The organism is Streptomyces sp. B6B3 (genome assembly GCF_039871525.1).
Classification (GTDB): Bacteria; Actinomycetota; Actinomycetes; order Streptomycetales; family Streptomycetaceae; genus Streptomyces.
In genome coordinates, this window is the sequence record NZ_JBDPLU010000014.1 from 114,448 (window position 1) to 228,377 (window position 113,930).

At 73.4% G+C, this 113,930-nt stretch carries 94 protein-coding genes and 4 pseudogenes (2 of these 98 only partly in view); 56 read left to right on the forward strand and 42 right to left on the reverse strand.

Annotated features, from left to right (window positions below; genetic code table 11):
* Both ABGB06_RS26090 and ABGB06_RS26095 read right to left on the reverse strand, forming a co-directional pair.
* Window positions 1-21, reverse strand: partial view of a hypothetical protein gene (locus ABGB06_RS26090; protein ID WP_347593587.1) — the 5' end (the start) only. 423 nt of this gene lie to the left of the window's left edge; only the first 21 of its 444 coding nucleotides appear in the window; it begins with the start codon at window positions 19-21; the stop codon falls past the left edge of the window.
* Entirely contained in the window at window positions 18-962 is a 945-nt protein-coding gene (locus ABGB06_RS26095; RefSeq protein WP_347593589.1) for a sulfotransferase, read from the reverse strand. The genes ABGB06_RS26090 and ABGB06_RS26095 overlap by 4 nt, the downstream gene beginning before the upstream one ends.
* 272 nt (window positions 963-1,234) lie before the next feature.
* Between ABGB06_RS26095 and ABGB06_RS26100 the strand changes: the two genes are divergently transcribed.
* Window positions 1,235-2,179 (forward strand): sulfotransferase, encoded by a 945-nt coding sequence (locus ABGB06_RS26100; RefSeq protein WP_347593591.1) that lies wholly within the window; start codon window positions 1,235-1,237, stop codon window positions 2,177-2,179.
* A gap of 73 nt (window positions 2,180-2,252) precedes the next feature.
* Here the strand turns inward: ABGB06_RS26100 and ABGB06_RS26105 are convergent.
* From ABGB06_RS26105 to ABGB06_RS26125, 5 genes and pseudogenes are all read right to left on the reverse strand, one after another.
* Window positions 2,253-3,011 (reverse strand): annotated as a pseudogene (locus ABGB06_RS26105) (sporulation protein); the annotation flags it as partial.
* Window positions 3,012-3,217: 206 nt separating this feature from the next.
* A complete protein-coding gene (locus ABGB06_RS26110) occupies window positions 3,218-5,296 on the reverse strand; it encodes an ABC transporter ATP-binding protein (RefSeq protein WP_347593593.1) in 2,079 nt (692 codons plus the stop codon).
* A 5-nt stretch (window positions 5,297-5,301) separates the two neighbouring features.
* Window positions 5,302-6,192, reverse strand: a complete 891-nt coding sequence (locus ABGB06_RS26115; protein ID WP_347593595.1) for an ABC transporter permease — start codon at window positions 6,190-6,192, stop codon at window positions 5,302-5,304.
* 73 nt (window positions 6,193-6,265) lie between these two features.
* Window positions 6,266-7,213: an ABC transporter permease gene (locus ABGB06_RS26120; RefSeq protein ID WP_347593597.1), complete on the reverse strand. Its 948-nt coding sequence runs from the start codon at window positions 7,211-7,213 to the stop codon at window positions 6,266-6,268.
* Window positions 7,214-7,216: 3 nt separating this feature from the next.
* Window positions 7,217-8,821, reverse strand: a complete 1,605-nt coding sequence (locus tag ABGB06_RS26125) for an ABC transporter substrate-binding protein (protein WP_347593599.1) — start codon at window positions 8,819-8,821, stop codon at window positions 7,217-7,219.
* Between the two features lie 303 nt (window positions 8,822-9,124).
* On the opposite strand from ABGB06_RS26125, the gene ABGB06_RS26130 reads away from it, so the two are divergent.
* Both ABGB06_RS26130 and ABGB06_RS26135 read left to right on the forward strand, forming a co-directional pair.
* The gene (locus tag ABGB06_RS26130; protein WP_347593601.1) at window positions 9,125-9,271 is read left to right on the forward strand and encodes a hypothetical protein; all 147 of its coding nucleotides are present in this window, start codon (window positions 9,125-9,127) and stop codon (window positions 9,269-9,271) included.
* A 209-nt stretch (window positions 9,272-9,480) separates the two neighbouring features.
* Complete coding sequence (locus ABGB06_RS26135; protein ID WP_347593603.1) at window positions 9,481-9,804, forward strand: DUF6087 family protein; 324 nt, start codon at window positions 9,481-9,483, stop codon at window positions 9,802-9,804.
* Between the two features lie 31 nt (window positions 9,805-9,835).
* On the opposite strand, the gene ABGB06_RS26140 is transcribed toward ABGB06_RS26135, so the two are convergent.
* The 3 genes from ABGB06_RS26140 to ABGB06_RS26150 all read right to left on the reverse strand — a co-directional run bounded on the left by ABGB06_RS26140 (window position 9,836) and on the right by ABGB06_RS26150 (window position 12,918).
* A complete protein-coding gene (locus ABGB06_RS26140; protein ID WP_347593605.1) occupies window positions 9,836-10,639 on the reverse strand; it encodes an aminotransferase class IV family protein in 804 nt (267 codons plus the stop codon).
* Between the two features lie 185 nt (window positions 10,640-10,824).
* Window positions 10,825-11,721 (reverse strand): alpha/beta hydrolase, encoded by an 897-nt coding sequence (locus ABGB06_RS26145; RefSeq protein ID WP_347593607.1) that lies wholly within the window; start codon window positions 11,719-11,721, stop codon window positions 10,825-10,827.
* A 168-nt stretch (window positions 11,722-11,889) separates the two neighbouring features.
* Window positions 11,890-12,918, reverse strand: a complete 1,029-nt coding sequence (locus ABGB06_RS26150; protein WP_347593609.1) for a LacI family DNA-binding transcriptional regulator — start codon at window positions 12,916-12,918, stop codon at window positions 11,890-11,892.
* Here ABGB06_RS26150 and ABGB06_RS26155 point away from each other — a divergent pair.
* The 14 genes from ABGB06_RS26155 to ABGB06_RS26220 all read left to right on the forward strand — a co-directional run bounded on the left by ABGB06_RS26155 (window position 12,917) and on the right by ABGB06_RS26220 (window position 30,490).
* Complete coding sequence (locus ABGB06_RS26155; protein WP_347593611.1) at window positions 12,917-13,228, forward strand: hypothetical protein; 312 nt, start codon at window positions 12,917-12,919, stop codon at window positions 13,226-13,228. The genes ABGB06_RS26150 and ABGB06_RS26155 overlap by 2 nt on opposite strands.
* A 177-nt stretch (window positions 13,229-13,405) precedes the next feature.
* A complete protein-coding gene (locus ABGB06_RS26160) occupies window positions 13,406-14,329 on the forward strand; it encodes a sugar ABC transporter permease (protein WP_347593613.1) in 924 nt (307 codons plus the stop codon).
* A 6-nt stretch (window positions 14,330-14,335) separates the two neighbouring features.
* Window positions 14,336-15,274 carry a carbohydrate ABC transporter permease gene (locus ABGB06_RS26165; protein WP_347593615.1) on the forward strand — a complete coding sequence of 313 codons (939 nt, stop codon included), beginning with the start codon at window positions 14,336-14,338 and terminating at the stop codon, window positions 15,272-15,274.
* An 88-nt stretch (window positions 15,275-15,362) separates the two neighbouring features.
* Window positions 15,363-16,739: a sugar ABC transporter substrate-binding protein gene (locus tag ABGB06_RS26170; protein WP_347593617.1), complete on the forward strand. Its 1,377-nt coding sequence runs from the start codon at window positions 15,363-15,365 to the stop codon at window positions 16,737-16,739.
* Between the two features lie 22 nt (window positions 16,740-16,761).
* Window positions 16,762-18,831, forward strand: coding sequence for a beta-galactosidase (locus ABGB06_RS26175; protein ID WP_347593619.1), 2,070 nt, complete (start codon window positions 16,762-16,764; stop codon window positions 18,829-18,831).
* Window positions 18,832-19,001: 170 nt separating this feature from the next.
* Window positions 19,002-20,507 (forward strand): serine/threonine-protein kinase, encoded by a 1,506-nt coding sequence (locus ABGB06_RS26180; protein WP_347593621.1) that lies wholly within the window; start codon window positions 19,002-19,004, stop codon window positions 20,505-20,507.
* A gap of 242 nt (window positions 20,508-20,749) precedes the next feature.
* Window positions 20,750-21,403: a hypothetical protein gene (locus tag ABGB06_RS26185; protein WP_347593623.1), complete on the forward strand. Its 654-nt coding sequence runs from the start codon at window positions 20,750-20,752 to the stop codon at window positions 21,401-21,403.
* Between the two features lie 210 nt (window positions 21,404-21,613).
* On the forward strand, window positions 21,614-22,615 hold the full coding sequence (locus ABGB06_RS26190) for a LacI family DNA-binding transcriptional regulator (protein WP_347593625.1): 1,002 nt from the start codon (window positions 21,614-21,616) through the stop codon (window positions 22,613-22,615).
* Window positions 22,616-22,691: 76 nt separating this feature from the next.
* Complete coding sequence (locus tag ABGB06_RS26195) at window positions 22,692-24,371, forward strand: ABC transporter substrate-binding protein (RefSeq protein ID WP_347593627.1); 1,680 nt, start codon at window positions 22,692-22,694, stop codon at window positions 24,369-24,371.
* 173 nt (window positions 24,372-24,544) lie between these two features.
* On the forward strand, window positions 24,545-25,774 hold the full coding sequence (locus ABGB06_RS26200) for an ABC transporter ATP-binding protein (RefSeq protein WP_347593629.1): 1,230 nt from the start codon (window positions 24,545-24,547) through the stop codon (window positions 25,772-25,774).
* Entirely contained in the window at window positions 25,771-26,751 is a 981-nt protein-coding gene (locus ABGB06_RS26205; protein WP_347593631.1) for an ABC transporter permease, read from the forward strand. The genes ABGB06_RS26200 and ABGB06_RS26205 overlap by 4 nt, the downstream gene beginning before the upstream one ends.
* 3 nt (window positions 26,752-26,754) lie before the next feature.
* Window positions 26,755-27,783: an ABC transporter permease gene (locus tag ABGB06_RS26210; protein WP_347593633.1), complete on the forward strand. Its 1,029-nt coding sequence runs from the start codon at window positions 26,755-26,757 to the stop codon at window positions 27,781-27,783.
* Entirely contained in the window at window positions 27,780-29,024 is a 1,245-nt protein-coding gene (locus ABGB06_RS26215; RefSeq protein WP_347593635.1) for an ABC transporter ATP-binding protein, read from the forward strand. Before ABGB06_RS26210 ends, ABGB06_RS26215 begins: the two co-directional genes overlap by 4 nt.
* 50 nt (window positions 29,025-29,074) lie before the next feature.
* Window positions 29,075-30,490, forward strand: coding sequence for a GH1 family beta-glucosidase (locus ABGB06_RS26220; RefSeq protein ID WP_347593637.1), 1,416 nt, complete (start codon window positions 29,075-29,077; stop codon window positions 30,488-30,490).
* A 125-nt stretch (window positions 30,491-30,615) separates the two neighbouring features.
* Here ABGB06_RS26220 and ABGB06_RS26225 read toward each other — a convergent pair whose 3' ends face one another.
* Window positions 30,616-31,842 carry an MFS transporter gene (locus tag ABGB06_RS26225; RefSeq protein ID WP_347593639.1) on the reverse strand — a complete coding sequence of 409 codons (1,227 nt, stop codon included), beginning with the start codon at window positions 31,840-31,842 and terminating at the stop codon, window positions 30,616-30,618.
* Window positions 31,843-31,880: 38 nt separating this feature from the next.
* On the opposite strand from ABGB06_RS26225, the gene ABGB06_RS26230 reads away from it, so the two are divergent.
* From ABGB06_RS26230 to ABGB06_RS26250, 5 genes are all read left to right on the forward strand, one after another.
* The gene (locus tag ABGB06_RS26230; protein WP_347593641.1) at window positions 31,881-32,453 is read left to right on the forward strand and encodes a CGNR zinc finger domain-containing protein; all 573 of its coding nucleotides are present in this window, start codon (window positions 31,881-31,883) and stop codon (window positions 32,451-32,453) included.
* A gap of 81 nt (window positions 32,454-32,534) precedes the next feature.
* Window positions 32,535-33,803 (forward strand): DUF4032 domain-containing protein, encoded by a 1,269-nt coding sequence (locus ABGB06_RS26235; protein WP_347593643.1) that lies wholly within the window; start codon window positions 32,535-32,537, stop codon window positions 33,801-33,803.
* Window positions 33,804-33,858: 55 nt separating this feature from the next.
* Window positions 33,859-34,644 (forward strand): DNA-formamidopyrimidine glycosylase family protein, encoded by a 786-nt coding sequence (locus ABGB06_RS26240; protein WP_347593645.1) that lies wholly within the window; start codon window positions 33,859-33,861, stop codon window positions 34,642-34,644.
* 114 nt (window positions 34,645-34,758) lie between these two features.
* Window positions 34,759-35,751, forward strand: coding sequence for an ATP-binding cassette domain-containing protein (locus ABGB06_RS26245; protein ID WP_347593647.1), 993 nt, complete (start codon window positions 34,759-34,761; stop codon window positions 35,749-35,751).
* Window positions 35,748-36,548, forward strand: coding sequence for an ABC transporter permease (locus ABGB06_RS26250; protein ID WP_347593649.1), 801 nt, complete (start codon window positions 35,748-35,750; stop codon window positions 36,546-36,548). The genes ABGB06_RS26245 and ABGB06_RS26250 overlap by 4 nt, the downstream gene beginning before the upstream one ends.
* Before the next feature lie 16 nt (window positions 36,549-36,564).
* Here ABGB06_RS26250 and ABGB06_RS26255 read toward each other — a convergent pair whose 3' ends face one another.
* A complete protein-coding gene (locus ABGB06_RS26255; RefSeq protein WP_347593651.1) occupies window positions 36,565-37,548 on the reverse strand; it encodes an aldo/keto reductase in 984 nt (327 codons plus the stop codon).
* 56 nt (window positions 37,549-37,604) lie between these two features.
* The gene (locus tag ABGB06_RS26260) at window positions 37,605-40,460 is read right to left on the reverse strand and encodes a SpoIIE family protein phosphatase (RefSeq protein ID WP_347593653.1); all 2,856 of its coding nucleotides are present in this window, start codon (window positions 40,458-40,460) and stop codon (window positions 37,605-37,607) included.
* Window positions 40,461-40,993: 533 nt separating this feature from the next.
* Between ABGB06_RS26260 and ABGB06_RS26265 the strand changes: the two genes are divergently transcribed.
* The 4 genes from ABGB06_RS26265 (at window position 40,994) to ABGB06_RS26280 (ending at window position 46,887) form a co-directional block, all read left to right on the forward strand.
* Window positions 40,994-43,510, forward strand: coding sequence for a SpoIIE family protein phosphatase (locus tag ABGB06_RS26265; protein ID WP_347593810.1), 2,517 nt, complete (start codon window positions 40,994-40,996; stop codon window positions 43,508-43,510).
* Window positions 43,511-43,585: 75 nt separating this feature from the next.
* Window positions 43,586-44,674 (forward strand): substrate-binding domain-containing protein, encoded by a 1,089-nt coding sequence (locus tag ABGB06_RS26270; protein WP_347593655.1) that lies wholly within the window; start codon window positions 43,586-43,588, stop codon window positions 44,672-44,674.
* Between the two features lie 25 nt (window positions 44,675-44,699).
* Window positions 44,700-45,467, forward strand: a complete 768-nt coding sequence (locus ABGB06_RS26275; RefSeq protein WP_347593656.1) for an ATP-binding cassette domain-containing protein — start codon at window positions 44,700-44,702, stop codon at window positions 45,465-45,467.
* A 154-nt stretch (window positions 45,468-45,621) separates the two neighbouring features.
* Window positions 45,622-46,887, forward strand: a complete 1,266-nt coding sequence (locus tag ABGB06_RS26280; protein ID WP_347593657.1) for a sugar ABC transporter permease — start codon at window positions 45,622-45,624, stop codon at window positions 46,885-46,887.
* Window positions 46,888-47,035: 148 nt separating this feature from the next.
* On the opposite strand, the gene ABGB06_RS26285 is transcribed toward ABGB06_RS26280, so the two are convergent.
* From ABGB06_RS26285 to ABGB06_RS26305, 5 genes and pseudogenes are all read right to left on the reverse strand, one after another.
* On the reverse strand, window positions 47,036-47,722 hold the full coding sequence (locus ABGB06_RS26285) for a DUF4360 domain-containing protein (RefSeq protein ID WP_347593658.1): 687 nt from the start codon (window positions 47,720-47,722) through the stop codon (window positions 47,036-47,038).
* Window positions 47,723-48,050: 328 nt separating this feature from the next.
* The gene (locus ABGB06_RS26290; protein ID WP_347593660.1) at window positions 48,051-48,689 is read right to left on the reverse strand and encodes a DUF4360 domain-containing protein; all 639 of its coding nucleotides are present in this window, start codon (window positions 48,687-48,689) and stop codon (window positions 48,051-48,053) included.
* Between the two features lie 691 nt (window positions 48,690-49,380).
* Window positions 49,381-50,814: an arylsulfotransferase family protein gene (locus ABGB06_RS26295; RefSeq protein ID WP_347593662.1), complete on the reverse strand. Its 1,434-nt coding sequence runs from the start codon at window positions 50,812-50,814 to the stop codon at window positions 49,381-49,383.
* Window positions 50,815-51,191: 377 nt separating this feature from the next.
* Window positions 51,192-51,821, reverse strand: a pseudogene (locus ABGB06_RS26300) (lytic polysaccharide monooxygenase); the annotation flags it as partial.
* Window positions 51,822-52,690: 869 nt separating this feature from the next.
* Window positions 52,691-53,908 (reverse strand): MFS transporter, encoded by a 1,218-nt coding sequence (locus ABGB06_RS26305; RefSeq protein ID WP_347593664.1) that lies wholly within the window; start codon window positions 53,906-53,908, stop codon window positions 52,691-52,693.
* A gap of 448 nt (window positions 53,909-54,356) precedes the next feature.
* On the opposite strand from ABGB06_RS26305, the gene ABGB06_RS26310 reads away from it, so the two are divergent.
* Window positions 54,357-55,133, forward strand: coding sequence for a methyltransferase domain-containing protein (locus tag ABGB06_RS26310; RefSeq protein ID WP_347593666.1), 777 nt, complete (start codon window positions 54,357-54,359; stop codon window positions 55,131-55,133).
* A 93-nt stretch (window positions 55,134-55,226) separates the two neighbouring features.
* Window positions 55,227-55,652 carry a DUF3592 domain-containing protein gene (locus tag ABGB06_RS26315; RefSeq protein WP_347593668.1) on the forward strand — a complete coding sequence of 142 codons (426 nt, stop codon included), beginning with the start codon at window positions 55,227-55,229 and terminating at the stop codon, window positions 55,650-55,652.
* 17 nt (window positions 55,653-55,669) lie between these two features.
* On the opposite strand, the gene ABGB06_RS26320 is transcribed toward ABGB06_RS26315, so the two are convergent.
* From ABGB06_RS26320 to ABGB06_RS26335, 4 genes are all read right to left on the reverse strand, one after another.
* Window positions 55,670-55,831, reverse strand: coding sequence for a hypothetical protein (locus ABGB06_RS26320; RefSeq protein ID WP_347593670.1), 162 nt, complete (start codon window positions 55,829-55,831; stop codon window positions 55,670-55,672).
* 46 nt (window positions 55,832-55,877) lie between these two features.
* Window positions 55,878-56,744 carry a GNAT family N-acetyltransferase gene (locus tag ABGB06_RS26325; RefSeq protein WP_347593672.1) on the reverse strand — a complete coding sequence of 289 codons (867 nt, stop codon included), beginning with the start codon at window positions 56,742-56,744 and terminating at the stop codon, window positions 55,878-55,880.
* Window positions 56,745-56,810: 66 nt separating this feature from the next.
* Window positions 56,811-57,194 (reverse strand): DUF393 domain-containing protein, encoded by a 384-nt coding sequence (locus ABGB06_RS26330; protein WP_347593674.1) that lies wholly within the window; start codon window positions 57,192-57,194, stop codon window positions 56,811-56,813.
* Window positions 57,195-57,242: 48 nt separating this feature from the next.
* Window positions 57,243-57,935, reverse strand: coding sequence for a winged helix-turn-helix domain-containing protein (locus ABGB06_RS26335; protein WP_347593676.1), 693 nt, complete (start codon window positions 57,933-57,935; stop codon window positions 57,243-57,245).
* 65 nt (window positions 57,936-58,000) lie between these two features.
* Between ABGB06_RS26335 and ABGB06_RS26340 the strand changes: the two genes are divergently transcribed.
* Window positions 58,001-59,560 (forward strand): isocitrate lyase/phosphoenolpyruvate mutase family protein, encoded by a 1,560-nt coding sequence (locus tag ABGB06_RS26340; protein WP_347593678.1) that lies wholly within the window; start codon window positions 58,001-58,003, stop codon window positions 59,558-59,560.
* Here ABGB06_RS26340 and ABGB06_RS26345 read toward each other — a convergent pair.
* Window positions 59,549-59,980: a DUF6196 family protein gene (locus ABGB06_RS26345; protein WP_347593680.1), complete on the reverse strand. Its 432-nt coding sequence runs from the start codon at window positions 59,978-59,980 to the stop codon at window positions 59,549-59,551. The two genes, ABGB06_RS26340 and ABGB06_RS26345, sit on opposite strands and share 12 nt — an antisense overlap.
* A 163-nt stretch (window positions 59,981-60,143) precedes the next feature.
* Between ABGB06_RS26345 and ABGB06_RS26350 the strand changes: the two are divergent.
* Window positions 60,144-60,488: pseudogene (locus tag ABGB06_RS26350) on the forward strand (dihydrofolate reductase family protein); the annotation flags it as partial.
* 139 nt (window positions 60,489-60,627) lie between these two features.
* Complete coding sequence (locus tag ABGB06_RS26355; RefSeq protein WP_347593682.1) at window positions 60,628-61,623, forward strand: aminoglycoside phosphotransferase family protein; 996 nt, start codon at window positions 60,628-60,630, stop codon at window positions 61,621-61,623.
* Between the two features lie 63 nt (window positions 61,624-61,686).
* Here ABGB06_RS26355 and ABGB06_RS26360 read toward each other — a convergent pair.
* The 4 genes and pseudogenes from ABGB06_RS26360 to ABGB06_RS26375 form a co-directional block, all read right to left on the reverse strand.
* A pseudogene (locus ABGB06_RS26360) lies at window positions 61,687-61,836 on the reverse strand (VOC family protein); the annotation flags it as partial.
* A 319-nt stretch (window positions 61,837-62,155) separates the two neighbouring features.
* On the reverse strand, window positions 62,156-63,013 hold the full coding sequence (locus ABGB06_RS26365; RefSeq protein ID WP_347593684.1) for a TIGR03619 family F420-dependent LLM class oxidoreductase: 858 nt from the start codon (window positions 63,011-63,013) through the stop codon (window positions 62,156-62,158).
* 47 nt (window positions 63,014-63,060) lie between these two features.
* On the reverse strand, window positions 63,061-63,681 hold the full coding sequence (locus tag ABGB06_RS26370; RefSeq protein WP_347593686.1) for a class I SAM-dependent methyltransferase: 621 nt from the start codon (window positions 63,679-63,681) through the stop codon (window positions 63,061-63,063).
* Window positions 63,682-63,746: 65 nt separating this feature from the next.
* The gene (locus ABGB06_RS26375) at window positions 63,747-63,944 is read right to left on the reverse strand and encodes a hypothetical protein (RefSeq protein WP_347593688.1); all 198 of its coding nucleotides are present in this window, start codon (window positions 63,942-63,944) and stop codon (window positions 63,747-63,749) included.
* Between the two features lie 300 nt (window positions 63,945-64,244).
* Between ABGB06_RS26375 and ABGB06_RS26380 the strand changes: the two genes are divergently transcribed.
* From ABGB06_RS26380 to ABGB06_RS26390, 3 genes are all read left to right on the forward strand, one after another.
* Complete coding sequence (locus ABGB06_RS26380) at window positions 64,245-65,585, forward strand: hypothetical protein (RefSeq protein ID WP_347593690.1); 1,341 nt, start codon at window positions 64,245-64,247, stop codon at window positions 65,583-65,585.
* Window positions 65,586-65,753: 168 nt separating this feature from the next.
* Complete coding sequence (locus ABGB06_RS26385; RefSeq protein WP_347593692.1) at window positions 65,754-67,838, forward strand: restriction endonuclease; 2,085 nt, start codon at window positions 65,754-65,756, stop codon at window positions 67,836-67,838.
* Window positions 67,839-67,995: 157 nt separating this feature from the next.
* The gene (locus ABGB06_RS26390; RefSeq protein WP_347593694.1) at window positions 67,996-68,379 is read left to right on the forward strand and encodes a DoxX family protein; all 384 of its coding nucleotides are present in this window, start codon (window positions 67,996-67,998) and stop codon (window positions 68,377-68,379) included.
* A gap of 241 nt (window positions 68,380-68,620) precedes the next feature.
* On the opposite strand, the gene ABGB06_RS26395 is transcribed toward ABGB06_RS26390, so the two are convergent.
* Window positions 68,621-68,836: a hypothetical protein gene (locus ABGB06_RS26395; RefSeq protein WP_347593697.1), complete on the reverse strand. Its 216-nt coding sequence runs from the start codon at window positions 68,834-68,836 to the stop codon at window positions 68,621-68,623.
* A 137-nt stretch (window positions 68,837-68,973) separates the two neighbouring features.
* On the reverse strand, window positions 68,974-71,409 hold the full coding sequence (locus tag ABGB06_RS26400; RefSeq protein ID WP_347593699.1) for a glycoside hydrolase family 95 protein: 2,436 nt from the start codon (window positions 71,407-71,409) through the stop codon (window positions 68,974-68,976).
* A 348-nt stretch (window positions 71,410-71,757) separates the two neighbouring features.
* On the opposite strand from ABGB06_RS26400, the gene ABGB06_RS26405 reads away from it, so the two are divergent.
* Genes ABGB06_RS26405 through ABGB06_RS26430 form a run of 6 tightly spaced genes read left to right on the forward strand, consistent with a single transcriptional unit; the run spans window position 71,758 to window position 76,683 of the window.
* Entirely contained in the window at window positions 71,758-72,495 is a 738-nt protein-coding gene (locus ABGB06_RS26405) for an SDR family oxidoreductase (protein WP_347593701.1), read from the forward strand.
* Window positions 72,492-73,562, forward strand: a complete 1,071-nt coding sequence (locus ABGB06_RS26410) for an aldose 1-epimerase family protein (RefSeq protein ID WP_347593704.1) — start codon at window positions 72,492-72,494, stop codon at window positions 73,560-73,562. The genes ABGB06_RS26405 and ABGB06_RS26410 overlap by 4 nt, the downstream gene beginning before the upstream one ends.
* A complete protein-coding gene (locus ABGB06_RS26415; protein ID WP_347593706.1) occupies window positions 73,559-74,728 on the forward strand; it encodes a carbohydrate ABC transporter substrate-binding protein in 1,170 nt (389 codons plus the stop codon). Before ABGB06_RS26410 ends, ABGB06_RS26415 begins: the two co-directional genes overlap by 4 nt.
* 56 nt (window positions 74,729-74,784) lie before the next feature.
* A complete protein-coding gene (locus tag ABGB06_RS26420; protein ID WP_347593708.1) occupies window positions 74,785-75,588 on the forward strand; it encodes an enoyl-CoA hydratase/isomerase family protein in 804 nt (267 codons plus the stop codon).
* Window positions 75,589-75,613: 25 nt separating this feature from the next.
* Window positions 75,614-76,324: a tetratricopeptide repeat protein gene (locus ABGB06_RS26425; RefSeq protein ID WP_347593710.1), complete on the forward strand. Its 711-nt coding sequence runs from the start codon at window positions 75,614-75,616 to the stop codon at window positions 76,322-76,324.
* Window positions 76,321-76,683 carry a hypothetical protein gene (locus ABGB06_RS26430; RefSeq protein ID WP_347593712.1) on the forward strand — a complete coding sequence of 121 codons (363 nt, stop codon included), beginning with the start codon at window positions 76,321-76,323 and terminating at the stop codon, window positions 76,681-76,683. Before ABGB06_RS26425 ends, ABGB06_RS26430 begins: the two co-directional genes overlap by 4 nt.
* A gap of 766 nt (window positions 76,684-77,449) precedes the next feature.
* Here the strand turns inward: ABGB06_RS26430 and ABGB06_RS26435 are convergent.
* Window positions 77,450-78,514 carry a LacI family DNA-binding transcriptional regulator gene (locus ABGB06_RS26435; protein WP_347593714.1) on the reverse strand — a complete coding sequence of 355 codons (1,065 nt, stop codon included), beginning with the start codon at window positions 78,512-78,514 and terminating at the stop codon, window positions 77,450-77,452.
* Window positions 78,515-78,613: 99 nt separating this feature from the next.
* On the opposite strand from ABGB06_RS26435, the gene ABGB06_RS26440 reads away from it, so the two are divergent.
* The gene (locus tag ABGB06_RS26440) at window positions 78,614-79,840 is read left to right on the forward strand and encodes a CoA transferase (protein WP_347593716.1); all 1,227 of its coding nucleotides are present in this window, start codon (window positions 78,614-78,616) and stop codon (window positions 79,838-79,840) included.
* A 212-nt stretch (window positions 79,841-80,052) separates the two neighbouring features.
* Window positions 80,053-80,835, forward strand: a complete 783-nt coding sequence (locus ABGB06_RS26445; RefSeq protein WP_347593718.1) for a FadR/GntR family transcriptional regulator — start codon at window positions 80,053-80,055, stop codon at window positions 80,833-80,835.
* A 372-nt stretch (window positions 80,836-81,207) separates the two neighbouring features.
* Here the strand turns inward: ABGB06_RS26445 and ABGB06_RS26450 are convergent, their stop codons facing one another.
* On the reverse strand, window positions 81,208-83,628 hold the full coding sequence (locus tag ABGB06_RS26450) for a right-handed parallel beta-helix repeat-containing protein (protein WP_347593720.1): 2,421 nt from the start codon (window positions 83,626-83,628) through the stop codon (window positions 81,208-81,210).
* 167 nt (window positions 83,629-83,795) lie between these two features.
* Between ABGB06_RS26450 and ABGB06_RS26455 the strand changes: the two genes are divergently transcribed.
* The 7 genes from ABGB06_RS26455 to ABGB06_RS26485 are packed head-to-tail and all read left to right on the forward strand — an operon-like array spanning window position 83,796 to window position 91,593.
* Window positions 83,796-84,995 carry an enolase C-terminal domain-like protein gene (locus tag ABGB06_RS26455; RefSeq protein WP_347593722.1) on the forward strand — a complete coding sequence of 400 codons (1,200 nt, stop codon included), beginning with the start codon at window positions 83,796-83,798 and terminating at the stop codon, window positions 84,993-84,995.
* Entirely contained in the window at window positions 84,992-85,990 is a 999-nt protein-coding gene (locus tag ABGB06_RS26460; RefSeq protein WP_347593724.1) for a hydroxyacid dehydrogenase, read from the forward strand. Before ABGB06_RS26455 ends, ABGB06_RS26460 begins: the two co-directional genes overlap by 4 nt.
* A gap of 56 nt (window positions 85,991-86,046) precedes the next feature.
* Window positions 86,047-87,030 (forward strand): aldo/keto reductase, encoded by a 984-nt coding sequence (locus tag ABGB06_RS26465; protein WP_347593812.1) that lies wholly within the window; start codon window positions 86,047-86,049, stop codon window positions 87,028-87,030.
* Window positions 87,027-88,523: a hypothetical protein gene (locus ABGB06_RS26470; RefSeq protein WP_347593726.1), complete on the forward strand. Its 1,497-nt coding sequence runs from the start codon at window positions 87,027-87,029 to the stop codon at window positions 88,521-88,523. Before ABGB06_RS26465 ends, ABGB06_RS26470 begins: the two co-directional genes overlap by 4 nt.
* Before the next feature lie 30 nt (window positions 88,524-88,553).
* Window positions 88,554-89,816: an ABC transporter substrate-binding protein gene (locus ABGB06_RS26475; RefSeq protein WP_347593727.1), complete on the forward strand. Its 1,263-nt coding sequence runs from the start codon at window positions 88,554-88,556 to the stop codon at window positions 89,814-89,816.
* Window positions 89,817-89,818: 2 nt separating this feature from the next.
* Entirely contained in the window at window positions 89,819-90,754 is a 936-nt protein-coding gene (locus ABGB06_RS26480; protein ID WP_347593728.1) for a sugar ABC transporter permease, read from the forward strand.
* Window positions 90,751-91,593: a carbohydrate ABC transporter permease gene (locus ABGB06_RS26485; RefSeq protein ID WP_347593730.1), complete on the forward strand. Its 843-nt coding sequence runs from the start codon at window positions 90,751-90,753 to the stop codon at window positions 91,591-91,593. Before ABGB06_RS26480 ends, ABGB06_RS26485 begins: the two co-directional genes overlap by 4 nt.
* Before the next feature lie 24 nt (window positions 91,594-91,617).
* Here the strand turns inward: ABGB06_RS26485 and ABGB06_RS26490 are convergent, their stop codons facing one another.
* Together ABGB06_RS26490 and ABGB06_RS26495 are read right to left on the reverse strand one after the other, a co-directional pair.
* Window positions 91,618-92,136 carry a GNAT family N-acetyltransferase gene (locus tag ABGB06_RS26490; RefSeq protein ID WP_347593732.1) on the reverse strand — a complete coding sequence of 173 codons (519 nt, stop codon included), beginning with the start codon at window positions 92,134-92,136 and terminating at the stop codon, window positions 91,618-91,620.
* 114 nt (window positions 92,137-92,250) lie between these two features.
* Window positions 92,251-92,814 (reverse strand): XRE family transcriptional regulator, encoded by a 564-nt coding sequence (locus ABGB06_RS26495; protein WP_347593734.1) that lies wholly within the window; start codon window positions 92,812-92,814, stop codon window positions 92,251-92,253.
* Window positions 92,815-92,969: 155 nt separating this feature from the next.
* On the opposite strand from ABGB06_RS26495, the gene ABGB06_RS26500 reads away from it, so the two are divergent.
* On the forward strand, window positions 92,970-93,548 hold the full coding sequence (locus ABGB06_RS26500) for a TerD family protein (RefSeq protein WP_347593736.1): 579 nt from the start codon (window positions 92,970-92,972) through the stop codon (window positions 93,546-93,548).
* A gap of 139 nt (window positions 93,549-93,687) precedes the next feature.
* Window positions 93,688-95,535 (forward strand): TerD family protein, encoded by a 1,848-nt coding sequence (locus tag ABGB06_RS26505; protein WP_347593738.1) that lies wholly within the window; start codon window positions 93,688-93,690, stop codon window positions 95,533-95,535.
* A 78-nt stretch (window positions 95,536-95,613) separates the two neighbouring features.
* On the opposite strand, the gene ABGB06_RS26510 is transcribed toward ABGB06_RS26505, so the two are convergent.
* Together ABGB06_RS26510 and ABGB06_RS26515 are read right to left on the reverse strand one after the other, a co-directional pair.
* Window positions 95,614-96,399: an alpha/beta fold hydrolase gene (locus ABGB06_RS26510; protein ID WP_347593740.1), complete on the reverse strand. Its 786-nt coding sequence runs from the start codon at window positions 96,397-96,399 to the stop codon at window positions 95,614-95,616.
* The gene (locus ABGB06_RS26515) at window positions 96,396-102,089 is read right to left on the reverse strand and encodes a type I polyketide synthase (RefSeq protein ID WP_347593742.1); all 5,694 of its coding nucleotides are present in this window, start codon (window positions 102,087-102,089) and stop codon (window positions 96,396-96,398) included. Before ABGB06_RS26515 ends, ABGB06_RS26510 begins: the two co-directional genes overlap by 4 nt.
* 166 nt (window positions 102,090-102,255) lie before the next feature.
* On the opposite strand from ABGB06_RS26515, the gene ABGB06_RS26520 reads away from it, so the two are divergent.
* Window positions 102,256-103,053, forward strand: coding sequence for a VOC family protein (locus tag ABGB06_RS26520; RefSeq protein ID WP_347593744.1), 798 nt, complete (start codon window positions 102,256-102,258; stop codon window positions 103,051-103,053).
* A 58-nt stretch (window positions 103,054-103,111) separates the two neighbouring features.
* Here the strand turns inward: ABGB06_RS26520 and ABGB06_RS26525 are convergent, their stop codons facing one another.
* From ABGB06_RS26525 to ABGB06_RS26535, 3 genes are all read right to left on the reverse strand, one after another.
* Entirely contained in the window at window positions 103,112-104,608 is a 1,497-nt protein-coding gene (locus ABGB06_RS26525; protein WP_347593746.1) for an arylsulfotransferase family protein, read from the reverse strand.
* Between the two features lie 168 nt (window positions 104,609-104,776).
* Window positions 104,777-104,983: a hypothetical protein gene (locus ABGB06_RS26530; RefSeq protein WP_347593748.1), complete on the reverse strand. Its 207-nt coding sequence runs from the start codon at window positions 104,981-104,983 to the stop codon at window positions 104,777-104,779.
* Window positions 104,984-105,090: 107 nt separating this feature from the next.
* Window positions 105,091-107,679 carry a polysaccharide lyase family 8 super-sandwich domain-containing protein gene (locus tag ABGB06_RS26535; protein WP_347593750.1) on the reverse strand — a complete coding sequence of 863 codons (2,589 nt, stop codon included), beginning with the start codon at window positions 107,677-107,679 and terminating at the stop codon, window positions 105,091-105,093.
* 252 nt (window positions 107,680-107,931) lie between these two features.
* Here ABGB06_RS26535 and ABGB06_RS26540 point away from each other — a divergent pair, with 252 nt between their 5' ends.
* A complete protein-coding gene (locus ABGB06_RS26540) occupies window positions 107,932-108,261 on the forward strand; it encodes a hypothetical protein (protein ID WP_347593752.1) in 330 nt (109 codons plus the stop codon).
* Between the two features lie 192 nt (window positions 108,262-108,453).
* On the opposite strand, the gene ABGB06_RS26545 is transcribed toward ABGB06_RS26540, so the two are convergent.
* The 4 genes from ABGB06_RS26545 to ABGB06_RS26560 form a co-directional block, all read right to left on the reverse strand.
* Window positions 108,454-109,416 carry a hypothetical protein gene (locus tag ABGB06_RS26545; RefSeq protein ID WP_347593754.1) on the reverse strand — a complete coding sequence of 321 codons (963 nt, stop codon included), beginning with the start codon at window positions 109,414-109,416 and terminating at the stop codon, window positions 108,454-108,456.
* A 197-nt stretch (window positions 109,417-109,613) separates the two neighbouring features.
* The gene (locus tag ABGB06_RS26550) at window positions 109,614-109,904 is read right to left on the reverse strand and encodes a hypothetical protein (protein WP_347593756.1); all 291 of its coding nucleotides are present in this window, start codon (window positions 109,902-109,904) and stop codon (window positions 109,614-109,616) included.
* Entirely contained in the window at window positions 109,898-110,218 is a 321-nt protein-coding gene (locus tag ABGB06_RS26555; RefSeq protein WP_347593758.1) for a hypothetical protein, read from the reverse strand. Before ABGB06_RS26555 ends, ABGB06_RS26550 begins: the two co-directional genes overlap by 7 nt.
* A 104-nt stretch (window positions 110,219-110,322) precedes the next feature.
* The gene (locus ABGB06_RS26560; protein WP_347593760.1) at window positions 110,323-110,967 is read right to left on the reverse strand and encodes a hypothetical protein; all 645 of its coding nucleotides are present in this window, start codon (window positions 110,965-110,967) and stop codon (window positions 110,323-110,325) included.
* A 369-nt stretch (window positions 110,968-111,336) separates the two neighbouring features.
* Between ABGB06_RS26560 and ABGB06_RS26565 the strand changes: the two genes are divergently transcribed.
* From ABGB06_RS26565 to ABGB06_RS26575, 3 genes are all read left to right on the forward strand, one after another.
* Window positions 111,337-112,671: a radical SAM protein gene (locus ABGB06_RS26565; protein ID WP_347593762.1), complete on the forward strand. Its 1,335-nt coding sequence runs from the start codon at window positions 111,337-111,339 to the stop codon at window positions 112,669-112,671.
* 37 nt (window positions 112,672-112,708) lie between these two features.
* Complete coding sequence (locus ABGB06_RS26570) at window positions 112,709-112,888, forward strand: hypothetical protein (RefSeq protein ID WP_347593764.1); 180 nt, start codon at window positions 112,709-112,711, stop codon at window positions 112,886-112,888.
* Between the two features lie 90 nt (window positions 112,889-112,978).
* Window positions 112,979-113,930, forward strand: the 5' portion of a protein-coding gene (locus ABGB06_RS26575) for an aminotransferase class III-fold pyridoxal phosphate-dependent enzyme (protein WP_347593766.1). It continues 479 nt past the right edge of the window; only the first 952 of its 1,431 coding nucleotides appear in the window; its start codon is at window positions 112,979-112,981; its stop codon lies off the right edge, out of view.

Consider the following 113,930-nt stretch of genomic DNA (forward strand, 5'->3'; position numbering starts at 1 on the left):
GATCTCGGCGTGTCCCGTCACGACGCCTGCCCGTCCTCGGCCGGCTCGGGGAGGTAGCCCCACGCCGCGGAGATGCCGCGCAGCGGCTCGGGGATCTCGTCGACCGACGTGGGCAGCTGCCGGCCCGGCTGGACGGTGCCGCTCTTGATCTTGTCCTTCCAGTCGCCGAGGCCCTTCTGCAGGTCCCCGCCGTTCCGCGAGCCGTACTCCAGCATCTCCGCCTCGAAGTCGATCTCCAGGAAGGCGCAGATGTCCTTGAGGGTGCCGGCCGGGTCGTCCGTCAGGTCCTCGTAGCGCACGACGTGCCCGGACAGGCCCTTGCGCGCGCGCTCGGCGGCGTTCATGTACCGCAGGGCGTCGAGCGCGGCCTCCTCGGCGTTGCGCTTCTTGGGATCGGCCTCGTGCCACGAGCGGGCCACGGAGACCGGGTGCCGCTGCAGGAAGAGGAACCGGGCGTCGGGCCAGCAGGTGGCGAGCCGCTTGTAGACGAAGGCGTTGCTCGGCGTCTTCTCGACGATGAACTCCTTCCCCGACTTGGACAGTTCGCGGTGCAGGAGCCGGTCCCACAGCAGGTGCTCCAGATCGCTGCGCTCCAGCTCGAGAGCGGTCATCGACCGCTCGGCGAGCGAGGTGGAACACCGCACCTCCAGCCGGCGGAAGTGCAGCTCGTGGGGCGCGTGCAGCTGGGAGTGCGCGTTCAGCAGCATCCGCAGCAGGGTGGAACCCGAGCGGACCGGGGCGATGATGAAGACCGGTCGCCGCAGCAGCCGGTCCTTCTCCGGGTCGGCCGGCGGGCGGTACTCGAGCGGTTGGGACTTGGGCTTGGCCGAGCTCTTGGACTTCGGCTTGCCGGGCACCGGCGCGGCGGGCTTGGCGGGCGCGCTGGCGCCGGCGCGGGCGCGACGAACCTCGAACCCGGTGGTCGAGGCGAGCGCCGTATTGATTCGCTGTAGAAGAGTCATGGCGTACGAGGCTAAACACCATCCGGGAGAAGAACAACGGAAGCCGATTCAGAACCGTTCATACACCAGGAATACACCTGTGCGAGCCTGCGTCGCGACTCGGGCCCGAGGGGCACGATTCCGAAAACGGACGGTACACGAACCCAGTGTAGTTCCCCGTGTGCGCACGGAGATGGCGGGTCGGGCCTGTCCCGAAATCTTGGGTTAATACTGCGAAGCGCGGGGATGCCTGCGTGCCACGACCCGGCCGGTGGCTTGCTAGCCTCACCGCCATGCAGTGGAAGCGCAAAGCCAGTACCGCTCGCGAACGGGCCCTCGGCCCGCGCGCCTCACGCCCCCTGGACGGCACCGGCCCCGGGCAGCAGTCCCAGGCCGCTTCCTCACCGTCCCGGAAGTCCAAGCCCAAGGACTTCTCCCCGCCACCTGCGAAGGTGGCCGCCTCGGCGCGTCCCCCCGCCGAACCGGCCACCGACCGGCTGCTCAAGGCCCCGGTGATCGTGCTCTCCCCGCCACGGTCAGGATCGACGCTGCTGCGCGTGGTGCTCAACAGCCATCCCCAGCTGCACGCCCCGCACGAGACCCACGTGCGGCGGCTGGCCGTCAAGCTCACGACGCAGCCGGTTGTGCACGCCATGGAGGGATTCGGCCACAACCTGGCCGACATCGAGCACATCCTGTGGGACCGGATGCTCCACCGGGAGCTGCTCCGCAGCGGCAAGGAGACGGTGGTGGAGAAGACACCGAGCAACGTCTTCGTCGCGCAGCGACTCGCCACCTGCTGGCCGGACGCCCGGTTCGTCTTCCTGATGCGCCACCCGGTGTCCATCGCCACGTCCTGGCACGAGGGCGACCCGGTCAAGCGGCCGATGGAGCACGCGATCCCGCACACCCTCAAGTACATGGTCGCCCTGGAGAAGGCACGGGACGTCCTCCCCGGCCTCACCCTCAGGTACGAGGAGCTGACCAGCGACCCGGAGACCCAGACCCGGCGCATCTGCGACTTCCTCGACCTCCCGTGGGAGCCCGGCATGGTCACCTACGGGAAGAAGGACCACGGCCCGTACGTGAAGGGCATCGGGGACTGGAAGGAAAAGATCAAGACCGGGTCCATCCAGCCGGGTCGGGCGCTGCCGAAGCCCGAGGACATCCCGGAGGAGCTGCGGGAGATGTGCCGGACCTGGGGCTACCTCTCGGCGGACGCGGCCTCGCACGGCTGACCGCGCGACCGGCGCATCGCCGGTCGGCCCCGGCGGAGAGTCCGCCGGGGCCGCCGGACAGGGCCTAGCGGGCGAGCTGGCTGACCCAGGAACCCACCACGGAGTTCCAGTCGCTCCGGCCCGCGTCCTGATGCGAGGCCGTGAAGCGGTTCACCACGTCCCGGCCGCTGGTGAACAGGCCGCCGCGCTTGTCCGCCTCCAGCACCACCTCGACCCCGGTCGGGGAGGCCAGGAACGTCACCTCCAGCTGCTGGAGCTGACCCGCGAACTGCGGCGCCGGGCTGAGCTCTATCTCCTGGTAGAACGGCAGCGTCTGCCCGGTGCCCCGGATCCGGCCGCGCTCCAGGTCGGCCGACTTGAAGCCGAAGCCCAGCTGTCCGAGCGCCTCCAGGATCGCCTCCTGCACCGGCAGCGGGCGCACCGTCAGCGGGTCCATGTCGCCCTTGTCCACCGCGCCGGCCACGGCCAGCTCCGTGCGCACACCGAGCGGCACGCCAAGCGGCTGCCCGTACACCTCGGTGATGGGCGTCTCCCACGGCAGCATCATGCTGAACGGGAGGCTGTGCTCCTGTTCCTGGGGCAGCCGGAAACCGCCGCTCACCGTCAGCCGGTCGAAGGCCACGGTCGCGTCGTACTCGACGTCCTCGCCCTCCACCTCCACCCGGGCCACGAGGTCGAGCGTCACGTGCTCGATGTCCACGTCCTGATTGCCCCCGCGCATCAGGATCCGTCCGGCCAGGGCGGAGCCCGGCTGCGCCGGGCCCCCGTCCAGGACCGTGTCCACCGAGGGTCCGCCCACCCCGAGCGCTCCGAGCAGCTTCTTGAACACCATCTCGGTGCTCTCCTTCGCGTCGTGTGCCTGTGTCTTCGTCGCTTCGTACGTCGGTCACGTGCTGCGTCAGCCACGTGTGGCGCCCCCGGCCCGACCGGCCAGGACCACCGGGCCGGACGGCGCCGCTCCCAAGCTACCCCGCTCCGCGGCGACTTCCGGCCAGTTCGGCCAGGATCGGCGCGCCCCGGGCCGCGCCGGAGCCCCGGTCAGGGCGCCGGCGCGGGCGTCGTGCCGCCCGCGGGGCGCAGCAACTCCTCGGCGAAATGGCAGGCGCTGTGCCGGCCCGGCTCGATCTCCCGCAGCGCCGGCGCCTCGGTGACGCAGCGCTCCCGCTCCTCCGCCGTCCGGTCGCGGTAGGCCGGGCCGATCGGGCAGCGCGGGTGGAAACGGCAGCCGCTGGGCGGGTCGAGCGGGCTCGGCAACTCGCCGGCCAGCACCGGCGCCGGCTCGGAGCGGCGCTCCGCGGTGGCGGCGCTCGGCTCGGGCACCGAGTCGATCAGGCTCCGGGTGTACGGGTGCAGCGGCGTGTCGAGCACCGGCAGCGTGGGCCCGCTCTCCACCACCGTGCCCAGGTACATCACGCCCACCCGGTCGGTGAAGTACCGCACCAGGGACACGTCGTGGGAGATGAAGACGTACGCCAGCTCGCGCCGCGCCTGCAGTTCGTCGAGCAGGTTCACCACCTGCGCCTGGAGCGAGACGTCGAGCGACGACACCGGCTCGTCGCAGACCAGCACGTCCGGGTCGACGGCGAGCGCCCGCGCGATGGCGATCCGCTGCAGCTGGCCGCCGGAGAACTGCCGCGGTCGGCGGTCCAGCACGTCCTCGGGCAGCCCCACCGCGCGCAGCAGCTCCGCGCAGCGCTTCCGCCGTGCCGCCCGGTCCGGCTCCAGACCGTGGATGATCAGCGGCTCCTCCAGCAGCGCGCCGATGGTCATGCGCGGGTTGAGCGAGGCCAGCGGGTCCTGGAAGATCATCTGCACCGAGCGGCGGAAGTCGGCCAGCCGCCGTCCCGACCAGTCGGTCACGTCCGTGTCGCCGGCGGCCACCCGGCCCGCCGTCGGCTCGTCGGCCCGCACCAGGAGCCGGGCGAGGGACGACTTGCCGCAGCCGGACTCGCCGACGATGCCGAGCGACTCGCCGCGCCTGACCTGCACGTCCACGCCGTCCACCGACCGCACCAGCCCGGCGCCGCCCCGGCCGAGGCCGCCGCGCACCCGGTGGTGCCGGGTCAGCCCGCTGCCGCTCAACGCCGGCGGTCCCGCGTCGTCGCCGAGCACCGGCCGCCTCGCCCGCGGCGGGGCGGGCTCCGCGGGGCGGTCGGCGTCGCCGCGGGCCGCCTCGGCCTGCGCGTCCGCGCCTTCCGCGGGTGCGTCTTCCGCGTCCGCGGCGCCGTCGATCGTGTCCGGGTCGATGACCGGCAGGCGGCGGTCCAGCGGCGTCGTCATGCTGGGCACGCAGGCGATCAGCCCGCGGGTGTAGGGGTGGCGGGCGTCGGTGAACACCTCGGGCACTCCGGCCCGTTCCACGATCCGGCCGCGGTACATCACCACCACCCGGTCGCACAGCCGCGCCACCACGCCGAAGTTGTGCGTCACCAGCACGATCGCCGTGCCCAACTCCCGGTTGAGCCGGGCGAAGACCTCCAGCACCTGCGCCTGCACGGTGACGTCCAGGGCGGTGGTCGGCTCGTCGGCCACCAGCACCTCGGGGTCGCCGCTCATGGCCAGCGCGATCATCATCCGCTGCCGCATGCCGCCGGAGAACGCGAAGGGGTAGTCGTGGAAACGGCGCTCCGGCCCGGGGATGCCGACCAGCCGCATCAGTTCCAGCGCGCGCTCGCGCACCTCGCGCCGGCCCAGCGTCGGCCGGTGCAGCCGGATGGTCTCCTCCAGCTGCCGGCCGACCTTCATCACCGGATCGAGGGAGTTCATCGGGTCCTGGAAGACCATGGAGATCTTCGCGCCGCGCAGCGCCGACCGTTCGGCCTCCGTCATGGCGAAGAGGTCGCGTCCCCGGTAGTGCACGCTCCCGGACTCGACCCGCCCGGGCGAGCGCACCTCGCCCAGCAGCGACAGGGCGGTCACCGTCTTGCCGGATCCCGACTCGCCGACGATGCCCAGCGTCTCGCCCGCCCGCACGTCCAGGTCGACGCCGCGCACCGCGCGGACGTGCCCGGAGCCGGTGCGGAACCCGATGTGCAGGTCGCGCACCCGAAGGATGGAGCTCCCGGTCACGTCGTCTCTCCCCTCGTCCGTGTCGTCGTGGTCCGTGTCGTCGTGCATCGCGGTCACCGCTGGGCCAACTCGCGGTTGAGCGCGTCGGCGAGCAGCGTGAAGCACAGCACCAGCGCGCTGATCACCACGAGCGGGCCGACGGCGTAGAACGGCGACGACGTCAGGAAGGTCAGGCTGGCGTTGAGCAGGCTGCCCAGCGAGGCGTCGGGCGGCGGCACGCCGAGGCCGAGGAAGCTGAGGCCACCCTCCAGGAACACGGCGGTGGAGCAGGCCAGCGCGGTCTGCACCAGCAGCACGTCGAAGCAGTTGGGCAGGATGTGCCGCAGGTACAGCCGCGCCGTGCCGACGCCCAGCACCCGTTCCGAGAGCACGTAGTCCCGCGCGGCCTGGGAGCGGACGGCGCCGCGCAGCACCCGGCCGAACATCGGCGCGGTGGCCACGGCGACGGTGACGATCACCGCCCCGACGCCGACGCCCATCAGCGCGGCGAAGGCCAGGCCCAGGATCAGCGCGGGGAAGGCCAGCACCACGTCGAAGACCCGCTGCACCGGCGTGTCGGTCCACCGGCCGGCGGACGAGAACAGGCCGAGCAGGCCACCGGCGGCCAGCGAGATCGGCACGGCCGCGACGATGACCAGCAGGCTGACCCGCACCCCGGACAGCAGCCGGGCGAGCAGGTCGCGGCCGAGCTCGTCGGTGCCCAGCGGATGGTCGAGCGACGGCGGGGTGAGCGCCTCGTCCGAGACCAGTTCGTTGGGTCCGTACGGCAGCAGCGGCGGCAGCACGAGGGCGGCGAGGGTGATGAGACCGATGACGGCGAGGCTGAGACCGACGGCCGGCCGGCGCAGCAGCGCCAGCGCCGTGACCGACGCGGCGCGCCGCGCGCCGGGCTCGACCGGCAGCGGCGCCGCCGGCTCGACCACCCCGGGTGCGGGTTCGCTCATGAGCTGGGCTCCCTGTTCCTCCGGCTGTCTCCCGGTCTGTCCTGCACGGTCGGGGCGTCGTCCGCGGCGGGCGTCACGTCCGCTCCCGCACCCGCGGGTCGATCGCCGCGTAGACCACGTCGCTGAGCAGCTGCAACACGATGAAGACCGCGACGGCGAGCAGCAGCAGCGCCTGCACCACGGGATAGTCCCTGGCCTCCGCCGCCCGCACCATGGCCTGGCCGAGGCCCGGCCAGGCGAACACGCCCTCCACGATCACCGCGCCGCCCAGCAGGTTGCCGATCTGGATGCCGAGCACGGTGACCACGGGCCCGACCGAGTTCGGCAGCCCGTGCCGCACCAGCAGCTTCCGGCCGCGCAGCCCGCGCATCCGGGCGGCGAAGTAGTACTCCTCGGTGACCGCGCGCTGCAACGAGGCGGTCAGGAACCGGGCGAGCACCGCCGCGGCGGGCAGCGCCAGGCAGATGCTCGGCAGCACCAGGAACTGGATGCTCTCCACCGGATCGTCGAAGAACGACACGTACCCGCCGGACGGCAGCAGCCGCAGGCCCACCGCGAAGATCAGCACCAGCAGCACGCCGGTGACGTAGGTGGGGATGGCGAGCATCAGCACGTTCACGCCGGCCAGCAGGGTGCGCAGCCAGCCGCGGCGCACCACCGCCCCCGCGACGCCCAGCGGGAAGGCCATCAGCAGCGCGAGCAGCAGCGCGCACAGCGCCAACATGCCGGTGTTGCCGATGCCGCGGGAGACGATCTCGGAGACCTCGGCGCCGTTGACGAAGGAGGTGTCCAGGTTCCCCGTGAGCACCCCGCCGATCCAGTCGCCGTACTGCTGCACCAGCGGCCGGTCCAGGCCCAGCTCGTGCCGGGCCGCGTCGATGGCCTCGGGCGTGGCGTCGGGCCCGGCGAGCGTCGCGGCGGGGTCGCCGGGGGAGAGCCGTAGCACCAGGAAGATCGGCACGGTCGCCAGCAGCAGGACGAGCACGCCGGTGGGCAGCTTGCGCAGCAGGTAGCGGAGCATCCCTCACCCCTCGGCCAGGTAGGCGTCGTCCAGGTCCAGGTTGTTGAACATCGTGTAGTTGATGTCCCGCAGCGAGTCGCTGAGCACGAACGACTGCGAGCTGCTCAGCAGGTCGATCACGAACTGCTCCTCCAGCAGCAGTTGGGTGACGTCGGCGTAGACCTGGGCGGCCTCGGCCTCGTCGGTGGCCTTCCAGGCCCGGTCGGCCAGCCGCTGGTAGCGCTCGCTGACGAAGTTCGAGGCGTTGGCGTTCGCGTTGAAGGGGAAGGCGCCGTTGAGCAGGGTGGCGGGATTGAGCTGGCCGAAGCCGTGCCCGGCCACCCACAGGCCCGGCAGGTTGGCGGTGCCGAGCCGGGTCTGGAAGTCGGCCGGCTGGAAGACGACGATCTCCACGTCCAGGCCCACCGCGCGCAGCCCGTCCTGGACCACCTCGGCGGTCGAACGGTCGCCGCCGGGCTCGCTGGAGCGGATCGCCAGGTCCAGCGAGGCGCCCGCCACCCCGGCCTCGCGCAGCAGCGCGCGGGCCCGGTCCGGATCGTGGTGGTACCGGGTGGCGGCGTCCCGGTCGTACGCCGGGTTGGACGGGGTCCAGGGGCTGGAGGCGGCGCGGCCGACCGTGTCGACCACCATCCGCAGCAGCTTGTCCCGGTCCACGGCGTAGGCGATGGCCTGCCGCACCCGGCGGTCGCCGAGCGGCTCGACGTTGATGTTGCAGCCCACGTAGTGGCCGTAGTCGTTGGTGTCCAGCTCGTGCACGGCCAGCCGGTCGTCGGCGCGCACGTTGTGCAGATGGTTGCCGTTGAGCTGGAAGCCCAGGTGGGTCTGGCCGCTCTGCAGCGCCGCCACGATGGCCTGCTGCTCGCCGACGATGCGGATCTCGACCTCGTCGAGGAACGGGCGCCCGGCCTTGAAGTAGTCCGGGTTGCGCCGGAAGCTGAGGGAGACGCCGGGACTGTAGTCCTCGAAGACGAACGGGCCCGTGCCGTTGAGCTGTTGGCCGGTCTGCACCTCGGCGAACGTCTCGTGGTCGGCGATGAACATGATCTCGCACAGGTCGAAGAAGTTGCTCACCCCGTGCGCCAGCCGCAGCGTCACCTCGGCCGGCCCGGTGGCCGAGGCGTCGGTGACGGCCGCCGCGGTGGACCTCAGCTGGCCGGGCGCACCCTCCTCGCTGGCCTGCCAGCGGATGTTCTCGACCACGTCCCGCGGGCCGAAGGGGCGGCCCGAGTGGAACCGGACGTCGTCCCTGAGCCGGAAGACGATGGTGCGGCCGGCGTCCCGCACCTCCCAGTCGGTGGCCAGGGACGGACGCGGCGTCAGCGTGGCGTGGTCGTACTCGGTCAGCGTGTTGAACGCGAGGCGCTGCCAGGAGAAGTTGGGGGTGTTCTGCTGCCGGAAGGTGGCGAAGTTCAGATCGTCCACCTGGGCGACCACCATCGAGCCGCCGCGCTGCCGGCCGCCGCCCGCGTCGCCGACCTGACGGGCCACCAGCGTGCAGCCGCTGGTGCCCAGGCCGCCCGCCACCGCGGCCGCCGCGCCGCCGAGGCCCAGCCGGCGCAGCAGCGTGCGCCGGGGCATTGAGGGACCGGACCCGGTCCTAGCAGGCATCGGGATCTCCTTGAAAGCTGCTGCTGGGCGGCATGTGAACGCCACCTAAGCAGCGCCCCGGCGTCGCTTCAAGGGTCAGGGTGGTAACGCTTCCCGCGTCGTCGCAGAACGGGAGTCCGTTCGAACGCGCTCGCGTAAGGGCCGTGCCGGTCTCGTATCGAGGGCGCGCGGCGGTCGACGGGAGCCGAATTGTTAACACGGCGTGACACGGGGCAACACTTCGGTCCGCGGCCGCATGGGTTACCGGGCGGCCGGTGGGTACCTGAAGGAAAAGAGCCCCGATCTTCCTCCGGGAGGACCACCATGTCCGGCCTGATCGATCGACTCAAGCGGTTCAGCCGCAGCCCGCAGGGCCGCAGGGCCGTGGACTCGGCCCGCCGCGCGGCGTCCGACCCGAGGAAGCGGGCGCAGGCCCGCCAGCTCCTCAGCCGGCTGCGCCACCGCCGCTGAACCGCGGCGCCCGCGGAGGGCGCCGGTCCACGAGCCGCCCCGGCCGGGTTCCCCCGGATGCCGGGGCGGCTGACTCGCGCGCCCGGTGGTCGCGTTGTCACTCACACGGCGCAGCGGGGCTTGGCTCGCCGCGGGCGGTGGGCCACGATGGGCGCTGCCGGACCGCGAGACGTCACCGCGGGAGGTCCGGGGGAAGGGGAGCGCGCGTCATGGACGAGGAGTCGTTGTCGGACTGGGCCGCGCGGCGGGAGCGGCGGCGCGCCGACCGCTACCGGGTGGACACCCTCAGCCCGGGACCGCGGCAGGGCGACCACGTGAACCCCGAGGCGCCCCGCCTGATCAGCCGGTGGAACGGCTACGAATGGGAGGCCGTGGCGTTCGCGGCCAACCTCGCCGAGGCCAAGCGGTTCACCCATCCGGAGACGGCCGGCACCGATCCGGTGCGCCCGCCGGGGACCGGGCACGGCCCCGGGCGGCACCGCAGACCGTCACCCGGCGACGCCGACGACCGGGGCCCGGCCCCGGCGAACTGACCGCCGCCCGGGCGGGACCCGGCCGGCCGCCTCACGGCGTGGTGAGGGGTTCGGCCTGGTAGGCGCGGTGCAGCAGCGCCACGAAATCCGGTGCCGCGGGCAGCTCGACGGAGCCGATCCGGTGCACGGGGACGCCGGGCGTCCAGGAGTTCATCACGACGGCCCCGGCCAGCGCCGGCAGGTCGGCGAGGGTGAGTTCGCGGTCGTGCTGGGGGACGCCGAGCCGCTCCAGCTGCCGGCGGACCACGGCCATGGTGGTGCCGCCCAGCACCGGGGCCGCCGGCCACACCACGGCGGCGCCGTCCCAGAACGCCAGGTTCCAGATCGTCGCCTCCCCGATCCGCCCCGCGCGGTCCACGAACGCGGCGTCGTCGAACCCCTCGCGTTCCGCCCGGCGCAGAAACAGCGTCTTGGCCACCTCGCCGACGTGCTTCACCTCCGGCAGCACCCGTTCGTACTCCACGACCGCCAGCGCCAGCGGCCCCGCGGGCTCGGGCGCGGGCGGCCCGGTGCGGACGAGAAGCCGGAGCGGGGTGCCGTCGCCTCCGGGGGTGAACTCGCCCACCGACTCGTGCACGAAGACCGTCAGTGACAGGTCCGGCGGGCCGGCCGCCAGCGCCGGGCGCAGTGCGGCCCGCACCCGGTCGTCGGGCAGCGCTCGCCCGAACAGTTCGTCGGAGGCGGCCCGCAACCGTTCCAGGTGGAGGTCCAGACCGCGGATCCGGCCGCCCCGGACCTGGGCGGCGGTGAAGTGGGCGTAGCCCGCGAAGGCCAGCGGCGCCAGGTCCTCCGCGGTGGCCGGCCGGCCGTCGAGGTGGACGACGAAGGAGGTCATGGGTGTCTCCCATCAGCGGTGTTGGGCAGGAACGGTCCCCCCACCGCCGGGAACGGGGACGTCGACCACGACGTTAGGGCCTGACACTGGTGGCAGGGTCAAGCGGCGGCGAGGCGCGGCCCGCTCACGCCGCACCGCCGACACGACGGGCGGGTACGACGAGCGGGTACGAGGAGGCGCGGTGGTCAGGCCGCGCGGGTGGCGTCCCGGAGCCAGGACAGTGCCGACGCGGCGGACCGCATGACGGAGATGTGTCCGTCCTCCGGGACCAGCCGCGGCTCCGCCGTGTGGCAGTGGCGCGCCAGCCAGCGGCTGTGCGCGGCGGGCACCACCCGGTCCCGGCCGCCGTGCAGCAGCAGGAGCGGCGCCGCGATCCGGGCGGGGTCGAAGCCCCACGGGGTCACGTAGGCGAGGTCGTCGTCGACGTGCGGCCCGGGGCCCGAGGCGACGGCCGGCCCGACGACGTCGCCGAACCACGACCACTCCCCGGCGAGCGCCGCCCAGTCCTCCGGCGTGAAGTCCGGTTCGTGGTCGGCGTCGGGGGAGGCGAGGTGCCGCTCCTTCGCCGCCCGGCCCGCGGCGGCCGCGCGCAGCGACGCCGCGCCGGCGTCACCCATGCCCGCGAACCAGTCGAGCCCTTCGGCGTCGAACGGCGCGAGCCCGGAGACGCTGACGACGCCGAGCACCCGGTCCGGCAGCAGCGCGCCGCACGCCAGCGCGTGCGGGCCGCCCCCGGAGTGGCCCATCACCGCGAACCGCCCGACGCCCAACGCGTCCACGACGCGCGCCACGTCGTCCGCCGCGGATCCGACGGGCCGGTCCGGGCGCGGCGTCGAACCCCCGTACCCGGGGCGGTCGTAGGACACCCACCGGATACCGAGCCGCCGGGCCGCCGGGAACAGCGGCGCCGGCGGGGCACCGACGTTCGGCGTGCCGTGGTGCCAGACCACGACCAGGGACTCCGCGCCGGCGTCCCCCGGCCCGGTGTCGTACACGCGCAGCGTTCGCCCGTCGCCCAGGTTCAGATCGCGCTCGACCACTGTCGTGGCGCCCGTGCCGCCCGCGATGCCGTTGGAGGTCATGTGGCTCCGTCCCGTTCCGCTTCCGGCCCACCGGCCGCTGGCCGACCGCGCGGGTGCCGCGGGTGGGCATGGGGTAGACCCGGGCGGGACGGAGAAGTCATCGCCGGCCGCCCCGCGTTTCTCTCCGTCCGCGCCCGTTCGTCGCGCGCGTCTTCGTGCCGATCACCCTCATTCCGTGCGCCCTGATTCCCCCTGGCCGGCCGCCGGAGGCGGGGCCGTGCTGGCGCGGACCACCATGTGGGTGGGCACCACGCTGGTGCCGGCGCCCGGCGCGCCCTCCTCCGCGGCCGCGTGGATCTTGCGCAGCACGTCCTCCACCAGCAGCCGGCCGACCTCGGCGAAGTCCTGGTGGATGGTGGTCAGCGGGGGAGTGAAGGAGGCCGCCTCGGGGATGTCGTCGAAGCCCACCACGCTGACGTCGCGCGGCACCTGGCGGCCCCGCTCGTGCAGCGCGCGCAGCAGGCCGAGCGCCATCTGGTCGTTGGCCGCGAACACGGCGGTGCAGTCGGGCTCGTCCGCGAGCCGCAGCCCGGCGTGGTAGCCGGACTCCGCCGACCAGTCGCCGCGTACCGGCGGCGGCACCGCGCGGCCCGCAGTCTCCAGCGTGTCCTGCCAGGCGGCGGCCCGCCGGTTGGCCGCGAACGACTCGGCGGGTCCGGCGAGGTGCCACACCGTCTCGTGTCCGAGGTCGAGCAGATGGCGCACGGCCTCCCGGCTGCCGCCCGCCTGGTCCGTGTCCACCACGCTGTAGCGGTCGCCGGCGTCCGAATCGGCCACCGCGACCTGCACCCCGGGCGGCAGCGACACCGTCGCGGCGTCCATCAGGTGCACCTCCATGATCACGATGACGGCGTCCACCGCGAGTTCGCCGAGCCGGGTGAACGCACCGCGCACACCGTCCTGGGTGGGGACGGCGACGGGCAACAGCGTGACCGCGTAGCCCTGCCGGGCGGCCGAGGTCGCGATGGCCTCCAGGGTGCGCATGTTGCCGGTGGTGGCGAGCGTGAAGAGGATGACGCCGAGGGTGCGGAACTCGCCCCGTTTCAGGGCGCGGGCGGCGCTGTTGGGTCGGTAGCCCAGCTCCGCCATGGCCCGCAGCACCTGCTGCCGGGTCGTCTCCACCACGCCGGGGTGGCCGTTGGAGACCCGGGAGACGGTCTGCGAGGAGACCCCCGCCCGCCGCGCCACGTCCGCCATGGACACCCGCCGCCCGCGCCGCGCGGCCGGCACCCCGCCCCTCGCCCCCGAAGCCACGCCCCCCGCGGACCCCGTCGCCTCCGCCGGCCGCCCCGGCTCCGCCGGCCCCGCCGCCTTCGCGGAACCCGTCGCCGCCGCCGGCCGCGCCGGCTCCGCGGTCCCCTTCGACGCCACTGACTCCGCCGCCTTCGTGGACCTGGCTGGCTCCGCCGGCCCCGCCGCCTTCGCGGAACCCGTCGCCGCCGCCGGCCGCGCCGGCTCTGCCGGCTCCGTTTCCGAGGCTCGCGCGGCAAGCGCCTGCGCGGGCTGAGTGGACTCCCGCACGCCCGCCTCCCCTTCGCCATCGCACGGCCGACGCCTCTTGACGCCCGCCACTGAGCAGTGTAAATATCACGCCCAACAATGTTTACGCAAACATCGTCGAGATCGATCATTTTCCACCACGACATCGACCTGTGACCTTCCGACGGACCCAGCGAGGAACCACATGACGACGCTGTCACCGCCCGCGGCCGCGGCCCGTTCCGCACCGTCCCGCCGCGCCAGCCGCCGCCGCGCCTGGGTCGGGTGGGGTTTCATCGGCCCGTTCATGGCGGTGTTCGGCCTGGTCTTCCTGGCCCCGATCGCCTACTCGATCTACCTGAGCCTCTACCGCGACCAGCTGATCGGCGGCACCCAGTACGTCGGCCTGGAGAACTACCAGGACGTGCTGGACGACGCGAAGTTCTGGGAGGGGCTGGTCCGCGTCGGGCTCTTCCTCTGCGTCCAGGTCCCGATCATGCTGGGCATCGCGATGCTCGTCGCCCTGGCCGTCGACTCCGGGCGGCTGTACGGCAAGAGCTTCTTCCGCATCACGATCTTCCTGCCCTACGCCGTGCCCGCCGTCGTCGCCGCCCTCATGTGGGGCTTCATGTACGGCACCCGCTTCGGCCTGGTCGGCAACATCAACGACGCCTTCGACATCGAGCTCCCGAACCCCCTCTCCGCCGGCCTGGTACTCGCCTCCATAGGCAACATCGTGACCTGGGAGTTCGTCGGCTACAACATGTTGATCTTCTACTCCGCGCTGCGCGTGATACCCCACACCCTCTACGAGGCCGCGGAGATCGACGGCGCCAGCCAGTTCCGCGTGGTCACCGCCATCAAGCTCCCCGCGCTGCGCGGCGCCCTCGTCATAGCCACCATCTTCTCGATCATCGGCAGCTTCCAGCTCTTCAACGAGCCGAGCATCCTGCAGAACCTGGCGCCCAACACCATCACGACCGAGTTCACCCCCAACCTCTACGCCTACTCCCTGGCGTTCAACGGCCAGCAGCACAACTACGCGGCCACCGTCGCGATCGTCATGGGCCTGGTCACCATGATCATCGCCTACGTCGTGCAACTGCGCGGCATGCGAAAGGACGCGTGATCAGCGATGGGCACCCCGGCTGTTGCCTCACCCCGTACCCGTCCCCGGTCCGCCTCCCCGCTGCGCACCCCGCGCCGCGCGCGCCGCCTGCACCCCGTCTCCCGGCCGCGCCGCAGCATCACGCTCACGCTGCTCACCGGGCTGGTGCTGCTCTACGCGCTCGTGCCGCTGCTGTGGCTCCTCATCAACTCCACCAAGACCCAGCCCAGCCTGATGGACTCCTTCGGGCTCTGGTTCAGCGGCGACTTCGCGCTCTTCTCCAACATCGGCGACACGCTGACCTACGACGACGGCGTGTTCGTGCGCTGGCTGCTGAACACCCTGCTGTACGTCGCCCTCGGCGCCGGCGGGGCGACGATGCTGGCCGTGCTCGGCGGCTACGCGCTGGCCAAGTTCGACTTCCCCGGCAAGCGCGCCGTCTTCGCCGTCATCATCGGCGCCGTCGCCGTGCCCGGCACGGCCCTGGCCGTTCCGACGTTCCTGATGTTCAGCGAGATGAGCCTGACCAACACCCCCTGGGCGGTCATCATCCCCTCCCTCATCTCGCCCTTCGGCCTCTATCTGATGTGGGTCTTCGCCACCGACGCGATCCCCACCGAACTGCTGGAGGCCGCCCGCATCGACGGGGCGGGCGAGTTCCGCACCTTCGTCAGCGTCAGTCTGCCGCTGCTGGCGCCCGGCATGGTCACGGTGCTGCTGTTCAGCATGGTCCACACGTGGAACAACTACTTCCTGCCGCTGATCATGCTCAAGGACCCGGACTGGTACCCGCTGACCCTGGGCCTGAAGTCATGGAACGACCAGGCCGCCACCGCCGGCGGCGAGGCGATCTTCAACCTCGTCATCACCGGCTCCCTCCTCACCATCATCCCGCTGATCGCCGCCTTCCTCCTGCTGCAGCGCTACTGGCAGTCGGGGCTGTCCGCGGGCAGCGTCAAGCAGTAGCGCCGACCGGCCCGGCCCTCGGGCTCCTTCCCCCAACCCCTTCTGAATATTGACAAAACGAACAATCTGACAATGAAGTGAGAAACCCATGAGACGGACCACCACACCCCGCACCGGCGCCGGCCGGGGGCGGTCCCGCCGCCGGCTGGTCGCCGCGGCTGCCGCGACCTGTGCCCTTTCCCTGGCCATGGCCGCCTGCGGCTCCGACGACGACTCCGCGGACGGCGGCTCCCCCGACGACGTCGAGGCGGCCCTGGAGGAGGGTGGCAAGCTCACCGTCTGGGCGTGGAGCACGACCATTCGCGAGGCCGCCGAGGCGTTCGACGAGGCGCACGACAACATCACCGTCGAACTGGTCAACGCCGGCACCAACCAGGACCAGTACGTCGCCCTGCAGAACGCCATCGACTCCGGCAGGGGAGTGCCGGACGTGGCGCAGATCGAGTACTACGCCCTGCCGCAGTACGCGATCGCCGAGTCCGTCACCGACCTCAGCTCCTTCGGCGCCAACGAGCTGGAGGGCACCTTCACCCCCGGCACCTGGAACTCCGTCCACCCTGGCGGCGGGGAGGGCATCTACGGCATGCCCGTGGACTCCGGCCCGATGGCGATGTTCTACAACAAGACGGTCTTCGACGAGGCCGGCATCGAGGTCCCCACCACGTGGGAGGAGTACGTGCAGGCGGCCCGCGACCTCCGTGCCGCCGACTCCGACTCCTACATCGCCTCCGACACCGGCGACGCCGGCTTCACCACCAGCATGATCTGGCAGGCCGGTGGCCAGCCCTACCAGGTCGACGGAACCAACGTCACCATCGACTTCGCCGACGAGGGCTCCCAGCGGTTCGCCGACACCTGGCAGCAGCTCATCGACGAAGACCTCACGACCGACGTCACCGGTTGGACCGACGAGTGGTACCAGGCCCTCGGCGACGGCACCATCGCGACGCTCGTCACCGGCGCCTGGATGCCGCCCAACTTCGAGTCCGGCGTGGCGAACGCCTCCGGCGACTGGCGCGTGGCCCCCATGCCCCAGTGGGAGGACGGCGGCGACTTCGTCACCGCCGAGAACGGCGGCAGCTCGCTCGCCGTGCTGGAGGCCAGCGAGAAGAAGCCCCTGGCCTACGCCTTCGCCGAGTACATGACCGTCGGCGAGGGGTCGCAGGTCATGCACGACCTGGGCTCCTTCCCCGCCGACACCGCCACCCTGGAGTCCGAGGAGTTCCTCAACAAGGAGTTCGAGTACTTCGGCGGCCAGCGGGCCAACGAGATCCTTTCCGAGTCCGCTGCCAGCGTCGTCCCGGGCTGGTCGTACCTGCCCTACCAGGTCTACGCCAACTCCATCTTCAACGACACGGTCGGTCAGGCGTACGTCTCGGACACCACCCTCGCCGAGGGCCTGCAGGACTGGCAGAGCCAGTCCGAGACGTACGGCAACGACCAGGGTTTCACCGTCAACCCGTAGGCACCCCCCGCAAGGAGAGCTCATGTCCCCCGCCCCCTCGCCCGGCCGCTGGCTGCGCTGGCCCGACGGCGAAACGACCCCCCGTTTCGCCTACGGAGCCGACTACAACCCGGAGCAGTGGCCGCGCGAGGTGTGGCCGGAGGACGTCGCGCTGATGCGTGAGGCGGGCGTGACCGTCGTCTCGCTCGCCATCTTCTCCTGGGCCAGGATCCAGCCGGCCGAGGACACCTGGGACTTCGGCTGGCTGGACGAGGTCATGGACCTGCTGCACGCGGGCGGCATCGCGGTGGACCTGGCCACCGCGACCGCCTCTCCGCCGCCCTGGTTGACCGCCCGGCACCCGGAGATCCTGCCGGTCACCGCCAGCGGCGAGACGGTCTGGCCGGGCGCCCGCCAGCACTGGCGGCCCACCTCGCCGGTCTTCCGCGAGCACGCGCTGCGCCTGGTCGACGCGCTCGCCCGCCGGTACGCCGACCACCCGGCGCTCGCCGCCTGGCACGTCAACAACGAGCTCGGCTGCCACAACGTCTACGACTACTCCGACGACGCGGCCCGCGCCTTCCGCGCCTGGGCGCGCGCCAGGTACGGCAGCCTGGACGCGCTCAACCACGCCTGGGGCACGGCGTTCTGGTCGCAGCGCTACACCGACTGGGAGCAACTCCTGCCGCCCCGGCTCGCCGCCTCCCACCCCAACCCCACCCAGCAGCTCGACTTCAAGCGCTTCTCCTCGGACGCGCTGCTCGACCATCTCCGCGCGGAACGCGACGTGCTGCGCCGCCTGACCCCCGAGGTGCCGGTCACCACGAACTTCATGGTGATGGGCGAGACCCGGGGCATGAACTACGCCGACTGGGCCGCCGAGGTCGACTTCGTCGCCAACGACCACTACGTGCTGCCAGGACCGCAGGCGCTCGACGAGCTGTCGTTCTCCGCCAACCTCACGGGGCACCTGGCCGGCGGGCGCCCGTGGTTCCTCATGGAGCACGCCACCAGCGCGGTCAACTGGCAGCCCGTCAACCTCGCCAAGGAGCCGGGCGAACTGGCCCGCGACTCGCTGCTGCACGTGGCGCACGGCGCCGACGCGGTGTGCTTCTTCCAGTGGCGCCAGTCCGCGGCCGGGGCCGAGAAGTACCACTCCGCGATGGTCCCGCACGCCGGTTCGGACAGCGAGGTCTTCCGGTCGGTGGTCGCCCTCGGCCGGCAGCTCGCGGAGCTCGCCCCGCTGGTCGGCTCGGGCCGGCACCCCGCCCGCGCGGCGATCCTCTTCGACTGGGAGTCGTGGTGGGCCAGCGAGCAGGACTCGCACCCCACCTCCCGGCTGCGCTACCGCCAGGAGGCTCTGGACTGGTACTCGGCGTTCCTCGCGCTCGGCGTCCGCGCCGACGTGATCCCGGTCGGCGCCGGCCTCCACGGCTACGACGTCGTGGTGGCGCCCGTGCTGCACCTGGTGCCGGGCCCGTTGGCCAAGGAGCTCACCCGCTACGTCGAGGGCGGCGGCCACCTGGTGACCACCTACTTCTCCGGGATCGTGGACGAGAACGACCACGCCTGGCTCGGCGGCTATCCGGGGGCGCTGCGCGACCTGCTGGGCATCCGGATCGAGGAGTTCGCCCCGCTGCCCGACGGCGCCGCGGTCGCGCTGGACGACGGAACCGAGGCGGGCCTCACCGGCACGCTCTGGTCGGACCGCGTCGAGCTCACCGACCCCACCGCCGAGGTGCTGGCCAGCTACGCCTCGGGCGCGCTGGCCGGGCGCCCCGCCGTCACCCGGCGCGGCACCGGGGCCGGTTCGGCCGCCTACGTGTCCACCCGGCTGGGCGTCGAGGGCCTGACCGGCGTGCTGGCCCGGCTGCTCGACGCCGCCGGGGTGACCGCCGAACTGCCGGAAGCGGCCCGCGGACGCGTCGAGTTGGTGGTGCGCGCCGACGCCGAGGCCGCCTACTGGTTCCTGGTGAACCGCACCGCGGAACCCGTCGAGGTGCCGGACGTCGCCGGCGACCTGCTGGCCGGCCGCCGCTCCGGCGCCGCCCCCGACGCCCCCGTCCGCCTCGACCCCCGCGGCGTCGCGGTGTTGCGCCGGCCCCTGGGGTAGGGTCCGCCTCCCTCGGAAACGTTACCGACGCCTGCCTGACAGGGGCTGCGGGCCGGTTCCCACGGCGGCACCCTGATCTGGCAGGCTGCTGACCGCGAGGTGCGGGCAGGGCTGAACTCCGCCGGTGCGCCAGCGAGGACAGGAATGCCCTGAACAGGGGAGGCGTAGCAGTGCGGGACCAGCTCCTGGGGGGCCGTTACCGGTTGGTGCGAGACGTCGCCAAGGGCGGAATGGGGCAGGTGTGGGAGGCGCGGGACGAGACCCTGGGCCGGCCCGTCGCGGTCAAGGTGATCTCCCTGCTCTCCGGCGGCGGAAGCGACGGCGACGAGGCACGTGCCAGGTTCCTGCGCGAGGCGCGGATCACCGCCCGGCTGCAGCACCCCAACATCGTGACGATCCACGACCTCGGCGAGACCGGCACCGAGGGCGACAGGGTCCCGTTCCTGGTGATGGAGCTGGTCCGAGGCGAGGGCCTGGACGCGACGCTTCGCCAAGGAGGCGTCGTCAGCCTGCCGGACGCGGCCCGATGGGGCGCCCAGATATGCGACGCGCTCGCCGAGGCGCACGACGCCGGAATCATGCACCGGGACATCAAGCCGTCCAACATCCTCGTCACGCCCTCCGGCGCCGTGAAGGTCCTCGACTTCGGCATCGCGAGGGCGGCCGATCCCCACGCGACCTCGGACCGCCTCACCCAGACCGGCTTCATCGTGGGCACACCCCCGTACATGGCCCCCGAACAGGCACGCGGCTTCCCCGAACCACGCAGCGACCTGTACGCCCTCGGCTGCCTGCTCTTCGAGCTGATCACCGGCCGGCTGCCCTTCCAGGCCCCCGACACCCTCGGCTACCTCACCGCCCACCTCACGGAGGATCCGCCCACCCCCAGCTCGGTGCGCGCCGGCATCCCCTCCGCCTGGGACGACCTCGTGCTGACCCTGCTGCACAAGGACCCCACCCAGCGGTACCCGAACGCCGCCGACCTCTCCCACGCGCTGCGACACCTCGACCGCGCCCCCGGACCCGAATCCCCAGTCCAGGGGACCACTCCACCCCCCACCACTCCAGCCACGGCTCCGCTCCCGCCCACCGGCGCCGCCTCCGACGCGCGCGCCGACGGCCCGGTGCCGGCCTCCAGCACCCCACCGTCGCCACCGCACGCGCCCGCCTCAGCACCGGTCGCCCGGCGGGTGTTCACCACCGTGCGGCAGCGGCGCGCGGAGACCTGGACCGCCTTCAGCGCGGGACTCGTCGGAATCGGCGTGTCCAGCACCGCGCTCGCGGCCACCCCGTGGGGTCCGGTCGTCGGCTGGATCCCGCTCCTGCTGGGACCCGTGCTGCTGCGCGCGCCGTTTCGCGCGTTGCGGGGAAAGCTGGAGATCCACCAGCACCATCTCAGCGCCCACTGGCACTACGGCCGCCGAACCCAGATCGCGTGGCCGTGGATCCGGCAGATTCGCGTGGTCCCCGTCGACCGCCCGGGACCCTCGACACAGCGCTGTGGCATGGAGATCGAACTCGACCCGGCGGCCCACACCCCACTCGGCGCCGGGCCGTTCACCCAGCTGCCGGACCGGGAGCGACCCACCTACTGGTTCGGCGAGGTCGAGACGTCACCCGGCCGGCTGGCCGCCGCGCTCAAGCAGCACCTCCCGCAACGCACCCGGATCGGCTGATCCGGCGGCCGCCCACGGTGACCGTCGCGCACCAACAGCGGTGCGGAGCGGGGTCTGACCGACTCATCCGACGGTGTTCGCGATCGCCGGCAGGAGGTGGCTGAGATGCGGCCCGCGACATCGCAGGAGCGACCGCCTTCGTTATGGCGCAACCGGGACTACATGTGCTGGTTCAGCGGCAACGCCGTGTCGTATCTCGGCAACCAGATCTCCGCCATGGCCTGCGCTACACCATGGCCTGGGTGGCGGTCGCCAACCTGGTCGGGAACAGCTTCATGCTGCTGGTCGTGGCCCTGCTCGCCTCGCGCGGGGCCACCCCCGAGGTGATCGGGGTGACCAACGCCGGCGTGCTGGCCGGCGGCATCGCCGGTGCCCTGTTGGCCGGCGCGATCCTGCGCAGGATGAGGGCCCTGCGCGTCTTCCAACTGGGCGGCTGGATCTACGTGGTGAGCCTGGCCACCGCCGCGGTCGTGCCGGCACCGTGGCAGATCGGCCTGGCCGCGGCGGCGTTCACCTTCGCCTCGGTGCCGACCGTCACGGTGTTCGAGGCGTACACCGCGCGACTGATACCCGACCGGCTGGTCGGCCGGGTCAGCGCCATCTCCGCGTTCTGCGCCCAGTCGCTGACCTGGTTGGGCATGCTGCTGGCCGGCTGGCTGGCAAGCGAGTTCGGCGCCACGGTCGCGGCGTTGTGCTTCGCCGCCATCCTCGTACCGCTCGCGATCGCCGGACACCTGGCCAGGTCCCTCGCGCTCCTCCGGACTCCGCTGCACCTGGTCGAGGAGATACCGGTGGCGGGCCGCGGTGGGCTGGAACGAGGAGACGAGCAGAAGAGGGACCGATCCACACCGCCGCCGCCTCCCCGCGGAGGCCGCGGTTCTGGTCCAACCACCTGAGCGGCGAGGGGCGTTCGCGGCTCGCCCCTTCACTTCTCGAACGCGAACCCGGCTCGCGCCGCGCGTCCAAGAGATTCTGACGTGATGTATTGACGACTCCCGGGGATGGCGGTTAACTCCCACGCACCACGCCGGAACCGGTTCCGGAACCGGTGTCGGCACTGCCGTCGCACGCCCGCGGCGGCCCCGTCCGCGCGGGAAGGAGTCCCCATGCGTGTCACCATCGCCGACGTCGCCCGCACCGCGGCCGTCAGCAAGACCACGGTCTCGCGCGTGCTCAACGGCAAGGCCGAGGTGGACGCCGAGACCGCAGACCGGGTCCGTGCCGTCATCGAGGAACTCGGCTACGTGCCCAGCTCCCGGGCCGTCGCCCTGTCCCGCGGCAGCAGCCGCACCCTCGCCATGCTGGTGCCCTCCCTGACCTGGCCCTGGATGGGCGAGGTGCTCCAGGGCGTCGCCGACACGGTGGAGGACGCCGGCTACGGCCTGCTGCTGTTCACCTGCAACCGCGGCGAGGACTCCATGGCCCAGTTCACCAGCCAGGTGTCCGCCCGGGCCTTCGACGGCGTGCTGGTCATCGAGCCGGAGAACACGCTGCGTTCCATCGCCGCCCTGCACCACCAGGGCCTGCCGCTGGTGCTCATCGACGACCGCGGCCAGCGCCCCGACTTCCCGTCCGTCGCCACCACCAACGCCGAGGGCGCCGCCTCGGCCGCCGCCCACCTGCTGGCCTCCGGGCGCAGCGCGCCGCTGGTCATCAGCGGGCCGCAGCGCTTCGGCTGCGTCCGGGACCGGCTGACCGGGTTCCTCGACGTGCTGCGCGAACACGGCGTGCAGCAGCCGAGGGCCCGCATCATCGAGGGCGACTTCACCATCGACTCGGGGCAGTTCGCCATCGAGCGGGCGCTCGCCGAGGGCCTGCCCTTCGACTCCGTCTTCGCCCACAACGACCTCAGCGCCACCGGCGCGCTGTACGCCCTGCGCGCCGCGGGACGGCGGGTGCCCGAGGACGTCGCGCTGGTCGGCTTCGACGACGTGCCGATCGCCTCCTACACCGAGCCGTCGCTCACCACCGTGCGCCAGCCGATGCGGGCGATGGGCGAGGCCGCCGCCCGCCGGGTGCTCGACCACCTGAACGGGGTCACCCCGCTGGAGGCGGCGCCCGTGGTGCTCCCGACCCAGCTGGTCGTCAGATCCTCCGCCCCCGGCTGACATCCCCCGCCTCGCGCCCCGGCACGACCGTCCGGCACCGCCGCAGGACCCATCGCCACGAAGCCTGGGAGTTCCCATGAGAGTCCGAGCGCGAACGATCAGATCCACCACGGCCACCACCGGAAGCCTGCTCGTCCTCACGCTGCTGGCGGGCTGCTCCGGCGCCGCGGGACCGCAGGGCCCGGGCAGCGCCGGCGGCGGCGTGCTGACCATCGGCATGCCCAACGGCCCGCAGGCCAACAACAGCAACCCGCTGCTCGACACCTCGGCCAGCGCCTCGCTCGGCTACCGGGCCATGATCTACGAGCCGCTGGCCGTGACCAACAGCGTCCGCCCCGAACAGGACCCCAAGCCCTGGCTGGCCGAGTCCTGGGAGTGGAACGCGGACCACACCGAGGTGGCCCTCACCATCCGCTCGGGCCCCACCTGGTCGGACGGCGAGACGTTCGACGCCGCGGACGTCGCCTTCACCTTCGAGATGCTGATGGGCAACGACGCGCTGAACATGTACAGCCTGCCGTTCGAGGACGTCGCCCGCGAGGGCGACACCGTGACGCTCAGCTTCGGATCCCCGCAGTACGTCAACGAGTTCCGGATCCTCGACACCTACATCGTCCCCGAGCACATCTGGTCCCAGGTCGAGGACCCCGCGGCGTTCGAGAACCAGGAGCCCGTCGGCACCGGCCCGTTCGTCCTGGAGAGCTTCACCCAGCAGGCCGTCACCCTGACCCGCAGGGACAGCTACTGGCAGGACCTGCCGGCGGTCGAGGAGCTGCGCTACACCTCGTACAACGACAACAACGCGCAGACCACCGCCCTGGCCAACGGCGACTGCGACTGGTCGTGGGTCTTCATCCCCAACTACGAGCAGGTCTACGTCGAACGCGACGCCGAGCACAACGACCTGTGGTTCCCCACCGGCCTGAGCATCGACGCGCTCTGGGTCAACAACGAGGTCGAGCCCTTCGACGACCCCGAACTGCGCCGCGCGATGTCCATGGTGATCGACCGTGCGGCCATCAGCGAACAGGCCGAGGCCGGGCTCTTCCCCGCCCTCACCTCGCCCACCGGACTGCCGATGCCGGCCGGAGAAACGTTTCTCTCCGCGGAGTACGCCGACGCCGGGCTGTCCGTCGACGTCGAGGGCGCCCAGCAGGTGCTGCGGGACGCCGGGTACCAGCTGGACGGGGACACCCTGCGCACTCCCGAGGGCGATCCGGTCACCCTGACCCTCACCGACCCCGCCGGCTGGTCCGACTACCTCACCGCGCTGTCGATCATCGACGACAACCTGGCCGCCATCGGCATCGACGCGAAGGTCGAGACGCAGACCGCGGACGCCTGGACCAACGCGGTCAACGAGGGCGAGTTCGAGGCCACCCTGCACTGGACCAACGGCGGCGCCACCCCGTACGACATGTACCAGCACATCATGGACGGCACCCTCTACCAGCCGGTCGGCGAGGCCGCGCCCGGCGGCAACTTCGCCCGCTTCCGGAACGACGAGGCCGACCGGGCGCTCCGCGACTACGCCGAGGCCACCGACGAGGCGGTGCGCGCCGAGGCGCTGGACACCCTCCAGCGGGTGATGGCCGAGGAGGTGCCGGTCATCCCGACGGTGGCCAGGCCCGCGGGCGCCGAGTACCGCATCGAGAGCTGGACCGGGTGGCCCGACGCGGACGACCCCTACGCCAACCCGCAGCCGACCCAGCGCGGCGCCCTCGACATCGTGCTCCAGCTGGAGCCGGCCGCCTGATCCGCGGCCGGCCCCCCACACCGGCTGACGCCGGCCCGTAACGCGCCCGCCCCCGCCTTCCCTCCCACGCCAGCCCATGGCGGGGGCGGGCGTCCCACCGCCGACCGCTCGACCGACCGCTCGACCGACACACGACAGGACGCACGACAGGCCCCCCGACAGGACTTCCGCCCATGGCCCACGCTGCAGAGCCACCCGACGTCGTCCTCCAGGCGCGAGGACTCACCAAGCACTTCCTGGCCAGGCGCGGCCCGCGCGGTCTGGCCGGCCGGGACCGCCCGGTGGTGCACGCCGTCGACGACGTGTCGCTGACCCTCCGCCGCGGCCGGGTGACCGCCCTGGTGGGCGAGTCGGGCTCCGGGAAGTCGACCGTCGCCCGGCTCCTCGCCCAGCTCCACCCGGCGACCTCGGGTGAGCTGCTGCTGGCCGGTCGCCCGGTGCGCGCCGCCCGCGGCGGCCGGGCGTTCCGCGCCTACTGCCGGCAGGTGCAGCTCATCTTCCAGGATCCGTTCGGCTCGTTGAACCCGACGCACACCGTCAGGTACCACCTGACCCGGGCGCTGCGGATCCACGGCCGCGCCGGCCGGACCGCGGCGGACCGGGAGCGGGCGCTGGCCGAACTGCTCGCCCGGGTGCAGCTGACGCCGGCCCGGCGCTACCTCGAGGCGTTCCCGCACGAGCTGTCCGGCGGCCAGCGGCAGCGGGTGGCGATCGCCCGCGCGATGGCCGCGGAGCCCCGGGTGCTGCTGGCCGACGAACCGGTGTCCATGCTGGACGTCTCGATCCGGCTCGGCGTCCTGAACCTCCTTCGAGACCTGAAGGAACGACTCGACCTCGCCGTCCTCTACATCACCCACGACATCGCCTCGGCCCGGTACTTCGCCGACGAGACGCTGGTGATGTACGCCGGCCGGATGGTCGAGGGCGGGGACAGCGAGACCGTCACCCAAAGGCCCGCCCACCCGTACACCCGGCTGCTCGTCGGCTCGGCACCCGACCCCGACCGGATCCTCGGCACCGGCGGCGCCGCCCGCACCGCCGGCGCCGGGGGTCCGGCCGGCACGCCCGCCCCGGGCACGCCCGAGAGCACCACGGGCCCCGAGCACCTCGAAGACCCCGAGCACCCCGACGACCCCGAGCACCCCGACGACCCCGAGCACCCCGAAGACCCCGAGGATGCCGAGGACCTGGACGCCGCCGGCGAGCCGCCCAGCCTGATCAGCCCGCCCGCCGGCTGCCGCTTCCATCCGCGCTGCCCCACGGCCATGGACCGCTGCCGCACCGACCAGCCGCCGCGTTTCGACCTGCCGGACGGCCAGTGGGCGGCCTGCTGGCTCTACGACGGGACCACCGAGGCCGCCGCCGCCGCGTCGGCGCCGGCTCCCCGGGAGGCCCCGGCATGAGATACCTCCTGCAACGCCTGGGCTTCTACCTGCTCACCGCGTGGGCCGCCATCACCATCAACTTCTTCGTCCCGCGGCTGATGCCGGGCGACCCGGTGCAGTCGCTGATCAACCGCTACCAGGGCCAGTTGAGCACCCAGGCGATCGACTCGCTGCGTACCCTCTTCGGCCTGGACAACGACAGCTCGCTCTGGCAGCAGTACCTCGACTACTGGGCCAACCTCCTCCGGGGCGACCTGGGCACCTCGTTCACCTACTTCCCGGCCGGCGTCGCGGACATCATCGGCCAGTCCATGCCCTGGACCCTCACCCTGATGGGCATCACCACGGTCCTCAGCTTCCTGCTCGGCACCGTCATCGGCGTCTACGTCGGCTGGCGGCGCGGCTCCTGGCTGGACGCGCTGCTGCCGGTCACCACCTTCATCTCCGCCATCCCGTACTTCTGGCTCGGGCTGATCGCCATCGCGCTGTTCGCCGTCCAGTGGCAGGTCTTCCCCGCGGCCGGCGGCTACGAGAGCGGCCTGGTGCCGGGCCTGGACTGGGAGTTCGTCTCCAGCGCCCTGTACCACGGCGCGCTGCCCGGCATCACCATCGTGGTCAGCGCGGTCGCCGGGTGGATCCTCGGCATGCGCAACATGATGGTGTCGGTCTCCGCCGAGGACTACGTGCTGGTCGCGCACGCGAAGGGACTGCCGGAGCGGCGCGTGATGTTCGCCTACGCGGCCCGCAACGCGATCCTGCCGAACATCTCCAACTTCGCGCTCTCGCTGGGCTTCATCGTCGGCGGCACCCTGCTGGTCGAGATGGTCTTCTCCTATCCGGGCATCGGCTACGTGCTCTTCCAGGGCGTCAACGCCAAGGACTACGCGCTGATGCAGGGCGTCTTCCTGCTCATCACCCTGGCCGTGCTCGCCGCGAACCTGCTGGCCGACCTGGTCTACCTGCTGCTCGACCCACGCACCCGACGGGAGGCGTAGCGCATGGCACTCCAAGCGACGGAGCCCGAGGTGCCCCTCGACACCGCCGGCGGGGCCGGCGCCACGGCGGCCGGGCGCCGCGACCGGCTGCGCTTCCTGCGCAACCCGAAGACCGTCACCGGCCTGGCCATCCTGGGCGTCTTCGTGCTGCTCGCGGTCGCCGGCTCCTGGCTGGCGCCGCACGACCCGTCGGCGCGCGGCGACGAACTGCTCCAGCCGCCGTCCTGGCAGCACCCGTTCGGCACCACCCAGACCGGGCAGGACATCTTCTCGCAGATCCTGGTCGGCACCCGCGGCGTGCTGGTGGTCGGCTTCCTGGCCGCGGCCATCGCCACGGTGCTCGGCGTCATCGTCGGAGTGACCGCCGGCTATCTCGGCGGCGTCGGCGACGACCTGCTGTCCTCGGTGAGCAACGTCTTCCTGGTCATCCCCGGGCTGCCGCTGATCATCATCATCACCAGCCTGCTGCCGGACACCAACGACCTGACCATCGCCCTCGTCATCGGCCTGACGTCGTGGGCCTGGGGGGCGCGGGTGCTGCGCGCCCAGACGCTCTCGTTGCGCGGTCGCGACTACGTGCAGGCGGCCCGCGCCACCGGCGAGTCCACCTGGCGGATCATCGTCTGCGAACTGCTGCCCAACCTCACGCCCGTCATCGCCTCGGGGTTCGTCGGCACGGTCATCTTCGCGGTGCTCGCCGAGATCACCCTGGCGTTCATCGGCGTCGCCGACATCTCCCACTGGAACTGGGGCACGGTGCTGTTCTGGGCGCAGAACAACCAGGCGCTGGCCCAGGACGCCTGGTGGTGGTTCGTGCCCGCGGGGCTGTGCATCGCGCTGCTCGGCACCGCGCTCTCGTTGATCAACTTCGGCATCGACGAGTTCGTCAACCCCCGGCTGCGCTCGCAGGGCCGGGCGGGGCGCGGGGTCCGGATGCGGGTCGGCTTCACGCCGGTCGTCCGCGCCCCGCGCGGGACTCCCGTGCGGGACGCCCCGCGGACCGGGACCATTCGGAAGGACAGCCAGCCATGACTCTGCCCGCGACGCCTCCCCCCGCGCCCGGCCCGACCCCCGGCGCCGCGTCCGAGCCGGCCGCGCCTGAGCACACCCCGCCCGGGCCGGTGGCGTCCGAGCCGGCGGCGTCCAGGTCGTCCGTGTCCGGGCCGGTGGCGTCCGAGTCCGCCGCGCCCGGGTCGTCCGTGTCCGGGCCGGCCGTCGAGTCCGCCGTGCCCAACCCGGTTCCGCCGGGCCCGCCGGGCCCGCCCGTGCTGGAGATCCGCGGCCTCCGCGTCGACTACGGCGTCGGGCCCGGCGCGGTGCGCGCGGTCCGCGACGTGGACCTCACGCTGCACCGCGGCGAGGTGCTCGGCCTGGCCGGCGAGTCGGGCAGCGGCAAGTCCACCCTGGCCTACGGCCTCACCCGGCTGCTGCCGCCGCCGGGCGTCGTGACCGGCGGGGAGGTGCGCTACCACCGGCGCGACGGCGGCCAGGTCGACATCCTCGAACTGTCGCCGCGGCGGCTGCGCGCGTTCCGCTGGCAGGAGATCTCGCTCGTCTTCCAGGGCGCGATGAACTCCCTGAACCCGGTGCACAGCGTGCGCGCCCAGCTCACCGACGTGCTCAGGGCGCACCGGCCCGGCATGGGCCGGGCCGAGCGCGCCGCCCGCGCCGCCGAACTGCTCGCCCTGGTCGGCATCTCCGCCGACCGCCTCGGCAGCTACCCGCACCAGCTCTCCGGCGGCATGCGGCAACGCGTCATGATCGCGATGGCGCTCGCCCTGGATCCGGAGATCGTCATCCTCGACGAGCCCACCACCGCCCTCGACGTGGTGATGCAACGGCAGATCCTGCGCCAGCTCGGCCGGCTGCGCCGCACGTTGGGCTTCGCGGTCGTCTTCATCACCCACGACATCTCGCTGCTCGTCGAGTACTCCGACCGGATCGCCATCATGTACGGCGGCCGTATCGTCGAACAGGCGAGCGCCAGGGACCTGTACGCCGACGCGCTCCACCCCTACAGCGGCGGCCTGTTGCACTCCTTTCCCGCGCTGCACGGGCCGCGCCGGGAGCTGTCCGGCATCCCGGGCTCGCCCCCCGACCTGACCGCGATGCCGCCGGGCTGCGCCTTCCACCCGCGCTGCCCGCTGGCGTTCGAGCCCTGCGCGCACCGGGTGCCGGCGCTCGCCGCACCCGCAGTCCGTCCAGCATCCGACGGTCCGGAGCCCGCGGGCGCCGGCCGCAGCGTCGCCTGCTGGCTGCACGCCGACCACTGACCACCCACGGGCCCGCAGGGCCCGCCCGACCGGGAGCGATCCACCACGCCATGACTGCCACCGCCAAGTCGTCCCCCGACCTCGCCGCCGCCCCCGCGCCGGCCGCCATCCCCGAGCTGTCCGCCGACTTCCGCTGGGGCGTGGCCACCTCCGCCTACCAGATCGAGGGCGCGGCGGACGCCGACGGCCGCACCCCGTCCATCTGGGACACGTTCTGCCGGGTGCCCGGCGCCGTGGTCCGGGGCGAGAACGGCGACGTCGCCTGCGACCACTACCACCGGACGGCGGAGGACCTCGCCGTCATCGCCGGCCTGGGCGTGGACTGCTACCGCTTCTCGCTGTCCTGGCCGCGCGTCCAGCCGGGCGGGCGCGGGCCGGCCAACCCGCGCGGCATCGCGTTCTACGACCGGCTGGTGGACGGCCTGCTGGAGCGCGGCATCACCCCGTGGCTGACGCTCTACCACTGGGACCTGCCGCAGGAACTGGAGGACGCGGGCGGCTGGCCGGCCAGGGACACCGCCCACCGGTTCGCCGAGTACGCCGAACTCGCGTACCGGGCGCTCGGCGACCGGGTGACGCACTGGACCACGCTGAACGAGCCGTGGTGCTCCGCGATGCTGGGCTACGCCGAGGGCGTGCACGCCCCGGGCCGCCGGGACTTCGGCGCCGCCATGAGCGCCGTGCACCATCTGCTGCTCGGCCACGGCCTGGCCGCGGGGCGGCTGCGCGACCTGGCGCGCGGGCCGTTGGAGCTGGGCATCACCCTGAACCTCGGCCGCGGCACCCCGGCCACCGACGCCCCGGCGGACCGCGAGGCCGCCCGCCGGGCCGACGGCCTGGGCACCCGCCTCTACCTCGATCCGCTGGTGCACGGCCGCTATCCGGAGGACGTGGTCGCGGACCTGGCGGCCCGGGACGTCACGCTGCCGGTGCGGGACGGCGACCTGGCGGCGATCTCCGCGCCCCTGGACGTGCTCGGCGTCAACTACTACAGCAGCCACCAGTTCTCCGGCACCACCGAGGACGGCGCCACCACCGGCGAGGACGGCCTGCCCGTGGTGCGGGCGGTGCCGTTCGGGCGCCCCCGGACCGCCATGGACTGGGAGATCGTCCCCGAGGGACTGACCGAGCTGCTGCTGCGGCTGCACCGGGACTACGGCCTGCCGATGGTGATCACCGAGAACGGCGCCGCCTTCGATGACGTGGCGGAGGAGGACGGCGCGGTCCGGGACGTCGACCGCATCGGCTACCTCGACCAGCACCTGCGCGCGGTGGCCGCCGCCCGGGCCGGCGGCGCCCGGGTGGACGGCTACTTCGCCTGGTCGCTGCTCGACAACTTCGAGTGGGCCGAGGGCTACGGCAAGCGGTTCGGCCTGGTCAGGGTCGACTACGACACCCAGCGCCGGACGGTGAAGGACAGCGGCCACTGGTACCGGGAGACGGTCCGCCTGACCCGCGGCCGGTGAGCGCCCGCCGGGGGCGCGCCCGGCCCGGACCGTCATACCGGGTCGCCCGCGCCCCCGGCTCGCACCGCACGCGGCACGGGCGGCGTTCGTCGCCACCTGCCGGGTCCCTCCCGCACCGCGACCCGTCAGCCCCGCTCCACGCCCCGCACCAGGCGGTCGTTGCCCTTCTCGGCTCGGGGACCACGCCTGACCGCGGTGATCCAGGCGAAGGTGAGCACGGCGAGGACCTGGAATCCGGCGGCGGTCAGGAGGGCGCCGGACAGTGACCAGGTGGCGACCGGCCCGGCCAGACCGGCGCCGAGCGCGTAGGCGCTGAGCTTCAGGCTGGCGCCCGTGGTGAAGATCTGGCCGCGCAGCGCGGCGGGGGCCTCCCGATGACGCACCGCGAACAGGGCGGTGAGCTGGGGTCCTTCACCCATCCCGGCGAGCAGCATGGCGGCGACCAGCGGTACCGGCTGACCGGTCGCGGCGAGGAGCACCGCGGCGGCCAGCACGAGGGTGCTGCACCAGAGGAGGGTGTCCGGGCCTGTCAGGCGCGGGAAGCGGGAGAGCAGCGCGTTGGCCACCAGCGCCGAGACGGCCATCGCGGACAGGAGGAACGTCCCGGTGTCGGCCCCGCCGAGAACGCGCTCTCCGAGCAGGGGGACGCACACGAGCAGCATGCCCTCGCCCGCGCACGAGACGACCGAGACGGCGGTCGCGCGGGCCAGGGGCGGGGAGCGGAGGATGGCCCGGAGCCCGGCGGTGATGTCGGCGACGACCGACGCGTCGCGCGGGGTCCGCGGCCCGCCCGGGGCCGCGGGCAGCCGCCAGGCGGAGGGCAGCGCGAGGCAGATCAGGGCACAGGACGCCAGCATTCCGACCGACGGCTCGGACAGTAGCGTGACGGCCGCGACGAGTGCCGGGGCCACCACGCTCGCGAGGTCGAACGTCATGGCGTCGAGCGCGTTCGCGCGCGGCAGCTTCTCGGGCGTGACGACCCGAGGCAGCTGTGAGGTCCAGCCCGCGGACAGAGCTGGCCGCGCCAGGCCCGCGAACACCGCGATCAGGACCGTGCAGCCGAGAGGGAGACGGCCGAGGCTGGCGAGGATCACCAGCAGCGCCACCGCATAACCGGCGAGTGCGCCGGCCAGCAGGCGGCCCGGCCTGGCCGCCCTGTCGAGAAGCAGTCCGAGGACCGGGCCGCCGATCGCCGCCGTGATCGTGATTCCCGCGAGCAGGGACGAGGCCGAGGTGGCCGACCCGGTGACCGCGAGCCCCACCAGCAACAGCGAGGGTCCCGACATGTCGTCACCGGTGCGGGCGGTGACCACTCCGAGGAGATAGGACCCCCACGAGTAACGCTTCTTCATGCCCGTCACGTTACGCACGTAACTCAAAATCGCGCCACATGCGTTACATTGGGCTGGTGCCGCCTCGGAACGACGACTGGTCCACCCGGCATTCGGTGCTGGCGATGGCCCGCCGCACCGCCGCCCTCGTCAACGCTCTGACCGACGACAGCACCGGCACCGAGACGGTCGTGGCGGTGCTGCGGGAACATGGTGAGCTCGACCCCATCGACCTCACCGGCGACGGCGTCACCGAGATGCGCGGCGTCGCTCCCCGGCTGCACGCGGTCTTCGCCGCCGATCACCTCGACCTCGCGGCGGCTCGCCTGAACCGCCTCCTGTCGGAGAGCGCGGGCCCGCTCCGCCTCACCGCGCACGGCGGCCGCACGCCCTGGCACCCTCATCTGGACAGCGACGACGACGCGCCCTGGGGCGAGTGGTTCCTCGCCTCGTCCTGCCTCGCGTTGACCGTGCTGATCTGGGACCGTCAGCGCCCACCCGGGGGTGTCTGCGCGTCGCCGAGCTGCCGGAACGTCTACCTCACCCAGGGCAGTGGCCCGGCGCGCCGCTACTGTTCCCGTCGATGCGCGACGCGGGAACGGGTGGCGGCCCACCGCCGATCCCATGCGTGAACCCGGCGGCTTCCACGGCGCGGCGCCGCGAGTGGCGCGCTGGCGCGCGGTCGTCGGAGCGCCATGCCGCAGACTGGAGGCATGGACCTGCAGATCACCGCGACCGATCCGGAGCAGCCGGCCGCGCTGCTCGACCTGCCCTGGGACGTGCCGCTCACCGAGTGGCCGGAGAAGCACCTGGTGGCCCTGCCACGGGGTATCTCCCGACACGTGGTGCGCTTCGTGCGCGCCGGCAGCCAGGTCTTCGCCCTCAAGGAGGTCGGGGAGTGGGCGGCCGTGCGGGAGTACGGCCTGCTGCGCGACCTGGACCGGCTGGCCGTGCCCGCGGTGGACCCGGTGGCCGTGGTCACCGGCCGCGCCGACGCCACCGGCGAGGCCCTGGAGCCGGTGCTGATCACCCGGCAGCTGGTCGGCTCGATGCCGTACCGCTCGATGTTCGAGACCACCATGCGGCCCAGCACCATCAAGCGGCTCCTCGACGCCCTGGCCGTGCTGCTGGTCAGGCTGCACCTCAGCGGCTTCGCCTGGGGCGACTGCTCGCTGTCCAACACCCTGTTCCGCCGGGACGCGGGCGCGTACGCCGCGTATCTGGTGGACGCCGAGACCGGGCAGATCCAGCCCCGGCTGACCCGCGGCCAGCGGGACTACGACCTGGAGGTGGCGCAGGTCAACATCGTCGGCGAGCTGATGGACCTGGAGGCCGGCGGCTCGCTGCACCCCTCGGTCGACCCGGTGCACTTCGGCGAGGAGATCATGGCTCGCTACGGCGACCTGTGGCACGAGCTGACCCGCACCTCCGTCTACCCGAAGGACAAGCGGCACTACATCGACCGCCGGATCCGCCGGCTGAACGAGCTCGGCTTCGACGTCGCGGAGATGCAGATACAGCGCTCGCCCGGCGGGGACACCGTGACCTTCCTGCCCAAGGTGGTGGACGCCGGCCACCACCAGCGCCAGCTGCTGCGGCTGACCGGCCTCGACGCCGAGGAGAACCAGGCCCGCAGCCTGCTGAACGACCTGGAGGCCTGGATGGCCTCCCAGGAGGACTACGCGCCGGGCGACCCGCTGGGCGCCCGGCTGGAGGTGCTCGCGCACCGCTGGGTCCGCGACGTCTTCCGGCCGGCGGTCCGCGCCGTGCCCCAGGAGCTGCGGGACGGCATCGACGTCGCGCAGATCTTCCACGAGCTGCTGGAACACCGCTGGTACCTGTCCGAGCGCGCCCAGCGGGACGTCGGCATGGACGCCGCGGCCGAGGACTACGTGCGGTCCATCCTGCCGGTCCGCCCGCGTCCCGAGGCGTCCCTCGCCGAAGCCCGGGCCGAACCGGAACCCGCGCCCGAGGGCGCCTGAGGGCGCCGAACGCCTGAGAACGGCGGGACCCGGCCCGGCGGCGTACCGTGGAGGAATGCCCGAACTGCCGGATGTCGAGGGATATCGACGGATCCTGGCCGACGAGGGGGAGGGCCGGCGCGTCGACGAGGTCCGGGTGGCGGATCCCGGGGTGCTGCGCGAGGTGACCCCGGGCCGCCTGCGCCGGGCGTTGCGCGGCCGCCGGATCGAGGCGGCGGACCGGCACGGCAAGTGGCTGGTGGCCCGCACCGACGGCCCGGCGTTGCTGCTGCACTTCGGCATGACCGGACGGCTGGTCGGCTGCCCCGCCGACGATCCGCCGCACCGGCACGACCGGGTCGTCTTCGACCTGGACGACGGGCGGCAGTTGCGCTTCCGCGACCAGCGCAAGCTCCAGGGGATCCGGCTGGCCGGCGACCGGGCCGCGGTGGACCGGCTGCTGGCCGGCCAGGGGCCCGACGCGTTGTCCGTGGACGCCGCGGGACTCGACCGGCTGCTGGCCGGGCGGCGCGCCGGCGTCAAGGCGGTGCTGACCGACCAGTCCGTGCTCGCCGGGCTGGGGAACCTGCTGGCCGACGAGATCCTGTGGCGGGCCCGGATCCACCCCTCCCGGCGGACCGACGGGCTCGACCGGGCGGAGCGTCGCCGGCTGGCCGACGCGATGCGCCGGGTGCTCCGCGATTCGGTGCGGGCCGGGCACGTGCCGACCGCTGGGGTCTGGTTGACGGCGCATCGGGACGATGCCGAGCCGACCTGTCCGCGCTGCGGCGGGCCGCTGCGGCGCGACCGGATCGCCGGCCGCACCACCGCGTGGTGCCCGCACTGCCAGCCGCCGCCCTGACCGCCCACGTGCCGGACGCGCCGGCCCGGACGCGCCGGCCCGGATGCGCCGGTCCGGATGCGGGGGAGGGGCCGCCCGCCGATAGTGGGGGAACGGGGAGGGAGGAGTCGCCCCGTGGGCCACGCGATCCAGGCCGAGGGACTGGTGAAGTGCTTCGGCGAGACGACGGCCCTGGCCGGGGTGGACTTCCGCGCCCCGCCCGGCACCGTGCTCGGCCTGCTCGGGCCGAACGGCGCCGGCAAGACCACCGCCGTGCGGGTGCTGGCCACGCTGCTGCAACCGGACGGCGGCCAGGCCAGCGTCGGCGGCTTCGACGTCTGCCGCGACCCACACCGGGTGCGCCAGCTGATCGGCCTGACCGGCCAGTACGCCTCGGTGGACGAGTCCCTCACCGGCCAGGAGAACCTGCTGCTGATCGGCCGGCTGCTCGGCATGCGCCGCGCCGACGCCCGGCGGCGGGCCCGGGAGCTGCTGGAGCGGTTCGGGCTGGCCGACGCCGCCGGACGCGCGGTGAACACCTACTCGGGCGGCATGCGCCGCCGCCTGGACCTGGCCGCCAGCCTCGTCGGCCAGCCGCCGGTGCTCTTCCTGGACGAGCCGACCACCGGGCTCGACCCGCGGGCCCGCACCGAGCTGTGGGAGCTGATCCGGCGGCTGGTGTCCGAGGGCACCACCGTGCTGCTGACCACCCAGTACCTGGACGAGGCCGACGAACTGGCCGACGAGATCGTGGTCATCGACCGGGGCGAGGTGATCGCCCACGGCACCCCGGACGAGCTGAAGGACCAGACCGGCGGCCGGACCCTCGCCGTGCAGCCGGCGGACGCCGCGCACGTTCCGCGGGTCCGCGCGACGGTGGCCGAGCTGACCGGCGCCGAGCCGCGGGTGAAGGGGAACCGGGTGACCGCGCCGGTCACCGACCCCGGAGTGCTGCCCGCCGTGGTGCGGCGGCTGGACGACGCGGGCGTCCTGGTCACGGAGTTGGCGCTGCGCGGCTCCAGCCTCAATGAGGTGTTCCTGACCCTGACCGGCCGTCCGACGACGCGGGAGCCGGGCGCCGAGCCCGCCGCCGGCGCCGGGCGGGGAACGGAGCGGGAGACGACATGAACGGCGACGCGGAGCGGCTCGCGCCCCGGGTGACGCTGGCCCAGGGCCTGCGGCAGACCCTCACACTGGCCTGGCGCACCGTCATCCAGGTCCGCCACAACCCGTACGAGCTGAGCGACTTCAGCATCCAGCCGATCATGTTCGTGCTGCTGTTCACCTACGTCTTCGGCGGCGCGATCGCCGGTTCGGTCGACGACTACCTGACCTTCATGCTGCCCGGCATGCTCGTGATGAACATGCTGTTCGTCACCCTCTACGTGGGCCAGGGCCTCAACACCGACGTCACCAAGGGCGTCTTCGACCGGCTGCGCTCGCTGCCCATCGCCCGCTGGGCGCCGCTGGCCGGCCGGATCGCCGCCGACCAGGTGAAGCAGGCCTGGTCGGTCGTGCTGGTGCTCGGCGTCGGGCTGCTGCTCGGCTTCCGGCTCGGCGCGCCGGGACCGTTGGGGATGCTCGGCGCCGGCGCGCTGCTGCTGTTCTTCGCGCTCGCCTTCTCCTGGGTGGCGGTGCTGGTCGGGCTGCTCGCCAAGGACGCCGAGCGGGTGCAGATCTTCGGCTTCACGGCGCTGTTCCCCATCACCTTCGTCAGCAACGTGTTCGTGCCGACCGAGACGATGCCCGGCTGGCTCCAGGCGTGGGTCAGGATCAACCCGGTGACCGTGCTGGCCGAGGCCTGCCGCGGCCTGATGCTCGGCGGCCGGGTGGCCACCCCGCTGCTGCAGTCGGTGGCCTGGGCCATCGCCATCGCCGCGGTCTTCGCGCCGTTGTCCGTGCTGGTCTTCAAGCGCAGGGTGTGACCGGCCGGCCCGCCGGCTACCAGCGGTGGTGCACCTGCGCGCGGATCCGGCGGTCGTACAGCCCGCGCACCGCCGTCAGCGTCTCCTCGGGCAGCGGCGCCAGACCGGCCGCGGCGGCGTTCGCCCGGGCCTGCTCCGCAGACCTGGCGCCCGGGATCACCGTGGTGACGCCCGGCTGCTGCACCACCCAGCGCAGCGCCGTCTGCGCGGCGCTCGCGCCCTCGGGCGCCAGCGCCGCGAACTCCGCCGCCGCCTCCACACCCGTCGCGTAGTCCACGCCGGAGAACGTCTCGCCCTGGTCGAACGCCTCGCCGTGCCGGTTGAACGTCCGGTGGTCGTTCGCCGCGAACACCGTGTCCCTGGTGTACCGGCCGGACAGCAGCCCCGAGGCGAGCGGCACCCGGGCGATGATGCCCACACCCGCCGCCCGGGCGGCCGGCAGCACCCGCTCCAGCGGCCGGAGCCGGAACGGGTTGAGGATGATCTGCACGCTCGCCGTGCCCGGCCGGGCGATCGCGGTGAGCGCCTCCTCGCAGGTCTCCACGCTGACCCCGTAGCCGGCGATTCGTTGCTCCGCGACCAGGGTGTCCAGCGCGTCGAACACCGCGTCCGAGGAGAACACCGGCGTCGGCGGGCAGTGCAGCTGCACCAGGTCGAGCGTGTCCACGCCCAGGTTGGCCCGGGACCGGTCGGTCCAGGCGCGGAAGTTGTCCAGGGTGTAGTTCGCCGGGTCCTGCGGCACCCGGCGACCCATCTTGGTGGCCACCATGACGTCCGCGTCCGGACGCTCCTTCAGGAACGCCGCGATCAGCCGCTCGCTCCGCCCGTCGCCGTAGACGTCGGCGGTGTCCAGGAAGGTAACCCCGGCCGCCAGCGAGGCGTCGAGCACCGCCATCGCGTCCGCGTCCCCGACGTCGCCCCAGTCCGCGCCCAGCTGCCAGGTGCCGAGGCCGACGACGGACGCCCGGCGGCCCAGCCTGCCGAATTCTCGCTGCTCCATGCCCGCATTCTCGCAAGCCCGCCGGCGCCCGCCGCCGGCGCACCCCCCTGGGGGAGTCAGGGGGTGAGGGCCTCCGGCAGCGGCTGCTCGGCCCAGATGGTCTTCCCGCTCTGCGTGTAGCGGGTGCCCCAGCGCTGGGAGAGCGCGCCCACCAGCTGGAGCCCGCGGCCGCCCTCGTCGGTCTCGGAGGCGCGGCGCAGGTGCGGCGTGGTGTGGCTGCCGTCGGAGACCTCGCAGATCAGCGTCCGGCTGCGGAGCAGCCGCAGCCGGAGGGGCCCGCGGGCGTGCCGGATCACGTTGCCCACCAGCTCGCTGGCGATCAGCTCGGTGGGCATCGTCAGCTCCGCCAGGTCCCAGCGCGCCAGCTGCTCGCGCACGTGATGGCGAGCCTCGCCGGCCGCGACCGGGTCCTCGGGCAGCGACCAGACCGCGATGTTCTCCCCGGCCAGCCCGTGCGTCCTGACCACCAGCAGCGCCGCGTCGTCGCTGGCCCGCAGTCGCGCCGGCACCAGCGTCGAGGCCACGGCCTCGGACAACGCGTCGAGGTTCCGCGCGACGCCCCGCCGGCGCGCCTCGACGAGCGTGTCCGCCAGCCGCGTCATGCCCTCGTCGAAGTCGCGGCCCCGCGACTCCACCAGCCCGTCGGTGTAGAGCACCAGCAGGCTCCCGTCCGGCAGCTCCAGCTCGTCGGTGTCGAACGGCGGCGTCGCGGTGCCCAGCGGCGCGTTGGGCGCCAGGTCGGGGAACCACACCCGGCCGTCGGGGTCCATCACGGCGGGCGGCGGATGCCCGGCGCGGGCGAACACGCAGCCGCGGGTGGTCGGGTCGTACACGGCGTACAGGCAGGTCGCGTAGAAGTCGTCGCCGAGCCCGGAGACGACGTCGTTGAGGTGGCCCAGGATCTCGTCGGGCGGCAGCTCCAGATCGGAGAGCGTGTGCACCGCGGTGCGCAGCCGCCCCATGGTGGCCGCCTCGGACAGGCCGTGCCCCATCACGTCGCCGATGACCAGGGCCACCCGGTCGGCGGAGAGCGGCAGCACGTCGTACCAGTCGCCGCCCACCTCGATGCCCCGCCCGGCGGGCAGGTATCGGGCCGCCGCGCTGACCGCCGTGACCTCCGGCAGGCCCTGCGGCAGCAGGCCACGCTGCAACGCCTTGGCGCGCCGGTGCTCGGTGTCGAACAGCTGGGCCCGCTCCAGGGCCTGGGCGACGAGGCCGCTGACGGCGATCAGCAGGGTGCGCTCCTCGGCCGTCACCCGGCGCGGGTGGTCGAAGGCGATCACGCAGGCGCCGAGGGAGCGCCCCGAGGCCGTCAGCGGCACGAACGCCCACGCGCGTTTGCCGGAGCCGGCCACCAGCTTCTCGGAGCCCGGGTTGCGCTCCAGGAACTCCTCGGGCGAGGCGTAGAAGGTGGGCACGCCGCTCTGGAGCGCCTCGTTGACCGCGGTCGCGCGCGACAGCGGTATCCCGTCAAGGAACTTGAGGAATCCCTCGTCGTAGCCGATGGCGTCGAGCACCCGCAGCCGGTCGTTCTCGACCAGATGGACGACGAGGGCGGACGCCCCGAACGGCGGCAGCACCCGGTCGGCGACGGCGGTGACCACGTCCCGGGCGGTGACCGCCTCCGAGAGCGCGGCCGTCAGCTCCCGGATCCGGGCGGCCCGTTCCGCCGCCGCCCGGTCCGCGGCGGCGCGCTCCGCCTTCCGCACCCGGCGTTCGGTGACGTCCGTCAGGTGGATCGTCAGGCCCTCCGGGCCGGGCAGCAGCCGCACGTGGTACCACCGGCCCTCGCCCGGCCAGCGCGCCTCGAACTCGGTCGGCGTGCCCTCGGCCACCGCGCGCCGGCAGCGCACCGGCAGCCCGGCCACCCGCTGTGCCGCGGGCACCTCCCACAGCAGTCGCCCCGTCAGGTCCTCCGAGGAGCCGAACAGCCGCTCGGCCTGGACGTTGACGAACGTGATCCGCCAGTCCGGGCCGACCGCGAGGAAACCGTCGGTCATCTGCCGGAGGGCGCGGGCGACCGACTCGAGCGCGGCACGCGTCCTGGTGGTGTCCCACAGCGCGCCGGCCATCCCGACCGGCTTGCCGGCCTCGTCGGTGAGCGTCCGGCCGCGGGCCTGCACCCAGCCCTGGGCGCCGTCCGGGCGCAGCACCCGGTACTCGAACTCGGTCTCGCCGCGTTCCCGCATCGCGCGCGCCACCTCGGCCATCACCCGCGGCAGGTCGTCGGGGTGCACCACCCGCTGCCAGGTCTCCACCCGGCCGTCGAAGTCCTCGGCGGCCAGGCCCAGCACCTCCAGCATCGACGCGTTCCACGCCACCTCGCCGGTCCGCACGTCGTACTCCCAGGCGCCGACCCGGACCGCCTCCAGCGCCCGCGGGACGTCGGAGATGGCGGGGTCGCTGCCGCCGAGCAGCAGGATCCGGGTGGCCGGCGGAACGCGTCGCAGCCGCTCGGCGGCCCATTCGGCCAGATCGTCGAGCTCCCCCCGCTGCCGCGGGGACGGGCCGCCGGTCAGGTTGCCGACCAGCACGGTCAGCGCGCCGAGCACCTCCTCGGAGCCCCGCAGCGGCACGGACATCATCCCGGTGTCCGCGGGCACGCCCAGGGCCATGGACGCGGGCTGCCACACGGGCGCGTCGTTCCGGACCGCGCGGGCCGGGGGTGCGGGATCGGTGCCGCGCAGCCCGTCCCAGCCCCGGGTGAAGGACTGCGGCAGGCCGCTGCTGGCCACCAGCCGGAGCCCGAAGTCGGGCGTGGTGCCGTGCAGATGGACCAGACCGCCGAGTCCGCCGAGCGCGGCCATGGCGTGTTGGAGGGCGAGCAGCAGCGTCTCCCGGACCGCCAGCTCGGGGGCGGCGGCCGAGAGCAGCAACAGCCGGCGCGCGGCCTCGCCGCCGTTCGCACCCATCCCGCCTCCTGGTCGGTCGGCCTCCCGGTCGGGAGGCACCTGGCGATGGGACGGACCAGGGGACAACCGAGATGCCCGGAATGACACCATATGTCGCCACTGTATAACGCGCGCTGGTCGCCGGGACGCTCGTCGCTGGTGGTGGGCTCGGCGGAGCGCGGAGGACGCCCTCGGCGACACACGGGGACACACCAGGCGCGGGCGGGCTTCGCCTGCCCGCCGACGCCCACGTCACCCGGCTGGGTCAGCGGGCGGCCACCCGGCCGGACCGGAAGGGCCGGTGCCAGGAGCAGCCGCCGCCGTCGACCCGGCCCCGCGCGCGAGCCCGAGCGCGGGCTCGCGTTCGTACGCTGGAGGTGCCCGGACCCGGCGCCGCCGACGCGGTGGTCGGGCCGGAGCGGACGAGTCGGAGGCGATGGGACGATGCGACGGCCGACGCAGACGGCCGCCCGGCCGCCAGCGCACCCGTCACGCCCCCAGACCCCGCGGGCCTGGGGGGAGCCCCCGGGGCGGGGTGCGCCGTGACGGAGCGGATGCGGGCGTTCGGCGGGGCGGCGCTCGCGGCTGTCTACGTGCTGGCCCCGCGCGAGCGGCTGCTGCTGGCCGAGACCGCGGGCGGCCCGGTCGCCGAGTACGGGCTGGCCGACGAGTACGCGACGGACGGGGCCTCACCGGTCGCCGCGGGCATCCGCGGCGGCCAACCGCTGTGGTTGGACGGCGCCGCGCTGGCCTCCTACGGCGACGCCGTGCCGGGTCCGGCGGGCCCTCGGGTGGGGGCGCCGCCCAGCCTCCCGGGCTCCGCGGGAGTCTCGCTGGCGGTGCTGCCGCTGGGCGCGAAGCGCGGCCCGCTGGGCTGCCTGGTGGTGGTGGACGAGGGCGACGAGGGCTTCACCACCGACCGGCGCAGCTTCCTCGAGCTGTACGCCGCGCATGTGGCCGAACGGCTGGAGGCCGTGGGCGAGCCGGGCGCCGAGGAACCGGGCGACGGCGCCTCGGAAGCCGAGGGCGCCGACGGTGAAAGTGCTGACGCCACGATCCACCGGGTCATGGACAGCGTCCGCCTCGGCTCGTTCACCCTGGAGCTGAGCTCGGGTCGGGCGGAGGCGGACCCGACGGCCCTGGAGCTGATGGGCACCGTCCCCGAGACCTTCGACGGGCGGGTGGAGACCCTGCTCGCGCACACGGTGCCGGAGGACCTTCCCGCGCTGATGTCGATCGTCGAACCGGCCTCGATGTCCTCCGGCGGCCGGGAGCTGGAGTTCCGGATCCGCCGGGGCGTCGGCGAGCTGCGCTGGCTGCACCTGCGCTGCCGGGTGCTGATGAACGCCGCCGGCCGCCCCGAGCGGCTGCTCGGCGTCGTCGCCGACGCCTCGCGCCTGCGCTCCACCGCCGACGAGGTCTCCCGGGTGCAGCGGCTGTCCGCCACCCTGGCCACCGCGGTGACCGTACGGGACGTCAGCCAGATCGCCGTCGCCGCCCTGCGGGAACTGGGCGCCGACCGGGTGGCGCTGGCCGAGCTGGAGGCGGACCGGCTGGTGGTCACCGCGCTCGACCCGGCGGACCCGAGCGGCTGGCCCGACCTGTGGCGTCCCGAGTGGCCGGACGCGCCGACCTCCGCGCTGCCCACGATCCAGGCGGCGCTGCGCGAGGGCCGCACCAACCTGTGGCCGCCGGGCGCCACGCTGGAGCCCAGCATCTCCGTCATCGGCCCCGGCGGCGTCGCCGTGCTGCCGCTGCTGGCCGACGGCCGGACCGCGGGTGCCTGCCTGGTCGGCTGGCAGGAGCCGCACGAGTTCGGCACCGAGGAGCGCTTCCTGCTGACCGCCGCCGCCGGCCTGGTCGGGCAGGCCCTCGTGCGGGCCAGGGCGTTCGACGCCCAGCACGAGCTGGCCGCCATGCTGCAGCGCAGCCTGCTGCCGCGCACCCTGCCCGACCTGCCGGGCGGCGTGGCCGTCGCCCGCTACCTGCCGGCGACGGTGGGCCTGGACGTGGGCGGCGACTGGTACGACGTGATCCCGCTGACCGAACGCCATGTCGCGCTGGTGATCGGCGACGTGCAGGGGCACAGCGCCGCCGCCGCGACGATCATGGGCCAGATGCGGACGGCGATCCGCGCCTACGCGGTCGAGGGCCACTCGCCGGACGTGGTGGTCTCGCACGCCAACCGGCTGCTGGTGGGCATGCAGACCGACCTGTTCGCCACCTGCTGCTACGTCGCGCTGGACATGGAGGAGGGCGACACCTGGCTGGTCCGCGCGGGACACCTGCCGCCACTGGTGCGCGACCCGGACGGCGGCACCCGGGAGCTGGAGGTCGAGGGCGGCCCGCCGCTGGGCGTGCTGGCCGACGCCGAGTTCCCCATGACCACCGTCGGGCTGGCGCCGGGCTCCGTGCTGACGCTGCTGACCGACGGGCTGGTCGAGTCGCCCACGCTGCGGCTGGAGGAGGGCCTGGCCCGGGTGTCCGAGGCACTCGCCACCAACAGCCCCGACGATCCGGGCCGGCTGGCCGACGCGCTGCTCGGCGACGCCAACCGGCGCGACGACGACGTGGCGCTGCTGTTGCTGCGCTACGACGGCACCAGCGACCGGCCGCGGCGCGCCACCTGGGCGGTGTGGCGGCTGCCGGACGCGGTCGGACACGCCCGTCGCTTCACCGCCAGGACGCTGCGGTCCTGGGGGGTGGCGGACGGCTCCGACACGGTGCTGCTCGTCGTCTCCGAGCTGGTCACCAACGCGATGGTGCACACCCAGGGCCAGGTCCGCCTGGACCTCACGCTCTCCGGGGAGCGGCTGCGGGTGGCGGTCAGCGACTCGTCGCCCCGGACGCCGGTGCGGGCGGCGAGCGGCGACTGGGAGGCCACGGGCGGCCGCGGCATCCTCCTGGTCGACGCCGTCGGCGCCGCCTGGGGCTCGGTGCCGTTGAGCGGCGGCAAGCAGGTGTGGGCGGAGATCGTGGTGACGCTGCTGCCCGCCGGCCCGGCGGACGCCGGCACCGACGTCGACGGCTTGCGGGGCGCCGACGGCGGGCGTTTTATGTCTGATAAGTGAGAAATGTCTGATCCGTGGCGCGCGGGGGTGACCCGTGGCGTCCCCGCGACGCCCGACGTGCGAAGGGAAGCAGGGATGGCAACGCTGCCCCACGGCGCCGCGGCGGTCGCGTGCGCGACGGCCCTCGTCCTCGGCCTGGCGGGCTGCGGTCAGGGCACGGAGCCGGGCGGGGCCGACGACGGGGGGTCGGTGCACATCGGCCTGCTGTTGCCGGACAACCTCGGGCGGTGGGAGGACTTCGACCGCCCCCTGATCGAGCAGGCCGTCGCCGAACGGTGCGGAGACTGCACCGTGGAGGTCGCCAACGCCGAGGGCGACGCGGCCACGCAGCAGCGGCAGGTGGACTCGATGATCACCGGGGGAGTCGATTCACTGATCATCAGCCCCATCGACGCCATCGCCATCCGGGCCTCCGTCGAGCGGGCGCACGAGGCGGGCATCCACGTGGTGGCCTACGACCGGCTCGCCGAGGGTCCCGTCTCGGCCTACGCCTCCTTCGACAACAACCAGGTCGGCAGGCTCCAGGCCACGGCGCTGGTCGAGGCGCTGGCCGACGTCGAGCGGCCCCGGATCGTCATGCTGAACGGCTCTCCGACCGACCCCAACGCCGAGGAGTTCGCCCAGGGGGCACGGGAGGTCTTCGACGGCCGGGTGGAGGTGAACCGGGAGTACGACATCCTGGACTGGTCCCGGGACGAGGCGTACGCCACCATGTCCGGCGCCATCGTGCGGTTCGGCGCCGAGCGGATCGACGGCGTCTACGCCGGTAACGACAGCATCGCCTCGGGCGCCATCGCCGCGCTCAAACACGCCCAGGTCTCGCCGCTTCCCCCGGTGACCGGACAGGACGCCGAACTGGCCGCCATCCAGCTCATCGTCACCGGTGAGCAGGAGATGACCGTCTACAAGCCCTTCCGCCTGGAGGCCGAGCCCGCGGCCGAGATGGCGCTGGCGCTCGCCCGCGGCGATCCGCTCGACAGCGTGGCCACCGACAGCGTCGGCAACGCGACCGTCGAGCACATCCCGGCGGTGCTGGCCACGCCCACACCGGTGACGGTGGACACCATCGAGAGCACGGTGGTGCGGGACGGGATGTTCACGATCGACCAGATCTGCACGCCCAGGATCGCGCCCGCCTGCCGCCGGGCCGGCCTCACCGGGTGAGACCCCGTGCCAGGAGGTGGTTCACATGCCCCCGGTGCCCCTGCTGAGGCTGCGCGGCGTCACCAAGCGCTTCGGCGCCGTGCAGGCGCTGAGCGACGTCGACCTGGAGATCCGCGCCGGGGAGGTCGTCGCCCTGGTCGGCGACAACGGCGCCGGCAAGTCGACCCTGGTCAAGGTGATCTCGGGCGCCGACCCGGCGGACGCCGGCGAGATCGAGTGGAAGCGACGGCCGGTCCGCCTCAACCAGCCCTCCGACGCCCGGGCTCTCGGCATCGCGACCGTCTACCAGGACCTGGCCCTGTGCGAGAACCTCGACGTCGTCGGGAACCTCTTCCTCGGCCGGGAGATCCACCGGTCGGGGATCCTCGACGAGGTCGAGATGGAACGCCGGGCCCGCGAACTGCTCCGTACCCTCGCCAGCCGGATCTTCAACCTGCGCATCCCCGTCGCCGCCCTGTCCGGCGGCCAGCGGCAGACGGTCGCCATCGCCCGCGCGCTGCTCAGCGAGCCGCAGGCGGTCCTGCTCGACGAGCCGACCGCGGCGCTGGGCGTCGAGCAGACCGCGCAGACCCTCGATCTCATCGAACGGATGCGCGACCGCGGGCTCGGAGTCCTGATCATCAGCCACAACCTGGCCGACGTGAAGGCCGTCGCCGACCAGGTCGCGGTGCTCCGGCTGGGGCGCAACAACGGCTTCTTCAGCGTGAACACCACCTCGCAGGAGCAGATCGTCGCCTCGATCACCGGCGCCACGGAGAACGCCGTGTCGCGCGCGGGCCGGCCGTGGCCGTGACCCCGCCCTCGGACCAGCACACCGACCAACACCCAGACCATCACGCAGACGAACACGCGGATCAACGCGCAGACCAACGCACCAACCAGCGCACGGACGGCATGGGAAGAGCGGGACAGGGACAGCGACACGGACGACAGGGACAGGGCGGAGCATGGACCCCAGCAGCACCACGGGCCGCGGGCGCACGGACGGCACCGCGGGCGACGCGGACCCCCGCCTGATCCGGCGCGAGTCGGGCGTCGCCGGCCACCTCGCCGAGTTCCGGCGCCGGATGCGCGGCGGTGAACTCGGCTCGGTGCCGGTCGTCCTCGGCCTGATCGTCATCTGGATCACGTTCCAGCTGCTGGACAGCAACTTCCTCTCGCCGCGCAACCTCTCCAACCTCAGCGTGGACATCGTCGGCATGGGCATGATCGCGATCGGCATCGTCTTCATGCTGCTGATCGGCGACATCGACCTGTCGGTCGGCTCGGTCAGCGGGCTGGTGGCCGCGGTCTTCGCCGTGCTCAACGTCAACCACGGCATGACCGAGTGGGCGGCCGTGGTGGTCGCCGTGCTGTGCGGCACGGCCACCGGGGCGGTGCACGGCTTCTTCGTCGCCCGGATCGGCGCGCCCGCGTTCGTCGTCACCCTGGCCGGGCTGCTGGGCTGGAACGGCCTGATGATCTACCTGCTGGGCACCGCGGGCACCATCAACCTGGACGACGAGGGCATGGTCGCCAGGCTGACCAACGAGTACCTGACCAGCGACGTCGCCACCTACGCGGTGGCCGCGGTGGGCGTGGCCGCGTTCTTCCTGGTTTCCTACCGGGAGGCGCGGCGCCGGGCCGAGGCCGGGGTGCCGTACCGTCCGCTGGTCGAGATCGCGGTGCGCACCGCCGTGCTCGCCGTGCTCGCCTTCGGTGCCGCCGCGGTTCTGGTCGACTTCCAGGGGCTGCCGCTGGCCCTGATGATCTTCCTGCTGTTCGTCATCGGCCTCGACCTGGTGCTGCGGCGCACGCCCTACGGGCGGAAGGTGTTCGCGCTCGGCGGCGGCGTGGAGGCGGCCCGCCGGGCCGGCATCAACGTGGTCGTGGTGCGGATCTCCGTTTTCATGGTGTCCGGCACCATGGCCGCGATCGGCGGACTCTTCCTCGCCTCGCGGCTGACCTCGGTGAGCCAGGCACTGGGCGCCGGCGAGCTGCTGATGAACGTCATCGCCGCGGCCGTCATCGGCGGCACCAGCCTGTTCGGCGGGCGCGGCACCACCTGGTCCGCGCTGCTCGGCGTGCTGGTCATCGAGTCGATCGCCTCCGGCATGACGCTGCTGGGCATCGAGGTGGCCGTCCAGTTCATGATCACCGGCTGCGTGCTGCTGGCCGCCGTCGTGATCGACTCGCTCTCCCGCCGCCTGCAGAAGGCCCATGGACGGGCCTGACGGATGGTGGCTCGGCGACGGGAGAACGAGCCCGCGCCCCGTTTTCCGGCCGGGGCGGTTACGGCGGGGTGCGGTCCGCCGGGACGGTGTCCGCACCCCGCCTCTCAGGGGAGTCCTCGCTGGGCGTCACTCCCGGGAGATGTGGTGCTCAGTCACCGTCCCCTTCCCCCGGCTCGCACTCGCGCCAGGCCAGCTGGTACTCGGTCTCGATCTCCCCGTCCGTGGAGTCCATCATCATGAAGCTGGTCGTCTTGGACGGGTCGGAGGTGCCGGCGCTGACCCGCAACTCCGTGTTGATGTTGAAGTTGCGCAGCTCCCCGCAGGGCGCCCAGACCAGGGCCGGCAGCTCGGTCACGTCGGTGACCGTCCAGTTGTCGTCCATCGCGCCGGTGAACGTCTCCTGGTGCTCGGCGGTGCTCGGCGAGCCCTGGAAGTAGTACGACGCCCGCTGCTGGCCGGTGGCCCCCTGTTCGAGGTAGGCGTAGCCGCGGTAGTCGACGCTGGCGATGGCGTAGGTGAAGCCGGACGGCACCTGCACCGCCAGGTTGAGCTGGCAGTTCTTGCGGAAGTCGGTCGGTGACGCGCCGACGCCGACCATCGCGAGGTAGTCACTGTAGGTGACGGTGAAGGCCGTGTTGTCGGCGGAGACGGCCACGGCGGCGGTGCCCGGCTCACAGCCGGATCCGTTCACCGTGAGAACCTCGATGGCCATCTGCTCCGTCGGCACGTCGGTGAAGTACGGCGGTTCCGCGATCTGGTTGACGGGAGTCGCGGACGGAGTGGCGAAGGCGAATAACGCGACGAAGGCGCTACCCACGGCAAGAAGACCGGACATGGTTCTCCAATCGGTCGTTAAGGACCGTCCCCGGGCAGACGAATTCCGGGAACCGCGTCCGTGGTGGTCTGAAGCTCGCGAGGCGGGTGGTGGTGGAAAGTCGTACCCGCCGGGGCTCATTCGCGAGGCACCGCATTTCCGGCGTGCGGTGCGAGAAGAGAACCCGGATTGATGCTCCCGGCCCCACATGATGGGCGAGGAGGCACAGGAGCATCAGCCCGGTGCGTCGGAGTTCCGCTCTCGGTGATGCGATGTTTGCGCGGGAGAACGGGGAGATGTCCGCCGTTACTGCTGGTCTGCGGGCCTCACCGGCCCGTGGGGGCCCGGGTCAGCTCGGGCACTCCTGCCAGGCCAGGTGGTAGGTGGTGCTCACGGCGCCGTCCGTGGAGTCCATGGTCATGAAGCTGGTGCCGTCCGAGTCGCCGCTGCTCACGCGGAGCTCGGTGTTGATGTTGACGTTCTTGTCCTCGCCGCACGGGGACCACACCAGACCGGCCCAGTCGGTGGTCTTGTTGGCGTGCCAGTTGTCGTCGTACGGACCGGCGAAGGTCTCCTCCGAGGACGCCGTCTGCGACGAACCCTGGAAGTAGTACTGCGCCTTCTGCAGGCCGGTGGCACCGGAGGCCAGGTAGGCGTAGCCCCGGTAGTCGACGCTGGCGATGGCGTAGGTGAAGCCGGACGGGATGTGGACGTCCAGGCTCAGCTGGCAGTTTTTCCTGAAGTCGACGGGCGAGGCGCCGTCTCCCGCCACAGCGAGGTAGTCGCTGTAGGTGACGGTGAAGGCCGTGTTGTCGGAGGAAACGGCCACGGCCGCGGTGCCCGCCGGGCAGCCCGAGCCGTTGATCGTCTGGATTCCGACGGTGATTTTCTCTGACGGGGCGTCGGTTGCGGTCGACACACCCTGGCCGGAGACGGTAGAGGCCAGTAACGCCGCCATCGCCCCACCGGCAACGAGAATACCGGACATGGTTCTCCAATCGGGTCGTCTCTGTGCGGTGCCGACCACGCGGGCCCGCACCGCGGTGAACGGAGGTGGAACACGGAGAGCCGGCGGGGGGAGCCGACTCACCGGGACTGCGGAGCACGTGCAGACCGCACAGGTGCGAGTTGCCTCCAGCAAACCCCTACAGAGCCCCTCGGGGAGGTCGGTGACGATCGACCATCCATGCCGCAGCCGACTGAGGGAAGGGCTCTCGAATCGACTGCCGTTCGACGATGCTCGCGTTCCCGCATGATGGATGCGGCTGGCCGGGAATGCGGCACTGCCGGACCCGGGATGACGGTGGCCCGAACCGTTCCGCGGGTTCGGGTCGCCGCCTTCTCAAGTCCGTCGAGGCGTTGTGTGGAAGCGCTCCCATGTTAGGGCGAGGTAAATGCGCTGTGAAGAGGTACCGGCGTTCGTCGCAAAGCCGGCCGATATATGACCACAGGGGTTGGTCATCGCGCCGGAAAATGTCGCCCGGACGGGCATCATGACCGGAAAATCCTGACGTAAGCGAAGCGCTGCCTTCCGGTCCTGCCAGTCCGGAGTGTGGCGTTGCGCACAGTTCTCGTCGTTCTTCCCGCCATTCGGGAGTCGCTCCGACCCGGGGGCGTCCCGGCCGCCGCCTCGGCCAGGACGTCATGGCGCACCGTGGTTCCGGTGCGTCACATGAGCACTACTCGGAGATGGTCGGGGTCTGCCCGGCGACGAGCGTCCGGCTGTCCAACACCGTGCCGCCGGCGTCCAGGGCGCTGATCCGGTAGACCTCCGCATCTCCCGCGGAGACCCGCGTGTCGGTCTCGAACCCGGCCCTGGCGACCGTCTCCACCGTGCTGAGGGTACCCGCCGAGTCGCCGGCCTCGATGCGCCAGCTTTCCACCTCGGTGGCGCCGTTCCAACTCATGTGGACCGACCGGGTGCCGTCCTCGGCCGGTTCGCTCCAGGCGACGTCGGGCGCGGTGGTCGGGGTGCCCACCCAGTCCGAACGCTCGGCCCGGTAGGTCCAGTTGCTCCCCTCCAGACTGGCCGTGAAGACCGTCTGGTCGCCGACGAACTCCACCATCTCCCCGGTGTTGCCGTAGTCCACCAGGTGGTTGCCGTTGTCCAGCAGCCGGTTGGAGCCGGTGTACAGGGCACTCAGCGGGCTGTTCGGCTGGAGGTCCTCGACCAGCCGGGCCGTCATGGCCGTCTCGTCGAGCTCCCAGACCGAACCCCGGGAGTACGACGGGTTGCGCCCGTTGCCGTTGTCGAACGCCGACAGGCGCCCGTCGGGCAGTCGCAGCGCGTCGTGCTGGTAGCTCGGCCGTTGCGACTGGTCGGGGAAGGTGAAGTCGCTGCGCTCACCGCCGAACCGCCAGATGATGTCGCCCGTGTCGTGGTCCACCTTGTACACGGTGCTGGTGTTGCGGGCACCGATGAGAATGCTGCCGTCGGTGTCGTAGGCCAGCGAGTTGATGTGGATCCAGTCGACGAACGGCGCCGTCAGCGGTTCCGTGGTCTCGTCGATCGGGACCTGTTCCAGGGAGTCCCACTCGAAGGTGACCTGGTTCGTCGCCAGGTCGATCTCCTGGACCACGCCGTTGATCACCTGCGCGTTGGCCGAACCGCCCCACGGCCTGAGGTCGTAGGGCGTGGTGACGTAGGACATCAGCAGGACGCGCGAGCCGTCGGGGCTCATCTTCATGTCGTGCAGGTCGGTCGCCATGCCCGGTATGGAGAAGGACGCCACCTCCTGGTACGACGAGTTCAGCACCTGGTACTCGGACTGGCCCCCGCTGCTGAAGTGCACGGCGAGCGCGGGCTCTCCCTGCCAGGTGATCTCGTGGAGGTTGTTGTAGGCGCCCTCCGCGTACCAGACGAGCTGCCCGCTGTTGTCGTAGATGGCCGCGCCCGAGCCGCCGTAGCCGGCGCCGGGAGTGGTCAGCAACAGGCCCGGGTCCACCTGACCGGTGGTGTTGGTGGTCAGGGTCGGAGCGGCGAGGGCGATGTCGGGGCGTGACTCGAAGGTCACGCCGTCCGCCGTGGTCTGCTGTTCCACGGCGCCGGCGGAGGCGGTGAACGGCAAGGCGAGGGCCATCGTGCCGAGCACGACGGCGCTCCTCCACGCCATCCCCGCGTTGGTACATTTCCTGGTTAACTGCTGCGTGCGATGCACGACGTTCCTCCTCGTCGACGAGACACGAACGCGTCGGCGACGGGTCGCCTGGACCCGGCGTCCGCGCGTGTTCAGTCGGCTCGCCGAGAGGACCGGAGCCGCGCGCGGCTTCGGCACTCACGTGATGCTGGTCGGCCCACACCTCCCAATGAGCCACCAGGGCGGCCGACCACGGGGGATGCTACCGGCGCGGGAGATGTCAGGGGAAGACGCCATCGGGCGCCCGCGCCCGGGGCGCGCCGCGCCGCGCCCGGGTGTCAGGGCGCGCGGAGGGACCCGCCGGTGGCCCGGCGGGTCCCTCGTGGATCGCGTCCCCGGTCAGTGCGTCAGAACGTCACCTGGCCGTTGCCTCCGTCGAAGACGACGTCGGAGCAGGAGTAGAAGTTCTCCTGGCTGTCGGACCTGATCCAGTGGATGAAGATCATGGCCTCGCCGCTGCGGTCACTCGGCAGCTGCAGGTTCCAGTAGTAGGCGCCGCCGTTCGAGCCCGCGCCGCCGCGCTGCGGCGGGTCGGTCACGGTCTGGACGAGCTCCAGGTCACTCCAGCCCAGCGACTGGGTGGGGCTCCAGCCGTTGTGGGTGATGTAGACGTCGAAGTCGCCCGGGTGCGCGGCCCAGTTGCTGTACTCGATCTCGATGCTCTGACCCGCGGTGAGGTGAGTCTTGGGCCAGTCGTTGCGCGTGGCGTTGTACGAGGAGAAGTCGTACGGACCGTTGTGGCCGCCGCTGCACAGCTCACCGTCGGGGATGTAACCCTCGGTCTGGCCGCCGCCGTTGGAGTCCAGCACGGCGAACCAGTTGTACAGCGGGGTAGTGCCGGTCTCCGCGACCGCGGCGGCACACGCCGGGTTCGACGGCGTCTGGTTACCGCTCTCGATCATGTCCTGGTAGCACAGGAAGGTGCGAGAGCCCGGCGTCATGGCGACGCCGTGCGCGGAGGCCGGCGTCGGCATGCCCGCCATGATGAGCGCCAGCAGGCCGGCGCCCAGCACGCTGAGCAGGCGCACCCCGCGGAGCGGAGCTTGCTTTCGATCGATGTGTCCAGTGACCATGTGGGGGGATCTCCTCAACCCGTTTCCGGGATCTTCAGCTTGTGTGGGACCGCTCCCGTTTGTGAGGGTTGCCAGTCCACTCTGCGACTGATCCCATCTGCGACTCTTTCCGTGGGAGCGCTCCCGCAACCCCCCACACGGTAGCGCCCGGGGCATCGCCCGTAAACGCCTCGCGCAACATCTCTTGCGGCGGCGCTTGCCGCGCGGTGCTTGCCGCGCCGGGGCGCGGTTGGGCGGTTGCGGCTGGCCGGTGGGGTGATGGGTTGCCGCCGAAGTGGGGTGCGGCTGGTGGTGGAGTGGCTGGTGTGTGCCTGTTCGACGAGGGCGTGTGGATGCCCGGGGATCGCGGATCGGCGATCGCCGGTGCGGCGTTGGCGCGCCGGGTGGACGGCGGTTGGTCGTCGGCGGGTGGTGGCCGGTGTGCGGGGTGCCGCTCCGGGGGTGCGGGTCCGGTCCGGCCTCGGCGCCGGAGGTCGGTGTCCCACGGTGCCGGTTCGTGGGTGGTGAAGCATGGTGTCGGCTGGTTGGGGTGCGGGGCCGGTCCGGTCCGCGGGGGGCGGTGGTGGTGATCGTGCGATGGCCGGTTGGGTGTCGCGGCTCCGGGCGGCGGTTGGTGGCGGTCGGTGGGCGGTGGTGCGTGTCGGTCCCGGTCCGCGGAGCGGTGGTTGGCTCTTGTGGCGGTGGTTGGGTTGGCGTGGCCGGTGCACCGAGGGCCGGGGGCACGGGGGCGTGCAAACGGCGTGCGGAGTCGGTCGTTGTGGGGCCGGGGACGTGTGGCGTCAGGGCGCCTGGCCGGTGGGGGTCTCGTTCCGTCGTCGGGTGGTGTGGGAGAGGGCGAGTGCGAGGGTGAGCAGCAGGAGTCCGGCCGCGGGGGCCTGGGCGAGGGCGGCGGAGGCGCCCCACGTGTCGGTGGCATGCCCGGCGAGGGACGCCGCCAGGGCCGAACCGGCCGCGCTGGCGGAGTTGTTCCAGGCGAAGGCCTGGGTGAGGACGGCCGGATGGACGGACCGTTCCGTGAGCAGGCTCTGGAGGACGAGCGTGGGCGGTATCGCCGCCTCCGTGGCCACCACGGCCGCGCCGAGCCAGACCGCGGACGGCGCGAGCGGCAGCAGCAGCGACGTACCCGTCAGATAGGCCGTGGCGACGACGAGTTGACGGTCCGCCGGAGCGGGAGGCCGGAGCAGCCCGTAGAGCCAGCCGGCGAGCAGCCCGCTGAGGCTGGCGGCGGCGATGATCGGCGCGGCCGCGCCGGGAGTCCCGTTGCTGATGGCGAAGGAGCTCACCGAGACGCCCATCGTGCCGAAGTACAGCCCGATGGCCAGGTTGAGCAGGGCGAGGAGCAGGAACGTCGGCCGCAGCAGCGTCCGTTCGGTGCGGGTGCCCTCGGCGTGTGCGCGGGCGGGTGGGGGAGCGGTGCGGCCCTGGGCGGCCAGCGCACTGCCGCCGCCGAGGATCAGGGCCGCGGCGAGGGCGCTGGCCAGGGCCGGGTTGCCCAGCGCGCCGAGCGAGGCGACCAGTACCGGGCCGAGGAGGAACGCGGTGGCGTTGGCCAGGGACTCCAGGGAGAAGGCGGTGGGCAGTTCGTCGGCCCGTTCACCGCGCAGCAGGTGGGCCCAGCGGGCACCGGACAGGGCGCCGAGCTGGGGGAGGACCGCGCCGGCGCAGGTGGCGGCGGTGATCGCGGCGGTGGGGGTGGCGGACACCAGGACGGCGGCGATGGCCGCGCCGTGGGCGGCGAGGGCGCACGGCAGGACGCGGGTCTGTCCGAAACGGTCGACCAGACGCGCCAGTTGCGGGCCGACGAGGGCCTCGGCGAGGGAGAATCCGGCGGCGGCGAGGCCGGCGGTGCCGTAGGAACCGGTGCGGGCGTGCAGCAACCAGACCAGCCCGAGGCCGGTCATGGCGATGCCGACGCGGCCGACGGCGGCGGCGAGGAAGAAGGCGGCGGCGCCGGGGGTGCGCAGCAGGGGACGGTAGCCGGTGGCGGCGCGGAGCATGGAAGTGTCCTTCGTCGCCGCTGGGCGGGGCGGGCCAGCGCTGGGCCGCCGGCGCCTGAGTGAAGAGATGAGGTGCGGCCCCTGGCCCGCCGAGGGACGTCCAAGACTGCGGTGGGACGGGACACGCGCCCACACCGCCGCCCCGACACCGAGCGGAGGAGAAACGTCGGGCCCGGACCAAGGCGGGCCCGGACGACTCCCCGCACGCTAACAGCACGGCACCGGACGTCGGCAAGCGCTTTACGCACGAGGACGACGCGCGCGTGTCAGGAGGCACGGCCGCGCCCGATGGTGGGCGCCGCCCCTCGCAGCGGACGCCTTCTGGCCACAGCACGCGTGTCGACGCGCGAGATCACGTGCGCCCGTGTCGCTGACCAGCGGCGATCGACGTCCGGTTTCCGCCGCTGGACGCCCGGGACGGAGCCAGGGCGGTTGATTGACTGGTGGCATGACCTCAACCCCGTTCGAGACCGTCGCCCCCGATCCGTTCGTCTACCTCGACCGGCTCGCCGGGAGCGGTCTGGGACGCTTCTACAAGGGGCGCATGCTCGAGGAACTCGACGTCCTGCCGGGCCAGACGGTGCTGGATCTCGGCTGCGGCCCCGGTACCGATCTCGGCCCCCTCGCCGAAGCCGTCACCGCCACCGGTGCGGCGATCGGCGTCGACCACGACCAGGCCGCGGTCGAGGCCGCCCGGGAGCGCACCGCCGGGCAGGACGCGGTCGCCGTTCACCTCGGCGATCTTCACGACCTGCGGCTCGCGGACCACACCGCGGACCGGGCGCGCACCGACCGGGTTCTGCAACACGTCGCCGATCCGGTCCGGGCGCTGCGCGAGGTCCACCGCGTGCTGCGGCCCGGCGGGCGGCTCGTCATGGGCGAACCCGACTGGGACACCCTGGCCATCGACCATCCGGACAGCGACCTGTCGCGCTCCTACACCCGGTACGTCACCGACGAGGTGATTCGCAACGCCCGCATCGGCAGGCAGCTCCCACGACTGGCGGCGGAGGTCGGCTTCGCGGTGCCCAAGGTCGTCGCGGTGACACCCGTCTTCCGAGACGTCCAGGCCGCCGACGAAATACTCGGACTGGAGCGAACCACACGACGGGCGTGCACCGCTGGTTACTTCACCGAGGAGGAGACGCGACGCTGGCTGAACCACCTTGCCGGCGGCTCCTTCCTCGCGGCGATGACGTTCTACATCGTCGTGGCGGAGTCGTAGCCCTCAACCTCACGCCCCGTGCGCCCCGAGGGCTGTCGGTGGGGGGCGTTACGCTGCGTGGAGTGTCACTGGGCTAACGGGGGAGACGGGGCCGTGGAGGGTGGGACGATCGTCGGTTTGTTGCCGGTGTTGTTCGGCGGCTGGCTGGTGGTGGCGGGTGGCCGCGTTCTGCGGCGGATCGCCCGGCTGCGGAGCTCGGCCGGGAAGGCCGAGGGCACGGTGGTCCGGGTGCAGCGCCGCACGCTGACCTCCGGCGGTCACCGGTACCACGCGGAGGTGAAGTGGACCACGGCCGACGGGCGGGAGATGCGGCAGCCCATGCGGATGGGCAAGCGGCAGGAGGAGTTGGACGGGTTCCAGAAGGGTGATCGGGTCCTCGTCAGGTACGACCCGGCCGACCCGTCGGTGATGGAGCTGGAGGGGTGGCGGGACGACATGGGCCCCACCGCCAGCTGGATCATGTGCGCCTTCGGCGCCCTGGTGTGCGTCAGCTCCCTGGCCCAGGCGCTGCTGGGCTGACCCCGCGCCCGGCCGCCCTACTCGGAGTCCAAGACCCGGGGTGGCGCGCCCCGGTCGAACACGACGACTCGTCCGGCGGCGGTGTCGTCGGTGACGAGGGCGAGGACCTGGTCGCACAGCTCGCCGAGCGAGATGAGCGGCGGCTGCCCCGCTCGTTCCTCCTCGCTCAACGCGCCCACCACTGACACCCGCCGGCGGGCGGAGGCCGCGGGGTCGGGTGGGCCCTCAGGCGTCGCGGTGTCGGTCGCGGCGCTCGGGGAGGAGCTGGAAGCCGGCCGACCGGTAGGTGGCGACGCCGCCGACGTTGGCGCTCGGGGTGCAGACGACCGCGCTCGACGAGCCCAGCCGCTGGAGTGCCGCCGCCGCGGCGACGGTGATCGCCCTGCCGTGGCCGTGACCCCGATGGTCCCGGTGCACGCCCACCGGTTCGAGCAGCCCTGGCCTACCGGGACCGGCCGACCACACCGTCGCAGCCGCCACCGCGTTGTCCTGGTCGTCGTACGCGACCAGACACCGGGCGTCGGCGTACGGCGCCCCGGCCGCCATCGCGTGCCAGCGCTGGTCCGTGAACGTCGACCCGTCGAACGACGCCCTCAGTACGGCGGCCCACACGTGCGCCTGCTCCGGCCCGACCGCCTCGGTCCGCACGCCGGGATCCGGCACCGGCTCCGCGAGGTCGCGGCGCAGCGGCGTCCACCGCTCGTCGGCGTACCAGCCGACCTCGGCCAGCAGATCGTGGACCAGCGCCCCGGTGGGCGCCTCGACCTGGACCTTGCCCGCGGGCAGTACGCCGCGCTCCGGCTCGGTCAGGTCCTCGACCACCCGCCGCGCGAGCTCCTCGTCCCGCTGGGCATCAGGCGCGCTCGTCAGCCGCAACACCCTGGGGCCGTCCAGCAGCCCGACGGCGAGAATCCGTCCGTCCCGGCTCCAGGTCCGGACCGCCGCGGCCGTCGCCTCGGCACCGGACCGCCAGAACCAGCCCAGGTCCCCCGGATGCAGCTGCATCGGCGCCTCGTCGTACTGCCATTCCCGCAGCACGCCCACCGCCTCGCTCAGCCCGTCCACTCCCGGCGTGCGTAACCCAACGCTCATGCCCTTCATCACACACCATCGCGCCGACCGTCCGCACCTGGTTTCCGGCCGGCCCACCGGCTCGGCTCAGGGCCGTCGGTCGGCGGGCAGGGCGCAGGCGGCCGTGCCCCCCGGCATCCGGTTGCGGTTGGTGGCGATGATCCGGTACAGGCCGTGAGCGATCCAACGCGTCGGCGGCAGCCGGAGCACCGCACCCAGGACCGGCCATCCGCCGCGCGCGCTCAGCAGGAGCTTCGCGACGGCCTGGGCGCCGCCGTACACCGATCCGTGCGGAGTGACCCACAGCACCTCGTGCTCGGCCCGGCGTTGTGTGACGCCCAGGGTGTCCAGTTCGGCGAACTGCCACGGCGTGACCGCGCAGCGCGGCCTGATCCGCTTCTCGGCGAAGGCCACCGAGGTCGTGCAGAAGCCGCAGTCACCGTCGTACACGAGCACTGGTTCCGTACGCATGCACCCCATGATGCCGCGCCGGGTCCGGGCGGCGGATCCGGGTGGCGCTCACCGCGGCGCGACCGCCGCCCCGAGCAGGTCGCGGAACGCCTCGGCGCCCTCCGGCGTCACCGTGACCGCGCGCCCGGAGCCGACGCGCCGCACCCACCGGCGTTCCAGCGCGGTGGCGCACAGCGCGGCGCCCAGCGCGCCGGCGAGATGCGGCCGGCGCTCCGTCCAGTCCAGGCAGCTCCGCACCAGGGGCCGCCGGGCGCCCGGGGGGTGGCTGAACCCCAGGACGTCGGCCAGCCAGGACCGGCCCGCCGCGGTGACCGCGAGCCCCGAGTCGGCGGCGACCAGCCCCCGGGCGACCATCGCGTCCGCCAGGGCAACGCCCAGCCGCCCCGCCAGATGGTCGTAGCAGGTGCGGGCCCGGGCCTCGGCGCTGAGCCGCACGGATTCGCGCAGGTTCCGCGGGCGCGAGGTGTCCGAGTCCTCCGAGGCGTAGGAGGCGAGGGCCTCGACGAGGGCGGCCGCGTCCGGGCCGGCCAGCCGGACGTAGCGGTGCCGGCCCTGGCGCTCCTCGGTCAGCAGGCCGCCCGCGACGAGGCGGGACAGCTGCTCGCTGGCGGTCGAGGGCCGCACCCCCGCGTGCCGGGCGAGCTCGCCCGCGGTCCAGGCCCGGCCGTCGAGGAGGGCCAGGCAGAAGGCGGCCCGGGTGCGGTCGGCGAACAGACCGGCGGTCTCGGCGAGCGAGGGCATGCGGCCATGATGCCGCAGGGATGGTTCGGCGAGCGCCGAACCGTCGTGGCCGTAGCGTCGGGGCCGTGACGTACCTGACCACGACGCATGTGTTCGACCGCCATGAGGACCTGCGGGCAGCGCTCGCCGACCCGGCGCTCGTCCCCGAGCCGGCCGCGGACGCCGGTGAGCCGGGGACGAGTGCCGCGTGGCTGCGCGCCACCGTGGCCCGGTTCAGCTCGGGTGCGCCGCACCGCCGCCGGCGGGCCCTCGTCGAGGCGGAACTGGCCCGGCTGGACCCCGCCGCGCTGCGCCGGGCGGCCGCGGCCGGTTCCGACGGGGAGACCCGGGTGCGGGTGGTGCGCGCCCTCGCCGAGGCGCTGGGGATGCCCGAGCCCGGCGCGGTCGCGGTGGCGGTGACCGTGGTGGCCGGCGCCTACTTCGGGGGCGCGGACGAGGCCACGACCGCGACCGCGGACCAGGCGGTGGCCGGGCTGGTGGCGCTCCTGGTGCCGGGGGAGCGGCGGGACGAGGCCGCGCTGGAGGCCGCCGCCCACCGCATCGGGCTGCTGGTGCAGGCCTGCGCGGCGACGGCCGCGCTGGTCGATGCCGCGGCCGCCGGCGACGCACCGCTGGCCCGGGTGCTCAGGGAGGACCCGCCGGTGCCGACCCTGCGCCGGATCGCCGCCCGCGCCACCCGGGTCGCCGGTCGGGACATCGCCGCGGGCGATCTGGTGCTCCTCGACGTCGCGACCGCCCAACGCGCGCACCCGGTGCCCCTCACCTTCGGCGCGCCGCCGCGGGCCTGCCCCGGCCGGGCGCACGCCCTCGCCCTGGCCGACGGCCTGCTCGGGCGCCCGCTGACCCCGTTCGCCCGCCTGCACCACCAGGCCGCGCCGCTGCTGCTGCCCAACGCCTGGGACCACGCCTCCGCCGCCGCCCTGGCGGCCCAGGGCTTCCCGGCGATCGGCACCACGAGCCTGGGCGTGGCCGCGGCCGCCGGACTGCCGGACGGGGCGTCCGCGACCCGCGACGCGACTCTGGCGCTGGCCCGCCGGCTCGGACAGGGCCCGTACCTGTTCACCGTCGACGCCGAGGGCGGCTTCAGCGACGATCCGGAGGACGTCGCCGAGCTGGCCCGAACGCTGCACGACGCCGGCGCCGCAGGGATCAACCTGGAGGACGGCCGCCCGGACGGCACACTGGCCCCCGTGGAGCTGCACACGGCGAAGATCGCCGCCGTGAAGGCCGCCGCGCCGGCGCTGTTCGTGAACGCCCGCACCGACACGCACTGGTTCGGACGCGACGAGGACGACACCGCGACGCGCCTCGCGACGTACGAACAGGCCGGCGCGGACGGCGTCTTCGTGCCCGGGCTGACGGACCCCGACGGGATCGCCGCGCTGACGGCGCTGCTCGTCGTCCCCCTGAACATCCTCTACACGCCGACCGGTCCCACCGTCGCCGAACTGGCCGCCCTCGGCGTGCGCAGGATCAGCCTCGGCTCGCTGCTCTACCGCGACGCCCTGGCGGCGGCCGTGACCACCGCGACCGCCATCCGCGACGGCCGCTCCCCGGACCCCGGGGCCCTCACCTACTCCTACGCGGACGTCCAGGCGCTCCGGAGCGGCGGGTCAGGCGCGTAGCGACCTGACGACCGCGACGGCCTGGTCCAGCAGCTCGACGGGACAGCCCCAGTAGTCGTAGATGCCGCCGCGGGCGCGGTTGCTGCCGCAGACGACGAACACGCCCGTGCCGAGCTCGGCCTTGAGGTGGGTGGCCAACCAGCCGACGAAACCGCTGTTGTCCACCTGGCCGGGGAAGTGGAAGGAGAAGATTCCGAAACACTCGACACCGTCGCGTTCCTGGCCGAGCGGAACCAGGCGGCTCCAACTCTCCCGGTCCCGAACGACCGCCAGTGTCTCGCCGGTGAGCGCCGGCGGCTGGTCGGCCGGCGACTCCTCGAAACACCAGACGCCGTCGTGCACGACGAGGTCGGCCTGGGAGAGCACCCGGCGGAGCCGCTCGTGCGTCTGCTCCGCGGTCTCCACGCTCACACTGACCATCAGCGAGTCCCTCGATCCGTGACGCCGCGATCCCACCCGGGGATCCTGACAGGACAACCGTCGTCGCAACGCCCTCGCGCGCTCGGCAGTTCCGTACTCGGGGCATCCCCGGTCCCCACCGGGGCGGCGCGGAGTCCAAGGTGAGTGACCCGGTGAACACCCGGTGCGGAACCTGCCGACATCGGTGGTGTCGACGACCCTCGAAGGCCCCCTGGACTGGCCGGACGCGACTCTCGTGAGCGATGACGCCGTCGACGTCGTGGCCCGGCTGAAGGAGGAGTCGGAGGTGCCGTTGCGCTCGCACGGCAGCCTGTCGTTGAACCGGGCGCTGATGGCCGCCGGACTGGTCGACCGCGTCCAGGTGACCATCTTCCCGGTGATCAGCGGACAGACCGGGGCGGACCCGATCTTCCGCGGCGCGGCCGACCTCGACCTCGAACTGCTCGAGAGCCGGACGCTCGACGGCCGCACCCAGGAGCTGATCTACCGGCCCACCCGGCACGGCTGAGCCGGTCGTGCCGTTCGCCTGGCCACGCGCACTGGCCGCCCGGGGTGGGCGCCGTGCCGGTGGGGGCTCCGACTGAGCGGCACAGCCGTCGCCCGGAAACCCTTCGCGCGTGCCACCGTCCGGATGGTGGGGTGGCACGGTGACCAACCACGACGGAGCGGCGGCTGTCCGACCGTTGACGCGGGCCTGGGTGAGCCGGTACCTGGAGGTCGGCGAGCGGATCGTCGGGACCGAGGCGCTGCACGGCGGCATCACCGCCGAGATGCGGCGGCTGACCATCGGCACGCGGGGCGGGGGCACCCGTGACCTGGTGCTGCGGAGCATCGTCGACCCGTTCTACGTGGGGCACGCCGAGGACTCGATGGGCAGGGAGCCGGGCGCCCTGACCCTGCTCGAGGGGACCGACGTGCCGGCCCCTCGTCTGGTCGCGGTCGATCCGACCGCCGCGCACTGCGAGTATCCGTCGCTCCTCATGACACATCTGCCGGGCCGGACGGTCCTCGACGACGAGGGACTGGAGGAGCGGGTACCGCTGCTGGCGCGGCAACTCGTGGCGATCCACGCGCTGCGACCCTCCCCCAGGCCCTGGGGGCCCGGGAGGAACCCCCAACCGCGGCCCCCGAAGTACGTGACGTTGACGACCGCCGACACCGTGGTCGTTCCGGAGGGTGCCGACCCGGCGGCGTGGGCCGCGGCGATCGACGTGATCCGCAAGCCCGCACCGCCGTACGAAGGGCGGTTCCTGCACCGGGACTTCCAACCCGGCAACGTCCTGTTCGACGTGCCGCCCGCCCGCCCCGCGGATGCCCGGATCACCGGCGTCGTCGACTGGGCTGGGACCTCCTGGGGGCCCGCGGATCTCGACGTGGCGCACTGCTCCACCAATCTCGCGCTGCTGCACGGCCCGGAGTGGGGCCCGCGGTTCGCTGACGCCTATGAGGAGGCCGGCGGGGTGCTGGCCGCGGCCGCGAGCGAGCGGCTGTACTGGCAGGTGCGGGACGGGCTGGCGTGTTCGGAGGAGGTGCACCTGGTGTCGCGGCCATGGCGGGAGGCGGGGCGGCCCGAGCTGACGACGGAAGCCGTGGCGGAGCGGCTGGACGCCTACGTCACCTCGCTGATGGACGCGCTGGGCTGAGCCCGAGCGCGTCCGGCCGCGACGTGGGCCGCGATGCGGGCTCCCGACCAGGCGCGGTCCCGGTTACAGGTACGGGCGGGTGATCAGCTCGATCGCGTGGCCGGCGGGGTCCTTGAAGTACACCCCCCGACCGCCGTGCTCGTTGTTGGTCTCGCTCGGGCGTCGCATCCGCGGATCGGCCCAGTGCTCGATGTCGCGATCACACAGCCGCTGGGCGATCAGCCCTCCACCGGGTGGCCAATCCGTGCGTGGCGGGTCGCCGGTCCGGTGTTCACGTCGGGCGACCTTCCGCGGTCTCGCCGGCCGCGACAACGGGACAGCGGTCGGCCGCTGGGGCCTGGCGGTTGTGGCGCACCGCCAGGCCGGCATCGCGCGGTGGTGCGGATGGGCACCACCGTCCGGCTCGCACGGCCCGCACCCGTCTGCCGCTCCACGGACGAGTTCGTGCGCGTACGGTCCCGTTCGGCGGGACATCACGCGCACGATGCGTCGGGACAGGCGTGGTGCGCGAACTGCTGGAGCGCGCGTGGGGTCATCCGGTGCGCCGGGTTCGCGCGCCGTCGGGGGTGGGCGGTCCGGCCGCGATGCGGGACAGCAACCGCTCGTGCGGCGCGCGTCGGGCGCTGAGGTGCTCCAGCCACCAGGTGACGCCGGCCGCCTCGTACGGCGCGAACACGCCGTCCTCCGGCCCGCCGGACACTCCCGTCATGGCCACATCGAAGGGGACATCGGGGCTGGACCCGCGCAGCTCCCGGATGTGGGCGAGGTCCTCGACCAGGCTGGCGGGCGCTCGGGTCATCTCACCCTGCTCGTTGTCGCCGCCGATGATCCAGCCGTCCCAGCGCGCCGCCCGGCGCCGCGCCGCGCGGCTGTCCCCGCCGACCCAGATCGGCACGCGCGGACGCTGGACCGGCAGCGGCGCGAGCGTGACCCCGTCGACGGCGTAGTGCTCGCCCGCGAAGTCGACCGGCTCCCCCCGCCAGAGCGACGTGACGACCTCGAGCGCCTCGTCGAGCATCCCCGCCCGCACCCGCGGCTCCGCCGGCTCCCGGAACGCCGTGAACTCCGCCGGGACCCCGCCGGCCCCCACCCCCAGCACCACCCGGCCGCCGCTGAGCCGGTCGAGGGTGGCGACCGCATGGGCCACGACCGCGGGCCGGCGGCGCGGCAGGGGCGTGACTGCGGGTCCCAGCCGGACGCGTGTCGTCGCCTGCGCCACCGCCGCCAGCAGCACCCAGGGGTCGGCCGACGGCACGCCCCAGGCGAAGGCGAGATGGTCCCAGACGAACACGGCGTCCCACCCGGCGGCCTCGGCCGCCTGCGCCATCTCGACGACCCGGGCCGGCTCGGCGTACTCGCCGAGCGTGCAGATGTCCACGCCGTATCGCATGGCCTCATCGTCCCAACGGGGTCTGACATCCCGTGCGCGCCGGCAAGTCAGCGCGCGAACGCCAGCGAGCTCCAGCGCACGTGCGACCGTCCCAACCGGTCGCCACTCCCGGAGGTGCGGTGCACCAGGCGCAGGCCGGTGCCCGCCGCCAGCGTGATGGTCTCCTCGTCGGAGACGTCGAACATGCGGCGGTCGGTCGGGGGCGGGCCGTGGCGCAGGGAGAGGAGGAGGTGGCCCGCCGGGGCGAGGAGTTCGTGGAGGCGGACGACCGCTCGGGCGCGTTCGGCCTCGTCGAGGTGCATCCAGACGGCGGAGAGCAGGATCAGGTCGAACGGACCCCGCAGGCGCGACAGGGTGGGGAGGGAGTCCGCGAGCCAGACGATCGAGGGATCGGGGTGCAGCCGCCGGGCGACCTGGCGGAGTTGTCGGACGGGCTCGACGGCGGTGACCGCGTAGCCGCGGGCGGCCAGGGCGGCCGCGTCGCGGCCGGTGCCGGCACCGATGTCGGCCGCGGTGGCGGGGCTCGGCGGGAGGAGGGGCAGGAACGCCTGGTGGGCGTCCTCGAAGCCGAGCGACTCGTACTGGTCCGCCAGCCGGTCCGCCGACTCCGCGTAGTAGCGCTGGGCGCCCGGACCGACGAAGTGCCCGTGGTGTTGCTCGTCTGCCATGCGACCAGGCTAGTGACGCTCTTCTGGGACGAGTTCGTGCGCACCCGGTCCCGCTCAGCGGGACGTCACGCGCACGATGTGCCCCGACAACCCGGTGCGCGGGCCCAGAGGGGCACGGGGCGGTCGAGGCAGTCGCGGATGGTGCCCAGGTAGCGGATGTCGGAGACGGCCGGGGGCCGGAGCTCCCGGCCGCAACGGGCGCAGGCGATGCCCTTGAGCTGCCAGAGCGTCAGCCGCGCCGGGTCGACGCCCGGAACGCTCACGCGGTCGGCTCCTCAACACCCGCCGTCGGGCAGGCATGTTCTTCCCGCTCGGCCTCGCTCAACAGCAACCCGCACTCGCAGAAGTCCCGACGCGGCACGGGACGCCGAATGTGCTCCGGCGTCCCGGGCGGCCACTCGATCGGCTCGGGCACGGTGTCTCGCCTCCGGCGGTTCCTTGGGATGCCGACCCCATTTCTCCGCGATCGGCGCGTACGAACAGGTAACTCCGCCTATGGGCCGGCCGGTACCGTTGAGGGATCGGGTGAACGTGAAAGCCATGAAAGCCACCAGGAGTTGCTCTTGGCCCGCGAACCGCGCACGCCCAACACACAGCTGAGCAGGCTGCTCGACCAGGCGCGATGGACCCGAACCCAGTTCGCCCGCGCGGTGAACCGCGTCGGCGCCGAGGCGGGTCTCGAGCTGCGGTACGACCAGTCCGCGGTGTCGCACTGGTTGGCGGGAACGCGCCCCAGACCACAGGTGCGCCCCATCCTCCGCGAGGCGCTGGCCCGCCGGCTCAACCGACCGGTGACCGCTTGGGACATCGGCCTCGCCGACGAACCCGCCGAGGACGACGACCGCATCGCACTCGCCGAACAACTCATCGACATAGGGAGGGACGACATGGATCCGTCACGCCGCAAGGTGATCCAGGCCGGCCTGTACTCGGCGACCCTCAGCGCACCGGCCTTCGCCGACCTCGCCGGCCGCGCCGAGGCGACCGCCGCGGGCCGCACCACGCGGATCGGCGAGGGAGAGGTGCAGACCGTCCGCACGATGACCGAGCGGATCGCGGACATCCTCGACGAGCTGGGCGGCGGCCACGCCCGGCCCATGGCGGCCGCCTTCCTGGTGAACACCGTGGCCCCCTACCTGCGGGCCTCGGCGACGCCCAGCGTCCGCAGCGGCATGCTGTCCGCCGCCGCCGACCTCGTCTACCTGACGGGGTGGATGGCGATGTACGAACGCGATCACGGAGTCGGGCAGCGGTACTACGTCAAGGCCCTGGAACTCGCCGCGGAGGCGGAGGACCACGTCACCTACTGCCGCACCCTCCGCGGTATGAGCCTTCAGGCCACCAGCCTGGGGCACGGGAGGCAGGCCTTGGAGCTGGCGGACTCGGCGGCGGAGGCGTCCCCGGGCGGCGGCCCGCGGCTCGGGGCGTTCCTCGCCGGCCAACAGGCCTACGCGGCCTCGATGACCGGAGACCGGCGACAGGCGTTCGCCCGCCTCGGCGAGGCGGAGACGGCGCTGGGGCGCGCGGATGCCCGGCGGGAGGCGATCGGCGGCTACGACCAGTGCGCCTACCTCTTCCACGTCGCCTCGGTGCTGTACCAGACGGGCGACCTCCCGGGCTCGATCACCACGATGCGGCAGTCCATCCGGGTGCAGCCGCCGCAGGAGCGGCAGGGGCGGGTGCACGCGTACGCGGTCCTGGCCCGGCGGCAGTTCGAGCACGGGCATCTGGAGGCGGCATGCGACAGCTGGCATCGCTTCCTGGACGACTACCAGCTGGTGTCCACGGCCCGAGGCGACGGCCACTTCGAGGCGATGCGCCGCCGGACGCGCCCGCACCGCGACACCCGCGCGGTGCGCGAGCTGCTGGAGCGCGCTCACGGCGTCGCGGCCACGAAGGCGTGAGCTGACCGGGCCCCGCTGGACGCCCTCAGCGACTGCCCTCGTCAAGTCCGGTAAGGACCCCGCGCGTTACATACGCTGGTGGTGGGCAACCAGAAGGCCAGGTCGTTGGTCTTTACGGGGCCCGTCACCGCCGGTGGCCGGGGTGTGGAGGGAAGGGATGCGAGACCGATGAGTCGTCGTTCGGGTGGCACGCTCGGGGCCTGGGCGCAGGCGCAGCGCCAGTTGCAGCGGAGCACGCAGGCCACGCACCGGGCCTGGATCCAGCAGCAGCGCGAGGCGGAACGGCGGCAGCGGGCGTACGAGCGCGAGCAGGCCAGATCGGAACGGGAGCGGCGGGCCGCCTACCGGCGGGGTCGGGAGGATGCCGCCCGGCAGCGGACCGAGGAGCTGGACGCGCGGGTCGCGGAGCTGTCCGGGCTGCTGGTCGCCGGCTGCGCCGCGCCCGCCTTCGATCCGGCGGCGCTGCTGCGGCCCGAGGAGGTGGAGCCGTTCGCGCCCGGGGCGCTCGCCCAGCCGGTCCCGATGCCCGACCCGGCCCGCTACCCGGCGCCGAGTGGCTGGGGCGCGCGGCGGGCGCGGGCCGAGGCCCGGGAGCGTTTCGAGCGCGACTGGCACGCGGCCCAGGCCGCCGAGGTGCGGCGGCAGGCCCAACTGGCCGACTACCGGGAGCGGTACGACCGCTGGGCGGGGGAGCGGCGGGCGGAGACACGCCAGCACAACGCGACCATCCGGCGGCTCCTGGAGGGCCTGCGCGGCGGGCGGACCGAGGCCGTCGTCGAGTACTTCTCCGCCGCGCTCTACGCCTCGACCGGCTGGCCCGAGGGCTTTCCGCGCGGCGTGGAGGCCGCCTTCGACGCGGCGGCCCGGCAGTTGGTGCTGGACTGGGAGCTGCCCCGGTACGACGTGGTGCCGGAGACGAAGGCGGTCAGGTACGTCGCCTCCGCCGACGAGGAGCGGGAGACGGCGCGCCCGGCCACCCAGCGGCGCGCGCTGTACCGCGAGGTGCTGGCCCAGTCCCTGCTGCTCGTGCTGCGCGACCTCTTCGCCGCCGACACCGGCCGGGCCCTGGACTCCGTCGCGCTGAACGGCTTCGTGGACGCCCACGACCCGGCCACCGGCCGCCGCACCCAGGTGGTCCTGGCCGCGGTGACGGTCTCCCGCGACGACTTCGACCGCCTGGCGCTGACCCGGGTGCAGGCCCCCGACTGCCTGGTCGACGGCCTGGGCGGCCGGCTGTCGGCGCGCCCCGACCAGCCGACCGCGGTCCGGCCGGGCCGCCGGCCCACCGACCTCGGCGACGGCGTCGTGACGCTCGGCGAGGACGATCCCGACCTGCTGGAGATGGACCCCGTGGCGTTCGAGCAGTTGGTCGCCGAGCTGTTCCGGGCGCGCGGGATGCAGGCGGTGACCACCCAGCGGAGCAACGACGGCGGCGTGGACGTGGACGCGCTGGACCCCGATCCGGTCAGGGGCGGCCGGATCATCGTGCAGGTGAAGCGCTACCGGGCGACCGTGCCGCCGACCGCCGTGCGGGACCTGTACGGCACCGTGCAGAGCGCCGGCGCGAACAAGGGCATCCTGGTGACCACCTCGGGCTTCGGCCCCGGCTCCTACGCCTTCGCCAACGGCAAGCCGCTGACGCTGATCAGCGGCGCCGAGCTGCTGGGCCTGCTGAGCGAGGCGGGGCTCACGGGGCATCTCGGCGGTGGTCCGGCGCCGGACCGGCGCACCGCGCCCGACCCCGCGCCGGACGAGCCGCCCGGGCTTCCCACGGGCAACGTGCTCGGCGTTTCGTGGCAGGGCGACGTCGCGCTCGACGTGTGCGCGCTGGTCTGCGAGGGCCGGCGGGTGCTCAGCGAGGACCATTTCGTCTTCTACAACAACCCCCGCACGCCCGAAGGGTCGGTGCACTCGGTGCCCGCGCGGGCACCGGACCGGGCGGCGCTGCGCGCCGACTTCGACGCGCTGCCCGACCGGGCGGACCGGCTGGTGCTGGTCGCGGCGATCGACCCGGCGGTGAACGCGGACGCCGACCTGGCGGGCTTCACCGGCGCCCGGATCCGGCTGACGGACGCCGCCGGCGCCGAACTGGACCGGCTGGAGGTGTCCGACGGCCGCCCGGGGGAGACCGCGCTGGTGCTGGGGTCCTTCCGGCGCCGCGACAACGGCGACTGGGCCTTCGTGGTGGGCGGACGCGGCTACCCCGGCGGCCTGGCCGAACTGGTGGGGGACTTCGGCGTCGAGGTCGCCTGAGAGCCACCGGGCCGGGGCCGCCCGCCGGTCGGGAGGTCACCGGTTCCGCGAGCGTCGGCGGTCGCGACGGCGACGGTCCGCCCCCTGGTCCGGCTGGATGTCACAGGACGGGTCGCTGTCTCGTCTCGGGTGTGGAGACCTCGATCGGGGAGTTGTGATGAACGTCGCGCTGTGGATCATTGCCGGAGTTCTGGCCGCCGTCTGCCTGATCGGCAGCGCGAAGATGTTCGTGCCGAGGGAGCGGATGGCCGCCATGAGCTCCGCCGCCCGGTGGGTCGAGGACTTCCGCCCCGGTGCCCTCCAGGCCCTGGGCGCGGTCGAGTTGCTGGCCGCGGTCGGCCTGGTCCTGCCCGCCGTGCTGGGCATAGCGCCAGTCCTGGTGCCGCTGGCCGCCACCGGCCTCGTCCTGCTGTTCGCCGGAGCCATCACGATGCGGCTGCGCCGGGGGGAGAGGGCCACGATCACGGGGGACGCGATCTACCTCGTGCTGGCCCTCTTCGTGGCGTGGGGCCGCTTCGGTCCCGAGTCCTTCACCGGCTGACCTATGCCGACCCTCTCGCGGCGGCCCGGCCGCTGGCCCTGGTCCACGACGCGGGGCCGACGCGCCACTCCGTGATCTGCGCGTCGGCCGGCACGTCCGTCGCCGGGGGAGCCATGGGGGACTCCCCCGGCGACCTGATGCCGGGTGGGGCTCGCACTCCCGCCGCCAGCCGCCGGCGAGGTCGAGCCCGCCGGGGACCGAGGGCCTGGATCACGGGGGCGTCGGGCGGCGAACGGGCGCCTCAGTCGTTGGTGATGGTGTACGAGTCGAGGATGGCCGCGTGCTCCAGCACGTCCTCGAACGGGTCGTCGATCTGGCCGGTGACCAGGAGCCCGGAGCGCGGGCCGATGTTCGTCTCGCCGTCGTAGTGCTCGTCGGCGCTGGCCACCCCGCCGGCCAGCGCCGCCGCCCCGATCGTCGCCAGCGCCGCCAGCGGCCACCGTGCCCACCTGTTCATGCCGTGCACCCTTCTGCCGTCCGACCTGCCGTCCGTCCGCGCTGGTGTGCTCAGACGTCGTTCTGCTTATCAACCGGGCGGCGGAAAAGTTACGACGATTCACCTGGTCGATTCGCCCGGTCGAACGACGCCGGGCGTCAGGAGCCGGTCCGCGGCGTGAGCACGTACGCGGTGCCCGCCTCGGTGGCGAAGGCGACCAGGTCCGGCTCCGGGCGTTCCACCGCCACGGCCGCGCCGTCCGCGGTCACCCGAACGGGCCGCGGGGTGCGCACCCGGAGCGGCGCTCCGGCGAGCGAGCGGATGGTCGCCTCGCGCAGTCGGCCCTTCCGCCACGTGACGTCGATCTCGAAGCCGCCGCGGGCGCGCAGGCCGGTGACGGTGCCGTCGGGGAGGGCGGGTGGCAGCGCGGGGAGCAGGTCGGTCTCGTCGGTGTGGGACTGGAGGAGCCATTCGGTGATGCCGGCGCATGAGCCGAAGTTGCCGTCGATCTGGAACGGCGGGTGCAGGCAGAACATGTTCGGCGCGGTGCGCTCGGAGGTGAGCTGGTCGGTGAGCAGCTTGTGCGACCGGTCGCCCTCACCCAGCCGGGCCCAGAAGTTGATCTTCCAGGCGAGGGACCAGCCGGTGCCGTCGTCGCCGCGTTGTTCGAGGGTGGTGCGGGCGGCCTGGGCGAGGTCGGGGGTGGTGCGGGGGGTGATCTGGTTGCTGGGGTGGAGGCCGTAGAGGTGGGAGACGTGGCGGTGGGTCTGTTCGGGGGCGCCTGCGTCCCAGTCCTCCTGCCATTCCTGGAGTTGGCCCTGGGCGCCGATCCGGGTGGGGGCGAGGCGGTCGCGGGCGGCCAGCACCCGGTCGCGGAGGTCGGGGTCGGTGTCCAGGAGGGTGCTGGCGTCGGCGACGGCGGTGAACAGGTCGCGGATGATCTGCATGTCCATGGTCGGCCCGGCGCACACGGAGACGTCCTCGTGGTGGGCGTTCTCGGGTGAGTTGGAGGGGCAGGTGACCAGGTGCCCGGTGTTCGGGTCGTCCACCAGCGCGTCCAGGAAGAAGCGGGCGGCGCCGGCGAGCACCGGGAAGTCCCGGCGCAGCGCGTCGAGGTCCCGGGTGAAGCGGTAGTGCTCCCAGATGTGCAGGGACATCCACGCCCCGCCGGTCTGCCACTGGCCGTAGAACGGCGCGTCGACCGGGGCGGTGCCGCGCCAGCCGTCGGTGTTGTGGTGGGTGACCCAGCCGCCGGCGCCGTACTGGATCCGGGCGGTCTCGGCGCCGGTCACCGACAGGTCGCGGAGCATCGCGCGCACCGGGTCCAGGCACTCGATCAGGTTGGTCGGGCCGGCGGGCCAGTAGTTCATCTCGGCGTTGATGTTGATCGTGTACTTGGACTCCCACGGCGGCAGCAGCTGGTGGTTCCAGATGCCCTGGAGGTTGGCGGGCTGGGTGCCCGGGCGGGAGGACGCGATGAGCAGGTAGCGGCCGAACTGGTAGAGCAGCGTGATCAGCTGCGGGTCGGCGGAGCCGTCGCCGAACGCCGCCACCCGCTCGTCGGTGGGCGTCGCCACCGCGTCGGTGCTGCCCAGGTCGAGCGTGCTGCGGCCGAACAGCGCCTGGTGGTCGGCGACGTGGCGGGCCCGCAGCTCGTCGTACGGGGTGTCGGCCGCGGCGGTCAACGGCGCCTGGGCGCGCGCGTTCTGGTCGGCCGTCAGGTCCTGGTAGTCGACGTAGTTGGTGCCGACGGAGATCAGCACCACGGCCTCGTCCGCGTCGGTGACGGTGACCGTGCCGCCCTCGCTGACGACGGTGCCGCCGGTGGCCCGCACGGTGGCCAGCGCCCGGAAGGCGACCCGTCCGGTGACCTCCTCCACGGTGCCCGTCACGCCGTCCAGGGCGACCGTCAACGGGTCGGGGGAGGAGGTGGTGGTCTCCTGCGGGCTGTCGAACTCCGCCGAGAAGTCGATCCGCTCGTTGTCGTCGGCGGTCAGCCGCATGACGATCACCTGGTCGGGCGCGCTCACGAACTCCTCGCGGGTGTACGTCCGGTCGTCGAGCACGTACCGGGTGGTGGCGATCCCCGTGGTCAGGTCGAGCTCGCGGTAGTAGTCGAACGCCGGCCAGCCGCCGCGGGCGAACCCCAGCCGCAGCGCGCCCACCGTCTGGTAGGGCATCTGCCCCTTCGGGGTGCCCACGAAGGTGCTTTCCAGCATCGTCTGGGCGGCGGCCCACTCGCCCGCGAACACCAGCCGGCGGATCTCGGGCAACGCCTCCAGCGCGTCGGGGTTGGCCGGATCGTAGGGACCGCCGGCCCACACCGTGTCCTCGTTGAGCTCGATCCGCTCCTCGTCCACGCCGCCGTAGACCATGGCGCCGAGGCGGCCGTTGCCCAGCGGCAGCGCCCCCACCCACTCGGTGGTCGGCTGGTCGTACCACAGCCGCAGGTCGTGTCCCTCCGGCCGGGTGCCGGGCGCGATCCGCGGCGTGGCGCCGTCGCCGGCTGCCGCCCGGGCGGGGGCGGCGCCCAGGGCGGCGGCCGCGCCGCCTGCCGTGGCGAGGAACTGTCTGCGGTTGGCGTGCGGGGACATCGGCGGCTCCGATCGAGGGGGCGTGCGGGGTGGACAACCCGAGGCTTCGTACGTTATTCGTCATACGTATGCTTCATTCGAGGACCGTAGGAAGGCGCCGCGGGGGTGTCAAGACCGTGGACCGCGCGAAAACGGCACCGCCCGAGGGTGTCCGCGTGATGCGGCACCCTGGCGTTAGCGCTGCCGTTACCGCTAACATCTGCCGGCGACGACGCCGGCCGGGAGACGAGGTGCGCCCGTGAACGACCCCAGCAACGAGCCCGAGGACCGCGGTCACGGACCGGGTCGCCGGCCCGCCCGGCGGCCCGGCTCCGCGCCCGCCCGGGCGCTCCCGAGGCGAGGCGCCCGGTGACCGCCGCGCTGGTCACCGGGGCCGGCGGCGGGCTCGGTCGGGCCATCGCCGCCCGGCTGGCCGCGGACGGCCACGACGTCGCCGTGCTGGACGTCGACGCGCCGTCCCTGGCGGGCACCGTGCAGGCGGTCGAGGCGGCGGGCGGCCACGCGCTGCCGCTGGAGACCGACCTCGCCGACCCGGCGGCCGTGACGGCCGCGGTGGACCGCGTCGCCGCCGAACTCGGCCCGCCCCGGGTGCTGGTGAACAACGCCGCCGTCTATCCGGCCCGCCCCTTCCTCGACGTCGAACTGGCCGAGTACGAGCACGTGCTGGCCGTCAACCAACGCGCCCCCTGGGTCGCCACCCAGGCCGTCGCGCGGCACCAGATACCCGCCGGAGGCGGTTCGGTCGTCAACATCGCGTCGATCACCATGCACGGCGGCTGGTCCGACCTCGCCGCCTACGTCTCCACCAAGGGCGCCGCGGTCGCCCTCACCCGAGCGCTGGCCCGCGAGCTGGGCCCGCACGGGATCCGCGTCAACTGCGTGTCGCCCGGGGCGTTCCCGACCCGGGCGGAGGAGATCCACGAGAACCCCGAGGAGTACCGGCGGTTCGTGCTGGACCGGCAGGCGCTCAAGCGGCGCGGGCGCCCCGAGGAACTGGCCGCGGTGGTCGCCTTCCTGGCCGGACCCGACGCCTCGTTCGTCACCGGGCAGTGCGTGGAGGTCAACGGAGGATGGGTGATGGCGTGAAGATCGGCGGACGCGACTACGACCGGGCCGAACTGGCGCGGCGGGCGGGCGACCTCGGCGCGGCGGGCGGCGTGCGCGCCGTGGTGCTCGACGACGGGGCCGAACGCGGCATCCGCGCCCTGGAGTTCCGCACCGGCGCCGGCCTCGGCTTCGACGTGCTGGTGGACCGGGCGATGGACCTCGGTACCGCGGAGTTCCGCGGCCACGGCTTCGGCTGGCGCTCGGCCACCGGCTTCCGGCACCCCGGACTGCACGAGTACCGGGACGACGACGGCCTCTCGTTGATGCGCAGCTTCTCCGGCCTGCTGGTCACCGCGGGGCTCGACCACACGCTGTTCACCGCCGAGGTGGACGCCTCGCAGTACCGCTACCCGCACCGCACCACCGTGTGGAACGGGCTGCACGGCCGGGTCGGCAACATCCCGGCCAGGCTGCGCGGCTACGGCGAGGAGTGGACCGAGGACGGCCGCTGCGTGCTGTGGGCCGAGGGCGAGGTCCGGCAGGCCGCGATCTTCGGCGAACACCTGCGGCTCACCCGCCGGATCGAGGCCGACCTGGGCGGCACCGAGATCCGGCTCATCGACACCGTGCGGAACGCGGGCTTCGACCCGACGCCGCACATGTACCTGTACCACGTCAACGTCGGCTGGCCCTTCCTGGACGAGGGCGCGCGCTACGAGGTGCCGGTCGAGCGCACCCTCTGGCAGTCCGACAGCGTCGCCGAACAGGGCGTCTCGCACGTCGAGATGCCGGCTCCGCAACCCGGCTTCGTCGAGCAGGTCTACGAGCACCGGGTGGTCGCGGACCCGGACGGACGGGCCCGCCCGCGCCTGGTGAACGAGCGGCTCGGCGTCTTCTTCGAGCTGGAGTACGACACCCGGGAGTTCCCCGCGTTCTTCCAGTGGCTGCACCTGCGCGAGGGCGCCTACGCCGTCGGCTTCGAGCCCTCGACCCACCACGTCGAGGGCGAGCTCGCGGCCCGCAGGGACGGCACCATGACCTTTCTGGAGCCAGGCGAGGAGCGCCGCTACCACACCACGTTCCGCGTCGGCGCGCTGGCCGGGTGACGGCCGAGAAGATGACCCACTACCGCGGGCTCACCTGGGACCACCCCCGCGGCACCGCCGCCCTGCGCCGCGCCGCCGCGCGCTTCTCGGCCGAGCCGCACGACTCCACCCTCGGCTGGGACAGCCAGTCGCTGGAGGGCTTCGAGTCGCACCCGATCGCCGAGCTGTGCGAGCGCTACCAGCTGGTGGTCCTGGACCATCCGCACCTCGGCGACGCCCTGGCCGCGGGCGCGCTGCAGCCGCTCGACGCGTTGTTCCCGCCCGAGCTGCTGGCCGAGTGGCGCGCGGCGACCGTCGGCAACTCCGCCGCCTCCTACACCAACGGCGGGCGGCTGTGGGCGGCCCCGCTGGACGTGGCCACCCAGGTCGCCGCCGCCCACCGGGCCCGGGTGCCGGACCTGCCGCGCACCTGGGACGAGGTGACCGCCCTGGCCGCGGGACTGCCGGTGGCGCTGTCGCTGGCCGGCCCGCACGCGCTGCTGACGTTCCTCTCGCTCTGCGTCGGCCTCGGCGAGACGCCGTACCCGGCGCCCGGCGCGGCCCTGGTGTCCCGGGAGGTCGGCCGCACCGCGCTGGAGCTGATGCGCGACCTGGCCGCCCGCGCCGACCCGGAGACCCACGACCTCAACCCCATCGCCCTCCTGGAACGCGTCGCCGCCGGCGACCGGTTGGCGTACTGCCCGTTCGTCTACGGCTACGCCGGCTACGCCGCGCGCGACTGGGGCGCGCCGGTGCGGTTCGGCGACGTGCCCCGGCTGGTCGAGGGCGGGCCGCTCGGCTCCACGCTGGGCGGCACCGGCCTCGCGGTGACCCGCGGCACCCGGGTCACCGCAGAACTGACCCGCCACCTCCGCTGGTTGATGTCCGCCGACGCGCAGCGCGGGTTCCTGCCGCGGCACGCAGGACAGCCGAGCCGCCGCGAGGCGTGGACCGACCCCGACGTGAACGCGGCGTACGGCGGCTTCTACGCGGACACCCTGGCCAGCACGGAGGACGCCTGGGTGCGCCCGCGGCACCCCGGCTACCCCGCGTTCCAGACCGCGGCCTCCGCCGTGCTCAGGGACGCCGTCACCGGCCGCCGGCCGGTGGGGGAGTCGCTGGACGAGGCCCTCCGCCTGCACCGCGCCGCCGCGCCGCCCGCCCCGACCCCCCGCCCGACCCGTTGACCGCCCGTGGACCCCCGTCGTCCCCCGCTGACCCCCCCGTTGAGGAGCGCACCGCCATGTCCGACGCCCGGCCCCGCGGCACCGAGAGCACCGTGGAGGAGCTGCGCTGGTCGCTGTCCGACCGCGTCGCCGTGATCACCCTGGACCGCCCCGCCAAGCTGCACGCGGTCACCGCCGAGATGTCGGCCGAGCTGACGCGGCTGGCCGACTGGTGCAACGACGCGGACGAGGTGCGCGCCGTGGTGCTGACCGGAAGCGGGGACCGCGCCTTCTGCGCCGGCTCCGACATCCGCGAACTGGACGGCTACGCCACGCCCTGGGACTTCCGCAACCGCTCCGACTACTGCGACTCGCTGCGCCGACTGCGCAAGCCGGTCATCGCGGCCGTCAACGGCCTCGCCCTCGGCGGCGGCCTGGAGACCGCGCTCAGCTGCGACATCCGGATCGCCTCCACCGCCGCCCGGTTCGGCGCCCCGGAGATCCGGCTCGGCTGGATCGGCGGCGGCGGCATGTCCGCGCTGCTGCGCGCCTCGATCGGCGAGAGCAACGCGGCCCTGATGCTGATGACGGGCGACCCGATCGACGCGGCCACGGCCGAACGCTGGGGCCTGGTCAGCGAGGTGACGGAGCCCGACCGACTGCTGGACCGCGCCCTGGAGATCGCCGCCGTCATCGCGTCCCGGGCGCCCATCGCCGCCGAGACCGCGAAGGCCAACCTCCGGGCCGCGGCCAACCTCCCGCAGGACCAGGCGCTCGCCTACGAACGCGACCTGCAGACCGTCTGCTTCGCCACCGAGGACGCGGCCGAGGGCCGCGCCGCCTTCCGCGAGAAGCGGACCCCCGTCTTCCGCCGGAGGTAGCGGCGCGAGTCGGTAGGTTGGTCGGATGAACGACGATGTGCTCTCCCGCGGGATCGGCCCCGCGGCGATGACGGTGCTGCCGCAGGCGGCGGCCGCGGACGACGCGGACGAGGCCGAGGCCTGGTGCGAGCGGCTGGCCCGCTTCGGGATGGTCGAGGCGGCCGAACAACACTTCCGCGCGGCGGCCGAGGCCGGCGACCTCACCTCCATCAAGTGCCTGGTGTGGCTCGCCCGGCAGCGGGACCAGGAGGGGGAGCGGGACGCGCGGCGGTGGCTCGAACGCGCCGCCGACGCCGGCGACCCGTGGGCGATGTACGAGCTCGGGGCCTCCCTGCCGCGACCCGAGGGCGCGGCGGAGGCGGAACGGTGGTACCGCCGTGCCGCGGCGGCGGGCCACGCGCTGGCCATGAACGACCTGGGCGCGCTGCTCAGTCGCGCCGGCCGGAGCGAGGAGGCGCTGGACTGGTACCGGCGGGCCGCCGAGGGCGGTGTCGCCATCGCGATGAACAACCTGGCGATCCAGCACGTCATGCGGGGCGACCGGGCCGAGGCGGAACGGTGGTTCCGCCGGGCGGCGGAGGCGGGCGACGTCCAGGCGATGGCCAACCTCGGGCGCCTGAAGCTGGAGGCGGACGAGACGGCGGAGGCCGAGCGGTGGTTCGCCGCCGCGGCCGAGGCCGGGCACGAGGGTGCCGCGGAACGGCTCGCCGAACTGCGGGCCGCGGGGCCGCGATGAGGATCCACGTGGACCGCGGGAGCGTCGCCATGGGCGACGACTCCCGCCCGCACGACGAGACGCTCGACCTGCCGCCCGAGACCCCCCTGGCCGACGTCGTCGGGCACATCCTGGGGCGGCCCTTCCTCGCCACGATCGCGAGCGGAAAGGCCACCTGGATCCTGGTGACCGGCCGCCGTCCGCTGGCGGTCGTCGCGCAGCAGTGGGACCACCCACGCTTCCTCGTCGACCCGTCGCTGCCGATCCGCACGTGGGACGACGAGGGCCGCGGCGTCGCGCTGATGTTCCGCTACTGGAAGCAGCACGACCCCGACCACGTGTTCGACGAGTTGGCGGCGGGCCGCGAGCCGCCGCGCTGAGCGGGGCCCCTGCCGGGCGACTGACCCGACCACGGACGCGCCCCGACGCAGCGGGCGGGGGTACGGCGGCCCGGAGTGCGTCGAGTGGGTGCCGTTGATCGCGCCGCCCCGGCCGGGCCGTCCGGCCGGTCGGAGTTGTGGCGGTGGTTGCCGGAGGCGGAGGCTGAAGGGTACCGCCGGACCGACCCGCCGATGACCGTCCCGCCCCGGAACGCACGTGATCGACGGCGAGAGGCGGACCCCCGAGCCGTCCATGCCTCCGGCGGTGACCGCGTACGGGGCCTGCGGGGAACGTTCCGTGCCTCATGTCCCGGGCTCGTTGGCCGCCCGGACCGCCGAGGTCTCGGAGCGAGTTCCCGGGCCGCGCCGGCCCCGAAGGGGACATCTGCCCCCGCTCCCACCATGAGCCGGCTGGGATCTCCTGGGCCGCCCATCCGGGGCGGAAAGAGTTCTCGGGCCACCATCCGGGGGCACTTCGGGGCCGCGCGGCCGCGGGTGAGGGACTGTGCGGGGCCTCGGACCCCTGCGCCGGCCGGGACGGGGCGTCCCCGGGCCGTGCGGCGGCTGCGGCTGGGCAGGTGCGCCGTGTCGTCCGGGGGCCGGTGGGGTGCCTGCCGGGTACGGGCAACGGATGGTCCGGGGACACGCGCATCCCGGGCCCTCGGGTGGCCGCCGGACGAGGAGTACGTCGGGATATCCGAAACCCGGTGGCGCCTCGGGAACCGGACTGGCTGGGGTCCGTGCCTACCGAACCGCCCGGCAAGGGCTATGCGCTGCCGCGGCGGCGGATCTCGAAGCCGAGGTCGATGGTGCGGGTGGTCGGGCGCTCGCCGCGCATCCGGCGTAGCAGCAGGGTGGCCGCCTCGCGGCCGATGGTGGCGTTGGGCAGCGCCACCGTGGTCAGTCCCGGGTGCAGCATCCGGGAGAGCTCGAAGTCGCCGAAGCCCGTCACCGCGATGTCCTCTGGCACCCGCAGCCCGCGCCGGGCCGCCGCCAGCAGCGCCCCGTTCGCGAAGATGTCGGTGGAGAAGACCAGCACGTCGGCCTCGGGGTGGGCGCCGCGCGCCACGTCGAGCAGGCGGGCGCCGGACTCCAGGGTGAGCGGGTGTCCCGAGGCGTCCACCACCCGGGGCTCGCGCCCCGGCCAGTGCTCGGCCGCCGCCCGGCGGAAGCCGGCGAGCCGGCGCCGCGCCCGGTGGTCGCCGGCCGGCAGCGAGCCGACGAAGCAGGGCCGCCGGTACCCGGCGCCGTGCAGCTGGCACACCATCTCGTACATGGCGCGCTCGTTGGAGAAGCCGACCAGCACGTCCAGCGGGGTGTCCGTCCAGTCCCAGGTCTCCACCACCGGGATGCGGGCGGTCCGCAGCATCGCGACGATGGTCTCCCGGTGCACCGCGCCGGTCATGACGATGCCGTCGGGGCGCCGGCCGACCAGCGAGCGGATCAGGGCCTCCTCCCGTTCGTCGTCGTAGTCGGTGTAGCCGAGCAGCAGTTGGTAGCCCTCGGGGGCCAGCACGTCGGACAGCCCGGTGAGCGTCTCGGAGAAGACCGAGGCGGACAGCGAAGGGATCACCGTGGCCACGATCTTGCTGCGGTTGGAGGCCAGGTTGCGGGCCGCGAGGTTGGGCACGTAGCCGCACTCGCGGATGGCCTCCTCGACCCGGGCGCGGGTGTGCGGGGCGACCTCGTCGGGGATCCGCAGCACCCGGGAGACGGTCTGCGACGACACCCCGGCGTGGGCCGCGACGTCCCGCAGGGTGACCGACCGCGTCGAGGTGCGGCGCCGCACCGTGCCGCTCGTGCCGTTCGCCGGTTCCTTGCCGCTGCTCATCCGCCCGCTCTCCCCATGCCCGATGCCGAGGCAACTCTACGGAGACCGGTCGCCCGCCGCCGTGGTGTTAGCGCTGCCGATAGCGCTAACATTACCCGCATGAGAGTTCTCGAGGGCGTCCGTGTGCTCGACCTGTCCATCGCGATGTCCGGGCCGTTCGCGGCGATGAAGCTCGGCGACCTCGGCGCCGACGTCATCAAGGTGGAGCCGTTGACCGGCGAATGGCAGCGGCACGCCGCGGCCGGCGGCGCGACCGGCAACGAGGTGAACGCCTCGTTCCTCTCGCTGAACCGCAACAAGCGCAGCCTGTCCGTGGACCTGAAGTCGGAGGCGGGCCTGGCCGCCCTGCACCGGCTGGTCGCCACCGCCGACGTCTTCCTGCAGAACTACCGGCCGGGCGTCGCCCAGCGGCTCGGCGTGGACTACGAGACGCTGCGGGCCATCCGGCCCGACCTGGTGTACGTGTCCATCTCCGGCTACGGCGAGACCGGCCCGTACGCCCGCCGTCCCGGGCAGGACCTGCTGCTCCAGGCGATGAGCGGCGCCCTGTTCAGCGCCGGGCGGCCGGGCCAGGCGCCGACCCCCGCGCCGTACTTCCTGGTGGACGCCTTCGCCGCGTACTCCGCCTTCGAGGGCGCGCTGGCCGCCCTCTTCCACCGCCAGCGCACCGGCGAGGGCCAGCTGGTCCAGGTCAACATGCTGGACGCGATCATCGCCGCGCAGATGCAGGAGATCAGCGTGCGCACCGTCGGCGGGGTGCCGCAGCGCCGCGGCGAGGCGATCCACGCCCACAGCTACATCCGCGCCCCCTACGGCGTCTACCCGACCAGCGACGGGTACCTGGCGCTCACCTTCGCCGAGCCCGCCCGGCTCGCGGAGCTGCTGGACGAGCCGGGCCTGGCGTCGCTGGACGCGGAGCGGGACGGCTTCGAGCGGCGCGAGGAGATATCGACCCTGGTCGAGGCCCGGCTGCGGACCCGCGACACCGCCCACTGGCTGGACGTGCTCGGCGCGGCCGGCGTCTGGTGCGGTCCGGTGTACGACTACGACGAACTCCTGGCCGACCCGCAGGTCCGGCACAACGAGTCGTTCGTCAGCTACGAGCACCCCACCGAGGGCCGGGTCACCACGCCCGGATTCCCCTTCCGGCTGGCCGCGAGCCCGCCGTCGGTGACGCGTCCCGCCCCGCTCAACGGGCAGCACACCCGGGAGGTGCTCGCGGACGCGGGCCTGGACCCGGAGAGCATCGGGCGCCTGGAGGCGGACGGCGTCGTCCACAGCGCGGCGCCCGCGTCCCGACCCCCGGCGGCGTCCCCGGCCCTGTGACCTCCTGGTCGCGGCACTTGGCGGCTGCGCGGTCCCCGATACTGGAAGGGGGGCGCGCCGTCGTCCGCGGCGGCGTGGCCGACCTCGGATGACGCGGTTCCACTCGCTCGTGTAACGTAAGTCGTCATATGAATGCTCCACGGTGTCCGCCTGACTAGCCGCCTGACTAGAGTGCGTAGGCCCGAGGGCAGCCCCGACGTGAAGGGACGCGCATGGCACGGACTGGCGCCAGAGGCACGAAGGCCACGGCCGGAGCACTGCCGACCTGGCCCAAACGCCCTGCCCGGTTGGCGCACGCGGTCGTCGAGGTGCTGGTGGACCGCATCGCCAGCGGTGACTTCGCCCCAGGCGCCTCGTTGCCGACCGAGCAGGAGATGTGCGAGAGCTTCGGGGTCAGCCGGACCACGATCCGGGAGGCCGTGAAGAGCCTGGAGGCCAAGGGCCTGGCGCACGCCCGGCAGGGCTCGGGCACGACGGTGACCTCGCCCGACAGCTGGAACCTGCTGGACCCGGTGGTGCTCGCCGCGGCCGTCCGGCACGACGACGAGCTGGTGATCCTCGACCAGCTGGTCGCGGTCCGCTCCGCACTGGAGTCCCAGATGGCGGGGGAGGCGGCCACCCGCGCGACGGAGGACCAGCTCGAAGCGATCCGACACACCCTGGGGCTGCTCGACGAGCAGGCGCCCACGCCGGAGAAGTTCACCGAGACCGACGTCGAGCTGCACGACCTCATCATGAAGGCGTCGGGGAACACGCTGGGCCACTCCATCGTCGGCATCGTGCACGCCCAGGCGCGCACCACGACGCTCTACACCGGCATCCCCGACCCCACGTCGTGCGGCACGGCCAACGACGAGCACCGGGTCATCGTGGAGCGGCTGGCGGCCCGCGATCCGCTGGGCGCGTCGCAGGCCATGAGCGCGCACATCGAACAGGCGTGGAGCCGGCGCAGGGCGCCGGCGCGGCCGAGCGCCACGGGCGCCTCCGGCGCCTGAGCCGGCCACGGTCCGGGCCCGGCCTGGCGGCCAGGCCCCCACCCGACGCCCGTGCCTGCCCCGGCACGCACGTCTGGTCCAGCCGGCCCGTATGACCCGAGCCGGCCGGTCGATCCGCGCGCCTGACAGGCCAGGTTCCGAACCCTGCCCGGGCCGAGCCCAGCAGGCCCCGAACCCACCCCGACGCCACCCGAGCCGGCCGGGTACGCCCCTGGCCGAGGCTGGTCCGCGCGGTCTGGTGCGGTCCGGCGGGTTCCGGGCCGTGCCCGGTTGGGCGGAGCGTGTGCCGGGCCGGGCCCGGGCCGCCCGGTCGTCGGCGGCAAGCCGGACGCCCCCGGAGCCGGGTGGGTCCGGGGGCATCGTGCTGGTGACTCAGCGAGGGCCGATGCCCTCCAGGGTGAAGTCGCGGTTCCACTCGCGCACCCAGCTCCGGCCGAAGCCGTCGGTGGTGTTGAGCGAGGTGGTCCGCGGGTCGAAGCGGCCGGTCTCCGGGTCGAAGGCGAAGTCCGCGGCGGCGTCGCCGGACACGCTGTGGGACTCGAAGTCCGGGTTGAAGGTCTTCATGCTCAGACCGTCGGCGTCGTCGGTGTAGGCGAAGCCGCCGGTGTCGATCAGGACCGAGTGGCTCAGCACGTTGTGCGCGGGCACGTAGACCGAGTCGGGGTTCTCCCAGACCTCGGCCATGGTGCACTCGGTGGTGCCGATCTCCGCGCACGGCTCGCCGCTGGCGTCCGCCGGCACGTACCAGTCGCTGATGTTCGGGTACTGGTCCGCGTAGTGCTCGTACCAGCGCTCGACGTTCTCCGCGGTGTTGCTGAACCCGGTGCCGTCGCCGACGAGCAGCATGTCGTTGAAGCGCTCGATGACGACCTTGCCGTTGGAGACCGGCAGGTCGGGGCCGTCCTCGTGGTAGAGCTTGTCGTGGCCCAGGTACTCCACGCCGCTGAAGACGTTGTCCGTGGCCACGTTGGAGTGCCCGGAGTTGTAGAAGATGCCGTGCTGGGCGGTGTCGAAGAAGTTGTGGTGGATCACCATGCCCGACATGCCGTCGTCCATGTAGATGGCCTGGTTGCCGTCCTGGCCGATGTCCTTGAAGTAGTTGTAGGCGATCTCGTTGTTGAGGTACGTGAAGTCGCGCCCGGCGTAGATCACGCCCTGGTCGGAGGCGTTGGTGACCAGGTTCTCGAAGCGGTTGTGCAGCACCCGCATGTCGTTGCCCATGATCTGGATCGCCATGTGCGGCGCGTCGTGCACGTGGTTGTTCCGGAACGTGTTGCCGACGCCGTAGAGGTAGCCGGCCGGGGTGTAGGTGGCGAGCTTCGAGAAGTTGTAGATCTCGTTGTGCGCCACCACGTTGTTACCGCGCTCCAGCGAGTCGCGGTCGCCGCCGGCCAGGAACACGCCGCCGCCGCCGAGGTCGTGCAGCACGCTGTTGACCACCCGGTTGTCGTGCCCGCCCCGGCTGGTGCGGTACTCGGCGACCGCGGTGATGGTGTCGGTGGCCTCGCCGATGGTCACGGCGTCGAGGCTGACGTTGAGGATCTCGACGCCGTCGATGGTGCAGGACTCGGCGTCCAGCAGCCGCACGCCGCTGCTGGTGGAGCCGTTCATCCGGATGTCCTTCAGCGTGACCCCGGTGACGTTCTCCAGCGTGAAGAAGGGCTGGTCGAAGGAGGTCAGGCTGATCTCCCTGCCCTCGACCGTGCCGCCCGGCGGGTAGTAGTAGAGGACGTCGTGGCCCTCGAAGCGGTCGATGTAGTACTCGCCCTCGGCGTCCAGCTCGCCGAGCACGTTCTGCGCCACGAAGGACGTCCACTTGTCGGTGGAGGCGTACATCGTCGGGTAGCTGGTGCGGACGTGGTAACCGTCGGCCACGCCCTCGTCGTTCAGGCCCTCCGGGCTGATCGAGTCGATCCGCACCCGGTCGTTGGCGTAGTTGTTGCCGAAGTAGCCCGACAGCCAACCGTCCGTCTCGTAGGCGGTGTTGTCGACCACCTCCGCGCCCGACGGCTGGTGCGGCGCGGCCCACGACCCGAACCGCTCCGACACCGTCGGGTCGACGGCCGTGAACACCGGGCCCGGCAGCTGGAGCATCTCCTCGTACGGCATCGTGCTGCCGTCCGCCGTCTTGTCGGAGAAGAAGTCGCGCGCCCCCTGGTACGCCTCCCGCACGCTGAGCGCCGAACTGTCCAGTGTGGCATCGCCGTTCGGGTACTGGGCCAGCGTCTGGACCACGTCGTCGGTCATCAGCTGGGGCGCGAAGGGCTGCGGCTTCCAGTTGAAGCCGTTCTTGTTGATCTCACCCGTCGGGATGCCCTCGGCCCCGAGATCGTAGACATAGACCTGGTCGCTCACCGCGTCCGGTACCCGTGACGCGGAGGAGTACCGCGGATCGTCGGGCGTCTCGGCGAGCGGCACGAACCCGGACGCCGGCAGCGTCGTCACGCCCGTGAACTCCACCTCCTCGCCCGGATAGGCGGCGTAGCTGACGTGGCTGTTCGCCGGGCCGGTCAGCGCCACCGTCTCGGTCGCCTGGTAGACGCCCTCGCGGATCAGGACGCGCCCCGGGTCGCGGGCGCTGGTCCGGCCGGCCAGCGCGTCCCTGGCCTCCTCGACCGTGCGGAAGGGGTCGTCCAGGGTTCCCGTGGCGCCCTCCTCGCCGTCCAGCGACACGTACACGGTGTAGCTGTCCCGGCCGGCGTCCCCCGCTCCGTCCGCCATGGCCACCGGCATCCACGCGGCGGCCGCGACTACCGCCGCCGCCCCCAGTGCGCCGGCACGTCTCTTCGGCATGGGCTCCCACTCCTCCTGACACGACATACATCACACATATGATTTATGGGGGGAGACCGTAGCGTCGGGTGCGGGCGGGGGCAATGGTTCCGACCGGGATTCACAAGACATCACTCGTATGATAAGTTGCGAAACCGCTGGTCGCGGCAGCCAAGGAGCGATGTCGAATGAAGATCACCGGGTACCGAAGCCTCCGGACCGTGCACCGGTGGGGGCGCCCCGTCGGGGACGCGAACGGCGTCATCGCCGCCGGCGTGACGGAGGTTCCGGTCATCCTGGTGGAGACCGACGGTGGCCTGACCGGCGTCGGTCTCGGCGGCCACGGCGACGTCGAACGGGTCTTCCCGGCCATCGAGGGCGCGGACCCCCGGGCGGTCACCGCCCTCTACGACCGGATGCTGGCCCACGTCTTCAAGAGCGGCCACGCCGGGTCGACGTTCGGCACCATCGGCGCGCTGGACATGGCGCTGTGGGACCTCAAGGCCAAGCTCGCCGACGAGCCGCTGTGGCGCACCCTCGGCGCCGCCGACCGGTTCGTCCCCGGCTACGCGTCGGGGCTCGACATCGCGCTCGACGACGACGCCCTGGTGGCGTTCTACGAGCGGTGGGCGGAACGCGGCTTCACCGGTGCGAAGATCAAGGGCGGGCTCGACGCCGACCGCGACGCCGTCCGGCTGGAGGCCGTGGGGCGGACGCTGCAGCGCAACACCCGGCGCCCCGCGCTGATGCTCGACGTCAACGAGAGCTGGGGCCGGCACCAGGCCGTCCGGCTGCTGTCGCGGATCGAGCAGCGGGTGGACCTGACCTGGATCGAGGAGCCCGTGCGGCGCTGGGATCCGGCCGGGAACCGCGCGGTCGGCCGGGCGGCGCGCGCCGCCGTCGCCACCGGCGAGAACCTCACGGGCCTGGAACAGTACTGGCCGCTGCTGGCCGCGGACGCCGTCGGCGTCGTGCAGGCCGCCAGCGTCTGGGGCGTCACCCACTTCCTGCGCGTCGCCACCCTCGCCCAGGGCCGGGACCTGCCCGTCAGCCCCGTCGGGTACCACGCCAACCCGCTGGCGCACGCCGCCGCCGCGGTGCCCAACCACCTGGTCGCCGAGATCCAGGACCTGTCCGACCCGGTGGGCCTGACGACCGACCAGACCGTCGAGCAGGGCGGCATCCGGCTCGGCGACGCCCCGGGACTCGGCATCACCGTGGACGAGTCGGCCTTCCCCGCACCGGCCCTGGAACAACCGGCGGCGGGCCGGTCCGACGGGACCTGGTCGCATCCGGACGGGCCGCACGTGCGCCCGGTCAACGCGGGGCTCCGGCTGGTGCCCCAGGTGAACGCCTCCACCCCCGCCCCCACGGGCGGCGCGCTGTGAACCGTCCCCGCGCGACGTTCGCGATGAGCCCCGCCTCGCTGGTCCCGCGGATCTTCCACCGCGAGGCGCTGGACCGGCTGCGGCGGCTGGTCGACCTCGACCCGGACCTCGTGCTCACCGACCTCGACTCGGACGCCGCCCGTCGCGCGCTCGCCGAGACCGACGTGCTACTCGCCGGCTGGGGCGCACCGGTGCTGGCCTCCCCGGCCGACGCCCCGCGGCTGCGCGCCGTGGTCTACGCCGGCGGCGTCGCCGCGACCTGCCTCGCGGACCCGCGGGCGCTGGCCGCCCGCGGCGTCGTCGCGGCCAACGCGCGGGCCGCGAACGCCGTGCCGGTGGCGGAGTTCGCGCTGGCGATGATCCTGCTCGCGAACAAGGCCGCGCTCCGCGCCGAGCGGATGTACCGCGAGCGGCGCGCGCCGTTCGACCGGGCCACCGAGTTCACCGACACCGGAAACTACCGGCGCACCGTGGGCATCGTCGGCGCCTCGACCATCGGCCGGGCGGTCATCCGGCTGCTGCGCCCGTTCGACCTGGACGTGGTGGCCTACAGCCCGGAGCTGACGCCGGAGCTGGCCGCCGAGCTCGGCGTGCGGGCCGCGCCGCTGGACGAGGTGCTGGCCGCCGCCGACGTGGTCTCGCTGCACCAGCCGCTGACGCCGGCCACGGTCGGCCAGATCGACGCCCGCCGGCTGGCGCTGATGCGGGACGGCGCGACGCTGCTGAACACCGCGCGCGGTGCCGTCGTGGACCACGACGCGCTGCTGGCGGAGCTGCGCTCCGGGCGGCTGTCGGCGGTGCTGGACGTCACCGAACCGCAGCCGCTGCCGCCCGACAGCCCGTTCTTCGAACTCCCCAACGTCGTCCTCACGCCGCACGTCGCCGGTTCCATGGGTGGCGAGCTGCACCGGCTGGGGGAGAGTGTGGCCGCCGAGGTCGCCCGCTTCGTCGCCGGCGAGCCGTTCGCACATCCGGAGAGGCTGGACGAGGCATGAGCCACCCCATCGACCACGGCGCCGACCACCCCGCCGAGCAGCGCAGCGACCAGCGGATACCGACCCGGACGCTCCGGCGCGGCCCCGCCCTGACCGAGCTCGGCTTCGGCGCGGCCCAGCTCGGCAACCTGTACCACCCGACCAGCGACGAGGAGGCGGCCGGCGCCGTCGCCACGTCCTGGGACGCCGGCGTCCGCTACTTCGACACCGCCCCGCACTACGGCCTGGGCCTGTCGGAGCGCCGCCTCGGCGCGGCGCTCGCCGGCCGGCCGCGCGCGGAGTTCGTCGTCTCGACCAAGGTGGGCCGGCTGTTGGTGCCCAGCCCGGACACCGCGAACCGGCTCGACGAGCAGGGCTTCGCGGTGCCCGCGACGCTCCGCAGGGAGTGGGACTTCAGCCGGGACGGGGTGCTCCGCTCGCTGGAGGGCAGCCTGGAACGGCTCGGCCTGGACCGCGTCGACGTGGTCTATCTGCACGATCCGGACGACCACTTCGCCGAGGCGTCCACCACGGGCGTGGCGGCCCTCGTCGAACTGCGCGACCAGGGCGTGGTCGGCGCGATCGGCGCCGGCATGAACAGCGCGGCGCCGCTCGCCGAGTTCGTGCGGCGGTGCGACGTGGACGTGGTCATGGTCGCCGGCCGGTACACGCTGCTCGACCAGAGCGCCCTGGACGACCTGCTGCCGCTCGCCGCGGAGCGCGGCGTCGGCGTGGTGGCGGCCGGGGTGTACAACTCGGGACTGCTCGGCTCGCGCCGGCCCGCCCCCGGCGCGCGGTACGACTACCAGCCCGCGCCGGCCGCCCTGCTCGCCCGCGTGCACGCCCTCGCCGACCGGTGCGAGGAACACGGCGTGACCCTGCCGGAGGCCGCCGTGGCCTACCCGCTGCGGCACCCCGCGGTCGCCTCGGTGGTGCTGGGCACCCGCACCCCGCGACATTCCGAGACCAACGCGGCCCGCTACCGTGCGCATCTGCCAGAGGCGCTGTGGGCGGAGCTCGCGGAGGCCGACCTCATCCCCGGCGAAGGACCCACCCGATGACCGTCAACGAGCCGCCCGCCCAGGACCCCCAGGACCCCCAGGGCGCCCAGCCCGTCCCCGACGTGGCCGCCCTGGCCCGCTGGACCCGCACCTGGGTGACCGACCAGGGCGCGATCAACGGCTTCCACAACCACAGCGTGTGGGGCACCAACCCGGCCACGTTCCTGGACTTCACCAGCGGGCACGCCGCCTTCTCGGCGCCCGCGCTGGGCGCGTACGCCGAGGCGCTCGCGGCCCGGCCCGACGAGCGCGGCGTGGAGCTGTGGCGCCGGATGACGCGCTACCAGGGGCACGCGGTGCAGCCGGACGGCCAGTACCGGCACATCGGGTTCCAGGTCGGCGAGTCCGCCAGCTCGGGGCTCATCCACAACGCGGTCGGCAGCCTCGGCCTGCTGCTGGGCCTGCGGCACGCCGGGCACCTGCTGCCCGCCGCCGAGGTGGCCGACGTGCTCGCCACGGTGCGGCGCAACCTCGACGCCTGCGGCGCCTACGGCGGCGGACGCCCCGGCGAGGACGGCACCTGCAACCAGGAGTACGCCCGGGTGTGGGTGAAGCTGCTGTACACCGAGCTGTCCGGCGACGCCACCTACGTCGACGAGATCCCCAAGGACCTCGACACCCTCATCGAGCTGTTCCACCACCCCGGGGTGCCGGACGCGGACAGCTCGGGGGCGTTCCGTACCGTCCGGGACCGGCGCGACGGCGGGATCCTCGAACCGGCCGAGTACTACGGGCTGATGACCGCGCCCCTGGTGCTCGCCGCCCGCCGGTACGGCGTCCGCAGATACCTGGACGAGGCGATCCGGCTGTGCCGGCACGTGGCCCGCTCCGCCTGGACGGACGACGAGGGACTGACCCGTTTCCACCGCTACTGGTACGTCACCGGCGACCGGGCCCGGCGGACCGACACCCCGATGCTGATCGCCGGCATGGGCCTGACCCTGCACGGCGTCGAGCAGGTGCTGCGCGAGGTGCCGGACCCGGAGCTGGCGGACTTCGTCACCCGCTGCCTGCGCACCTACGCCCGGCACCAGACGCCCGCCGGCTACTTCACCTCGGCGACCGGCTGGCACAACGAGGCGGACGTCGCCCCCAGCACCGCCTGGCACGCCCACGACCTGCTGTTCCTGGTGTCCCACGCGGTGTCCCACGGCGGGCTCCCCGAGGATTTCTGGGACACCGTCTTCCGCGCCCACGACCGGCAGTCCGTGCTGGTCAGCGAGCGCGCCTTCTACGCCGAGTACGGCCCGCACTGGTGCGTTCTGAGCCCGCTCACCGCCGGCGACCTGCACCTGTACGGCCGCAAGGACCGGGCCACCTTCGCCCGCGAGTTCTTCGCCTGGACCGACCGGGAGGAACTCCCCGAGGAGCTCCGCTATCCGGACGCCCCCATGTTCTTCGTCGCCAACGACGGCATCTACCGCGTCGACCGGAGCGACCGCGCCACCGACGTGTCCGTCGTCGGCCACCTGCCCTACCAGGGCGCCCCCTGACCCCCCCCGTGAGCACACCTGGAGACAACGATGTCAACACTCAGACGGCGCCGTGGCCGCACCGCACTCGTGGCGGGCTCCGGCCTGCTGCTCGTCCTCAGCGGCTGCGCCGACGACTCCGCCGGCGGCAGTAGCCCGGACGAGGTGCGGATGCTGGTGAACCTCACCGACAACCTCGACCAGTCCTACTGGGAGGACCTGGTCCGCCCGTTCGAGGAGGAGACCGGGCTCGACGTGAAGATCGAGGGGCCGACCGGCAAGTCGGTGGCCGAGACCTTCCCGCAGCAACTGGCCGCCGGCACCGCCCCCGACGTCATCCAGTCCATCTTCCCCGACGACGACACCGCACCCGAACTGCTCGACCTCAGTGACCTGGACTGGGTCGCGGACACCCCGATGGTCGAGGACTACGCCCTGGGCGGCTCCCGTTACGTGGTCGGCGTCGGCTCCCAGGCCCAGTCCCTGGTCTTCTACAACAAGACCGCCTTCGACGAGGCCGGGATCAGCGAGACGCCCACCACCTGGGCGGAGTTCACCGACGTCCTCGGCCAGCTCGACGACGCCGGCTACACGCCGATGCAGACCGCCGGGCAGTGGCAGACCGGGCTGCAGCTCCAGCAGCTGTTCCACCCGACGCTGAACACCACCCACCCGAAGTGGCAGACCGCGGTCACCGACGAGGAGCTGGCGGTCGGCGACGCCTATCTGCCGATGTTCGAGCTCTACGCGGACTGGCTGGAGGCCGGCTACGTCGCGCAGGACGACGTGGGCCTCGACCCGTCCACCGCGGACGGCAACTTCGTCGCCGGGGACGTCGGCCTCTACCCGAACGGCAGCTGGTTCCTCGCCACCCTGGACGCGGCCGGTGAGCTGCCGTTCGAGGTCGGCGCCTTCTCGCCGCCGGTGGACGAGGGCCAGCCCTACCCGGGCCCGCAGGGCGCCACCATGGCCGACCCGTACATGATCTGGCAGGGCTCGGGCAACGTGGACGGCGCCCAGCAGCTCGTCGAGTACCTGGTGACCGACGAGGCCGCCATCGAGGCCCAGCTGCGCGCCGACGGCATCTTCCGGCAGGGCACCACCGTCGAGCAGACCCCGCTGGGCGAGGAGGTGCAGACCATCGTCGACGACGCGCCCGAACTGGCCGCGGTGGGCGAGGGCTCCGGCGACAACCGGCTGCCGGTCACCGGCTTCAACCCGAAGTTCACCGAGGTGGTGCAGGGCCTGTACACCGGCCAGACACCCGAGCAGGCGGCCGAGGCGATAGACCAGTGGATCAGCGAGAGCCGTTGACGATGGTGCGGAAGACAGCCGCACCCACGGTGCGGAAGACCGCCGCCGGGCGGCGGGGATGGCGCGAGGCGGGCGCACGCGCCGGCATGGTCGTCCCCGCCGTGGTGATCTACGTGGGCCTGCTGGTGGTGCCCGTCGGCTACGCCTTCTACTACAGCCTCACCGACTACAACGGCTTCCCCACCCAGGCGCCCGAGTTCATCGGGCTGGAGAACTACCGGGACGTCTTCTCGTCCCAGGACATCACCGGTGCGATGGTGGTCACCGGGATCGTCGCGCTGGCCGGCGCGGCCATCGTCAACGTGGCCGCGCTCGGCCTCGCGCTGCTGCTGCGCCAGACCAACCGGTTCAACACCTTCGGCCGCGTCGTGATGTTCTATCCCCACGTGCTCAGCGCACTGGTGGTCGGCTTCCTGTGGCAGGCGATGCTGGGCCCGCAGGGCGTGGTCAACACGATGATGGAGAAGGTCGGCGCATCCTCGCTGCCGTTCCTGTCGAACGAGACGTGGGCGCTGTGGACGATGATCCTGGTCATCGCCTGGTCCCTGTTCGGCGTCCAGCTGGTGCTCTACCTGGCGGGGCTGCAGACCATCTCCGCCGATCTGGTGGAGGCCGCGCGGATCGACGGCGCCGGCCGCTGGCAGGTCTTCCGCGCCGTGACCTGGCCGGCGCTGGCGCCCACGGTGACGGTCGCGATCATCACCTCGGGCATCTCCCTGCTGAAGACGTACGACGTGGTGGTCTCCCTCACCGGGGGCGGTCCCGCCGGCTCCACCAAGACGCTGGCGTACTCGATCCTGGCGGTCTCCTTCCCCGAGCGGAAGATCGGGCTCGCCTCGGCCCAGGCGGTGGTGCTGGTCGTCGCGGCCGCCGTGCTGGCGTTCACTGTTCTGGCGCTCCGCCGGCGGGCGGAGGAGGGGGCGGAGTCGGTCGGATGAGAACCTCGTCCCGTCTGGCGACCTCGACGCGGGTCGCGTTCCTCTCGCTGCTGTCGCTGTTCATGCTGGTGCCGCTCTACATCCTGGTCATCAACGCCTTCAAGGACCAGCAGGACATCCTGACCAGCCCGTTCACCATCGACCTCGGCTCGGCCACCACGTCCCACCTGGCCGACGCGTGGAGTAACCCGGACTTCAGCGTCCCCTACGGCTACGCCGTCACGCTGCTCTTGGTGGCGTCCGTGAACGTGCTGGCCATCGGCGTCTGCACGCCGGCCGCCTACGTGCTGGCCCGCACCCCGACCCGGGTGTTCCGGATGCTGCTGATGTTCTTCGTGGCCGGCATGTTCGTGCCCACGCAGGTGATCCTCATCCCGGTGATCTTCGTGCTGCGCGAACTGGACCTGATGGGCACGCTGCCCGGCCTGGTGCTGTTCATGACCGCCACCACCGTCCCGTTCACGCTTTTCGTGTTCGTGGGCTTCATCCGGGTGCTGCCCAGGGCCCTGGACGAGGCGGCGGCCATCGACGGCGCCGGCGTCAACTACACCCTGTGGCGGATCATCTTCCCGCTGATGCGGCCGATCGTGGCGACCGTGTTCATCCTGAACTCGCTGAGTGTCTGGAACGACTTCGCCAGCCCGCAGGTCATCCTCGGCCCGGGCAGCGGCGTCTACACGGTCACCACCGGCGTCTACGCGGCGGTCGGCTCCTACTCGGCCGACTACTCCAAGGTCTTCCCGACCCTGCTGCTCGCGGTCATCCCCATCCTGGTGCTCTTCATCGTGCTCCAGCGCCACGTGATGAGCGGCCTCGCCGCCGGGTCCATCAAGGGCTGACGTGCGGGGACCGGCGGTACGGGCTCATACGAGGCGCTTGTAGAAGAAGCTGCAGTCCTCCAGCAGCCCCGCCGGGTCGCTGGCGTAGTCGGGGACGACGCCGAACCGGGTCCAGCCGGCGGAGTGGTAGAGCCGCTCCGCCGGGCTGCCGGTCACGGTGTCCAGCATCAGCAGCGTCACCCCGGCCCGCGTCGCGGCCTGCTCCGCCGTGCCGAGCAGCGCGCGGCCGAGCCCGCGGCCGCGGGCGCCGGGGCGCACCAGCAGCTTGACCACCTCGCCGCGGTGCCGCCCGTTGGGCTTCCGTTCCAGGGCGAGGCCCACCGTGCCGACGACGCCCTCGGGGCCCCGGCAGACCCACACGGCCAGGCTGCCGTCGGCGACCGCCCGGTGCCGCGCGTGCCACCAGGCCGCCGCGGCCGACCGCTCGAAGGGCGAGAGGAAGCCGACCGAGGCGCCCTCGGCGACCACCTCGGCCAGCACGTCCGCCAGGTCGTCCACGCGGCCGGGGAAGTCGTCCCCCGACAGCCGGGTGATGCTGTGCACCGTGCCACTCCCCGTCCTCGTCCTCGTCCGTGTCCGTGTCCGTGTCCGTGTCCGTGTCCGTGTCCGTGTCTCGTTCGCGTCCGGTCCTGTTCTCCGTCCCGCCGCGCGGCGCGCTCACGGCGGCACCACCAGCAACGCGTAGCGCGCCTCGTCCGGCCCGGGGCAGTGGAACCGGGTGCGGCTCCACACCCGGAACCGCAGGCAGTCCCCGGCCCGCAGCGCGTGCGCCGCGTCGCCCACCGTGACCTCCAACGCGCCCGCCAGCATCCACAGATGCTGTTCGAGTCCCGGCAGCGACGGCTCGTCGTACGCCAGATCGGCGCCCGGCCGCAGCACGCACTCGACCACCTCGCCGCGCAGCCCCGGATGCGGCGGCGACACCGAGCGGCGGGTGAAGCCCGCGCCCTCGTCCCGCCACACCGGCTGGCTCCCGGCCCGCACCAGCCGTGGCGGCTCCGGCTCCACCTCGGCCAGCAGCCGGGACATCGTCCGCTGGTACGCCGCGCAGAGCGTGTTCAGCAGGGTCGCGGTCGGGCTGATCTCGCCCCGCTCCAGCCGGGACAGGGTGGACCGGCTCACCGAGGTGCGCCGGGCCAGCTCCTCCAGCGACCAGCCGCGGTCCTCGCGCAGCTCCGCGAGCCGCTGGGCGAGCCGCGCCTCCATCCCGTCCCGTCTCATATTCGGGAGACTATCCCGGATCAGGGAAATCGAGCGAGTGTGTTGCAAGAACGACACAAAGAGGGGGCGCGGCGGCCGGAGCGTCAGTGGTGCTGCGTAGGGTCGTGGCAACCGTCGGAGAAGGCGGACTGCGAGGAACCAGGAAGGGACAGCACGTGAGCCTCAACTTGTCCAAGGGGCAGGCGATCAGCCTGCAGAAGTCCGACGGGGGCACCCTGACCGCGGTGCGGATGGGACTTGGCTGGCAGGCCGCGCCCCGCCGGGGGCTGTTCGGGTCCCGGACCCGCGAGGTCGACCTCGACGCGTCGGCGGTGCTGTTCGCCGACAAGCAGCCGCTGGACGTGGTCTTCTTCCGTCACCTGGTGAGCGACGACGGGTCGGTCCGGCACACCGGCGACAACCTGGTCGGCGGCGCCGGCCAGGGCGGCGACGACGAGGCGGTCCTCGTCGACCTGCAGCGGGTGCCGGTGCACATCGACCAGATCATGTTCACGGTGAACTCCTTCACCGGACAGACCTTCGCCGAGGTGCAGAACGCCTTCTGCCGCCTGGTCGACGAGACCAACGGCCAGGAGCTGGCGCGGTACACGCTGACCGGCGGCGGGCAGTACACCGCGCAGATCATGGCCAAGGTGCACCGCCAGGGCAACGGCTGGCAGATGACCGCCATCGGCGAGCCCGCCAACGGGCGGACCTTCCAGGACCTGCTGCCGGCGCTGATCCCGCACCTGTAGCCACCGGGACGTGGGGGCGTCCGACGCCGCCGCGCACCCGACCAGGCCCTGGCCCGGCGGGCGACTGCGCCCGCGGGGCCAGGGCTTCCCACACCGCGCCCCCAGGGCACCGACGAGCGAAGGAAATTCGAGGCGCACGATGACGGCCGAGCTGATCCGCGGGCAGAACCACCCCCTCCCCGACACCCGACTGGAGATCCGGGTCTCGGCCGGGCAGCCGATCGTGGCCGGGGTGACGCTGAACGACGACGAGTGGCGGATGCGGGACGTCGCGTGGATCGCCCATCCCGCCTCACCCCAGCTCCCCGGCATCGAGGTGTCCCGGCAGGCGGCCGCCGACCACCGGCTCGCCGTGGACCTCGGCGCGCTGCCCCCCGACGTGGCCCGGGTCAACGTGATGCTCGCGCTGCCCACGGTGCCCGGCGGGCCGACCCGCTTCGGCGGGATGACGGCCCCGGTCGTCGCCGCCACCGGCCTGGACGGCACCGGGATCGCCAGCTACACGCTGGTCGACCTCGACACCGAGTCGGCCGTGGTCGCGCTGGAGCTCTACCGCAGGAACGACGCCTGGAAGGTGCGGGCGGTCGGCCAGGGGTACGCGGGCGGCCTCGCCGCCATGCTCCAGGACCAGGGCCTGCCCCAGGCACAGCAGCTGGCGGACACCATCAACGAGGCGGTGGTCAACGGCATGGCCCGTTCCGTGCCGCCGCCGCGCCCCGCCGACGCGACCACCACCACGGGCGGCGGCATCAACTACCAGCACCCGGGCCGTCAGCCGTCGACCCCCGCCGCCGCGCCGGCCACCCCTGCCCCCGCCGCCGCGGGTGCGCCCGCGCAGCCGGGCCAGCCCGCCCAGCCGGTGGCCGGCGACGCCCCCGGCTGGAGCATGGACGAGCGGCTCTACAACCAGGTCTGGGGCATGTTCGAGGACCTGGCCCGCGCCGCGGCGGCGTACCGCAGCGCCGTCGACTTCGCCGACTCCCGCATGGACCAGCAGCTGGAGCGGGTGCTGTCCGACCCGCGCAACCGCATCGGCCAGGCCGCCGACCAGGCCAGGGCCGAGGCCCGCGCCAAGCACGCCCAACTGGTGGATCAGGCGCGCGCCGCCTTCGACCGGGACGTGGCCCAGCTGGAGGCCGAGTCCGCCGTCGTCGAGCCGGCCCTGCCCCCGGCCTACGCCCGCTGGGACAACCCGGCGTGGCAGGCGTACCGGGTGCCGACCGACGCGCCGATGGCGCTGCGGCTCGGCGATCTGAGCCTGCCCGAGCGGGCCGAGCTGCGGATCCCGATGCTGGTGCGGCTCCCGCTGGAGCGCGGCCTGTGGATCGACTGCGGGCGGAGCGCCGGCTCGGCCGACTCCGCGGTGGTCGACTCCCACGAGCTGCGCCGGCTCGGCGCGGAGACCGCGACGGCCATCGCGGCCCGGCTGCTGGCGGTGCACCCGGTGGGCGACTTCCGGGTGCACGTCATCGACCCCGCGGGCTCCGCCTCGGCCTCGCTCGCCCCGCTGCTGGAGACCGACGCGCTGCGCGAGCCGCCGGCGACCGGCGTTCCCGGCGTGAGCACGACGCTGGCCAGGCTCACCCAGCGGGTCGACCTGGTGCAGATGGCCATCCGCAGCGGCGCCGCGGACTCGCTGCCGCCCGACGTGGACACCGCCGACCAGCTGCTCATCGTGCACGACTTCCCGCACGGCTTCGACGACCGCTCGGTCACCCAGCTCCGCTATCTCGCGGACGAGGGCCCCTCGGTCGGGGTGCACCTGATGATGGTCGCCGACCGCGAGGAGGCGAGCGTCTACGGTCCGGTGCTGGACCCGCTGTGGCGGGCGCTGCTGCGCATCACGCCGGTCCCGGACAACCACCTCGGCGACCCCTGGGTGGGCCACGCCTGGACCTACGAGCCGCCGCTGCTCCCCAAGGGCAGCCAGGTCGCCGCCCAGGCCCTCCACCAACTCGCCGCCGCCCGCCAGTCCTCGGGCAGCTGACCCGGGTTCGGCCGGTTCGGCCACCCCGACTGGCCCGCCGCCGTCCGTAGCGGGGAGGCGTGGGACGGCGGCGGGGGGCTAGAGCGCGCCGCGGAGCAGTGCGGTGACCTCCGCGGTGCGCTGGTGGACGAAGAAGTGGTCGCCGGGGATCGGGCGGAAGGTGAGGTCGCCGGTGGTCAGGCGGCCCCACGCGCGCATCACGCCCGGTGGCACGCTGCTGTCGGCGAGCCCGGCCAGCGCGGTGACCGGGCAGGCCAGGACCGGCTCGTCGGGCGCCGCGTAGGTCTCCAGCAGGGCGAAGTCGGCCCGCAGGCCGGTCGCGGCCAGCGCCACCGCCGCCGGGTCGTCGAAGAGTTCCACCGGCACCTGCCCGTACAGGCCCAGCATGGTGAGGAACGCGGCGCGCGGCAGGTCGTGCAGCGGCGGCCGGTCGCTGGGCTCGTTCGGCGGCCGCTGGGCGGCGACCACCAGCCGGCTCGGCGGCCGGCCCGCTGCCTGCAACCGGCGGGCCGCCTCGAAGGCGACGACGGCGCCGAGGCTGTGCCCGAACAGCGCGTAGCGCTCCGTGCGGTCCCTCAGCTGGTCGCGCAGCACCGGGAGCAGACCTGCCATCAGGCTGTCCATGTCCGTGTACGGCGGCTCCGTGGCGCGCCCCTCGCGGCCCGGCAGCTGGACCGGCAGCACCTCGACCTCCGGCGCCAACAGCCGCTGCCACGACCGGTAGACCGACGCGCCCCGCCCGGCACACGGGAAGCAGAAGAGGCGCGTCGCCGTGCCGCCGTCGGCGGGGGAGGGGAACGGGAGCCACGGGCCGGGTCCCGGGTCCGTTCCGGTGCTCGTTCCGGTGTGGGGGGCCGTGCTCATGGCCCGATCATCCCGGAGATCGCCCGGACGGTGGGGTTCTGGATCAGCGTCGCGATGGGCAGGTCGGTGTCGAACTCGCTGCGCACCCGCGCCGCCAACTGCACCGCGACGAGCGAGTTCCCGCCCAGCGCGAAGAAGTCGTCGTCGAGGTCCACGCCGTCGATGCCCAGCGCGTCCGCCCACAGCGTGAGGAGCCGCTCCTGCGGGCTCGCCGGGTCCGCGGGCCGACCCGGCGTCCCCCGGTCCGGCGCCGCACCACCCGCGGGTGACGCCGCCGCGGGCGGCTCGGCGCTCCCGCCGGCGATGACGTCCTGGGTGAGACGCTCCACCGTGCGGAGCCGGGTGTGGACGCCCTCCGGCACGACCACCACCTGCGGCCCCAGGCGCTCGCCGAGTATGTGCCACAGCGCCCGGACACCCTCCTCCGGGCGTATCGCGAACTCGCCGCCGAGGCCGGGGGCCGGTTCGGGGTCGTCGCGCCCCGCGGCCAGGTCGGTGACCGACGCGCGGAACAGCGCCGGGTCCCAGACGCGGCTGGTGTACCCCGAGACGTCCACGATCTCCCGGCCCGCCTCGTCGGTGACGGTGATGTCGAAGGTGATCAGGTTGCCGTTCGAGCCGCGCCGCCGCGAGTACGCGTGGATCGTGGCCGGCAGGGGCCCCCACACCGTGATGTCGCTGATGGTGAACGGCAGGTAGCTCTCGCCGGTGTCGGCCAGCTCGGGCAGCCAGACGGCGTTGGAGGTGGCGGCGTCGAACAGCGCCGGGTGCAGCGGATAGTCGGGCAGTTCGGCGGCGTAGGCCGCCGGCAGCTCGATCCGGGCCAGCGTGGAGGAGTCGTCGCGGCGGATCTCCGCCATGCTGGTCCAGCGGGGACCGAAGTCGACCAGTCCGATCTGGGGCGCGTACGACTCGGTGTCGGGCTTGGCGACGGGGATGAACTCCCGCAGCACGTCGAGGTCGTGCACCGGCGGCCGGCCGGGCGGGGCCTCGCGCACCAGCCCCGTGACGTGCTCGGTCCACTCCGCCCCGCCGGCCGAGCTGGCGACGGTGAAGCGCAGCGACTCCCGCTCGGGCACCAGCGTGGTGCGCAGGGTGCGGCGTTCGGCCAGCGTCAGCACGGCGAGGAACGTCACGTCGCTCAGCAGGATCGGCGCGTCGGCCGCCAGCGCGTCCGCCCCGGCCGCCCGGGCCATCTCCAGATAGGCCGTGGCCGGCCAGACCGGCGTGCCGGCCACCAGGTGTTCCCTGGTCAGCCAGTGCGAGGTGGCGTCCATGGCGACGTGGTAGCTGGTCCGCCCGTCGGGCCCGTCGGTCCGCGCGCCCAGCAGCGGGTGCGTGCCGGCCTCGGAGGCGGTCGCCGGTGCCACCACCGGCTCGTCGATCGGCGCGCGGGGCGCGGGGACCCGCGCCTCGGGGCGCGACGCCAGCGAGCCGACCTCCGTCGCGGCGCCGGCCTGCAGCGCGCGGAACGCGGCGGGGGCCAGCGCGTCCGCCGTGGCGGCCATGCCGACGTCGCTCCAGGCGTCCCAGTTGACCGAGACCGTGAAGCCGGGTCCTTCGGCGGCCCGGGCGTGCGCGTACGCGTCGAGGAAGGCGTTGGCCGCCGCGTAGTCGGTCTGCCCCAGGTTGCCGGCGACCGACACGATGGAGGAGAACAGGACCATCAGCTCCAGCCGGTCGCCGAGCAGCCGGTCCAGCACGAGCGTGCCCGCGACCTTCGCGGACATCACCCGCTCCGCCTCCGCCCGGGTCTTGAGCGCCAGCAGCCCGCCACCGGGCACGCCCGCGGTGTGGAACACGCCGTGGACCGGACCGAACCGGCGCTCGGCCGCGTCGACGACGCCGCGCATCGCGTCCTCGTCGGCGACGTCCGCCCGGCACACCAGCACCTCGGCGCCGTACCCCTCGATCCGCCGCACCCAGCGCAGCGTCTCCACCACCCCGGCGTCCGCACCGCCATCCGCACCGCCGTCCGCGCCGGCCAGCAGCCCGTCCCAGTCCTTACGGGCCGGGAACGGCGATCGCGCCGTCAGCACCAGCCGGGCCCGCACGGCCCGGGCCAGCGCCTCGGCCACGGTGCGGCCGATCCCGCCGAGGCCGCCGGTGACCAGGTACGTGCCGCGTTCCCGCAGCGACCCCGCGGTACCGGCGGTGCGCGGCTCCGGCACCTCGCGGTAGCCGAGCAGCCAGCGCTTGCGACCGCGCAACGCCACCCATCTCTCGCCGGCCCGGCCGAGCTCCGCCAGCAGGCCCTCGATGGGCCGGCGCTCGGCGACGTCGACGCAGCGGACGGCCACCTCCGGCAGCTCCTTGGCCATCACGTCGCAGACGCCGAACACCGCGGCCCGGGCCGGCTCCACCGGTTCCGCGCCTGACACCGACCGGGTGCGCGAGCCCACCACGTCCCACCGCCGGCCCGCGGCCTGGCCGGCCGGGTGCTCGGCCAACGCCTGGGCGAGGAACAGCACGCTGAAGAAGCCCAGGTCGAGCCAGCCGGCCGGACCCTCGTCGTCCGCCTCGGTGGCCGGCCCGAACAGCCAGCCGTGCAGCACCCGTCGTGGTACCAGCCCGTCGTCGGCCAGCGAGGCGACCAGCAGGTCGTAGTCCTCCCGGACGCCGGGCCTGAGCAGGTACCGGCCGCCGGCCACCCGCTCGAAGCGCGGGCCCGGCTCGACGGTCACCACCTCGCCGCGGGCCCGCCGCAGCCCGTTGACGGTCTCGTCGAGGCCGGCGCCCCGGCGGAACACCAGCCAGGTGGTGGCCATGGGGGCGTCTGCCGGCGGTCCCGCCGGCCGGTCCTCGCGCCACTCGGGCTGGAACAGGGCGCGTTCGATGGGCCGGCGGCCCTCCTCCGGCTCGGGCCGGCCCGGCTCCTCGGCCACCGCGGGGGCGGCGACCGGGTCCAGCCAGTGCGTCGTCCGCTCGAACGGGTAGGTCGGCAGCGGCACCCGGCGCCAGTCCGCGCCCCAGTACGCGGTCCAGTCGACCGCCGCGCCGGCGCTCCACAGCGTGCCGACCGCCCGGGCCATGCGCGCGGCGCCGTCCTCGTCGCCCTGCGGCATCGGCATGGTCGGCTCGATGGTCCGGCCCCGGCTGCCGGACGCCACGGCCTGGGCCCGGGCCAGCCCGCTGAGCACCTGGCCGGGACCCACCTCGACCAGCAGCCGGTCGGGGTCGTCGAGCAGCAGCGCCACGCTGGGCGCGAAGCGCACCGGAGCCCGCAGATGCCCGACCCAGTAGGCGGGATCGACGGCCTGTTCGTCGGTGATCCAGTCGCCGGTGACGTTGGAGACGAACGGAAGGCGCGGCGCGCGCAGCTCCACCCGGTCCAGTTCGGCGGCGAAGGCGTCGAGCGCCGGGTCCATCATGGCCGAGTGGAAGGCGTGCGAGGTGTGCAGCCGGCGCCCGGTGACGCCGCGTTCCGCGAGCCGCGCCGCGGCGGCGTCGAGCGCGTCCTCGGGTCCTGAGACGACGGTGAGCCGCTCGCCGTTGTAGGCGGCGACGTCCACCCCCTCCAGGTCGGCGAGTTGCTCAGCCGGCAGCGGCACGGCCATCATGCCGCCGCCGGGCAGCTCCTGGACGAGGGCGCCGCGCCTGGCGACCAGGCGCACGGCGTCGGGCAGCGAGAAGACGCCGGCCAGGCAGGCCGCGGTGTACTCCCCGACGCTGTGCCCGACCATCCCGGTGGGCACCAGACCCCAGCTGGCCAGCAGCCGCGCCGTCGCGTACTCGACGGCGAACAGCGCGGGTTGGGCGAGCCGGGTCTCCGTCAGCTTCCCCCAGGCCCTTGGGGGCCTGGGAGGTGCCCCCATGGCGGCACCCGGCTCGTCGTCGGCGAACAGCACCGCGCGCAGGTCCTCGCCCAGCAGCGGTTCGGCCAGGTCGGCGCAGTCGTCCAGCGCCGCGCGAAACGCCGGCTCCTGGCGGTACAGCGACCGGCCCATGCCCAGGTGTTGGGAGCCCTGGCCGGGGAAGAGGAACGCGACCGGGACGGGCGCGCCGTCCGGGGTGTCGGGCCCGGGAGGCCGGCCGGTCGCCGCGATCCGGTGCTCGGGCGCGGAGCGCAGCGCCTTCGGCGCGCCCTCCTCGCCGACCACCACGGCGACGCGGTGGCTCAGCTGCGGACGGCCGCAGCTGAGGGTGGCGGCGACGTCCCGGAGGCGGAGCTCGGGGTGTGCCTCCAGATGGTCGGCGAGCCGCCGGCCGGCGGCGGCGAGCGGCTCCGGGCCCCGGGCGGAGAGCGGCAGCAGCACCGGGCGCGGGGGCGGCGGCCCGGCGTCGGCGGCCCGCGCCGCCCCGGCCGGGGCGGCCGTCGGGATCGGCGACGTGGGCGCGGCAGGTGGGGGTTCGGCGACCACCACATGCGCGTTGGTGCCGCCGACGCCGAAGGAGCTGACCGCCGCCGTCCGGGTCGGCTGGTGCTCGGGCCACGGCGAGAGTTCGGTGTTGACGTAGAACGGGCCGTGCTCGAAGTCGATCTCGGGGTTCGGCTCGGCGAAGTTGATGCTCGGCGGTATCCGGCCCTCCCTGATGGCGAGCACCGCCTTGATCAGGCCGACGACGCCGGCGGCCGGTCCCAGGTGGCCCACGTTGCCCTTGACCGAGCCGATCGGGCAGCTGCGGACGCCGGTCAGGCCCAGCTCCCGGTAGGCCCGGGTGAGCGCGGCCACCTCGATCGGGTCGCCGACCCGGGTGCCGGTGCCGTGCGCCTCCACGTAGCCGACGCCGGCCGGGTCGATGCCGAACGTGGTCATGGCCCGGCGGATCAGCGCCGCCTGGCCGTTCACGCTGGGCGCGGTGAACCCCGACTTGACCGCGCCGTCGTTGTTGATCGCCGAGGCGCGGATCACGCCGTGCACCTGGTCCCGGTCGGCGACGGCGTCGCGCCAGCGCTTCAGCACCACGGTGCCGACGCCGGTGCCGAAGATGGTGCCGTCGGCCGCCGCGTCGAACGGCCGCACCCGCCCGGTCAGCGAGAACATGCCGCCCTCGGCGGAGCGGTAGCCCGTGATCCGGGGCAGCTCGACCTGCACCCCGCCCGCGACGGCCGCGTCGCATTCGCCGGCGCGCAGCGCCTGGCAGGCCAGGTGCACGGCGACCAGCGACGTCGAACAGGCCGTCACCACGTTGGCGCTGGGCCCGGTCAGGCCGAGGTGGTACGAGACGGCGGTGGTGATGTAGTCGGTCGCGTTCGCGAGCACCACGCCGACGTCGCCGAGGAACGCCGCCGCGGACGGGTGGCCGCTGACGTTCCACTCGCGGTAGAAGTTGGGCGCGCCGCCGCCGTAGACGCCGACGGTGCCGGGCACGCCGAACGGGTCGTAGCCGGCGTGCTCCAACGCGGTGTACGCCGACTCGAGGAACAGCCGGTGCTGGGGGTCGCGCACCTGCGCCTCACGGGGCGTCAGGCCGAAGAAGGCGGCGTCGAACTCCGCCAGGTCCGCCAGGATCGGCTTGGCCCTGATGTACGTGGGGTCCCGCAGGTCGGCCTCGGCGATGCCGGCGGCGCGCAGCTCGTCCTCGTCGAAGCGGGTGACCGACTCCACCCCGCCCGCCACGTTGGCCCAGAACTCGTCGAGCCCGGGGCTGCCGGGCACCCGGAGCGCCATGCCGACGATGGCGATGGGCTCCGAGCCGTCCTCCGAGCCGTCCGCGGACTGGTGTTGCCTACTCTCCGTCAGGTCCATGGAGTCACCCCGTGGTTCGGCGGTCGTTCAGCGGTGGACGATCATTCCGCATCCTCCAGCCGTGCCGTGCCCACGTCAATGCCCGTGGTTCGACCATGACGTATGGTCGTCGACAATGACGTACGGTCGACGGCGGATAGGGTCCTCCCAGAAAAGGAGGCCACCCGTGCCCGAACCGACGACGTACCCGCCCGGCGCGCTCTGTTGGGCGGATCTCCTGGCACCCGAACCGGCCGCCGCGGAACGCTTCTACGCCGACGTCCTCGGCTGGGAGTACGTGCACGCCGGCGCGGCCTTCGACGACTACGCCTACGCCACCCACGCGCGGCACATGGTCGCGGGCATCGCCGGCGGCGAGGCGGACGCCGAGGGCTTCTGGGTCGTCGCCTTCGCGACGGACCGCGCCGACGCGCTGGCCGAGCGGATCGTCGCGGCGGGCGGGGAGGTCATCGACGGGCCCCGGGACTTCGGGATCCAGGGCCGGAGCCTGGTCGCCGTGGACGCCGCCGGGGCGCACGTCGGCTTCTGGCAGCCCCGGGCGCACCTCGGCGCCGGGCTGGTCGGCGCGCCCGGCGCGCTGTGCTGGGCGGAGCTCGCGGTGCGCGACGTCGCCGCGGCGGACGCCTTCTACCACGCGGTGCTCGGCCTCAGGGCGGGCGCGCACGCGGCGGCCGGCAGCCCGGACTACGCCGCCTACCTGCTCGACGGAGCGACGCCCGGGGACGCCGGCGGCGGCGTCCCCGTGGCCGGCCGCACCGTCCTGGGGCCCGAGGCGTCCGGCGTCGAGCCGTTCTGGATGCCGTACTTCGGGGTGACCGACGCCGCCGGGACCGCCGCGCTCGCGACCGACCGCGGGGCCACGCTCCGGCATCTCGGCGCGGACGCCACCGGGCGGGGGCTCGCGGTGCTCTCCGACCCGTGGGGCGCGACGTTCGCGGTGCTGGAACTCGCGCCCGGGACCTGACCGCGCGGTGCCCCACCACCGCGAGGGGCTGGTGGGGCACGGCGTTCGGAGGGCCGACCTACGGGGTGAGGATGCGCGGCTCGCCGAGCGGTTCCCCGGACGCGTCAAGGGCGGTGACCCGGTAGACCGTGTCGTCGTCGGGGGCGGCCACCCGGGCCGCCGTCTCGAAGCCGGTCTTGTCCACGGTGGCCAGCTCGGTGAGCTCGCCCCGGCTCGGCCCGGCCTCGATCCGCCACCGCTCGACCTCGGTCGCGCCGTTCCAGCTCACGTAGACGCTGCTGCTGCCGTCGTCGGCGGACTGGTCCACGACGACGTCCGGCGGCACGGACGGGGTGGCCTCCCATTCGGCGCGCTCCGTGCGGTAGGTCACGTAGCCCTGGTCGAAGCGGCCGGTGAACACCCGCTGTCCGTCCCGGTACTCCTCGAACTGACCGGTGTTGCCGTAGGACACCAGGAAGTTGCCGTTGTCGAGCAGCCGGTTGTTCCCGACGTACATGCCGAAGAGCGGCGAGGTCGGCCGCATGTCCTCGACCAGCGTGGCCGTCATGGCCTGCTCGTCGATGTCGTAGACGGTGCCGCGGGAGGTCGCGGGGGAGTGCGCGTTGCCGTTGTCGAACACCGAGAGGCTGCCGTCGGGCAGCCGCCGGGCGTCGTGCTGGTAGCTGGGCATGGCGGCCGAGCCGCCGTTGAACGTGAAGTCGTTGTTCTCGCCGCCGAAGCGCCAGATGATGTCGCCGGTGTCGATGTCGATCTTGTAGACGGTGCTGGTGTTGCGGGCGCTCACCAGGATGTCGCCGTCCGTGTCGTACTCCAGCGAGTTGGTGTGGTACAGGTCGAAGAAGCCGAATCCGCCGGTGAGCGATTCCGTGGTCTCGGTGACCGGGATGTTCTCGATGGCGCTCCACTGGAAGGTGACCTGGTTCGTGTTCAGGTCGATCTCCTGGATCACCGGGTTCATGATCGTCGCGTTGGCCGGGCCGCCGTACGGGCTCAGGTTGTAGGTGGCGGTGGAGTAGCTCTGCAGCAGCACCCTGTCGCCGTCCGGGCTGAACTCGACGTCGTGCGGGTCGAGCGGGTAGTTGCCCTGCATCGTGAGCGTGGCGATCTCGTTGTACGAGGTGTCCAGGATGACGCACCGGGTTCCGGTGCCGCCGAACGAGGCGACCTGGAACGTGGCGAGCGCCGGCTGGCCCCGGAAGGTGACGGGCTCGAAGTCGTAGTACATGCCGCCGCCGGTCGCGGCCCGGGTCCAGATCAGCTGGCCGCTGTTGTCGTAGATGGCGAGATCCCCGCCGCCGGTGCCCGAGTTGCCGGGCGTGGCCAGGATCAGCTCGTCGGACACCTCACCGGTCGTGGTGGTGGTCAGCCCGGGCGCGACGAGCGTGGGCTGGGTGACGAAGGGCGCGTCCGCGGTGGGCGCCGCGGACGACCCGACGGGCGCGGCCTGGCGCTCCGCCGCGCTGGCGGCCGGCGCGAGGGAACACAGCACGGCCGCAACGGCCGCTGCCGCGGTGGTACACCGCAGCAGCGGGAGATTCCTCTGTAAGTGGCGCATCTGAGCTCTTTCGTCGGGGTGGCGAGTGAGTTCGATGCGCTCCTGCCACCTCAACACTCCCCGTATTGCGCCCCGTTAACACGGCATTGCGGGAAGCGTGGTGCCGGCCCGTGTCCGGCCCCGTCCGGCCCCGGCGGGCCGAACGGGGCCGGACACGGTCCGACGGCCTCAGCAGCCACCTCCGTCGCCGCCTCCACCGCCTCCGCTGTCACCGCCCCAGCCGCCGCCCCCCGAGTAGGAGCCGCCGTCGCCGCCCGGGTGGTCGCCGCCCCGGCGGTTCCGCCGGTCGGCACGGAGGCTGAGGGCGAACGACACCAGCACCACCGCCGCGAGCACCAAGGTCACGAAGCCGCTGGTGTCACCTGAGATCCCCATGTCTCCCCCTGGGACGCCGACGTACTTTCCAGCACGGACGGTCGACCGCCGCCGCCCGCTCCGGGGGCAGCCACCCCTGCACACGGTCTCCTCGACCGGAGGCGCGGCTACCGCATCGTCGCCGTCAGGCTCCGGCCGTACGTCTGGTGGGTGGTCGCCTCCACCAGGGTGCCGCCGGGCACCCGGCTGACCCGAACGCCCGGGTCCGCGGACTCGGCGCGCAGCGGCCGGCCGCGGACCAGGACCGACACCGTGTCCCGTTCCGTCGTCGGATCCGCCACGGCGATCGAGAGGGCACCGTCGTCGGACTCGCGAAGGAGCACAGAGCCTGGTCCGTCGAGACGGAGCCGCCCGGCGCGGTGCGTGCCGCGGGTGAAGCCGTTCAGGGCGACCAGGCCGAGGCCGGCGTGCTCGACGGCCTGTGCGCTCGGGTCGTTGGCCAGCACCCGCAGCGGGCCGTCGGGACGCCGCAGCCGCGCCGCGGAGGCACCGGGCACGAGGGCGTAGGCGAACGCGCCGGCGCCGGCCGCCGCCCGCTGTGCCACGGACACCGAGAACACCCGCTTCGTGACGGTGGTGTCCGGGTTCGAGGTGCGGACGAGGCGATGGCCGCGGGTCACCTCGTCGAGCGTCACGTGCGGACTCTGCCGGTCCAGGAAGGCGTACCCGACGGCCGCGCCCGTGGTCTCGTTGGCGTACCGCAGCCAGGCCAGCGGCGCTCCCCCGGGCCCCAGGGGCCCGGGAGGTGCCCCCAGGCCGGTGCCGGACCAGGCGGTGCCGTCGCGGAGCTCGCCGGTGACCGAGACGGCGTCCGACGGGTCGGCGATCCGGACGTCGAGGGTGCTGGTCGCGGCCCGCCCCGCGGCGCCGCGTACCCCCGCGGCGAGCACCACGATCTCGTCGTCGAACATGAACCAGGACTTCGTGGCCTCGGCGTTGCGGTAGACGACGAAGTCGTCGGGGAGCAGGCCCTCGTGCCGCGCGGCGTACGCGGCGTCGTCGGACTGGACCAGCCCGGCGGCGCCGTACGCGCCGAGGGTGGCCCCGCCGGAGAACGCCTGGGTGCCCGTGGGGAAGTAGACGTAGGTGTTCTGCGACTCGGAGGACGAGGTGAAGCCGGCCTCCGGATTGTCGTACCACAGCTGCCCGTAGAGGTCGGGTATGGTCCGGCGCTCCTCCACGGGCGCGGTGACGCCGGCCAGCCGGTAGGGGGAGACGGCCGTGTAGTAGTCGACGCCGAAGGACCGGGTCTGGTCCTCGCCGGCGAGATAGAGGTAGTGGGCGCCGTCCCCCTGGAACCAGGGCATCAGGTTCTCGCCGCTCATGTACTCGTACTTGCTGATCCGCGCGGAGCTGCGGGCCACGGCGAAGGCGTACCCGGGCCGCCGGTGCACGGTTCTGTCCATCGCGTTGAACGCCACGTTCCGCGCCGCCGGGTTGAGGTCGGCGGCCGGTACCGAGGCGTCGGCGAGGATGTCGGCGTAGCGGGCGACGGACTCGGGGGAGACGAACCTGGCCGGGTCGGGTGCCACCTTCGCGGTCTCCCGCACGTGCTTGACGTAGCCCCGCAGCGCCGTGCCGTCGGCGCCGGTGACGTGGTCGGACAGGTCGGTGACGGCCTCCACGACGGCGGCCACGGAGGCGTACCCGTTGGTGCTGGTCCGGGACACCGAACGGCCCCTGACGATCTCCATCATCCAGCCCTCGAAGACCAGCGGGGCGAAGCTGTCGACCACCCAGCGGCGCGCGGTCTCGGCCAGGTCTCCGTCCTGGACGTAGCCGGTGCCGTCGAGGATCTTGACGGTCTGCACGACGCGGGTGAGCAGCGACGTGCCGTAGGAGCCGGTGTAGGCGACCGAGGAGTGCTGGACGAACGAGCCGTCGGCGTAGAAGCCGTCGGTGACGCCGTGCCGCAGGTGGTACGGGTCGATGGTGGCGAGGATCGTCCGCTGGTCGGCGATCGCCTTGGCGATCCGGGCGTCGTCGCCGAGCACGGCGCCCTGGAGCATGCGGTTCGTGGTGATGTCGGCGAGGTTCGCGCCGGTGTGGAAGCGGGAGTCGAGGTCGACGTCGCCGTTCTCGCCGTTGCGCAGGTAGGCGTCCATCGAGGCGACGTACGTCGCGGTCAGGTCGGGGCGGTGCTCGGCGAGCCGTTCCCGCAGCAGCACCAGCGTCCGGCTGACGTGCGCGGAGATGCCGATCTCCCAGTTGAACCAGTTGCCGTAGTAACCGCCGGCCTGGTCGCCGTAGTAGTGGTCGTGCAGCCACTGCAGGCCGTCGATGACGCGCCGTTGGACGGCCGCGTCGTCGCGCAGGTCGGACGGGGTCGCGCCGGGCACCCGGGTGGCCAACGCGATCTCGTAGAGGTACTGGAACGACGCCGTCAGGTTGGCGTCGCTGGTGCCGAGCGCCACCCCCCGGAAGAGCTCGCCCTCCCCGGCCGCGTCCAGCGCGGCGAGCCGGGTCCCGGCGGTCGCCTCGATGGCCGCGAGCTTCTCGGCGACCTCCGGCCGGGCGTTGGTCTCCGCGGTGCCGGCGAACACCGCGACGACGTTGCCGAGTAGCCGCGCCGGGTCGCCGGCCGCGGCGCCGACCCGGGCGCCGGCGGCGCCGGCCGGAGCCGCACCCGGAGGGGCGACCGACCACAACGCCGCCGCGGGGGCGACCGACAGCACGGCACGACGCGAGATCCGCATGGGCAGGCTCCAACCCTCGACAACCCTCGACCGAAAACCGGTCGTGGCATCCAACCAACCGGCCGTGCCCATGTCACTAGTCGTGCGGGGATCCGGGCGACGCGCGCAAAGGGCTGCCGCCCGGTCAGGGTGTGTCAACAAAGACACCCAGGAGAGGGAAGTGATTCACGCGAAAGGAGTACTCAGGGAGACGGAGTGATCGCGCTGAGTAGATTTGGAGATGTCCGTTCCCGCCTCATCCGAGAGGACATCATGCGCATTCGACACGTCGTGGGGGCCGCGGCCGCGGCCGCCGTCCTCGTCATCGCCGGACCGGCCGCCACGGCGAGCGCCGAGTCGACGGGCCTCTTCCGCTACAGCCTCCCCGGGGGGAACGAGGAGACCGTCGACGATCCCATCCCGTACCAGTGCTACGAGATCGGCGCGGCCGACAAGCAGGTCACCCGCGGCTTCAACAACACCGTCTTCATCGCCGAGTTGTACGCCGACGGGAACTGCACGCACTCGCTAGGGATCGATGTCCTGCCGAACGAGGGCTTCGTCAGCGACCCCGTGCAGAGCGTCGCCTTCCGCCCGGCCTGACGCCTCCGCCCCTGGTCACCGGCGTCCCACCGCGCGTTGGGTGCCGGCCCGGCGCCACCCGTTCGGACCAGAGTCGGTCGCCCCGCCGCGCAGCCCGCCGGCCGGCCGGCGGGCGTAGCTGGTGGCGACGACGACCCGCTCAAACGGTGACCGGTGGTCCGGTGTTGACATGGGGGAGACGTCGGGGGCGCCTCAGGAGCCGAAGCGCTCGGCCTCCTTCTCGCGGCGCCGCACGGTCGCCGTCGCGTCCTGGGCGCGGCGGCGGGCCTGGTCCACGGCGCGTTCCGCCTCGCGCAGCCGTTTCGCGGAGCGGTGCCGGTCGGCGTCGGCGGCGTCCCGTTCGTGCTCGGCCCGCTTCAGCAGTTCCCGCGCCTCGGTCACCCGTTGCCGCGCCTCCGCCAGACCGCGCTCCGCCTCCTCGTGCCGGCGCTCGGCGTCCGCCTGCCGCTCCTCCCGGCCGCGCAGCTCCGACCCGGCCTCATCGGCCGCCCGGCGGGCCCGCTCCAGCTCCCGTCGGGCGCGCTCGGCGCGCCGCCTGCGGGCCTGGTCCAGGTCGCCGACGTCCGCCCGCCTCCCGGCCCGGCCCCGGTCCTCCACCTCCGCCCTGGCCCGGTCTCTGGTCCGCTCGCGTGCCGGGCCCCGGGGCCCCGCCGCTCGGTCCGGGGCGTCGCCGAGGCCCACACCGCCGAGGTCGGACGGCGGGCTCAGCGGCCGGTCCAGCCGGCCGGCGGCCCACCGGTCGGACGCCTCCTCGTCGGCCAGCACGGCCAGCAGCGTCCGCTCCACCTCCCGCTGGGCCTCCTCGCCGATCGGGTGCCCCGCCTCGTCGGCGAGCCGGGCCGCCTGTCCGGCCAGCGCGGCCACCAGGCGGCGCTGCCGGCCCAGCAGCTCGCGCAGCTGCGCGCCGTCCAGCTCCCGCATGGCGCGGCGCAGTTCCCGGCCGAGTTGGGTCAGGCGTTCCGCCGCGTCGGGTTCGGCGCGGACCAGCAGGTTGCTGGCCCAGGCCGCGAGGGTCGGGCGCCGCAGTCTGCTGACCTGGTTCGCCAGCTCCCGGTCGCCCTCCTTCCTGGCCGCCCGGGCGCGCCCGTCCCGGGCCGCGGTGAACTCGGTCGGGCGCAGCCCGTACAGCTCGTCGGCGATCGACTCCTGGTCCACGAGGTCCGTCCCGCCTTCTCCCGCCGGCACCGCCCGCCCCGTTGACTCGATCGTCGCGCGGATCCACGCGTCGTGCCTCGCGGTGCTGGGCCGACGGCGTCGGGGTGGCGATCCGGCCGGAGACCGACGTCGGCCCCCTCCGCACGGTCTCCAGGTGCGGAGGGGGCCGGGTCGGTGGCGCGCCGCGGGTCACCGGATCAGCAGAACCAGCCGTCCTGGACCCAACCGCGACGATTGACGTTGCCGTAGGCGAATCCGTACACCCAGTCGCCGGACACGCGTTCGACGAGGAAGGTCTCCGGGTGGTACAGCGTGCCCATCCACGCACCGAGCGGCTCGGTGCGGACGAAGAGGCTCTCGGCGCAGACGGTCTCCCGCACGCCGGGCGTCCCGTTGTCCGCCTGGGCGGGCGTGGCGGTCAGGCCGGCGGCCAGGGCGAGGGCGGCGACGGTGGCGCCCAGGGTGGCGAGGGTGCGGCGGGTCACCATGAGCCCCACCCGCCCAGGCACTCGTACCGCACGTAACCCCAGTCGTTCGGGCCGAAGTCGAAGGTGGCGGCCCAGCCGTTGTAGACGGGGTGCGCGCCACGGGTGTGGCCCACCTTGTCGCCGTAGCCGAGCGTGCGCTTCAGGTCGACCGGGCCGGAGGAGCTGTCGTAGTTGTCGTAGAAGCTGGCGCTCTGGCAGACGATGATCGCGTGGTCGGGCACGACCGGATCCGCGTGCGCCGGCGCGGATCCGAGGAGCGCGGACGCGGCGAGGGCCGCGCCGACGGTGGCGAGCCGTCTCAGACGTTGTGGCATGCGGGGAGTCTCCCGGTGGGGGTTGGCATGTCCATTGCTTCTCAAGGGTTGTCTACCCGCGTGGACCCGCCGGTTATGCACGGTCCCCGATGACCGAACGGCCGTCAGACGTGCCAGTTGACGCACAGGTGCACCGAATGGTCGAACTCCACCAGGAAGCAGTACTGCGCGAGCCGGTCGCCGTCCCGGCCGGTGCGCGAGAGGAGGACGCCCGCGCCCTCGCCGAAAAGCGACACGGTGTACGTCACCCACTCCCGGCCGGCCATGAACTCCCGGAGTGACCGGTGGTGGCGGGCGAGTTCGCCGGCGATCGCGCCGGACACCGCGGCCACCGCCTCCGGCAGCGCGTCGCAGCGCGCCACGTTCGCCCCGCCGTAGACGTCGAGCCGGGACGCCGCGATCCGCGCGGTGGCGCGGGGGAGCGTCTCGATCCGGTCCGCCAGGCCCTCGACCACGGCGAGCACCGCGTTGCCTGACGCCTCTCCCGCGGCCACCAGATGTTCGGTGCCGGCGTCCGCCCCCAGCCAGCCGGGCCGCCCGGCGGCGGGGTCGCGGGCCAGCCGCGCGGCGAACGCCGCGTAGCGCTTCTCGCATCCGGCACACGCGTAACCGCGGGGCCGGCCCACCGCGTCGAGCGACTCCCGGAACGACGACGGGTCCCCGGCCAACTCGCAGAAGTCGCAGCGGAGCGGGCGCTCGGCGACCCGTTCCGCACCGGAGGTCGGGGCACGCCGGAAGAAGCGCATCACCAGGGGGCACCGCCCCCGGTCGGGGGACGGCCCCGGAACCAGAGCCGGGGCCACGGCCCCCGGGCGCGCGTCCGGACCATACGCCCTCCCTACCCCGGGGATCCCGCTCCTAGGCCGCCCGCCAACCCTCGCCGGGCCGCCGCTCCGGTGGCCGGTGCCCGGCGACGGCGTTGCGCGAAATGACAAACGCCGGCCGGCCGCGGGGCGCCGCTTTGCGACGTGTGACGAAGATTCCCGCACCGCCGGTACCCCAGCATGGTGCGGACGCACGTCCCCCCGGCCGCACGGCCACGAAGGAGGCGCAGCGATGGTCCACGGGAGCAGCTACGCGCGGGCGGTCCACCGGGACCGGAAGGGCGGTGTCGCCGCATGGGTCTAGACGAGACGCCGGCCGGCAGCCGGCGGATCCCGCTCGACTCCGCGCTGCCGCTCGGCGCGTTGACCGAACACCCGCACACCGGCCGGACGCTCTTCATCGACGCGGACCGCGCCGCCTGGCTTGCCCTCGACGAGCGGGAGGCGCCGCTGCTGCGTCGCCTGAGGGAGCGGCCGACCGTGCGGCAGGCGCTCGACGGCCTCGACGAGACGGAGCGAGCGGCGCTGATCCGGGTGCTCGGCCGGCTGGTCCGCGCCGGGTTCCTCAGCGATCCGCCGGACCCCGCGTCGCTCGACCGCTACCGCCGGGTGCAGATCCACCTGACGAACCGCTGCAACCTGGCCTGCACCCACTGCTACATGGACAGCGCGGTCCGCATCACCCCGGAGACCGAACTGGAGTCGTGGCGGTCCCTGCTGGACGAGGTGGCCGGGCGCTACTCGCCCATCCACCTCAGCTTCAGCGGCGGCGAGCCGTTCCTGTCCACCTCGCTGCTGCCGTTGCTGGCCCACGCCCGCTCGCTGTCCGGCACCACGATCGCGACCGCCGTCATCACCAACGGCCTGCTGCTGCGCGGCGCCCGGCTGGCCGAGGTCGGCCCGCTGCTCGACGTGTGCGCGATCAGCCTGGACGGCATCTCGCCGGAGACGCACGACCGGATCCGCGGCGCCGGCGCGTTCCGGCGCACCCACCGGAACCTGCTGGGCCTGGCCGACACGCCGTTCCGCAAGGTGCTCAACATCACGGTGCTGCGCAGCAACAGGGACGAACTGGTCCGCGATCTGCGGCCGTTCCTGGAGAGCCTGCCGTTCCGTACGGACGTGGACCTGGGCACCCTGGTGCCCGAGGGGCGCGGCACGCAGGTCGCCGAGCTGGGCCTCTCCCGTGACGAGTTCCGCGCGACGCTGGCCGAGATCTCCGCCTCGCTGACCAGCGGCCCGACCGCCGACCGGCCCACGGTCGGGGTCGACGGCAGCGCGCTGTGGACCAGCGTCCCGGTCCGGCCGCGGCAGAGCTGCGGCTACGGGGACACGCTGACCGTCTACAGCAACGGCGACGTGTCCACCTGCCTGACACCCCGGTTCATCCGGGGCAACGTCTTTCGGGACGGGGCCGTGCGACTCGTCGACACGATCGACCGGGAGCGGGACCTGCTCCAGGTGAGCCGGCTGGCCGAGTGCCGGACCTGCGATCTCCGGCACATCTGCGGCGGACGCTGCCATCTGGGCCAGCTGCGCGGCGACGGCCGCCTCGGCCAGGTGCCCTGCTCCGACCGGTACAAGCAGTCGTTCTACGACAACCTCGTCGCCTGGTCGTCATCCGGGTGACCATGCGTCCCTTCGCTGGTGAGAGGAGGTGAGAAGCATGGCCAACCTCAGCCCCGACTACGGCCTCGACGACGAGATCGACATCGCCGTCCCGGTCGTGACGGAGGAGTCCCAGATGGTCAACACCAGAGGCGCGTCGCTCAACTACGTGCGCTGGGAGCACGAAGCCAGGGGCGCCTTCTGCGCGGACAAGAGCAGCCTGAAGGGCGAGGAGTAACCAGCCCGCGCGTGCGGCCGGAGGTGACACGTCCGGCCGCACGTTCCGCACCCCGACCCCGGGGGAGAGCACCGGATGGGAGACCGTGCTGTGACCACCGTAGACATCACCACCACGGGAGCGACCGGGCCGCTGGCGCCCCTGGACGAGGCGGCCGCCTACTGGGACCCCGAGAACGTCGCGCGGCGGTCCGAGTGGGACCACGCCGCGTACCCGCTGTGGCACGGCCAGGCGAAGATGTGGCAGCGGCTCGACCGCTCCCACCCCGACAACGTGCTGGTCCGCGCCGAGGGCTGCTGGGTCGAGGACCTCGCCGGACGCCGGTACCTGGACGCCAGGTCCGGGGCGTGCAACATGCAACTCGGCTACAGCCGCCCCGACATCGTCGCGGCCATGGTCGACCAGGCGCGGCAGCTGCCGTTCAGCTGCGTGATCCGCTACAACCAGCCGGCCCTGGCCACCGTGCGGTACGCGGCCGAACTGGTCGCCGCCGCCCCGCCGTCGCTGACCCGGGTCCGCTTCACCCACATGGGAAGCGCCTCCGTCGAGAACGCCCTGCACATGGCCCGGCTCTACCAGATCAACGTTGGCGCCCCGGAACGGACCTGGATCGTCTCGCTGCGCAACAGCTTCCACGGCAGCACCTACCTCACGCTCGCCGCGTCCGGCGACGACTTCGTGGAGAAGGTGGTACCGGTCCCGCCGCCGCACCTGGCGAAGACGCCGGTCCCCGCCTTCGACGACTGCCCCGGATGCACCGGCGACCCGGCCAGGACCGGCGACTGCACGGCCCAACTGCGCACCACCCTGGACCAGATCGGCCCCGAGCAGGTCGCCGCGTTCATCGTCGAGCCCATGATGGAGGGCCCGGTCCAGCCGATGACCCGGCACTTCCTCCAGCGGCTGCGGGAGCTGTCGAAGGCCACCGGCTTCCTGGTGATCTACGACGAGGTGACCACCGGCTTCGGCCGGCTCGGCGCCCTCTTCGGCGCCGACCACTTCGGCGTCGAACCGGACATCCTCTGCTCCGCCAAGGGCATCA

Excerpts from the sequence above, each read along its gene's own strand:
- ABGB06_RS26140 (WP_347593605.1), bottom strand. The coding sequence starts at position 10,639 with ATGACCTCCTTCGTCGTCCACCTCGACGGCCGGCCGGCCACCGCGGAG.
- ABGB06_RS26275 (WP_347593656.1), top strand. The coding sequence starts at position 44,700 with ATGCCCCCGGTGCCCCTGCTGAGGCTGCGCGGCGTCACCAAGCGCTTC.
- ABGB06_RS26455 (WP_347593722.1), top strand. The coding sequence starts at position 83,796 with ATGAAGATCACCGGGTACCGAAGCCTCCGGACCGTGCACCGGTGGGGG.
- ABGB06_RS26435 (WP_347593714.1), bottom strand. The coding sequence starts at position 78,514 with ATGAGCAGCGGCAAGGAACCGGCGAACGGCACGAGCGGCACGGTGCGG.
- ABGB06_RS26100 (WP_347593591.1), top strand. The coding sequence starts at position 1,235 with ATGCAGTGGAAGCGCAAAGCCAGTACCGCTCGCGAACGGGCCCTCGGC.
- ABGB06_RS26195 (WP_347593627.1), top strand. The coding sequence starts at position 22,692 with ATGAGAGTCCGAGCGCGAACGATCAGATCCACCACGGCCACCACCGGA.
- ABGB06_RS26565 (WP_347593762.1), top strand. The coding sequence starts at position 111,337 with ATGGGTCTAGACGAGACGCCGGCCGGCAGCCGGCGGATCCCGCTCGAC.
- ABGB06_RS26160 (WP_347593613.1), top strand. The coding sequence starts at position 13,406 with ATGACGACGCTGTCACCGCCCGCGGCCGCGGCCCGTTCCGCACCGTCC.
- ABGB06_RS26270 (WP_347593655.1), top strand. The coding sequence starts at position 43,586 with ATGGCAACGCTGCCCCACGGCGCCGCGGCGGTCGCGTGCGCGACGGCC.
- ABGB06_RS26335 (WP_347593676.1), bottom strand. The coding sequence starts at position 57,935 with ATGCCCTCGCTCGCCGAGACCGCCGGTCTGTTCGCCGACCGCACCCGG.
- ABGB06_RS26450 (WP_347593720.1), bottom strand. The coding sequence starts at position 83,628 with ATGCCGAAGAGACGTGCCGGCGCACTGGGGGCGGCGGCGGTAGTCGCG.
- ABGB06_RS26505 (WP_347593738.1), top strand. The coding sequence starts at position 93,688 with ATGACGGCCGAGCTGATCCGCGGGCAGAACCACCCCCTCCCCGACACC.
- ABGB06_RS26440 (WP_347593716.1), top strand. The coding sequence starts at position 78,614 with ATGAGAGTTCTCGAGGGCGTCCGTGTGCTCGACCTGTCCATCGCGATG.
- ABGB06_RS26420 (WP_347593708.1), top strand. The coding sequence starts at position 74,785 with ATGTCCGACGCCCGGCCCCGCGGCACCGAGAGCACCGTGGAGGAGCTG.
- ABGB06_RS26265 (WP_347593810.1), top strand. The coding sequence starts at position 40,994 with ATGCGGGCGTTCGGCGGGGCGGCGCTCGCGGCTGTCTACGTGCTGGCC.
- ABGB06_RS26240 (WP_347593645.1), top strand. The coding sequence starts at position 33,859 with ATGCCCGAACTGCCGGATGTCGAGGGATATCGACGGATCCTGGCCGAC.
- ABGB06_RS26330 (WP_347593674.1), bottom strand. The coding sequence starts at position 57,194 with ATGCGTACGGAACCAGTGCTCGTGTACGACGGTGACTGCGGCTTCTGC.
- ABGB06_RS26425 (WP_347593710.1), top strand. The coding sequence starts at position 75,614 with ATGAACGACGATGTGCTCTCCCGCGGGATCGGCCCCGCGGCGATGACG.
- ABGB06_RS26495 (WP_347593734.1), bottom strand. The coding sequence starts at position 92,814 with ATGAGACGGGACGGGATGGAGGCGCGGCTCGCCCAGCGGCTCGCGGAG.
- ABGB06_RS26220 (WP_347593637.1), top strand. The coding sequence starts at position 29,075 with ATGACTGCCACCGCCAAGTCGTCCCCCGACCTCGCCGCCGCCCCCGCG.
- ABGB06_RS26165 (WP_347593615.1), top strand. The coding sequence starts at position 14,336 with ATGGGCACCCCGGCTGTTGCCTCACCCCGTACCCGTCCCCGGTCCGCC.
- ABGB06_RS26125 (WP_347593599.1), bottom strand. The coding sequence starts at position 8,821 with ATGCCTGCTAGGACCGGGTCCGGTCCCTCAATGCCCCGGCGCACGCTG.
- ABGB06_RS26305 (WP_347593664.1), bottom strand. The coding sequence starts at position 53,908 with ATGCTCCGCGCCGCCACCGGCTACCGTCCCCTGCTGCGCACCCCCGGC.
- ABGB06_RS26525 (WP_347593746.1), bottom strand. The coding sequence starts at position 104,608 with ATGCGCCACTTACAGAGGAATCTCCCGCTGCTGCGGTGTACCACCGCG.
- ABGB06_RS26120 (WP_347593597.1), bottom strand. The coding sequence starts at position 7,213 with ATGCTCCGCTACCTGCTGCGCAAGCTGCCCACCGGCGTGCTCGTCCTG.
- ABGB06_RS26540 (WP_347593752.1), top strand. The coding sequence starts at position 107,932 with ATGCGCATTCGACACGTCGTGGGGGCCGCGGCCGCGGCCGCCGTCCTC.
- ABGB06_RS26215 (WP_347593635.1), top strand. The coding sequence starts at position 27,780 with ATGACTCTGCCCGCGACGCCTCCCCCCGCGCCCGGCCCGACCCCCGGC.
- ABGB06_RS26325 (WP_347593672.1), bottom strand. The coding sequence starts at position 56,744 with ATGAGCGTTGGGTTACGCACGCCGGGAGTGGACGGGCTGAGCGAGGCG.
- ABGB06_RS26260 (WP_347593653.1), bottom strand. The coding sequence starts at position 40,460 with ATGGGTGCGAACGGCGGCGAGGCCGCGCGCCGGCTGTTGCTGCTCTCG.
- ABGB06_RS26170 (WP_347593617.1), top strand. The coding sequence starts at position 15,363 with ATGAGACGGACCACCACACCCCGCACCGGCGCCGGCCGGGGGCGGTCC.
- ABGB06_RS26510 (WP_347593740.1), bottom strand. The coding sequence starts at position 96,399 with ATGAGCACGGCCCCCCACACCGGAACGAGCACCGGAACGGACCCGGGA.
- ABGB06_RS26145 (WP_347593607.1), bottom strand. The coding sequence starts at position 11,721 with ATGACCTCCAACGGCATCGCGGGCGGCACGGGCGCCACGACAGTGGTC.
- ABGB06_RS26175 (WP_347593619.1), top strand. The coding sequence starts at position 16,762 with ATGTCCCCCGCCCCCTCGCCCGGCCGCTGGCTGCGCTGGCCCGACGGC.
- ABGB06_RS26530 (WP_347593748.1), bottom strand. The coding sequence starts at position 104,983 with ATGGGGATCTCAGGTGACACCAGCGGCTTCGTGACCTTGGTGCTCGCG.
- ABGB06_RS26475 (WP_347593727.1), top strand. The coding sequence starts at position 88,554 with ATGTCAACACTCAGACGGCGCCGTGGCCGCACCGCACTCGTGGCGGGC.
- ABGB06_RS26255 (WP_347593651.1), bottom strand. The coding sequence starts at position 37,548 with ATGGAGCAGCGAGAATTCGGCAGGCTGGGCCGCCGGGCGTCCGTCGTC.
- ABGB06_RS26150 (WP_347593609.1), bottom strand. The coding sequence starts at position 12,918 with ATGGCGGACGTGGCGCGGCGGGCGGGGGTCTCCTCGCAGACCGTCTCC.
- ABGB06_RS26095 (WP_347593589.1), bottom strand. The coding sequence starts at position 962 with ATGACTCTTCTACAGCGAATCAATACGGCGCTCGCCTCGACCACCGGG.
- ABGB06_RS26280 (WP_347593657.1), top strand. The coding sequence starts at position 45,622 with ATGGACCCCAGCAGCACCACGGGCCGCGGGCGCACGGACGGCACCGCG.
- ABGB06_RS26130 (WP_347593601.1), top strand. The coding sequence starts at position 9,125 with ATGTCCGGCCTGATCGATCGACTCAAGCGGTTCAGCCGCAGCCCGCAG.
- ABGB06_RS26395 (WP_347593697.1), bottom strand. The coding sequence starts at position 68,836 with ATGAACAGGTGGGCACGGTGGCCGCTGGCGGCGCTGGCGACGATCGGG.
- ABGB06_RS26515 (WP_347593742.1), bottom strand. The coding sequence starts at position 102,089 with ATGGACCTGACGGAGAGTAGGCAACACCAGTCCGCGGACGGCTCGGAG.
- ABGB06_RS26445 (WP_347593718.1), top strand. The coding sequence starts at position 80,053 with ATGGCACGGACTGGCGCCAGAGGCACGAAGGCCACGGCCGGAGCACTG.
- ABGB06_RS26135 (WP_347593603.1), top strand. The coding sequence starts at position 9,481 with ATGGACGAGGAGTCGTTGTCGGACTGGGCCGCGCGGCGGGAGCGGCGG.
- ABGB06_RS26485 (WP_347593730.1), top strand. The coding sequence starts at position 90,751 with ATGAGAACCTCGTCCCGTCTGGCGACCTCGACGCGGGTCGCGTTCCTC.
- ABGB06_RS26370 (WP_347593686.1), bottom strand. The coding sequence starts at position 63,681 with ATGGCAGACGAGCAACACCACGGGCACTTCGTCGGTCCGGGCGCCCAG.
- ABGB06_RS26555 (WP_347593758.1), bottom strand. The coding sequence starts at position 110,218 with ATGCCACAACGTCTGAGACGGCTCGCCACCGTCGGCGCGGCCCTCGCC.
- ABGB06_RS26400 (WP_347593699.1), bottom strand. The coding sequence starts at position 71,409 with ATGTCCCCGCACGCCAACCGCAGACAGTTCCTCGCCACGGCAGGCGGC.
- ABGB06_RS26155 (WP_347593611.1), top strand. The coding sequence starts at position 12,917 with ATGGACACCCGCCGCCCGCGCCGCGCGGCCGGCACCCCGCCCCTCGCC.
- ABGB06_RS26535 (WP_347593750.1), bottom strand. The coding sequence starts at position 107,679 with ATGCGGATCTCGCGTCGTGCCGTGCTGTCGGTCGCCCCCGCGGCGGCG.
- ABGB06_RS26470 (WP_347593726.1), top strand. The coding sequence starts at position 87,027 with ATGACCGTCAACGAGCCGCCCGCCCAGGACCCCCAGGACCCCCAGGGC.
- ABGB06_RS26210 (WP_347593633.1), top strand. The coding sequence starts at position 26,755 with ATGGCACTCCAAGCGACGGAGCCCGAGGTGCCCCTCGACACCGCCGGC.
- ABGB06_RS26190 (WP_347593625.1), top strand. The coding sequence starts at position 21,614 with ATGCGTGTCACCATCGCCGACGTCGCCCGCACCGCGGCCGTCAGCAAG.
- ABGB06_RS26235 (WP_347593643.1), top strand. The coding sequence starts at position 32,535 with ATGGACCTGCAGATCACCGCGACCGATCCGGAGCAGCCGGCCGCGCTG.
- ABGB06_RS26110 (WP_347593593.1), bottom strand. The coding sequence starts at position 5,296 with ATGCACGACGACACGGACCACGACGACACGGACGAGGGGAGAGACGAC.
- ABGB06_RS26295 (WP_347593662.1), bottom strand. The coding sequence starts at position 50,814 with ATGGCGTGGAGGAGCGCCGTCGTGCTCGGCACGATGGCCCTCGCCTTG.
- ABGB06_RS26115 (WP_347593595.1), bottom strand. The coding sequence starts at position 6,192 with ATGAGCGAACCCGCACCCGGGGTGGTCGAGCCGGCGGCGCCGCTGCCG.
- ABGB06_RS26225 (WP_347593639.1), bottom strand. The coding sequence starts at position 31,842 with ATGAAGAAGCGTTACTCGTGGGGGTCCTATCTCCTCGGAGTGGTCACC.
- ABGB06_RS26250 (WP_347593649.1), top strand. The coding sequence starts at position 35,748 with ATGAACGGCGACGCGGAGCGGCTCGCGCCCCGGGTGACGCTGGCCCAG.
- ABGB06_RS26480 (WP_347593728.1), top strand. The coding sequence starts at position 89,819 with ATGGTGCGGAAGACAGCCGCACCCACGGTGCGGAAGACCGCCGCCGGG.
- ABGB06_RS26285 (WP_347593658.1), bottom strand. The coding sequence starts at position 47,722 with ATGTCCGGTCTTCTTGCCGTGGGTAGCGCCTTCGTCGCGTTATTCGCC.
- ABGB06_RS26365 (WP_347593684.1), bottom strand. The coding sequence starts at position 63,013 with ATGCGATACGGCGTGGACATCTGCACGCTCGGCGAGTACGCCGAGCCG.
- ABGB06_RS26230 (WP_347593641.1), top strand. The coding sequence starts at position 31,881 with ATGCGTTACATTGGGCTGGTGCCGCCTCGGAACGACGACTGGTCCACC.
- ABGB06_RS26430 (WP_347593712.1), top strand. The coding sequence starts at position 76,321 with ATGAGGATCCACGTGGACCGCGGGAGCGTCGCCATGGGCGACGACTCC.
- ABGB06_RS26205 (WP_347593631.1), top strand. The coding sequence starts at position 25,771 with ATGAGATACCTCCTGCAACGCCTGGGCTTCTACCTGCTCACCGCGTGG.
- ABGB06_RS26290 (WP_347593660.1), bottom strand. The coding sequence starts at position 48,689 with ATGTCCGGTATTCTCGTTGCCGGTGGGGCGATGGCGGCGTTACTGGCC.
- ABGB06_RS26550 (WP_347593756.1), bottom strand. The coding sequence starts at position 109,904 with ATGGTGACCCGCCGCACCCTCGCCACCCTGGGCGCCACCGTCGCCGCC.
- ABGB06_RS26200 (WP_347593629.1), top strand. The coding sequence starts at position 24,545 with ATGGCCCACGCTGCAGAGCCACCCGACGTCGTCCTCCAGGCGCGAGGA.
- ABGB06_RS26390 (WP_347593694.1), top strand. The coding sequence starts at position 67,996 with ATGAACGTCGCGCTGTGGATCATTGCCGGAGTTCTGGCCGCCGTCTGC.
- ABGB06_RS26385 (WP_347593692.1), top strand. The coding sequence starts at position 65,754 with ATGAGTCGTCGTTCGGGTGGCACGCTCGGGGCCTGGGCGCAGGCGCAG.
- ABGB06_RS26345 (WP_347593680.1), bottom strand. The coding sequence starts at position 59,980 with ATGGTCAGTGTGAGCGTGGAGACCGCGGAGCAGACGCACGAGCGGCTC.
- ABGB06_RS26570 (WP_347593764.1), top strand. The coding sequence starts at position 112,709 with ATGGCCAACCTCAGCCCCGACTACGGCCTCGACGACGAGATCGACATC.
- ABGB06_RS26310 (WP_347593666.1), top strand. The coding sequence starts at position 54,357 with ATGACCTCAACCCCGTTCGAGACCGTCGCCCCCGATCCGTTCGTCTAC.